Genomic DNA, 97022 nt, shown 5'->3' with positions numbered 1-97022 from the left:
CGCGAGGGTAAGGGCTGTGGTCAATTGCAAAATAAAAGGCTCTAAGTATGGGGACTTAGAGCCTTTATAAGCCATCTGTTGGATCGTTCAACCGATCATTTATCTCTTAACTGATCGGCATTAGCCTGTTGGCCCTTTTTTGTATCAAGCAATCTGCAAATACTTGTGGGTCTGGATGGAGAGACGCCAGTTGCGGGCAATGCAGGTTTCAATGCAAAGCGCGGTTGCACGTGGCTTTTGGCTGATTGGCTGCAGCGCGACCTCTTTACCTGAAAGGTCGATGTCACTCAGCAGTTCGTCCAGCTTTTCAATATCCGTTTCTGTACCGACAGGGTGCTTAATTTCATTCGCTCGCTCAAGCGCTGCTTTCAGCACTGGCAACTTTCCGCGCATGTTGATTTTCGGGGAAACCGTCACCCAGGTTGAAGGCGTTGCCTGAACCTCGTAAGTGCCGCTGGTTTCAATTTGGCAGCGATAGCCCAACGCTTCAAGCTGTTGTGTCAGTGGCATTAAATCGTACATGCAAGGTTCACCGCCGGTGATCACGATGTGTTTCGCGCTGTAGCTCGCAGTCACGTGCTCAATCAGCGCCTCTACCGATACCGCTGACCACAGTGGGCTATCACCGCTTTTGGCAATCACAGTGCCGAAATCGCGTTCATCTGTTGGCAGCGTATCCCACGTTTGTCGGGTATCGCACCAAGGGCAGCCCACAGGACATCCCTGCAGGCGAATAAAAACAGAAGGGACGCCAGTAAATGTGCCTTCACCCTGAATGGTTTCAAATATCTCGTTGACCTTGTACATACCGTCATACGTATCGCGATTTAACAGGAGGGCGATTATGTCAGGTTCACCTTGCTCTGTCTTGCCTACTCAACAATGGAAATATCAACTGGAATAAGCCAAAGGCATAACTCTTTGATTTTACGTGCGCAGTGCAATCTTTCGACCGTTTATCCAATTTGCCCGTGATGCGTATCACGACATTGTCCCATGAGACTTCACAATTACTTCGAGAAGTAAAAAAATTCATTGTTAGTGAATTTTACAGGGAGCATGGGATGATCCTCGCCCAGCCAGGACACATAGATCACATCAAGCGTAACAACGCTGGCGCAGTATATAAGTTGATCGATCAGCTAGGGCCAATCTCCCGAATTGAACTCTCAAAACGCAGTCAGCTTGCCCCCGCCAGTATTACGAAAATCACCCGTGAGCTGATTGACGCGCACTTGGTAAAGGAGACCGAGTACGGTGAACCGGCCAGTCGTGGACGTCCTGCTATTGGGTTGGTTTTAAACAATGAAGGCTGGCAGTTTCTTTCCCTTCGAATTGGCAGGGGTTACCTGACGCTCGCACTTCATGAATTGGGTGGCGATATTCTGGTGGAAGAGCGTCATGATATCGCGGTACGTGAACAGGAACCTTTACTGGAACTTGTTCTGCAACACATCGACCTTTTCTTTTCCAATCACGCAAAAATCGTTGACCGTGTGACGTCTATTGCCGTGTCGCTTCCTGGGCTGGTGAACAGCGCGCAGGGCATTGTTATCCAAATGCCGCATTACAACGTCCAGAATATGCCGCTTGGCGCCGTGATCCACCGCTCTACCGGTTTACCGGTTTTCGTCGGCAACGACACCCGCGCCTGGGCGTTGGCTGAAAAGCTGTTTGGTAACGCGCGCGATGTTGAAAACTCGGTACTGATTTCCATTCATCACGGTGTGGGTGCCGGCATTATGCTGGATGGCAAAGTGCTGGAAGGGCAGGTGGGTAATATTGGCGAGCTTGGCCATATCCAGATCAAACCGTTTGGTAAGCGCTGCTATTGTGGCAACAGTGGTTGTCTGGAAACTGTCGCTAGTCTGCAGGCGGTGTTGGATGATGCAAGAACATTGCTGGAGCAGGGGCATGACAGTGTTCTGCAGGATAAAGCCCTGACCATTGATACCCTGTGTGAAGCGGCGGTGAATGGTGACGGCGTGGCGGTGAAGGTGATCACTGAACTTGGTCACAATCTCGGTCAGGCCATTGCGATTGTGGTGAACCTGTTCAATCCGCAACGTATCCTGATCGGCGGTGAATTCAATCAGGCGAAATCTGTGTTGTATCCAGCGATTCTTGCCTGTATCCAGAACCAGACCCTGCCGCATTACTTCGAGAACCTGGTGCTGGAAGAAAGTTATTTCTACACCCAGGCGACCATGCCGGGCGCAGCTTTGGTAAAACGCGCCATGTATGACGGCTACCTTCTGATGAAAGTGCTGGAAGGTTAACGCTTATCTGGTTTGTCGCACTCAAGCAAGCAGCAGAAAAAAGAACAAAGGCGCCCGAAAGCGCCTTTTTTACGTCTTTTATTTTGCGTTGTTACGCAAACGGATACCAAATTGCGGTATCAACATTGCGCTTGTACAGCGCCAGAATCACGACCACGGCAATGACTGCCAGCGCCAGCCAGTCTTTGCTGTTCAATGGGCGGTAGTTGTACCAGGTGCGTGCTTTGTTGCGGCCGAAACCTCGTAGGGTCATGGCGTTGGCAATTTCATCTGCGCGGTCAAGGCTTGAGAAAATCAGAGGGATCAGGATTTTCGCGACGCCTTTGAAGCGTGTCATCAGTGGTGCATTTTTCGAAAAGTCCACACCACGAGCTTGCTGTGCATGCATGATATTCACGAAATCGTTTTTCACATCAGGCAGATAGCGCAAGGTCAGGCTCACGGCATAAGCAATTTTGTATGGCACACCGATGCGGTTAAGGCTGGATGCAAACTCAGTCGGGTGCGTGGTAAACACGAACACCAGTGCAATCGGGAACATACTGAAGTACTTCAGGGTTACCGTGACCAGGTAAAACAGGGTTTCCTGTGTCAGGGTATAGTTACCCGGTAACGTCAACAGGTCATTGCGGGTGCCAATCCAGTCAACGCCTTGTTGTGGCGCGACCAAAAACATAAACACCGCATTCATGCCCAGCACGCTCAGGGTACCGATCAGTAGCGGTTTATAAACCTGAAATGCCACGCCTGTCATTCTCAGCAGCGCCAATCCCAGTAAGATCATGGCAACGATAATGCGCAGATCAAACGTTGTCAGCACCACAGTTATCCAAGCCATGAACAGCGCGAACTTCGTGATGCCGTTCAGCGCATGAAGCGGTGATTTCGTATCAATGTAGTTGATGCCGAATTTCATCTTAGAAGCGTTCATTTCGCGTGGCTCTCTGTCTCGATAAACTGTTGCATAAATCCGTTGATGTCGCTGATGCCAGCGCGAACTGCCAACTCATAAAGGCTGGTGGTCGCAAGGTTGGCGGCATCTAACAAAGCTGGCTGGCTGAATACTTCAGTCATTGGCGCGTCGGCGATCAGCTTGCTGTCAGCAATCACGATGGAGCGGGTGGTGTTTTCCAGAACCAAATGCAAATCGTGGGAAATAATAATCACCGTCACGCCGCGCTCTTTGTTCAGGCGCTTAATGAACGACAACATGGCGCTGTAGTTACGGTAATCCTGGCCGGCCGTCGGTTCATCCAGGATCAGCAACTCCGGCTCCATCACCAGAATCGAGGCAATGGTAACGCGCTTTTTCTGGCCGTAGCTCAGCGCATCAATCGGCCAGTGGCGGTATTTACTCAGGCCACAGAATTCCAGCACTTCGAGCACGCGCTGTTCAATTTCAGCATCGCTCAGGCCCAGGTTTTTCAGGCCAAAGGCCACTTCATCCATGATCATATGGTGTGAAATCATATGATTCGGGTTCTGCATGACTACGCCGACTTTCTTGCTGCGCTCGAAGATAGACTGCTCGTTGAAGTCCTGGCCATTGAAATAGATGGCACCGGCATCCGGCGCAACCACACCCATGATGAGTTTGGTAATGGTTGATTTGCCCGAACCGTTCTTGCCGAGAATGGATACCATCTCACCGCGGTTAACGCTGAACGTCACATCTTCCAGGGCATTCTTTTCGCCATCATAGGAGTAGGTGAGGCCGCGTATTTCAAGCAGCGTTTTTGGTTCTTCCTGCGCCGCTTCAGTTGTCTGATTGCCTGCCCATTGCTGCAGTTGGGGCGCAAAAGCCTCGACTGGCAAGGAGGACAGGTAAGCAGGGTTGTCTGCTTCTGTCAGTTCGCAACCTGCATGTTTGAGCGCTGAAAAGTAAAGTGGCTGACGGATGCCATGCTTTTCCAGAAGACCTGACATCAGCAATGCATTTGGCGTGGTATCTGCGACAATCTCGCCGCTATCCATCAGAATCACACGGTCAACGTGCTGAGTCAGCACATCTTCCAGACGGTGCTCGATAATGATGATGGTTTTTCCCGAGTCACGGTGAAGTTCGTCGATAATTTCCATCGTCTTCTTCGCTGTTTTCGGGTCGAGCGCAGCCAGAGGTTCATCGAACAGCAGTACGTCTACGTCATCAACCAATACGCCAGCCAGGGAAACACGTTGCTTTTGTCCGCCGGATAGATCGTGTGGCGCATGGTGAAGCAGGGATTCCAAATCGACCATTTTGGCGGTGGCTTTCACCACTGAATACATTTTTGCGACCGGTACCTGTTGGTTTTCCAGTGCAAAGGCGATGTCTTCACCGACGGTCAGGCCGACAAACTGGCTGTCAGTATCTTGCAGCACGGTACCGACCAACTCGGTGTGAGCAATCAGTTTCAGCGACTGGCTGTCCTTGCCATTTAGCAGCAACTCGCCGGACATCTCCCCTTCAATTGCATGTGGGATAAGGCCATTAATACATTGACCCAGCGTTGATTTTCCGCTGCCGCTTGGGCCGATGATCAGGACTTTTTCGCCTTTAGTGATGCGAAGATTGACGCCTTTAAGCGTTGGATTAACCAAAGCGTCGTAACGGAAACTAAAGTTTTTAAATTCGATGGACATGGAAAAATTAAGCCTCGGTCAGGTTACGGCACTGGCTGTTACGTTTGGCGACAGATTGTAGGATGAAATAGCCTACAACCGTCACCAGCAGCGCGTTACCCGCGGCGATAATACAAAGCTGGATAAAGACTTTCGTGAATGGTTCTGCGTACAACACAGTGTCGAGAAATGCCGAGCAACCGTAACCCACTACATTGCCAAGCAATGCAAGCAGTGAAAACAGGATCACATCAGGCAGGGCGAATTTGCCGTATTTCAGGCGCTTTTTGGTCAGGATAGGGAACAGGCCAATGACAGCACCAACAATGCCCGAGCCTAACACCCAGGTGAGCCACACGCCCCAACCCGCAAACATGTCAGTCACCCAGTGACCGATAAAGCCAACGAAGAATCCCACGCCCGGGCCAAACAGCACGCTGAAAAGCGCAAGGATTGCCATTGCTGGCTTCAGGGTGGTGTTGGCAAAAACAGGAATGCCAAACATAGGCAGGCCGCCGATCCCGTAAAGGGCAGCCCCGATAGCGATAATAACGACTGTTTTCGCTGAGAAATTCATAGGTAACCTTTGGCGCTGGGCAAAATCGAGATGCCCGAAATGCGTTATTTTATTAAGTGGCTCACAAAAATGAGGCGGGATTATATAGGATAACCCTCGGTAAAGGAAAGCTATCTATCTAGACGTCTAAAAGAAAACGTAAACGAGAATAGACAGGTATGGCGTGGCTTGCGCGGTTCAGTGTCGAGAATTGCAGGGAAGTTGAACAGGAAGGGATGACAGAAACGAAAAAAGGCGCCGAAGCGCCTTTTTAGAGGAAGTCAGATTACTTCGCGATTTTTTGCTGCATGGCTTTACGCTCAACCGCTTGGCAAGCCGCAGCGGTAAAGACAACGTCTGTTGAGCTGTTCAGCGCAGTTTCAGCAGAATCCTGAACCACACCAATGATGAAACCAACCGCAACCACCTGCATGGCTACGTCGTTTGGAATACCAAACAGGTTACATGCCAATGGGATCAGCAGCAGAGAGCCACCTGCAACACCCGATGCACCACATGCAGACACAGCGGCAACAATGCTCAGCAGAAGGGCAGTTGCCAGATCAACCTGAATGCCCAGGGTATGAACCGCAGCCAGTGTCAGCACGGTAATAGTGATTGCCGCACCGGCCATGTTGATGGTCGCACCCAGAGGGATAGAAACGGAGTAAGTGTCTTTATCCAGATTCAGCTTGTTACACAGCTGCATGTTCACTGGAATGTTCGCCGCAGAGCTGCGGGTAAAGAAGGCGGTCATGCCACTTTCACGCAGGCACTGGAATACCAGTGGGTATGGATTGGTGCGGGTCTTGACGAACACAATCACTGGGTTCACGACCAGCGCGATGATCACCATGCTGCCCAGAAGCACTGCCAGTAGATGCGCATAACCCATCAGGGCTTCGAAGCCGGTATCTGCGAAAGTTTGTGCAACCAGACCAAAAATACCGATAGGTGCCAGTTTGATGATATTGCGAACAATGAAAGAAACACTTTCTGCTACGTCACCGAACACGGTTTTGGTGGTGTCATTTGCGTGGTGAAGTGCGATACCCAGACCAATTGCCCAAGCCAGAATACCGATAAAGTTTCCGTTCATCAGGGCGTGGATTGGGTTATCAACGATGCTGAACAGCAGCTTCGTCAGTACTTCCAGAATACCTTCAGGTGGCGCAACTGCTGCATCTGTGGTGGTCAGCGTCAAATCTGTTGGGAAAAGGAAACTCATGGTCACGGCTGTCAGGGCAGCGGTGAACGTACCGATAAGGTAAAGGGAGACGATTGGACGCAGGTGTGTATGTTGGCCTTTGCGCTGGTTGGCAATTGAAGCGGCAACCAGAATAAATACCAGAATAGGTGCAACCGCTTTCAATGCGCTGACGAACAGGCTACCCAGAAAACCGACGGATTTAGCGGTTTCAGGTGAAAAGCTGGCGAGAGCGACACCGGCGATAATGCCGATCAAGATCTGGACGACCAGACTTGAGTTTGCCACGCGGGCAAGGGGAGATTGTGTTTGCTTCATATTATTCTCACTTCACTGTGTATTGGGAGCAACTTGGGCTTTGCTGTCCCTTTAACCGACAACGCCTCAAGCACAAGGGCGCTTGAGGTTTCCGGTAAAATGCTGTTAAAGCTTCGTTAGCGAATGGATTAAATCAGCTTGGTGAGTATTCTGTAAAGAGAAAACTGACACAAAATATAACATTTGATCGCATATGCATGATTATGTAGCGGTAGTAAAACGATAACTAATGTAAAGTTTCGTTAAATTTGCTGTTCCATGGTTGTAAATTGCAAAAGAAAAAGGCGCTTTTTTGAGCGCCTTAGATAAATCCTGAATGGTTTGGTTGCTAACTATTGGGCTAGTAAATAACCCGGCCTACCGCGTTCAAAAGCTGGCTGACCCCTTTGGTGAAATGCAGCGGGGCATCGGCAACGGTATAACACAGGCAACCATCATGGGTATGCGGTGTATGATTGGTCGAACCGTCCAGAATGATAAAATCTCCCGGCACGTAGGTGCCTTTTTCATCCTCGAAATGACCACTCAGCAGCAGGGTCAACTCCATTCCTTTGTGGGTATGGCTTGGAACGGTCCCATTCATCCCAATGTGCAACAAGCTAGCGCGAGTGTCGCCTTCGTTCAGGGGAAGCCGTGCACGGCTGATTGAACCGACTGAGCTCCATCCCAGCTGATAATATCTGCGCAAAGCTACGGGCAAAGTGTAGCGTTCACCAGCCACATCGATGTGGGCTTCAGGTGAGGCTGTCATTTTTGTTACTGGCGTGATGTCTCCACGGGTGATCGCTGCCATCATGGTCGCAAATACTGCGCTGTCAGATTCCGACGTTTCTACGTTCAATGTTTCATCAAACGCACTGTCAGACAGTGTAATTTCGTACTGTGCTACTTTTTCAGCGCAGGTATCACACATTTCGCAATGAGCTGCGACTGCAATCGTCATAGAGGCAGGCAATTCACCGCCAGCGTGCGCCAGCAACAATTCATCAGATGGGTGATGCTTAATCATCGTTCACCTCCAGGTGGGAGCGCAGTTTTTGTAACCCTAAACGTAAACGGGATTTTATGGTGCCAAGCGGCACATTTAACTGATCTGCCAATTCCTGATGGGTCAACTGTTTCAAATACACGCCGCGTACTACCTGCTGTTGTAAGTCGGGAAGAAGGTCGATGTAAGACAATAGCTGCTGTTGGATCTGATCCTGGAGCGCTTCATCTTCCTGATCCCCCTCTTCACCTTCGATCAAAGGCCAAATGTCACCGCTCAGGCAATCTTCACGGTTACTTTTCACCTTGCGCAGCATGTCAAAACTGACGTTACGCATGATTGTGAATACCCAGGTGGAAGCAGCGCCTTTAGAACCGTCATATAGATGTGCTTTTCGCCACACCAGTATCATAGTTTCCTGGACCAATTCCATCGCTTGCCCATCTGCCCTTAAGTGACGCATGCCATAGGCGCGCACTTTAGGAGCGAAATAGGTAAAGAGCTGTGAAAACGCATGCTCGTCGCGATCTTCTGCGACGAGATGGAGTAATTCTGCCAACTGTTCAGGTGAGGGTGACAACATAGAGCGCTGACTGCTTCGTCTTAAATTGCTCGAATTATACGTGGTTTCAACCGAATCCATGATAAGAACGTCCCGTTAATGCCATGCAGTTCAAAACGTATTGGTAATGAGATTGGATCACTCTTACGAAGGATTTTCTTCTTTTAAAAGAAGCGTGATGAAACGTTTGGCATCATCGAGGTTGTGTTGAGCGATAAACCATTGCCGTTGGTTATTCGCAAGTGGCAGCACTTCCAGCCATCGTTGACATACCCACAGCATGCTGTCGAAATGGCGGTCATCATTGTACTGCGAAGCGTGTTCAGGGTGAGCCTCAAACAGAGATGCAAGCGCTTCACCGATAAAACCGGGTTCTTCTGGTTCTTCCTGCCAGTTTTCCATGATGTCGATGTCTGCCATCCACAACCCATCATGTTGCTGGAAGGGGGTTGAAATCTTTACCCGGGATGTGCCGCGGATTGTGATGCCAAGCAGTCCATCAGGCAGGGTTTCAAAATCGATGATGTCAACGTGTGTACCATACGGACAAAGTTCATCCCCTTCTTTCATTGCGAGCACAAAACCCTGATTGTTCGCCATCGACTCTTTTACGAGGCGAACATATCTAGGTTCAAAAATTCTGAGTTTGGTGATGCCACCGGGCAGCAGAAACAAGGGCAGCGGAAACAGACCTAATTGCATCGAAACCTCCATAAACGTTCAGATAAATCTACGGAGGCCAGGGATAGGGCGATCACAAAATGCTGTCGAATTTACATCACAGATTTCAATCCAGACTCAATCGCTTCAACAAGTTGCCTTAACTGAGCGGTGGAAATGTCGTAAGGAGGCATTACATAAACCAGCTTGCCAAAAGGGCGGATCCAAACACCACGCTCAACAAAATGGCGCTGTATCTTCTCCACATCAACGGCGGTATGAGTTTCAACAACGCCGATTGCGCCGAGCCAACGCACTGACTTGACACAATCCAGTTGTTTTAGCGGTGGCAGTATTTCAGCAAAGTTAGCTTCGATTGCAGCGACTTTTTCCTGCCAAGGGGTTTGTTGCAGCAAAGACAGGCTGGCGTTTGCTACAGCGCTGGCCAGAGGGTTGCCCATAAACGTTGGGCCATGCATAAAGCAGCCTGCTTCACCGCCACAGACGGTATTGGCGACATGCTCTGTGGTCAAGGTGGCTGCCATCGTCATGTAGCCGCCGGTCAATGCTTTGCCAAGGCAGAGAATATCCGGCGTGATCCCTGCGTGCTCACAGGCAAACAGCTTACCTGTTCGGCCAAAACCGGTGGCTATCTCGTCGCAAATCAGCAATACACCGAATTCATCGCAAAGCTCACGAACCCGCTTCAAAAACGTAGGATGGTAAAGGCGCATGCCACCTGCACCCTGGACAATGGGTTCCAGAATAACCGCAGCAATTTGATCGGCATTGTCAGCCAGTTTGGATGTGAAATCGCTGATGTCCTCTTCTACCCACTCATCGAAAAAACCGCATTCTGGAGAGTCGGCAAAAATATGCTCGGGAAGAAAGCCCTTGTAGAGCTTGTGCATGGAGTTGTCTGGATCCGTTACAGACATCGCCGCAAAGCTGTCACCGTGATAGCCGTGGCGAAGGGTCAGGAACTTGGCGCGGGGCGAGCCGACGGCATGCCAGTATTGAAGTGCCATTTTGAGTGCAACTTCGACGGAGATAGAGCCCGAATCACAGAGGAAAACTTTTTCCAAAGCTTGCGGAGTCATCTCAACCAGCTTCTTGCAAAGCGCGATCGCCGGTTCATGGGTGATCCCCCCAAACATGACATGGGACATCTTGCTGAGTTGATCGGTAACAGCCTGATTCAAAACAGGGTGGTTGTATCCATGAATTGCAGCCCACCAGGATGACATGCCGTCAATCAAAGCCGTTCCGTCTTCAAGGTAAAGGTGAACGCCTTCAGCGTGGGAGACTGGGTAACAAGTCAACGGATGGAGTGTTGACGTGTAGGGATGCCAGATGTGGTCGCGGTCGAATGCTATATCCATGCTTAAGAAATATCCAGATGTAAACCATGTAATTTAATTATCGTTGACATTGTAGGTTGTCGCTCTAGACTGAACAAGTGCAATTTAACGTGAGGTATTACAGGTGGATGTTCGCCATAACTGGACTGTCGAGGAAGTACAGGCCCTTTTTAATAAACCGTTTATGGATTTGTTGTTTGAAGCACAGCAGGTTCATCGCCAGTATCAAGCAGTCAATCATGTGCAGGTCAGCACGCTGCTTTCCATCAAAACCGGCGCTTGCCCAGAGGATTGCAAATATTGCCCCCAGAGTGCGCACTATCGGACAGACGTCGATAAAGAGCGTTTGCTGGAAGTGGAGCGCGTGCTGGATGCGGCGCAGAAAGCAAAAAGCTCTGGCGCGACCCGTTTTTGTATGGGCGCTGCCTGGAAAAACCCGAAAGAGCGCGACATGCCCTATCTGAAAGAGATGATCCAGGGTGTGAAGGGAATGGGACTGGAAACCTGCATGACCCTTGGCATGCTTTCCTCTGCGCAGGCGAATGAACTGGCTGAAGCTGGGTTGGATTACTACAACCACAACCTCGATACCTCCCGTGAACATTACAGCAATATCATCACGACCCGAACCTATCAGGATCGCCTTGATACCCTGTCGCATGTGCGTGAAGCAGGCATGAAAGTCTGTTCCGGCGGCATTATTGGGCTGGGCGAAAGCGCCACTGACCGTGCAGGATTGCTGATGGAACTGGCAAATCTGCCGCATCATCCGGAAAGTGTGCCTATCAATATGTTGGTAAAAGTGAAGGGCACGCCGTTGGAAGATGCAGAAGATGTCGACCCGTTTGATTTTATCCGCATCATTGCCGTTGCCCGGATCATGATGCCGCAATCGGCCGTCCGCTTGTCTGCAGGACGCGAAAACATGAATGAACAGATGCAGGCGCTGTGCTTTATGGCGGGCGCTAACTCCATTTTCTATGGCTGCAAGCTGCTTACTACGCCAAACCCGGATGAAGACAGTGACATGCAACTGTTTAAAAAACTGGGGATCAACCGCGAGCAGGGCGTACAAAAACCCGATGCTATTCAAGAAGAAGCGTTGCTTTCACAGGTCGCTGAGCGTGTCGCCAGCCGTCCGGGTAAAGACGACCTGTTCTATGAAGCGGGCGTGTAGGGAGTTTTAGGCCGTTATGTCCGATCAAAGTCTGCTGCAAAGTCGTATCGAACGCAGGCTCGAGCAAAGACGACAAGACAATCTGGAGCGTTGCGTCCGCCCGCTCCAGCGCAAGACGGGGCACCTGATTGAGTCAGATCGTCGCTTTGTGAATTTTTCCGGTAACGACTACCTGGGTCTGGCAGAAGAACCCAGCCTGATCCAAGCCTGGCAAGACGGGCTTTCCCAGTACGGAGCGGGCAGTACCGCATCTCCACTGGTATGCGGATACAGCAGCGCCCACCAATCTTTGGAATCTGCGCTGTGTGAGTGGCTCGGTTTCGAACGCGCTTTGCTTTTCAACAGTGGATTCTCTGCCAACCAGGCGGTTATTTTCTCCCTGCTGGAGCGGGGAGATACTCTTGTTCAGGACAAACTTAACCATGCTTCCCTTATGGAAGCGGGAATGTTGTCTGATGCCACCATGCGCCGCTTCAGCCATAACGACATGCCGCATCTCAAGGCCACGTTCAATAAATGCAGCGATGGTGCGGTTCTGACGGTGACAGAAGGGGTATTCAGCATGGACGGTGATTTGGCGCCATTGGCCGATGTTGCCACTGTCTGTCAGGAAAACAGCGCATGGTTAATGGTGGATGACGCGCATGGCTGCGGTGTGCTGGGGAGTGAGGGAAGGGGAAGTTGCGACAAGGCAGGGGTTAAGCCGGACATTCTTATTGTTACCTTCGGTAAAGCGTTTGGGATGATGGGGGCTGCGGTGATGTGCAGTGAGTATGTCCATAGCTATTTGACCCAGTTTGCCCGTCATTACGTCTATTCAACCGCAATGCCTCCGGCTCAGGCTCACGCCTTGCTTCACGCAGTGAGCTTGATTCAACTCGATGACTGGCGACGGGAAAAACTGACCCAGCTTTCAGCCATCTTCCATGACATTTTGGCGCCCCATTCTCAAGTCATAACAACGATTACACCCATCAAGCCAGTGGTCCTCGGATCTGTCGAAGATATGCAATTTTCGGCGAATATCCTCAAAGAAAGAGGTTTTTGGGCAGGGGCTATTCGTCCGCCAACCGTGCCGCCAAACAGCGCGCGATTGCGAATTACCCTGTCCGCGTCCCATCAAGAAAGCGAGGTAAAGGCGCTGGCGCTTACCCTCCGCGAGTTGTTAACGGAGGAAGTATGAGTCAGGTAGAGTGTTTGGCACTGGATGCGCCGTCACTAGACGCAGAGAAGCGCGCTATCCGTGATGCCTTCAGCCGTGCTGCGGACAGTTATGACGATTGCGCAGCGTTCCAGCGCCGGGTAGGGGATTACCTGTTATCACTGCAACCGGACTGGCGGGGTAAAACCGTGTTGGATGTGGGATGTGGTACCGGCTATTTCAGTGAAAAACTGAAGCTGGCGGGTGCAAATGTCATCGCGCTCGATTTGTCGGACAAAATGCTGGAAGTTGCAAGGCGTCGCTGTGGCGAATCCCTCAAATACATTGCCGGGGATGCAGAAGCGTTGCCGTTGGCAGATAACAGCGTAGACGTGGTATTCAGCTCGCTGGCATTGCAATGGTGCCGTGACCTTTCAGCGCCGCTTCAAGAACTGAAGCGGGTGACCCGTCCCGGCGGGCGCATTCTGTTTACCACCTTACTGGATGGCTCATTGATCGAGCTGAAAAAAGCATGGCAACAGGTTGATGGGCATGCGCATGTGAATGCATTTTTGTCTTCAAAGCAGGTAAAAATTGCGCTCGCTCAAGCTGGGTGCGGTCGCCACCTCATAGAATGTAAGCCTGTTTTGGAACTTTATCCCTCCGCGTTTGCATTGATGAAAGACCTCAAAGGCATTGGTGCAACTCACTTGTCGGGGGGAAGAAATGCGGGATTGGTAGGTAGGAGAGCCTTCAGACAACTCGAAAACGCCTACGAGGCTTTCAAGTTGGAGAATGGCACCGTACCCGCAACTTATCAGGTTTGCTTTGGAGCGATAGAGAATGAATAAAAGCTATTTCGTCACCGGCACAGATACGGAAGTGGGTAAGACCGTCGCGTCTATGGCGGTGATGCAGGCCGTGTCTAAAGCCGGTTACAGTGTTGCTGGATATAAACCTGTTGCTGCCGGTAGTAAGGAAACTGAACAAGGGCTGATGAACTCGGATGCTATCCGGTTGCGTGAATGTACGACCATTGAGGTCAGCTATGAAGAGGTGAACCCGTGCTTGCTCCAAGCGCCTTGTTCACCCCACATCGCTGCTGGGCTGGAGAATACCGCTGTAAATTTCGGAGTATTGTCCCAAGGGCTAAAAACGCTTCAGTCACGTTCTGAGTTTACGCTGGTGGAAGGTGCCGGTGGTTGGCGGGTACCTGTCAGCTACGATCAAACACTGGCTGACTGGGTAATTGAAGAGAAGTTACCGGTTATTCTGGTAGTGGGTATCAAGTTGGGTTGTCTGAACCATGCTTACCTGACAGCCGAAGCGATTCGTCGTGATGGGCTTGAGATCGCGGGTTGGATAGCAAACCGCATCAATCCGGGTACCGAGCACTATGGTGAAATCGTCAAAACGTTAACCCACCATCTGAATGTGCCCAAGTTGGGCGAAATCCCTTATGTGCCTGCGGTGAAATCCCGTGATTTAAGTGGCTACCTGGATATTTCCCCTTTGGGACTGTAACCCTGAATGTCAGCCATAGAAAAAGCCAGCATTCGATGCTGGCTTTTACGTTAAGAATCTGTAATCGATTACTTGTTGTCTTCTGGCAGGATACCCATCAGAGACTGTTGAACATCAGAAATCTGTTTTAGCTTCTGGTTCTCGTCATCTACAAGTCCCAGTTCTGCGCAGGCTTCATCAAAGCTCATGCCAAGGTGACAACAAAGGATATCGATCGCCATACGATAGTTTTCTTTGTCAGCCATTATTCTCTCTCCTTAGAACCGCGTTCAATGGGAACGCAATCGCGTACTCACTGTACGCCTCCTGATATGACACACTATTCCTGATGTGCGGTAAAAACAACTCGACCAAAGTCTAAATTGCTCACCGTTTATCGTTCTGTTTAAACATAGCACATTCTCTTGAAGGCAAGATTTTGTGTTTCAATTTGCAACACAGACTTGTTTTTCCTTATTTCGACCCTACTATTCTCTGCAGTAGCCATAGCACTCGCGCTTCTATTATTTGGAGACTACATACGTGAAACGCATAGCTTTATTCCTGATGACCAACCTTGCTGTGTTGTTTGTCTTCAGCATTATTCTGAACATTGTTTATGCCGTTACCGGCATGCAGCCGGGCAGCCTGTCAGGGCTTCTGTTAATGGCCGCACTGTTTGGTTTCGGTGGATCTCTGGTTTCACTGATGATGTCGAAGTCGATGGCACTGCGTTCTGTTGGTGGTCAAGTGATTGAACATCCACGCAATGAAACAGAACACTGGCTGATGAGCACGGTGAGCCGTCAGGCACAGCAAGCCGGTATTGGTATGCCGACCGTTGCTATCTATTACTCAGATGACATTAACGCATTTGCCACCGGTGCCAAACGTGATGATTCACTGGTAGCGGTATCCAGCGGCCTGCTGGAAAACATGACCCGCGATGAAGCTGAAGCTGTATTGGCGCACGAAGTTAGCCACGTTGCCAACGGTGATATGGTGACCCTGGCACTGATGCAGGGTGTCGTGAATACATTTGTTATCTTTATCTCGCGTCTGATTGCCGGTGCGATCAGTGGCATGAATAACAATGATGAGGAAGGCGAGGGCGGTGGTAGCTTTATGGTCTACTTCCTGGTGTCTTCTATTCTGGAAGTCGTATTCGGTATCCTGGCAAGCATCCTGACAATGTGGTTCAGCCGTCACCGCGAATTCAAAGCGGATGCAGGCTCTGCCAAACTGGTAGGCAAAGAGAAGATGATTGCCGCGCTGGAACGTTTGAAAGTCAGCCACGAAAGCCGCCTGGAAGGTTCAATGATGGCCTTCGGTATCAACGGTAAAAAATCGTTGAGCGAACTGTTTATGACGCACCCACCGCTGGAAAAACGAATTGCAGCATTGCGTTCAGGTGAGTACCTGTAAACAAATCCTTGTTCAGGATTCAAGAAAGCGCCTCCCTTTTGGGAGGTGCTTTTTTTTGTCTGTCCGCTTCTACGCCCCTCACAGATTTGCTACTAGGGTTAGAGAGCATTTTGTCATCAATAAGGAGCAGAGAAATGAATCCGGTAGGTTGGTTCGAAATTGCGGTAAGCGATATGGAAAGAGCGGTAACCTTTTACGAAAAAACACTGGATATCAAGCTGGATTTACAGGATTTCGGCGGCCAGAAAATGGCATGGTTTCCTGTCGAGAAAGGGGAGGTGTATGGCGCAACAGGATCACTGGTAGAAGGGACGGCGGGCAACAGCGGTACCGTGGTTTATTTTTCCGTTGCCAGTATTGAAGCGGTTCTTGGGCGCGTTGAAGAGAGTGCTGTGCTCATTCCCAAAACGGACATAGGAGAGTTTGGTTTTTTCGCACAAATCAAGGATAGCGAAGGAAATACGATAGGGCTGCATTGCCAAAACTAACCCTTGAACTGACCAGACGTCGCCACGGTCACAGATGTTGTACTGATGGCTTGTCTGGTCATCTTTTAATCTGCTTCAATTCCACTATGAATTCAGAAGTCATGGACGACTTATGTTGAAAGCCATTCGCTGGGTAGTGCTCTCGGTTATTTTGCTTGCTCTGCTCGCGACAGCTATCTTCTATGGCGTTCTCACGCTCAGCCTTCCATCACTCTCCGGCACCGTCCAATCAACATCTGTCAGCCAACCAACGTATTTACAACGGGATGAACTGGGAACGGCAGTGATTGTCGCTCAAAACCGTGAAGATGCAGCATACGCGCTGGGATTCGCCCACGGTCAGGATCGCTTCTTCCAGATGGACTTGCTAAGGCGCAACGCAGCAGGGGAACTGTCTGAACTCTTTGGTGATGGGGCGATGGAGATTGATGAAAACCGTCGCTTCCACCAATTCAGAAAACGCAGTAGAGCTGCCGTTGAAGGCCTGCCCGTCGCTCACTTGGCGCTATTGAATGCCTACACCAACGGGGTGAATGATGCCCTCGCGCTTCAGCAAATTCCCTCTTTTGAATATTTGGTCACCCGCACATCGCCAAAGCCCTGGCGGCCAGAAGATTCATTTCTCGCCATTTACAGCATGTATCTGGATCTTCAGGGGCGGGGTATTGAGCGGGATATTGTACTGTCGACAATCACCGCCAGTTTTGGTGAAGAGATGACAGCCTTTCTGACCCAGCCCAGTTCTTATCAGGCTGCATTGGACGGCTCAGAATTTGATATTACCCCACAGCCCATTCCCACCATGAATACCGGCATGCTGGCCGTCGCCAAGGTAACAGAAATCGAAAAAGATGCGTTGGTGGGTAGCAATAACTGGGCTGTGACCAGTGCATTAACTCAGGGAAAAGGTGGCATGTTGTCAGACGATATGCACCTTGGCCTGCGCGTGCCGGTTATCTGGTATCGTGCCCAACTTAATTTCAGTGAAAATGGTCATGAGCGACAGGTTACCGGTGTGACGTTACCCGGTGCCCCTGCGGTTGTGGTGGGGTCAAACGGCAACATTGCCTGGGGCTTTACTAATGGCTACACCGACACGGCAGATTGGTACAAGCTAAGCGCTGATGACAAAACCCAACTGGAGACAGAAGAAATTCCGCAAAAAGGGCGCAGCCGGAAATGGCTGCTTGAAACCAGTCAATTTGGCCCTGTGCGTGTCATCAATGGTGATAAGTATGCGTTGAGCTGGGTCGCGCACCAGAGCTACGCAGTCAACCTTAACCTGCTTAATCTGGAAACTGCAGAAAACGTGGTCGAAGCGCTGCAGGTGAGTAAAGAGGTTGGCATCCCCGCCCAAAACATGGTGGTGGCTGACAGTCGCGGCAATATCGGTTGGCAACTGACGGGGGCATTACCCGCAAGAGCAGAGCCTAAGCAACAACTGGTATCCACCCGGGATTACGACCCACGCTGGCAACAGCACGCAAAAGATATCCCTTCCGTGATAAATCCACCGCAATCGAGGATTTGGACGGCAAACAGCCGGGTAGTCAGTGTTGAGCAGGATAAACGTTTCGGCAATGGCGGCTATGCGTTGGGTGCGCGAAGCCAGCAAATCAAGGCACGTTTGTTTGAGAAAGACACATTCGACCAAAGTGATTTCTACGCCATTCAGCTGGATAACGAGGCGCGATTTTTGTCGCGCTGGCACGATTTGCTACTGACGGTGTTGAAGCAAGCACCGGAAAGGTTCAGTCAGGATATTGCAGAGCTGGAATCATGGCAGAAATGCGCCTGCAGCGATTCGGTGGGATATACACTCACGCGGCATTACCGCGATACCCTGATTGATATCCTGTTCTCACCGATAGAAACGGAGCTTAAAGCGAAGGAACTCTCTCTTTCTTTATTGGAACGCCAGCTGGAACCCGCCTTATGGCGAGTGGCGACCGAACAGCCGGCTTCCTGGTTACCGACTGACTATACCGACTGGGATGGCTTCTTTCTCCACACTTATGCCCAAATGCGTGATGGACTGATGACGCAAATAACAGGTCATAAAGATGGATCATTAAAAGCGCTGAATTGGGGGGATGTGAACACACTTCGGGTTCAGCATCCTTTCAGCCGCCAGATCCCCTGGCTGGGTCAGGTATTGGATATGCCACCAGTGAAAGCCTTTGGTGACAGGTACATGCCCGCTGTACAAGGGCGTCATTTTGGTGCGTCACAACGATTTATTGTTGAGCCAGGTGCGGAAGCGCACGGGGTTCTTACCGTTCCTGGTGGGCAGAGTGGACATCCGCTATCGCCATTTTACCGCACCGGGTTTGATGATTACGCCAATGAGGCGCAAACACCGCTCCTTCCCGGTCAGGCAATTTATCAAATCCTCCTTGCTCCCGCCGCCCAATAACCGTCACACTATGTAACCGTATGCCATACCGATATTGGGTATAATTGCGGCAGGCTTCTTTATTGCCAGAAATACTTAATCGTGTCAGAAAATTTTACACCAGGAAACTGGGTATAATTTGTTTAATTAAAATAAGTTAGTACAAGTTAATCCTTTTAGTGTTTTACTATTGGGAGTTAATCTTGCTGGCTTCATCATTTCACTGTAAATAATCAATACTACACATGCCTTTTTTTTGATACTTAAACTAAATTAGGAATGTGCCGCTGATTATTAACTTATTAATGTGCGTCGAAGAGTAAATCATGAATATTCTTATCTGTGACTCGGGTGATTCAAAAATGAAACTTAGGGGCAACTCAAAGGATCATCAATGCCCGTCCAGAATAAGGGTATTTGACATGGTATTTGATTCTTTCACTCATGCTTCGCGTTGGCTGGACTTAACCACTTTCGGGCCAAAAAAAGGTGAAGCAGATGCATTGATTAACCAACACGCCAAAGCGTGGTTTGACGAACAGGTAAACCTGCCTGCTACCTCCCACCTCAAACAGTTGGATACGCAATTCAAGGCTCAGGGCTATGGCAAAATGCCCGCCCGGGCAACGCGCGTCAGAGCTTGGTTGGATATCGCATTCTATGCGCCAGACCAGCTAAGGCAGCGGATCGCATACGCATTAAGCCAAATATTCGTCGCCTCCGACCAGGATGCACTGCTCATCAATAAAACGGTCGCCATGGCAGGGTACAACGACCTGTTGTGTAAGCACGCATTTGGGCACTACAAAGAACTGCTCAGCGCTGTGACCTTGTCGCCGGTAATGGGGCAGTACCTGACAATGGTCGGAAACCAGAAAGGCGATCCGGCAACAGGGCGTCGTCCGGATGAAAACTATGCGCGGGAAATAATGCAGCTGTTTTCCATCGGCCTCTACCAAAGAGATTTGGATGGCAGCTATCTACTTGATAGCAATGGAAAACCGGTCCCTTGCTACACAGAAAGCGACATCCAGGAACTGGCGCGTATTTTTACAGGGTGGAACCATACGGACCGCGATCTGCTGACACCAATGAAGAATAACCGCGTTGACCATGACACTGGCGAAAAACAGGTGTTAGGCGTTCGCTTCCCGAAAAACATGCCGGCAGAAGAAGAGCTGGAACTGGTGATGGAAACACTGTTGCATCACCCATCCACCGCCCCAAATTTCTGCAAAAACCTGATCCAGAAACTGACGACATCCAATCCTTCACCGGACTATGTGCGACGTGTGGTTGAGGTGTTTTTGGATAACGGGGAGGGCGTCACCGGCGATCTTAAGGCTGTGGTGTGGGCAATTTTAGCTGACGAAGAAGTTTATACCGCGCCTCCAAAAACCATGAGCAAAATCCGCGAACCCTGGTTGTCTCTGGTGGCTGTTTACCGGGCATTGGATGTTAAACCTGGTGGCGGCGTTGATGTTGTTCAGTCTGATTTACTCTATTTAAAGACCTGCAACCAATACCCGTTGGGATCACCGTCTGTGTTTAACTTTTACCATCCAGATTTCGCACCGAAAGGCGTAGTAAAAGATAACCGACTGGTCGCACCTGAACTGGAAATAATTGATTGGTCACACATTATATATCTGCACAATTATATTTTTGGACTTTTAAGGCTGAATTTGCAGGATTTGAAAGCGCCGCTTAAAAAGCAGCTTTATGTCAATGTGGAAGATTTTAAAAAGCATCTGGAAAACAACGATATTAATGGTTTTAACCAAGAAGTTTCAGCGCGTTTTTTCAATGGCGCTATGCCGGATTCTTTGAAAAACATTATTGAAGATAATCATAACGGGATTGATATCGGTTCCGGCAAATGGGTTCAGCGATTGTTGTTTATCGCATTGGCATCGCCTTATTTTCACGTTCAGGAGAATCGCGCAACATGAAACTGACCAGACGACAATTCGTAAAATCACTGGGTGCGGCTGGTGCAACAGCCGCTGCGCCACTGAGTTTCAGTACGAAAGCCAGTCAAGTTGATGACTACAAGGCACTGATCTGCATTTTCTTTGACGGTGGAAACGACTTCTTTCACCAAGTTGTGCCAATGGACAGCGAGTATTACGGTCATTACGCAGCAGTCCGCCAGGGAATTGCGGTTAAAAAGGCACAACTGATGCCATTGACCCTGCGTGACCAAAACGGCATTCCGCTTGGCCTGCATAAATCTCTGGCACCCATTAAGCCGCTGTTTGATCGTGGCATGGCTAATGTGGCGCTGAACGTGGGCCCCTTGCTGGCACCGACCACAAAAGACGATATCGTCGCAGGGCGTGCCGAACTGCCTCCGTACCTTTTTGCCCACAACAAACAGCAGGAAGTGTGGCAGCACAGTTGGATGGGTGATGAATACTCAGAGCAAGGCTGGCTTGGAATGACCATGGATGTCTTGATGAAACAGTTTTCTGCCTTGCCCAACAGTTTCTACACCGGGCCAAATACCCTGTTGGACAGTTATGACACCGACAAAGTCTTCGTGAACAAAAACGGCTTTGAAGAGCTGAAAGCCCTGACGGGGGCGGCTATCCGTTCAAGTTACGAAACCCTTGCCAATCAGCCGTATGACTCGCCATTAATGGCGGGTTATGCGGAAGTGGTGCAAGAAGCGATATCTGCCCAGCAGCAAATGGAACCAATTTGCACGTCTATCCCACAAGATAAGCGGATCCCTTCGAGCGATCTGGGTTCACAGCTTCGGGCAATCAAACAAATGATCGACGGCGCGCAGGAGTTGGGTCACAACCGTCAGGTGTTTTATGTCGGTATCGGTGGTTATGACACCCACGACAATCAGGTACGCCGTCAGGATGCGCTGATGAAAGACTTTGCCGAAGCTATCGCCGGCCTTTACAAAGCGCTGGAAGAAGATGGACTGGGCGATCAGGTGCTCACATTTACCATGTCTGAATTTGGCCGCACGATGCATGATAACGCACGCAAAGGCACTGACCACGGTTGGGGTGGGGGACAATATATCTTTGGCAGCCAAATCGCTCAGGGCGAGTGTTTTGGTGCATTCCCGGATTTCAAACGTAACGGGAAAGACGACAATGGCGATGGCCGCTTGATCCCGACAATCTCCCACGAACAGTACGCAGCGCATATGGTGCAGTGGTTTGGATTGAGACCGGCTGGGGTTCATACTGTGTTCCCATCACTGGCGAAGTTTGGTGGACCAATGACCCGCAGCGCATAAAAGATAAACGCCAGTGTTGAGTCGGCAGTTACTCTTCACTGGCGTTTGTTTTGTTGGAGCTGGCTTTCGGTTATTTCAGCAATTCAACCATTGCTTCACCCACACCGTGTGCACTTGCCGGGTTCTGTCCGGTAACGAGTTTGCCATCGACAATGACATGCACACCCCATGGCTGAATTTTACTGAATTTCGCCGCTTTTCTGGTCAAAGCTTCTTCAAGCAGGAAGGGAATATCCTGGATGGTGCCAAAGTCGACTTCTTCTTCGCGGGTAAAAGAGGTGACCGTTTTGTCTTCGATAAGTGGTTTGCCATTGCTCAGTGTAATAGGTAGTAGCGCCGCTGGGCCATGACACACGGCTCCCACGATGCCGCCATTTTCATAAAGCTTTGCTGTGAGGCTCGCCGTTGGGGCATGCAAGGCCAGATCGGAAAGTAGGCCAAAACCGCCCGGATAGAAAACTGCGTCATAGTCGTCGACATTCAGCTGGCTGACTGGAATGGTATTCTTCACGCGAGACTGGAATTCATCATTATTGAAGATACGGGTGTTGACCTCATCATCTTCAATATTTTCACCGTAGAAAGGCACTTCACCACCATTGATTGAGGCGACGTCATAAGCAAAACCGGCCTGCAGGAACGCATCCAGTGCGTGAGTCAGTTCAGGGGCGTATGTGCCGTTAGCCTGGTCAGTAGTACCCAGTGTGGCGTGATTAGTCACAATGATCAGAATCTTCTTCATGCTGTAATCCTTCAAATGGGAGCGAGAAAAGGGTATCTGTCCGCTCGATGGATACAGCCTATACTTTCGCCATATGGGTGATAATCCACTAATATGGAAAACCGTCTTTGCTATTTGGCAATAATGATATGGACAAGTACTCGCTCAGTTTTGAAGGCATTGTTGAATTCGTAACCGTCGCTGACGCAAAAGGATTCAGTGAAGCGGCGCGACGGCTGAAATGTTCGGTCAGTCATGTGTCTCGCCAGGTTTCGCGTCTGGAACAACGTTTGGGAACGGCTTTATTTGCGCGTTCAACACGTTCAGTCAATCTGACGGAGAATGGGCGGCAATACTATCTGCAATGCCAGGAGTTAGTCAGCGGGCTTTCCCAGGCCAACGAGACGGTGACCGGAGCGCAGTCCGACCTACAGGGCACGCTCAGGATCAGCATGGCCGGGTCTTTTGCTGAGCAATTTGTGGCGCCTGCACTGGTGGCATTTGCCAAGCTGCATCCTCAGCTTTCTGTTGAACTGGACTTCAGCACACGGCGTGTGAACTTCGTGGAAGATGGCTTCGATTTCGCGATTCGCTACGGCCGCCTGCAAGATTCTGGCTTAGTGGCGAGAAAGCTCGCAGACAGAAACCTGATGGCAGTGGCTTCGCCGGACTACTTAAAAGAAAACGGGGAACCCACTGAGCCTGAAGCTTTGGTCAAGCACTCGTGCTTAATCACCAATAACGATACCTGGTTGTTTGAACGGGATGGTAAAGAGGAGCCGGTAAAAGTTTCAGGCCGTTTTCGGAGCAACAATGCGAATGCGATTGTTGATGCGTGCAGGGCGGGGTTGGGGATTGGCTATATGCCCAAAAGCAGCTTCCAAAATGCGGTTACGGAAGGCAGCTTGATACCTATCCTTGAACCGTTCTGGACGCAAAACATCACGTCCTGGGTGGTCTACCAAAACCGCCGGTTCTTACCACTGAAAGCGCGCCTCGCTATCGACTATTTACTGGAACACTTTAAAGACTGGAATGAGTGACAGAAAAAGCCGTAGCGTTAAAACAAAAACACCGCCTGCGAAACCGCAGACGGTGTTTTGAATTTGAAAGCGACTTAAGAAACTTAAGCGGCTTGCGCGTTATCTTCTGCTGCCACGCGGTTTACGTTCCAGCTCAGGATCAGACCCAGCGCCACGCTTGCAGCTGCGCCCATCATTACCGCTGAAACGGTCAGCAGACCTTGTGCTGCCAGCGCAGAAACGATACCACTCGCCACGAAACAGATCATGGTTTGCAGGAAGTTCAACAGACCCGCTGCGGTCGCACTGCATGACTTGAAGGTTTCCAGCGCTTTGTTGACCACGATTGGGTAAATCGCACCGTTCGCCACTGCCAGGAAGCAGAATGGGATCAGCACAGGCCAGATGTTGGTCACGTCAGTTTGCCATGAAACCAGGAAAATCGCGGAAACACTGGCGATAAACAGACCCACAAACCATGGCAGCAAGGCAGAGCCGTCATACTTGTTCAGCAACGCACGGCAGCTGTAACCGCCCACGATAAACGCAATAGTCTGAGGTACATAGCTCATGCCGATGTCAGCGCCGCTGTAACCCATTTCTGTCATCACGAATGGTGAGCCAGTCAACCAGGCAAAGAATGCCGCTGAACAGCCAGCAAAAATCAGCATGTTACCGATAAATTTGCGTGAGCTGATGATGTGTTTGTAATCGCTGACGAGCTTGTTACCCATGTTCTCATCAGTGCTTGCAACCGGTGCGCTCTCTGGTTGACGCAGGGTAGTGAACGCCAGTACAGCACCCAGACCAACAAGCGCAATAAAGATGCTGCGCCAGCCGAAATGTGCTTCCAGTGCTGCACCCGCCAGTGGTGCCAGCGCAGGAGACAGCGCGACCAGTGGCATGATGGTGGCAAATACGCGCTGTGACGTTTTGCTGTCATAGCGGTCGATAACCACTGCCTGCCAGATCACCGATGCGCTACATGCCCCCAGCGCCTGCACAAAACGCGCGGCCAGGAATACTTCAATGCTGTCAGCCATAAAGCAAGCCGCAGTGGCAACACTGAACAGCACCATACCGCCAACCAGCACTTTGATGCGGCCGATACGGTCAGAAAGAGGGCCATAAACGATTTGGCCCAACGCCATACCGAGCAGGAATACGGTCAGTGACAGACCAATCATAGATTGGGTTGTACCCATCTCAAGACGGATGCTTTCAAAGGCTGGCAGGTACATATCTGTCGCCAGGAAACCGAGCATGCTCAGTCCGGCAAACCAAATCATTGTTGTCAAAGGAACAGAATTTTTCATTTTAATTGTCCGCTCATTATATCTAGGTGGCGGAGTTTATCGGTGGCGCAACCTGGTGTGAAACGCTAAAATTTCGCAACTGCTTTCAAAAAATTTGATTCGTATGTTTTCTTATCAGGATCTACAGGTTGTTGACGCCGTGGCGCGTCGCGGAAGCTTCTCGGCAGCTGCGGAAGAATTGCACAAAGTGCCAAGTGCAGTGAGTTATACCGTCCGGCAGATGGAAGAAAAGCTTGCTGTGAATTTATTTGAGCGCTTACACCGTTCGGTGAAGCTCACACCGGCTGGCGAATTCTTCGTGCAACAGGCGCGGGAACTCATGAAAAAAATGGATGAAATCCGCGTCCAGACCCAGCGTGTTGCCAATGGCTGGACGCGGAGTGTTTCACTGGCCTTGGATAACGTGGTGCGTGAAGACCGTGTCGATTCCCTGGTGCGCGACTTCTACGATGCGTTTCCGGATGTCGAACTCCTGCTGACCATGGAGGTGTTTAACGGCGTTTGGGATGCGCTGGCCTATGACCGCGCAGACATTGCCATCGGAGCAACCGCCGCTGTGCCGGTAAGTGGCAACCTCAATTACCGCGACATGGGTATCCTGACCTGGCGTTTTGTGGTTTCCAAAGACCATCCGCTGGCGAATGAACCGGAACCCATTACCAATGAGCAGCTGCAAACCTATCCGGCAATTTGTCTGGAAGACACCTCGCGTATCCTGCCAAAGCGCGCCACCTGGCTGTTGGATAACCAGCGCCGTCTAACGGTTCCCAACTGGCACAGTGCCATTCAGTGTTTCCGCTCTGGGCTGGGAATTGGTGCCATGCCATCGCACATGGCAGAACCGTATCTGGAAAGTGGTGAGTTGGTGGAAAAACAGCTTGTGGAACCACCACAGAAAAGCCCGTGTTGCATTGCGTGGCGGACAGATAAAGAGAACCCGGCAGTGAACTGGATCCTCGATTATCTGGGTGATGCGGAAAAAGCGCGACGGGAATGGCTGGAATAGCGAATAGCTAACCGTATTTATCACGGTACAAACTAAAAGAAAGAGCCGCATTAGCGGCTCTTTCTCAATCAACATCTTGATAGTGCGTGTTATAACCAGAAAACGGTGGCAATCAGGGTAATGATCGCGATACACACGATATTCAGAACGAAGCCGACACGCACCATTTCGCTCTGTTGGATTTTACCTGAGCCAAAGACGATGGCATTCGGCGGTGTGGCAACAGGAAGCATAAAGGCACAGGATGCAGCCAGTGCGATGATCACAGACAGCAAGACCGGCGACATACCAAAGTTTTCGGCCACAGTGGCAAACAGTGGAATAAACAGTGCAGAGAGGGCGGTATTACTGACGAACTCGGTCAGGAAAACCACGAATGCCAGAATCATCAGCACAACCAGAACAATCCCTAAATCGCCAACCAACTCGCTGAGGATATTTGCCAGAAACGCACTGGTTCCCGTTGCTTTCAGCACGCCACTGAGACAAATACCACCCCCGAACAGCAACAGTACGCCCCAGTCTGCGGTTTTTTCGATGTCTTTCCAGTGCACCACACGACAGAAGCTGACCGCGATAATCGCACCCAGTGCGATGATGGTATCGAACTTGGCATAGCCACCAATCATAGCGTTGATAGGCTTACTGAAAATCCAGAGCGTCACTGTGGCAGCGAAGATGCCAAGTGTCACAACCTTACCTTTGTCCCAATCCACAGGGTCATGGTTGAGTTTGAAGTCGCCATTCAATTCTGGCTTCAACAAGCCATATAACATCAGGATGGCTACCGGCAGGACAACAGCAACCGCAGGCACACCAAAGCTCATCCACTCAATAAAGGTTAAGCCGACTTCTGCTGCAGCGATGGCGTTTGGCGGGCTGCCAACAATGGTCGCCATACCGCCTATGCTGGCGCTATACGCGATACCAAGCAGGACAAACACTTGGGTTTTATGGCCGGTTTCTTCATTGACGTTTTTCAGTACACCGAGCGCGAGAGGCAGCATCATTGCAGTGGTTGCCGTGTTGCTGATCCACATCGACAGCAGGGCAGAGACACCAAAGAGCATGAACACCGCCATACTCATTCTTCCTTTGGCGACAAGCAGCACTTTATCAGCGATAACTTTGTCCAACCCCTGACGTGCCATTGCCGCAGCGAGGGCAAAGCCACCCAGGAACAGGAAAATAATCGAGTTGGCAAAATTGTTCAGTGCAGCCTGGGTATCGAAAACGCCAAACAATACCGCCATTACCGGCACTAATATCGCAGTAACCGTGACATGCAATGCTTCAGTGAGCCAAAGAATGGCAATGAAGACCAGCATGCAAAGACCCAGTACCACTTTGGGCTCCATGGGCAGGGTGTAATAGAGCACGGCAAACAAGATAATGTCGGCGATGATTATCAGGCTATTGCGGTTGACTAACCACTCGTAGGTATTCGTGGGCAGAGGAACACTGTCATTTTTATTCATTGTTTGATCCATTATTAAAGGCTGTAGAGCAAAAATATAATCTCACTAATAAAAGCAATGGAAAGCAATAAATTACCGGATTGTTAATCAGATCAAGATGAAATGTTCACATCTGGTTATCCGCGAAGTGTGATGATAAAAATTCATTGTCAAGGAAGAAACGATTTATCGAGCGACAGGTCAGTGCAGTTTTTGAGCTATTCATGCAGTATATGTTGGGTGAATTTTGAATTGTAGTCGGTGATAATATCGCCATTTTGTATTGTATGCACTCAATCGATAAGATTCTGATATGGTTGATATCTCCTATCTTTTAGATGCAAATATTCAGTAACTTAGGAAACTTGTAGGTAATTGAAATGACGTTTTGATTTGATTGTATTTCGATTGTTACTGATGAGTAATTTATCTGATTGCATGAACTAATTGTGATTTAAGCCTCTTTTTTACTCAGTTTAAAAATATATCTTCCTTTTAACGCGAAATTTATGGACTGTTTTTGTAAAAAGGATTTTTCATGTCATCCATTCTTACCTTTCAGGGTAATTATCGTCGGCTGAGTTTCGATACAACTCCGTAAGCCTTCACATCTAAACCGTTTAAATCGGTTTCTCGCACCTCTGCGATTTTTCAAATATCAAATTAATGCTTTTAAATTAATTGGCATGCGCTGATTGGATTTATTGTACGTTAATTAATTCCAGATTCCTAATTGTTGGCGCTTTAATGCGTTGGCGAGATTTTATTTACATAAATATTAAAGAGGTTGTTTATGTCTTCTAAATTATGGGGCGGTCGTTTTGATCTGCCAACAAATAAACTGGTTGAAGAGTTCAATGCGACGATTCTGATCGAGAAACGCCTGTTTCCGGTCGATATCCATGGCAGCATTGCGCACGCTACTATGCTGGCGAAGCAGGGCATCATCACGCAAGACGAAGCAGACCAAATCATTTTTGGCCTGAAAACCGTTGAGAAAGAAGTCGAAGAAGGCACGTTCGTATACGACACTGCTGATGAAGACGTTCACATGTCCATTGAAAAGCGCATGACCGAAATCATCGGCCCTGTTGGCGGTAAACTGCACACTGCGCGCAGCCGCAACGACCAGACAACGCTGGACTCTAAAATGCACATGCGTTCAGTGATTGAAGACAACCTGGCGCTTATCCGCACCATGCAGAAAGTCATCATCAAGCGTGCGAAAGAAGAAATTAACGTCATTATGCCGGGCTACACGCACCTGCAAACTGGCCAGCCAATCCTGTTCTCCCACTGGATCATGGCGTACTACTGGATGCTGCAACGTGACTACTCTCGCTTTGAAGATCTATACAAGCGCATGGGTCAGTGTCCACTGGGTTCTGCTGCTCTGGCGGGTACCACATTCCCAATCGATCGCTTCCTGACCGCAGAACTGCTGGGCTTTGACGAGCCAACGCACAACAGTATCGACTCAGTGAGCGACCGTGACCACATGATCGAATTCAACGCCGCAGCTGCAATGTGCTTTATGCACCTGAGCCGCCTGTCTGAAGAGATTGTGTTGTTCTCAAGCCAGGACTTCAAATTTATCGAACTGTCTGACGACTTCTGTACTGGCTCAAGCATCATGCCACAGAAGAAAAACCCTGACATTGCAGAGAAGATCCGTGGCAAGACCGGCCGTATGTACGGCAACCTGATGGCAATCCTGACGACCATGAAAGGTCTGCCACTGGCGTACAACACTGACATGAGTGAAGACAAAGAAGCGGTTTATGACTCCATGGACACGCTGCAACGCGCGCTTCAGGTTATGACGCCAATGATCGAGAAAATGGTGGTTCTGGAAGCGAACACCCGTGACGCGGCTAACCGTGGTTTCTCAACGGCGACAGACATGGCGGACTACCTGGTTCGTAAAGGCCTTCCGTTCCGCGAAGCGCACCATGTTGTGGGTTCAACCGTGAACTACTGCATCAAGAACGACAAGAAGCTGGATGAGCTGACTATCGACGAATTCCGTTCATTCAATGAACTGATTGAAGAAGATATCTACAAGGACATCACTCTGGAAGCGTGTGTTGCTGCGCGTAACTCTTACGGCGGTACTGCACCTCAGGCAGTGGAAGCGCAAATCAAACGCGCGGAAGAGATCTGTTTCGGTGGCACTGCGACTGAAGGCTTTATGTCTCAGCTGGGCAACCAAGCGATGAGCACGGAAAGCTAATCGTTTCCCTCTCTCGGCCAGCTCATTCGGGCTGGCCTCTTTTTTAATGTGTTCGTTTAAGTAGCAGGGCATTTAACCGTGCCTTGTGGGAGTTTTTTATGGGCATTGAATTTTGGCTGCAGCTGGCTGTGGTCTTGTTGTGTATCGGCGTTGGCGGCAGGTTCGGTGGCGTTGGTCTGGGTGCGGCCGGTGGTCTGGGCGTATGTATTCTGGTGTTGGGATTCGGGCTGCAACCGGCATCACCACCCATCACTGTACTGCTGATTATTATTGCGGTTATCGCCTGTACAAGTGTGTTGCAAGGCGCGGGTGGTCTGGATTTCTTAGTTCGCGTGGCAGAAAAGCTGCTGCGTAAAAAGCCGAGCGCCATTACCTTCCTGGGCCCGCTCATTTCCTCAATGTTCGTGGTGTTCTGTGGTACCTCTTACGTTGCGTTCGCTGTGTACCCGGTTATTGCGGAAGTGGCGGCAGAAGCCAAAATCCGTCCTGAGCGTCCAATGTCGATGGCGGTTATTGCTTCTGGTATCGCGATCACCGCGAGCCCGATGAGTGCGGCAACGGCAGGTATGATTGCAACCCTGTCCATGTACGGCGTTTCACTGTTCCAAATCCTGGCTGTCAGCATGCCTGCGTTCCTGATTGGTACGCTGGCAGGTTGCGCGTTTGTTTACAAACGTGGTCTGGAGCTTGAGCAGGATCCTGAGTTCCAGCGCCGTGTGGCGAGTGGCGAATACAAGCTGCTGCATGATGAAGTGGACGAGCCGGAACAAGCGGCATCTGCAGAGCCACAAAAAGGCACCAAACGCAGCGTGGCGATTTTCGGTCTGGGCGTTGCAACGGTTATCCTGTTCGGTACGTTCAAAACGCTGCTGCCTTCTTGGGACGTTGATGGCAAAACCGTCGTACTTTCCACGCCAATGCTGATCCAAATGGTGATGTTGGCCGCTGCGCTGTTCATCATCGTGTTCGCCAAAGTACCAAGCGACAAGTTTGCGTCGGGTTCGGTATTCCGTTCAGGTTTGATCGGCGTGGTGGGCGTGTTCGGTATCTCCTGGATGACAGGGACTTTCTTCAGTGCGTACCAAACCTTCTTTGAAACCTCGTTTGAAGGCATGGTCGAAACGGCACCAATGGCATTCGGCCTGATCCTGTTCTGCTTCTCGTCAGTGATCTTCAGCCCATCGGCTACCGTGTCTGCGCTGATGCCGCTGGGTGCAGCTATGGGCATTCCACCGGGCTTGCTGGTGGCGATGTACCCGGCAACCTGTGGTGACTTTATCGTACCGGGTGCTGGCCAGATTGGCTGTGTGTCGTTTGACCGTACCGGTACCACAAAGCTGGGTACGTACGTGGTGAACCACAGTTATATCATGCCGGGCTTTGTGATGGTCATTTCGGCGGTCGCCGGCGGTTACTTTATCTCGCAGTTCGTTTTTTAAAATAATACCGGTTGGCTAAGACAAACCCCTTCGGATGCTGTCCGGAGGGGTTTTCTTTTTGCGTATTATTTAAGAAAGGTTCACCTGTTGATAGGCGTGAAGGATGGGCTGTACGTCATCCGGCTTCCCGCGTTGAATGCGCTCATAATGAGCAAGCGTCTGGGTCAGATAGCGTTTGCGGTTGTCCGGCTGAACCTGATCGACCGTGAGCCATAAACGCGAACCGACGGGCGAGATATCGGCGTAGGGCTGGTGTGTATTCTGGTGAGTCGTTACCAACATGATTTCGTAGAAACGTCGGTTTTCCTCAACCAACACTTCCTCTTTCAGCTTGAATCCACGCGAGATCAACAGAGTGCGAAGGGCATACTGGTGATGAACAGGGCAGAGCAGAAAATCGAGTTCCTTCTCTGGGTTGGCATCCTGAAGGCGGGCAACCATGTCCATCATCAAATCACCGCCGACACCGGCAATGATCACAAGATGTTTCCCAGGGTAATCATTCAGTGGCAAGGCACCGGCATCCATACAAAGTGTTTGCCAGCGGTGGGTGCGGTCAGCAAAGTGTTGGCTCAGGCGTTCGTTCAGCGCGTCGATGAGTGCGGGTACCACGTCGACAAAATGGATATGGGATTCCGGATGCTGGCGAAGCAATGCAGCGCCAAGTAAGCCATGATCGCAGCAACAATCCCAGATGTGGTCGTAAGGCTCTGTCACCAGAGATTGCAGTTGCTGTAGACGTTTTCCGATTTTCACTTCGCGCTCAAATATCACTGAAAAGAGCGCAGGATTTTACTCAAAAAGCCGGTTTGGTCGAGAGAATTCGGCGATCTCTCGACCCAAACAATAAGTGCTTAAGACAATAAGTAATTTAGTGTCGTATAGCGGCTGCGCATTTCGCTGACAGCTTGCGCGATATCCGCATCCGGTCTTCTGCCTAACAGGCAATCCGCGATAAATTTAGCGACCTGCGGCATTTCCTCCGCGGTGAATCCTGCGCGTACGATTTCCGGTGTGCCAAACCTGAGCCCGTTCATGTCACCGTCAACCGGTGCAACCGGCAATCCGATACCACAGGTCAGGATATTGGCCTGACGCAGTTTCTTCGCCATGGTCTGGCCGCCGCCAAAAGGGGCTGCCTGAATCGCAAACTGGTGCGAGTGGGACGGCGTGAGTCCTTCGGCGCCATTCACCTGAAACACCGGAAGACCTTCTGCCATACAGGCTTTTGCCAGCGCGGCATTGGTGGCGATCATTGCTTCGGAGTAGGCTTCACCAAAGGCTTTCCAGTCCAGTAATGACACCGCCAGCGCCGCCGATTTAGCCGCATCAAAATTGGCGGTTAGACCGGGAAAGGCAATGGCATCGATGCTTTGCATCACCGTCGCGTCGTTGGAGACAATCAGCCCGCCCGGAGGGCCTCCCAGGCTTTTATAAGTGCTCATCGTCATTAAATGCGCGCCCTGTGAAAGCGGGTTTGGCCAGCTTTTCCCGGCGATGATGCCGCATTGGTGCGCGGCATCAAACAAAACGTAAGCCCCGATTTCATCGGCAATGGCGCGGATTTCGGCAACCGGATGAGGCAGTAGGTTCAGGCTGCCACCAATCGTGATGAGTTTGGGTTTGAGCGCATGCGCTTGCTGACGGAGCGCATCCAAATCAATCGTGTAGTGTTCGGCGTCGGCTTGCATTTCCACAATATTGAGACCGTAAAGTCCTGCTGCACCGGCATTGTGATGGGTAACATGTCCACCAATGGAAGCCGGTGGCACAAGAATGGTGTCGCCGGGCTTGGCGGTTGCCATAAAGGCATAGAGGTTTGCCATCGCGCCGGATGCGACGCGGATCTCCGCGTATTTGGCGTCAAAGACTTCGCAAGCGAGTTGCCCGGCGAGGATTTCGATTTTCTCGATAGCTTCCAGCCCCATTTCATATTTATCGCCGGGGTATCCGAGGGAAGGGCGGGAACCAATACCGGATGCCAGAAGCGCTTCGGCTTTGGGATTCATGATATTGGTGGCTGGGTTAAGGTTAATGCATTGCTGCTCGTGAATAGCCCGGTTTTGATCCGCCAGTTGATAGATGGCTTTCACTACCGCCTGCTCATCGTCCATTGCTACAGATTGCACCGTTTCACGCGCATATTGGTTGATTGCACCGTCAACCCAAGGTTTTTCATCAAACGCCATTTTCTGGTTTCCTTCCCGGTTTGTGATGTCTCTATCTCAGACCGAACCACTTTTTTTCTCAAATGGATTATTTTTGGTTTAAGGCAAAAATAATTTTGGGCTTAAACCATGCGTTCTGTTCGTTTTCCACATCTTCCCCCGCTGGATTCTCTGGTCGCTTTTGAAGCCGCGGCTGAGCATGAAAGCTTTGCCAGAGCAGGAGAGGAGCTGTTCCTGACGGCCTCTGCGGTGGCCTATCAGGTGAAAAAATTAGAAACAACGCTGGGCTTTTCCCTTTTTGCCCGCCACGGGAAAGGTGTGTCACTGACACCGCAAGGCCAAGAATTATTTACGCAGGTAAAGATTACCTTGCGGACGTTTGAGCAGGACGTAGAGCGTATCCGCCATGAAAAGCAGGCTCCGGTGAAACTGGCGACCCAGCATGCCATTGCCCAGCTTTGGCTTCACCGCCGGTTAGGCGACTATCAGCACCTTTTCCCCGAACATGAGCTGGAAATCACTGCTGTTTCGACCATTTCCGGTCAGCCGGAAGAGACTGATCTCGCGTTGGCCTATTTCCAGCACGATCCCGGCAGCAAGTGGCAGAAGCTTTGGTGTGAGACTCTGGTACCCGTGTGTGCACCGGGTTATCAGGCGTCATCCCCAGTCTTTTTTCAGGACATGCACTGGCATGACGACTGGCGGTTCTGGCGCGAAGATAAACGCTTTGCCATGGTGAACAGCCGTTTGCGACGCTCCAGCCTTTACACCTTGTTGTTGCAGTCTGTGCTGGACGGGCAGGGCGTCATGGTCGGGCGTTTATCCCTGCTCGAAGGTTATTTGGCGCGGGGAGAACTGGTTTTCTGGCCAGATGCGCATATCAACAGCGTCGAAAGCGGCGGCTACTACCTTTATTGTTCGCCGTCTTGCCGGGAACATGCGGTTGCCAATCACTTTGTGAAGTGGCTGGTGGAACAAGAAAGCCGCCCGGAGGCGGCTTTATAAGCGTGTTGGTTATCAAAACCAAATGATCACATAGCGTTACGGAAGATCTCGCAGATCTCTTCGTGCGTTGCCTGTTTCGGGTTGGTGAAACCGCAGGCGTCTTTCAACGCGTTTTCTGCCAGCACAGGAATATCGTCAGCTTTCACATTCAACAGTTCCAGACCCGCAGGAATACCCACATCGGCAGACAATGCTTTAATTGCATCAATGGCAGCTTTCGCGCCTTGTTCTGGCGTCAGCGCATCCACACTCACTCCCATGGCCTTCGCTACATCACGTAGACGCGCTGGGCAAACCTGAGCGTTGTAAGCCTGCACGTGAGGGAGTAAAACCGCATTACACACGCCATGTGGCAAGTCGTAGAAACCACCCAACTGGTGCGCCATGGCATGCACATAGCCAAGAGATGCATTGTTAAACGCCATACCCGCCATAAACTGCGCGTAGGCCATTTGCTCACGTGCTTCCAGATTCTGGCCATCCTTTACCGCGGTGCGCAGGTTAGCCTGAATAAGCTCAATCGCCTTGATGGCAACCGCATCGGTAATTGGCGTTGCAGCGGTGGAAACATAAGCTTCAACAGCATGGGTTAGCGCATCCATCCCTGTTGCCGCAGTCAGCGACGCCGGTTTTGCCAGCATCAACTCTGGGTCGTTCACCGAGATGAGTGGGGTTGTGTTCTTATCCACGATCGCCATTTTGATGTGGCGTGCTTCGTCGGTGATGATGCAAAAGCGGGTCATTTCCGATGCGGTGCCTGCGGTGGTGTTAATCGCAATCAATGGCAACTGTGCTTTTGCAGATTGGTCTACGCCTTCGTAGTCAGCAATTTTGCCACCATTGGCTGCAACCAGTGCAATGCCTTTCGCACAATCATGGGGCGAACCGCCACCCAGCGAGACAACAAAGTCACAGCTGTTTTCTTCCAGAATGGCCAGACCGGCTTCGACATTCGCAATGGTTGGGTTTGGCTGGGTGCCGTCAAAAATCGCGGTTTTAATGCCGCGCTCAGCCAACAGCGCCGAGACTTTGCCGACCACACCAATCTCATTGAGGATCTTGTCGGTCACGATCAGGCCATGTTTGAAACCATGGGACTTAATTGCATCAGCGGCGTCTTCAAGGCAACCCGCGCCCATCAGGTTTACGGTAGGAATGAAAAAAGCACTCGTCATTACGTTCTCCAATGTAATTGTTTTATGGATATGTAGGGTGCACAGAAAACCTGCCTATATTTTCTCAGTGTGCCCAGCTTTTGTAACACTACGAGGGTGTGCAAGAAGGTGATCGGGCTCAATCCGTTACTTAATCAATGGAATACAAGGCCAGGAACATGACCTAAGTCTTGTCTGTGGCTTCATAAGCTAATGATAATGTTACAAAATGTGTTGATTTGTTTCGGTTGGAGGCGGAGAGATAGGTTGGGAGATGTCGCATAAATTGCTGTTTAAAAAGGCATAATTAGGCGTTATATGATGAAAAATGCCACTCATTGAGTGGCATTGTCTTTATTCGGCGTAACCGTCCGGACTATGCAGCGGTTTGTTCTATCAGGGCTTTTTGCTTGCGTTTCAGGCCAACCAACACAATGGCACATGCCATACCCGTCAGGGATACACCCAGTCCGATAGAGAAGATGGTCTGGTACGCGGTCACTTTTTCAAAGTTATCGATGATCCAGCCATTCAGCGCGTACGCCCAAAACACAGAAGCGTAAGCCGCGAAAGAACCGACGCTCATTGCTGAACCGCTGATTTGCTTCGGCACACCCGCTTCTGCCACTGGCGCTAGGATGATGCCTTTTGCCAGGAAGATGCTGAAAGAGAAAGCCATCAACAGCGCAATGTTCATAAACAGCATGTCAGGCGATTTCGGTAGCAGGATAACGCCCAGCAGACAGGTCGCAGTCAGGCCAAGGGAGAAGATCATCATTTTAACGGAAGATTTGAACACAAAGTCAGAGAGTGAACCTGCAATCAAACCCGCAACCACACCCATTGCACCGGTGTTGATAATACCGAACAGTGCTGCCTGTGCAGTGGTGATGCCAAATACCGCTTCCAGATAAGGGACGGTGTAAATCAGGGTAATGTAAGTCCAGTAAACGGTCAGGGAAGTGAACGCTGCCAGCCAAACAGTTGGCATTTTCAGCACCTGGATCAGGCCCATCAGCGCTGCTTTGTTTCTGCTTTCGCCGTTTTCAGGGTCGATACGGTTATCCGGCACGAACTTCCATACCAGATAAATCATCGGAAGGATCAGCAGGGTGTAAACGACAATCGCACCTTTGAACACCAGGATAGAACCGCCAACCAGCGCCATGATACCGACGATAACGGCGTTCATGCTCATTTCCATTGCGCGGCGCACAGATTCCAGCAAACCAAAGGCCATACCTTTGTTGTTTTCACCGGACATCAGGCTGACACCATTCACCACCGACGGCCAGAAGACAGCATCTGTCATACCCCAGATACCGGCGATAACCGCAAGAACGGCAAAGTCAGGCTGGAAGATGATGATGTACATCATACTGATGAAGCGCACCATCAAGCTGGTCATCAAAATTGAGCGGACAGAAAAACGGTTGTTGACCCAGCCAGCCGGAATATAGAAGAACATCGCAGAGCCGATCAGGGTAAACAGAATACCCATCTGGGTGTTGTCGATATTCAGAACGTTGATCAGAAGGTTGTAAAACGTTCCTTTGAAGGCTTCAAAGGCGGAATAGATAATTTGTCCGGAGAAAACCACAGACATAAAGCCATAAAACTGTTTGTTGGAGTCGAATCCAATTTTACTAATCAGTTTCTTCATAGGGCACCTGCATCAAATGCTTGTAGGGTAGAGTTATCGTTATTGGTTGTATCAGAACGCTTTTTTGTACTTTTTCGGAAACTGGTGGGCGATATCGGTAAACACACCGTCAACTCCCCAGTTAAATAGCTGGTTCGCCCTCGCCAGGTCGTTAACCGTGTAAACGTTGATGCCGTAGCCCGCCGCTTTCATCTTCAGGATTCTCTCTTTTGTCAGCCCTTTATCTTCCGGGTGGATATATTCGGCCTGACAGGCTTGCAGGATGGACTCCCAGTCATCCCAGAGGTTGGCGTTCTCGAACAGGCAGGCAATGCGTGTTTGTGGGCGGCGTTTTTTGAATTCAGCCAGCGCGAGGTGGTTGAACGAAGAGATGATCAATTCACGTTCTGGATTCAGGTTTTCCAGCCCAGCAATCACGCCGTCAATCAGGCGCAGGGTGTTTTCCCAACCAGAGGTGCAGGATTTGATTTCGACGTTGATATTCAGTTCATGTTGGTTCACCAGAGCAATGAACTGTTCAAACGTCGGGATGCGTTCCCCTTCATAGGCGTCAGCAAACCAGCTGCCCGCATCAATCTTGGCAAGATCAGAATGGGTTAAATCGTAAAGGCTGCCGCATTGATCCGTGCAACGTTCCAGAGTGTCGTCGTGCGAGAGCACAACCGTACCGTCGGCAAGAATATCAACGTCACATTCCAGCCATTGAATGCCATTTTCCCTGCACAGGGAGAAAGCGCTGAGGGTATTTTCCGGGGCCAGTGATGACATACCGCGGTGAGCGAAAACAGTTTTCATTTTCTATTCATTCCTTCATTTCAGCTTGCTCAAACGAGCATTTGAGATAATTAGAGTTTTCACTCGAACATCTTGGCGTGAGTGTAAAGGTTTGATGAAACAGAAATTGTGATAGAAATTGGTTTTATTTCAGCATCATTGTTAGCTAGGTCACGTTGCGCAAACATGTTCATAAAATGATGATTTTCAGAAGGGTGTTGGAAACAGGCAAAACGAGGGCAAGGGGAGGAGACGAATTGAGGTGCTGGCTAAGTTCAGCGCTGAGGATTTACACCTCCCGCTGTGTACTGCTTTTTCGGAATTCGCTCGGCGTCATTCCCGTCATGCGGGAAAACTCGCGGTTAAAGTTGGATTTGGTCTGGAATCCTGCGTTCATAAAAATCTGTGTGATCGTGTCATCAGTGGAAAGCAACGCCTGTTTTGCATGCTCGATGCGATAGGCATTGATACGTTTGGAGATGTTCTCGCCATGGATTTGATTCACCGCGATAGAAATTTGTTTGGCAGGTATAGCCAGCTTACGGCTGAGTTTCGAAAGTGTGAGTTCCGGATCGAGATAGAGCATGTTTTGACGGATTTTGGTGTCCAGCAGATGGGTGATTTCTTCGGCCTTTTCATGGGTCATGACAGATGCCGCTTCTGTTTCTGTCTCTTGCGCAGGCTCGGCATCGTCCGGTTCTTCCGCCATCGGCGTATTCATTGCCGCAACGACAACGGCAATAGAGAGCGCCGGCAATAGAATCAGGTGAGCGGCGGTGAGGATATAAAGCGAGAACTCTCCGCTGTTGAAAGCGAAATCGAGCGACATCAGGCTGTCTACCACCGCCGAAAAGATCAGCATCCATCCGGCGATATTTTCCGCCTTTCTAACGCCTTCCCAATTGCCCAGCGAGACATTGACCAACTCTGTGTCTTTGCCTGAATAACGGATAAGCGCGACACCATACACCACGTAAATCAAGGTCAGGATTTCATCCAGCGGCAAACCAAGCCATGGCTGGGTGGTGACGCTGACAAGCACATAGAGAGGCCCGGCTGCATGAAGCAACGGGAGCTTTCCCTGTTTTCTGCTGGCGTGGGCGAATGCATACCAGGCCGCAACTGGGATCACGGATGCCAGAATGGGCTGCGCAATGCCAAACGCACTGATGTTAAATGTCCAGCGCAGACCCACCATTGCCGTCGTGCCCGCACAAAGCAGCAAAAACAGACAGGCCGTTTTGGCCTGATCAGCAAATCTTGCATAGAGCGTAACCGCCAGCAGTCCAAGCAGCATGGAAACAACGAACGGCACTGGAATCGCAAGCATATGACTTCCTGTTTTCAGAAATTTTCGCCAATCAACAAAGGCTAAGGTTACCGCGCCCAAGCGGAATTGAAACTCAAATGTAGACAAATACCGGTTCAAGAACGACCTAAAACCCGTTCTAGGACGCTGGAATACGCGGTTTCTTCAACAATGACACCACACATTATTCGTGAGGTGACATTTATGGACTACTACCTGATTGCTTGGAAACGTGGCTTTGACTTTTCGGGACGCTCATCCCGCGAAGCGTTCTGGATGTTTATGTTGGTGCACTTTTTGGTGACGTTTGCATGCATCGCTTTTGATATCGCATTCGACACCTGGTTCGACGCTATCTACGGCGTCGTCAGTTTCATTCCGATGATAGCCGCCATGGTAAGACGGCTGCATGACACAGACAGATCTGGCGGCTGGGTGTGGATTTTTTTAGTGCCGGTTGTTGGCCCGTTCTGGCTGGTGTATCTGCTTATTCAAACAAAATCCGACAACCGTGAAATGGAGGGCTTCGCATGAATACCACAATCAAACTTAGCGCACTTCTGCTGGCTTTTGTCTCAACGGCTTTTGTCTCTACGTTTAGTTCGTCTGCAACCGTGATACCCGAAGGGGCGTATGGCGTCGTCACCGCAGAAACCATGACTCAAGGCGAATTGCTTTGGTTGAAAGGCCGGGTGGGGGATGCGGCTTACATCGTGCGATTGGAAGATGGAAATACCTGCACAATGACACTTCCAGTTGCCATTGGCAGTATTGCTGATGATTCCGATTCCAGCATAGGCGTTGAAACCACCAAAGGTTTTACCATCGCCATCATGACTGAAAAGCTGAGTAACGCGCTGCTGCAGGGCGAGCGGATTAACAGCAAAGACTGGCAGTTTGATTCGACGCTGCGTTCATCTAAGACTGATGGGGTGGTTATCAATGGTATTAGCGGCAAAGAAGGCTTTGTACTCAACTCAAGGAGACGCTGGATATCGTGGATGACGGGAGAAAACTATCCGTCTGATTGCCTGTAGACATTCACCATGCCTACCTCTATTCAAACTGGGGAGGCATGGTTTTATCTTCCAGCTATTTGGTGTGGCAGTGAGATTTTACTTAAATCAATCCCAGCACTTTTAAGACCAGTGAGCCCACGCCGACAGTGATGCTGGAAAATAGCGTAGTCAGCCCAATAAGATTGGCGCTCAGAATGGTGTTGCCTCCAGCGGCTTGGGTCATCGCATAACTGGCGGCTGCAACTGGCGCGGCGTTCATAAAGAACAAAATACCGAGTTCTGTGCCCCTGAAACCATACCAGTAGCCAATCAGCGTAAAAATGAACGGGGCAACCATCAACTTGTTCGACGCGGCAAACCAGGTAGGCAGTTTATCGTCTCTCATTGTCCGGAAATCCAAGCTCGCACCCGTACACAACAAAGCCAGCGGCAGCGCGATTCTGGCGAGGTAGTTTCCTGTTTCGATAACAACCTTAGGCAGAGTAACGTTAACGGATGAAACCATAATGCCGAGAGCTATCGCGATAATCAGCGGATTCTTTACAAGATTGAGAAAGATAAGTTTGGTTGAATGAAGCTTGGAGCCAGTCGTTTTGGGTGATAAACAAATCACCGCCTGAATATTAAAGACCACCGTAATAACAGCGACATACATTGCGGCCAATGCAACCGCTTGGCTGCCGAACGCATTTTCAACATAGGCGATGCCGATAATGGCGGTATTGGCGCGAAAGCTCGCTTGAATCAGCACACCATGATCGGTCGAGTCTTTAAAAGCCAGTTTGGTTGAAAGGGTAACAAAGAGGAAAAATGCGACTGTCATTGCCACTGAAAAAACAAGAAATTCAGTCGATTGGAAAAAGTTATGCTCAGAGGTGGCGATACTTAAAAACAGCATTGCTGGCAGGGCGACGTTAAACACAAGTCGCGATGCTACATTGATAAAATTTGTATCTATCCAGTTGATTCGTTTGAAAATAAAACCGAGGGCAAGAATAAAAAAGATCGGGGCGACGAGAGAAAGGGAAAACGCCAGTTGTTCCAAAATGTTCGACATTATTGTTTCTTCATCTCGTAAGCAGGTTATTTACATAAAACTTACGCTATGTTCGCGTAAACACACAATAGCCATCTCAACAGTGTCTTATCTTTTGCTCGGTGGTTCAGAGGATGGGATTTCGCATTCACAACGTTTTTGACGACAGAATAAGTTATATCGCATATCACCATTTAACGAGGGTAAAATTTGTACTAATCCTCAATACTTAGACCTTTTCCTTTGAGCGCGGTTGATAGATTAGAAATAACAGCAACCAAAGGAGAAGTATCACCGTGAAACTATCACACCTCTTTGTGTCAGTGGCGTTGACTATGTCCGGCGTCGCGGTGGCAGATCAACTGGACGATATTCTTGAAGCCGGTGTTATCCGTGTCGGTACCACGGGTGATTACAAACCTTTTTCTTTTTACGACGGACAGACCTATTCGGGGTTTGATATCGATGTCGCGCAGTATTTGGGTGATCAGCTCGGCGTGAAAGTCGAATTTGTGCCAACCACCTGGAAAGGGCTGCTCGATGGCCTGAAAGAAGACAAATACGACATTGCGATGGGCGGCATTACCCGGCGCATGCAGCGCCAGCTTAATGCAGAGCAAACTCAGGGTTACATGGTGTTTGGTAAATGCTTTCTCGTTGCACAAGGCAATGCCGAAAAGTATGACTCACTGGAGAAAGTGAACAAGCCTTCGGTGCGCGTAGGTGTGAACATTGGCGGAACCAATGAAAAATTCGCGATGAGTGAGCTGCCAAATGCCACATTCACCAAGTTTGAAAACAATCTGGATGTGCCAAAAGCAGTTGCGGCCGGTGACGTAGATGTGATGGTGACAGAAACGCCGGAAGGGCTGTTCTATGAGGTCACCAACGACAAACTGGAAGCTGCGCGTTGTGAAGATCCTTTCACCCGCAGTCAATTCGGTTACCTGATCCCCAAAGGGGAACAGGGTCTACTGAATGCGGTGAACTTTGCCATTGATGAAATGAAGCTCAAAGGCATCGATACCCAGTTGATGGAGAAAAACCAGCTCATCACTGCGCCGAAGTTTGATTTGGTGCTGACAGCGGTGGAAGGCAACAAAGTCGACATTATCCAGGCGGTGAAAGACGCAACAGGCTTGAGCTTGATTGAATCCAAAGGTGTGGTGGAAAGTGCGCCTGTGGTGCTGAAAGAAAATCTATCCAAAAGCGAAGCAATGGCGCTGGAAAAAGCGTTGGCAGAAGCTGGCGCGACGATTGAAATAAAACCGGTTCAGTAAACGAACCTAACCGGCTTGGAAAACCCACGTCGGTTAACGCTGAGGCAGCCTTTGGGCGTTATTATCCATAGGCTGCTGACCGTCTTCTTCGGCAACAGCTACACGTAAATTGGCAGCGATTTGTTCGTCGTAATTTGCCTGACCGACAAATGGGTATGGATATCCTTCACGCTGGTCAGTTTGTGCAGCTTTCGCGTAAAGGCTTCGCAGCCCGCCAAATCCGGTGTGACGACTTCCAGCAGATAGTCATACGCGCCGGAAACAATATGCCCACCAATCACTTCCGCCATATCCGCCAGCGCAAGCTCAAAGTTCTTGATTGATTCTTCCTGATGGTTGTTCAGGCTCACTTCAACAAAAAACGTCATCGAAATGCCCATCTTCGGCTTACTCAGCTTGGCCTGATACCCCTCGATATAGCCTTCATCCTCTAGGCGCTTTAAGCGACGCGCACACGGGGAAGGGGAGAGGCCAACACGTTCGGATAGCTCTGCGGTAGAAAGGCGACCTTCGGTCTGAAGGATCTCAAGCATGTGTCTGTCGATTCTGTCCATAAATCTCTTCGGCATGATTCAATCAAGATTGAGTGGAAAGTTAGCGCTTCCAATCAACCATGGCAACTTTTAGTCCTCACTTTGCCAAATAAGAGCGCAGTTAATGGCAGATAATCGTCCTTAAACATTGAACGTTTCAGAAGGTGTTTATGGAAAAGGTGATTCAGCCCATTCTGGCGAGGTCGCGCCGCCACGCATTATCCCCAAATGCGAAAGGCTACCTGGTGATGGCGGTTGTGTTGCTGATTTGGTCGGGGTTTGCACTCAGCGTAAGGGCGGTCGGTTCATCAGCACTGACAATGGCAGACATCGCACTGATACGGTTTATCGTCCCCATGGTGTTGCTGACACCTATGCTTCCTGCCTGTTTGAAAGAGCTGAAAACTGTGCGTCTTGGTAATGCCTGCCTGATCCCGCTCGGCGGCGTCCCGTTCCTGTTTTTGGCATCAATTGGCGCAGAAACCGCGCCCACCGCTTATGTCGGCACTATCCTCGCTGGCACACCGCCATTTTTCGTCGCGCTGCTGGGGTTTGTATTTTGTCGACAATTGTTCTCCCGCAAACAAATCGGCGCTTTAGCCTTATTGCTGTCAGGAATCGCAACCATGGTGCTGGGGCGCAGCATTTATACCGGACTCGATGTGCCTGTTGGCGTGTTTTACCTGCTCGCCGCAGCAATGCTCTGGGGCGGATACACCATGGGCATTAAACGCTCGGGACTAAGCCCGATTTCTGTTGCCGTGCTGCTTTCTTATATTTCGTTCTTTGTCACTCTCGGGTTGGTGATTTTCGATGCTGTTCCAAGCAACTTCGGTGACTTTTCTTGGCAAGAAGCCATGCCGTATGTGGTCGTACAGGGGCTTGGCGTCGGTGTGCTGTCTACCATCGGCTTTTCTTATGCCGTCAGCCAGTTAGGTTCCGCTAAAGCTTCAACTATCGGCTCGATTTCGCCATGTCTGACGGCGCTGCTGGCAGTGGTCATTTTCAATGAGCCACTTACGGTCGCCATTGTTTGTGGTGTTGCTCTGACGGTGCTTGGGGTGGTGTTGTTTAATCGAAGGTAGAACCAGTAATCCTGCCTTTTGACATGCAGCCAAGTGTTTCATTTTCAGTTCCTTCCCCTTTTCAAGGGGAAGGCTAGGATGGGGTTTGGTCTCATTTCAGCGTATCTCAAATTGATTCAATTCTCCGTCATCCATATGTTTATGACATTTTTATAGCTAGAAGTTGTAGTGCGAAGTTAACAAAGTATGTTGGAGTAATTTTACGTTCGCAGCTAAGATGTTTTTGATGATAATCTAAGTAAAAACATATGGTTAAGTGTTGGTTTGTGGGTGGTTATAAGTTGAAGTGGATATTGTTAAAAATAAATCAAATAAATCAGATTGCGTTGGATAAGTATAAGTTTTATAAACCAATAGTGATAAATAAGCTATTGGTCTTATACAGCAACCTTTTATACGAACACCACTATAGTTATACTTTTCGAAATCAAGAGATTGCTGCATGTGTAATCTGCCTAACAAAGAAACGATTTTGGTTAATTGTTTTGTCTTTATTCCCGACAGCTTTTATGTCTAGTGATAGTTTGCAAAGTCCGTTGGTGTCATTATATATATCAATAAACGCGGCAGGGATTTTTTATATCGTTTTTAATTTGTATCCGGAGGTGAGGCAAAATTTTCGCGCCGCTAAATTAGCATATCTTTTAGTTTCAAAAATTAGGAAGCGCAGAGCATGGCTTTACAGAGAGTTTTTTGACGTAAACTCTTTTACAGAAGCGAATCGATATCTAACAAAAGAAAGGTTCTCGCAAATTATTGAGATGTTAAGGGAGGCTAATGGCTATAGAGAAGAGCCTTGCGGTAAAAATGGAAAGTTAATCTTCTACAAGTTAAACCCACCTTTAGATATAGCTATCAAGAATAGAGAAATAGATGTCATAGGTCATAATGTAAATACCCTTCAGGAAGCTTGTTTACATATAGTAAAAGATAATCTAAGAGATATCCAAAAGCTTAAGGATATTCCAAATATTTCGTCGTTAGAGCTATTCGATGCGATAAGTTATCTTGAGCGAGAAATGGAGTTGATTTTACCAAGGGTATCAACGGGGTTATTTGAAAATGATCTTGTCTCTTACTTTCTCTATGCGCCAGATAAATTAAACTACTATGCCCAAAAAGAGTTGCCTTTTTATGTTGGTGGTAGGTTTAATTTGAAATTTGAAGCAACGAAAGAAGAAATTAAACTGGCACAAGAACTCTCAACGAAGTGTTTTTTCGATTCATAGTACAAATTTGCCTTTCAATAAAGCCAAAAACAAAACCCCCATCTAACTTCCCCCTTGAAAAGGGGGAAGGACAAAGAGCCTCAATCTTCTTCCTCTATGCCTGCTGTCTACAATCTCCAATACCTAATATCTAATATCTAATATCTAATATCTAATCTCTAATCTCTAATCTCTAATCTCTAATCTCTGGTCTCTAATCTCTGGTCTCCAGTCTCTCATCTCTCGCCTTATACCTTCGTCTAAATTGTCGACAATTTTCTTGATTGTTGCCGCAATCATTGCCTAAATTATGTTCATAAGATGAAATTGTAGACAATATTGATGCCGTGAACGCAACGCGATACTTCCTCAAGATGCTCACTGCGGGTTTTGGGGAAAGCCATGAATACTGGGCTTTGCAGATACGGTGTCGGGTTTACACAACAAAGATAGCCATTGGGTAAGGATTACAATGAGCGAACATAACGCGCCAAGCGCCACGCAAGAATATATAGGCGCTACGCAAGAACGCATAAGTGCGATAACAAAAGAAAACACCAAATCGGAAAGCCTCACCGCACTGTTGGTTGAGGCCATTGTCTCTGGTGAGATTGTGTCGGGCGGGAAAATCTCTGAGCCGGAACTTGCCCGCCGTTATGAAGTCAGCCGTGGGCCATTGCGCGAAGCCATTATGCGCTTGGAAGGGCTGGGGCTGATTGAGCGTATTCCCCATGTCGGCGCGCGCGTTATTACCTTGTCGCCGGAAAAATTGGTTGAGCTGTATGCCGTGCGTGAAGCGCTGGAAGGCATGGCTGCGCGTCTGGCGGCAAAAAATATCAATAAAGAAGAACTGCATGGGCTTGAGCAACTGCTCGCTACCCATTCCCAACATATCGACGAAGTCGAAGGTGCTTCTTATTTTCACCAATACGGCGACTTTGATTTCCATTACCGCGTGATCCTCGCCAGCCGCAATAAGCAACTCATCAACTTGCTGTGTGGCGAGCTGTATCACCTGCTTCGTATGTACCGCTACCAAGCGCCGAAAAACCAATCCAGATCCAACCAAGCGTTAGAAGAGCACAAGTTTATTTTGCACGCTATCCGCAACCGCGACGAAGAGTTGGCAGAGCTGGCAATGCGTCGTCATATCGCGGGCAGCCGAAAACTCATTGAGCAACAAATCCTAAAAGATTAGAAGGACCTGACTATGAAACTCTCTCAAGGGGCGAAATTCCGACAAGCTGTTGAGCAAAACAACCCGCTGCAAATCGTCGGCACCATTAATCCCTATTGCGCCATGATGGCTCAGCGTTTGGGTCACCAATCGATTTATCTCTCTGGCGGGGGTATCGCGAACGCGAGCTATGGCTTGCCGGATCTGGGTATCACAACACTGAATGATGTGCTGGTGGATGTAGAGCGCATTACCAACGCCTGTGATTTGCCGTTGCTGGTGGATATCGATACCGGTTTTGGCGGCGCGTTCAATATCGCGCGCACCATTAAAGCGATGGAGAAAGCGGGCGCAGCAGCCGTTCACATGGAAGATCAGGTTGCGCAAAAACGTTGTGGTCACCGTCCGAACAAAGCGATTGTCAGCCAGCAGGAAATGGTCGACCGCGTGAAAGCGGCAGTGGATGCCCGTACTGATGATCAGTTCGTGATCATGGCGCGCACCGATGCACTGGCTGTGGAAGGCATTGATAGCGCGATTGAACGTGCGATTGCCTGCATCGAAGCGGGCGCAGACATGATTTTCCCGGAAGCGATGAACAAGCTGGAACAATATCAGCAGTTCTCTGCAGCACTTCGCAGCGCGATTGGCCGACCAGTACCCATCCTTGCCAACATCACCGAATTTGGTCAAACCCCGCTGTACGCCTGCGAAGAATTGGCCGCAGCCGATGTAGACATGGTGCTTTACCCGTTGAGTGCGTTCCGCGCCATGAACAAAGCGGCAGAAAACGTCTACCGTCACCTGCTTGAAGTGGGTAACCAAGAGGCGCTGGTCGATTCCATGCAGACCCGCAAAGAGTTGTATGACTACCTCAACTATCACGATTACGAAAACAAACTGGACGAACTGTTCAATCAAGACAAATCGTGATTGTCGACAATTGCAGAAGATAAAAACGATTCGAAAACAAGCGGTTGTCGCAGTCTTACGCTTGAATACAAAAACTTAAATCCAATAACGTGAAACCGTTCGCTGACAACGCCCCAACAGAGGGCAAGGCGGATAAGAAAAGGAGTTCAACATGCCGAGCAAAGAGCTAAGTGGAGCAGGATTACGTGGTCAAAGTGCAGGTACAACCGCGCTGTGTACGGTTGGAAAGTCAGGCACAGGGTTGACCTACCGTGGTTATGACATTACTGACCTTGCCAACAATGCCCAGTTTGAAGAAGTGGCGCACCTGTTGTTACGCGGTCACCTTCCAAACCAAAAAGAACTCGATGACTACAAGACGCGTTTAGTCGGTCTGCGCGGCCTGCCAACGGCATTGAAAGAGGCGTTGGAATTGATCCCAGCTGATGCGCACCCAATGGATGTGATGCGTACCGGTTGTTCGATACTGGGTAACCTGGAGCAGGAGAAAGATTTCTCCGAGCAGTTAGATGCCACCGAGCGCATGCTTGCTGTGTTCCCGGCCATCATTTGTTACTGGTACCGCTTCAGTCATGACGGCGTGCGAATTGATACCGAAGACACCAGTGAAGATTGTACTGGCGGCTACTTCCTGAAAATGCTGACGGACAAAGCGCCGAGTAATCTGCACAAGCAGGTGATGCACTGTTCGCTGATCCTCTACGCAGAGCACGAGTTCAATGCGTCGACCTTCGCTGCTCGTGTGTGTGCATCCACGCTGTCTGATTTGCACTCCTGCATTACCGCAGCAATTGGCACCTTGCGTGGCCCTCTGCACGGCGGCGCAAACGAAGCAGCTATGGCGATGATTGAAAACTGGCAAACGCCGGATGAAGCCGAGCAGAACATCATGCGTATGTTGGCCAACAAAGACAAAATTATGGGCTTTGGCCACGCCATTTACCGTGAAAGCGACCCGCGTAATGCGTTGATCAAGCGTTGGTCGAAAGCGCTTTCCGAGGCGACAGGTGACACGCACCTTTACGCCGTATCAGAGCGCGTGGAGTCAGTAATGAAGCGCGAGAAAGACCTGTTCTGTAACGCAGACTTCTTCCATGCCTCTGCTTACCACTTTATGGATATCCCGACCGCGTTGTTTACGCCGATTTTCGTGATGAGCCGTTTAACCGGCTGGGCGGCGCATGTGTTCGAGCAGCGCGAAAACAACCGCATTATTCGTCCAAGTGCTGATTACACTGGGCCGGAAGCCTGTGACTGGCTGCCAATCGAGCAGCGCTAAGTGGCCTGAAAGGATACGAATATGACGCAGAACAATACCCAATACAGACGGCCGCTGGCGCAAACGGGGCTCGATTACTTCGATGTCCGCGCTGCCGTCAACGACATTAAGCCGAACGCTTATGACACACTGCCGTACACCTCACGTGTACTGGCAGAGCAGCTGGTACGCCGCTGCAACCCGGCGGATTTGCAAGCCTGCCTGACCCAGATTGTCGAAGGCAAAAAGGAGCTGGATTTCCCTTGGTATCCTGCCCGCGTAGTGTGCCACGACATTCTGGGGCAAACCGCGCTGGTGGATTTGGCTGGCCTTCGTGATGCGATTGCAGACCAAGGCGGCGACCCTTCACGGGTTAACCCTGTGGTCGAAACCCAACTGATTGTTGACCATTCATTGGCGGTGGAACATGCGGGTTTCGAACCGGATGCGTTTGAAAAGAACCGCGCAATCGAAGAGCGCCGCAACGAAGACAGATTCCACTTTATTGAGTGGTGTAAGACGGCCTTTAAAAACGTCAGCGTGATCCCCGCAGGCAACGGCATCATGCACCAAATCAACCTGGAAAAGATGTCGCCGGTGATCCAAAACCAACAGGGCATCGCGTTCCCGGATACCTGTGTCGGTACGGATAGCCATACACCGCACGTTGATGCTCTCGGTGTGATTGCCATTGGTGTCGGCGGTCTTGAAGCGGAAACCGTGATGCTTGGCAGACCTTCCATGATGCGCTTGCCGGACATTGTTGGCGTCAAGCTGGTGGGCAAACGTCAGGAAGGCATTACTGCCACAGATATCGTGCTGGCATTGACGGAGTTCCTGCGGAACGAACGTGTGGTATCGAGCTATCTGGAGTTCTTTGGTGAAGGCGCGCGTGCGCTGACCATTGGTGACAGGGCGACCATCTCCAACATGACGCCGGAATACGGCGCGACAGCCGCGATGTTCTACATCGATGAGCAGACCATCAATTACCTCAAACTGACCGGGCGTGAGCCTGAGCAAGTGGCGCTGGTAGAAACCTACGCCAAAACCGTTGGCCTGTGGGCGGACGATCTGGAAAACGCCCATTACGAGCGAGTGCTTGAGTTCGACCTTTCGAGCGTGACCCGCAATATGGCTGGCCCCTCAAACCCGCATCGCCGTTTGCCAACCAGCGAGCTTGCCGAGCGCGGTATTGCGTCAGCTCAGGTGTCAGCAGACTCAGAAGGCAGCATGCCAGATGGTGCAGTCATCATTGCGGCGATCACGTCCTGCACCAACACCAGTAACCCGCGCAACGTGGTAGCAGCCGGTCTGGTAGCGAAGAAAGCCAATCAGCTTGGACTGGTTCGCAAGCCTTGGGTGAAAACTTCCTTTGCTCCCGGTTCAAAAGTCGCGAAGCTTTATCTGCAAGAAGCAGGGCTGTTGTCTGAGCTTGAACAGTTGGGCTTCGGGATTGTGGCCTACGCCTGTACTACCTGTAACGGCATGAGCGGCGCGTTAGATCCGGTGATTGAGCAAGAGATCATCGAGCGCGATCTCTACGCCACAGCGGTACTTTCTGGCAACCGTAACTTTGATGGCCGCATCCATCCCCACGCCAAACAGGCGTTTTTGGCGTCACCACCGCTGGTCGTCGCTTATGCGATTGCGGGCACCATGCGCTTTGATATTGAGCGTGATGCGCTAGGCACAGATGCCAACGGCAAGCCGGTTTATCTCAACGATTTGTGGCCGACTGATGCTGAAATTGACGAGGTGGTGGGCATGTCCGTGAAACCGGAACAGTTCCAGCGTATTTACGTCGAAATGTTCCAGCAAGATGCCAACTCGAGCATGAGCGAGCCACTGTACGACTGGCGCCCAATGAGTACTTATATCCGCAGACCGCCCTATTGGGAAGGCGCATTGGCGGGTGAGCGCACGCTTAAAGGTATGCGTCCACTGGCAGTGCTGGGTGACAACATCACCACTGACCACTTATCACCCTCAAACGCCATTATGCCGTCGAGTGCAGCAGGCGAATACCTGGCGAAAATGGGCTTGGAGCCAGTCGATTTTAATTCCTACGCGACACACCGTGGCGATCACCTCACCGCCCAGCGAGCAACGTTTGCCAACCCGAAACTGCTCAATGAAATGGTGAAGGAAAACGGCGAAGTGGTTCAGGGTTCACTGGCTCGCATTGAACCGGAAGGCAAAGTGACCCGCATGTGGGAAGCGATTGAAACCTACATGGAGCGCAAGCAGCCACTGATTATCGTTGCTGGCGCGGATTACGGGCAGGGCTCATCACGCGACTGGGCGGCGAAAGGCGTGCGTCTGGCAGGCGTTGAAGCGATTGCCGCTGAAGGCTTTGAGCGCATCCACCGCACCAATCTGGTTGGCATGGGCGTGTTGCCTTTAGAGTTCAAACCGGGTGTTAACCGCAACACACTGGAGCTTGATGGCACTGAGCTTTACGACGTGGTCGGCGAGATCAAACCCGGCGCGGATCTGGCGTTGGTTGTCACACGCGCGAATGGCGAGAAGCTCGATGTTGCCGTGACCTGTCGTCTCGATACCGAAGACGAAGTGAAGGTTTATCAAGCGGGCGGCGTTCTTCAACGTTTCGCGCAAGATTTCCTGGCGCAGTAGGTGGTCAGCATGAGTAAGGTTTTGAAAATTCCTGCCACCTACATGCGAGGCGGCACCAGCAAAGGCGTCTTTTTCAGGCTGACAGATTTGCCTGTTGAGGCGCAAACACCGGGCGCAGTGCGCGATGCCATTTTGATGCGGGTGATCGGCAGCCCCGATCCCTACAGCAAGCAGATTGATGGCATGGGCGGCGCAACGTCCAGCACCAGCAAAACGGTGATTGTGTCTAAAAGCAGCCGCGACGATCACGATGTCGACTACCTGTTCGGTCAGGTGGCGATTGACAAACCCTTCGTCGATTGGAGCGGTAACTGCGGCAATCTTTCGGCAGCGGTAGGGCCATTCGCCGTGCATGCAGGGTTGATTGCCAAAGAGCGTATGGTCGAGAACGGCGTTATTTCGGTGCGTATCTGGCAAGCCAACATCGGCAAAACGCTGGTGGTGGATGTGCCAATGTGCGATGGCGAGGTGGAAGAGTCGGGCGAGTTTATGCTTGATGGCGTGACCTTTCCCGCCGCCGAAGTGCCGGTGGAATTTCTTCATCCGGCAGGTGAACCAGGTTCTCTGTTCCCCACGGGCAACCTGATCGACACCTTTGATGTGCCGGGTGAGGGCACATTCCGTGCCTCGTTTGTGAATGCGGGGATCCCGACCATTTTCCTTGATGCCAGCGAGTTGGGTTACCAAGGCACAGAGCTTCAGGATGACATCAACAATGATGCCGAAGCACTGGTGCGGTTTGAAAAAATCCGCGCTTACGGCGCGATCCAAATGGGTCTGAACGAGACGCTTGAACAGGCGCAAACCCGTCAGCATGTGCCCAAAATTGCCTTTGTTTCACCGCCGAAAAGCTACCTGAGTTCGAGCGGCAAACAGGTGGAAGCATCCGATGTGGATTTGCTCGTCCGCGCTTTGTCGATGGGCAAACTGCATCACGCCATGATGGGAACGGCAGCGGTGGCAATTTCAGCAGCGGCCTGTGTGCCGGGTACCATCGTTAACCTGGCTGCCGGTGGCGGCGAAAGGGAATCCGTGGTGTTTGGTCATCCGTCCGGCACCTTGAAAGTCGGCGCGAAAACCAGTTTAGAGCCTGAGGGCTGGTGGGTTGAAAAGGCAATCATGAGCCGCAGCGCCCGCATTTTGATGGAGGGTCGCGTCCATGTGCCTTCCAGCGTCTTACAGCAGAATGCGCAAAGCGAAAGCTGAAGCATTCGGAAAGACATCTTGGAGGAAGCAATATGTCTGCTTATCAACAGGAATATTTGAAAGCGCAAACTGAGCCGGAGAGCTTTTGGCGTGAGCAATCAGAGGCGTTGGCTTGGTTTGAAAAACCGAAAACCATTCTGGCCAACGACGAAAATGGTATTGAGCGCTGGTTCCCAGATGGTGTGATGAACACCGCTTATTTGGCGTTGGACTACCACTGTGAACAGGGACGTGGAGAGAAAACCGCACTGATTTACGACTCCCCAGTGACAGGGAAAAAACAGGTGTACACCTACAATGAGCTGCGCGATAAAGTCGCAAAAATTGCAGGTATGCTCGCGGGCATGGGCGTAGAAAAAGGCGATCGCGTTGTTATCTACATGCCTATGGTGCCGGAAGCGGCCATGGCGATGCTGGCATGTGCAAGGCTGGGCGCGATTCACTCTGTCGTGTTCGGAGGATTTGCTTCCAACGAGCTGGCGGTTCGTATTGAAGATGCTGAGCCGAAAGTCTTGATGACAGCGTCCTGCGGTATTGAAGTCAGCAAAGTGATTCCCTACAAGCCTCTGGTCGATCAGGCCATTATGGATAGCCGTTGGAAACCGGAAAAAGTGGTGGTGTTGCAGCGCCCTGAGTGCGAAGCGCCACTGGACAATGCTCGCGATGTAGACTGGCAAACTGCCGCCGATGCCGCCGAGCCGCACGATTGTGTGCCCGTGCTCGCCACCGACCCGCTCTATATCCTCTACACATCAGGCACGACGGGCAAACCTAAAGGCGTGGTGCGCGATAACGGCGGTCATGCCGTCGCAATGAAATACTCCATGAAAGCGGTGTACGACATGCCTCAAGACGGCGTGTTCTGGGCGGCTTCCGATGTGGGCTGGGTGGTAGGGCATTCCTATATTGTCTATGCGCCACTCATTCACGGCTGCACGACTATTCTGTATGAAGGAAAGCCAGTACGGACACCGGATCCGGGTGCATTCTGGCGTGTGTGTGAAGAGTATGGGGTGAATATCCTTTTCTCGGCTCCGACTGCTTTCCGCGCCATCAAGAAAGAAGACCCTGAAGGGAAATTCGTTGGCGAGTACGACTTAAGCAAGCTGACTGCAATCTTTATGGCAGGCGAGCGTCTCGATCCGCCAACCCTGGAATGGGTGGTCGAGAAAACCGCCAAGCCTGTGATTGACCACTGGTGGCAAACCGAGACGGGCTGGGCGATATCCTGTAACCCAACGGGCATTGAAGTGATGCCAGTGAAAGCGGGATCGTCAACCAAGCCAACCCCCGGCTATCAGGTTGAAATCCTCAATGAGATTGGTGAAAAGGTGGAAGCCAACCAGCAAGGTTATGTGGCGTTGAAACGCCCGTTACCGCCAAGCTGTTTGCCGACGGTATGGCGTAACCATGATCGCTTCGAAACCGGCTATCTCAGCCAGATTCCGGGTTATTACGTGTCAGGCGATGGTGGCTACCTGGATGAAGATGGTTATCTCTTTATCATGGGACGCATCGACGACGTGATTAACGTTGCTGGACACCGCCTCTCAACCGGAGAAATGGAAGAGATTGTCGGCGCGCACCCCGCCGTTGCGGAATGTGCAGTAATTGGTATCCACGACGAGCTTAAAGGGCAATTGCCTGTCGGTTTTGTGGTGCTGAAAGACGGCGTCAATGTGGATGAGTTACAACTGGCTGCTGAACTGGTGGGTAAAGTGCGTAACGAAATCGGCGCGGTAGCCTGCTTCAAGCAAGCGCTGATTGTCGACCGTTTACCGAAGACCCGCTCAGGCAAAATCTTACGCAGAACGATACGTCAAATCGCAGATGGTGAGGAATACGCCGTGCCATCAACGATTGACGACCCATCAAGCCTGAATGAGATTGAAAGGGTACTGCATCGGTAAATATTTTGGTGCTGGGCTATTGATTCATCGAACTAATTCTATATATAGAAGAGTTAGTATGGAGATGAAGGGACGAGTTTTCTCGTCCCTGTGTTTTGTTATTGGTTAAATGCTGCAGCTGCGGATGCAGCGTTTGCTTCTACGATGACGTCTAAACCATCTTTCTTATAACGAGGGTGATATTGGCCGGCAGGTAGCGATTGAGTTGTGAGTTTGTTGACCTGTTGTGCGACCGGAATGTAGTCGGTTGTAGCAGTAGCAATTGCAGTAGCTATAAGGTCAACAAGCAAACTTCCAGAGCTGGAGCTTGTATCAATTACAATAGTATTGGAGTAGGACCAGATCACTTTCCCTGTGTCTGTAGAAACCATTACATATTTCAGTCCCACGGTAACATTGCCAGCGAGAACTATGTAATTTGTATCCCATTGTTCAATAGTCACAAATAAAACAGAATCAGCACCGAACTTGTCCTTGTATGAAGTAAATGGTATGCCCTTGAGTTCGGTACCATCGACAATGCCAGCACTTTTAAAGATATCAGCAGTGATCGGGATTGGTAGAACATAATATCCTTTGTTTGCAAAAGGTTCAGCCAAAGTAGAGTTTAGATACTCTGAGGCTTCTGAAGAAGTTGAATTGTTTACTATCGGCGCAACTAGGATATTGTTCTGTTGCGAGCCTGAATACATTTCTGGAAACGCTTCTTGCTTTGTCAAAGTGTTTACGCAACCAGTCATTATCATGCTAGTGAGCATGATTGATGTGATCTTAATTAGTTCTTTAACTTTCATTTTTCAGTATTTTTAGGAGGTTGATGTGTTGACATTTTAGCTTTCAATTGATTAATAAGAGTACCCATTAATATCTTTGACTCAGGATATGTTGCAACTTCTTTCTCGTAGTAATTAACAGCACTATGGAAATCACCCATTTGACTATGAATGTAGCCTAGCTCAGCAAAGATACCGGCTGGAACTTTCAAATCTGATTGTTCTGAAGTTTCAACGATATCAATTAGTGTTTCATAGTGTTCAGTTACGCTTTCCTTACTTGCATTTTTTAAATACGAGTAGTAGGAGTGTGAGTAGTCTCCCCAGTAATAACCAGACTCAGATACCTGTACACAACCAGAAAGTAGCATCGCTGCCAAAGATGAAATGAAATATTTTCTCATTTAAGTTACTTCACGTTGATTAAAGTTGATTGGCCGCGTGAAAGGTAAATGTCATTCTTATAGACAATTGCACCATTATTGTTAATAACTTCCAGGTGGTTTTCACCTTGAGATACAATTATTTTTAGCACATCTGAGTTCTGCCATTGACTGTTGGTACTAGTTAATACTGAAGTGGTATCAGATTCCAAGTCCGAATTTGATATCTTGTGTTTCTCAATGTTTCCGACTGAAACTAGATAGTTGTTTAGGTCGTCGCCAACTATATAAATTATTTGTTGATCTGAAATTCCCGTTTCTTTCGTTATCACAGCAGAGCCACAGGCAGTTAAACCAAGTACTATGAATAATGCTGTTGCGCTAGCTTTAATTGACTTTTTCACTTTCAAACCTTAAATAGAACTTATATAGAATTTGCTGGTGTCTCCAGTTATCGCTCCTTCAACCAATGAAGCAAAACTCATTTGGTTGAACTCATCTTCTCCATATGTCATATCAATATTGAGAGTTGCGACTTTTTTACCGGGTAACTCGACCATTGCTCCAGTTTGTGGATTTTTGACCATATTCCCGCGTTTAATTACCGCAAGTTTGAGGCCAGGGTAAAGGCCTTGGGCATCACCACCTGCGATAATGTAAGAACCATCTTGTTCTGAAAGTATAAAAGACTTCCATGGTGTATTTGTCATTTCATCACTGATGTTTGTAATCATCTGACTAATAGCAGCAGAAAGCGCCTTGTCAGTTAGAGACTGGTCGAAACCTGCATCAGTGCCTGAACCAAGTGTTTTCTTGGTCGAAGATGTTGCTTCTCCTGCCCCTTCAACTGAGCTGACAATACGACCAGTTGTGGCATCAACTAATCTAACGTTTACTTTAGCGTAGGCACGTTGCGTCTTTGCTCGCTGAAACATACCAGTGTCAGATTCTGTTGAGCGACCAAACTCAGATACTGAACCAACAATTAAATAGTCGGCTGAAATTCCACTTTCCTGAAGTCCTTTTAACGATGCTTCAGAATCAACAAAGTGTTTATCCGTACGTTCAAACATCAAAAATTTGCCCGTTGCAGCAAGGCGTGCGCTGAGTATGTCGGATGCTTGCTTTCCAATGCGGTCATCATTCTCGTTTAGAAGAAATGCATTGGCAGTGCGTGTTTCATTCGAAAAGCGTGCAATTGCAACCTTTTTTTTGAGTGAGACTTTCTGATTGGACTCAGTAACAATAGGAACCGTCGCGTCTAATGCAGCGTATATGGGAGATGAAGCTAGAATAGCTATCGCTGTGGCGATGAGAGATACTTTTTTCATTTTATTACCGTTGGGATTGTTTTGATTTTATTTTTTGTTACATTTGTTATTGTTTTTCAATAATTATGAATCGTGAATGTGAGGCGTTTTTTATTTTATCTATTATATTATGTAGTATTAAACTGTTTTTTTTGCAGGGGTGCTGATTTTGACATCATTCAATGGTCCTGACAAATTATTTCCGACTTATGTAATTTGGTTTGTGTTTAAGTAATTGCATTGTAAGTGGTTGTCGTTTTTTGGTGGCGAATGTTGATTTTTTTGTTGTTTTTAAATGAGGTTTTTTTATATTTATTGAGGTGTTTGCTGCTTCAGTCAATTCTTATTTGGGGTGATGTGATTTTTGGATTGGTTTTTACAACAAAAATTTATTTCATATAAGATATTAAAATGTCACTCTCGATAGTTTCCAATAACAAGCTTCGGCTTTCCTAACCATGAAACAGCCAGCGCTACCCAGGCATGCACATACTTGCTAAGTAGAACTAATGGGTATCGATTGGAAGGTGATCTCGAATATAGGGCGGTAATGGAATCCAAAAGCCTTTCACTTTTTTGCCTAAACGCATGTCATTGAATGGATTGAAGCGGTTTAGGTGGTTTGTACAAGTGCCAGATATCACGGCGATATCTTCAATCTCACAATCCGGTTTGCGAAGCAAATAGGAGGGGAACATGAAGAAGATTGCTAGCCAGCTTTTAGCATCAATCTGTTTTGGCGCTTTCGCGCTGATACTTTCAACAACTAACGTTCATGCGACGCATGACAGCTCAGGAATACGGCATTCAGACTTACAAGCGTTTGCCTCTTGGGCAGACTTTGTCGATCGTTGGAAAAGCCTGGATGGTCAGTTAATCGATTTCAAAACCATCAATTTCAAGTTGGACAATAAGTATCGTTACATCGGGGTGTGGAAATTAGGGAGTGGTAAAGGTGGTGCGCTTTACCGATACCCCAGTTGGTCAGAGTTTGTTGAAAAATGGAAAGCACTAGATAACCAACGCCTGATTGACATTGATATATCCAGGATGGGAAATACCACTTGGTATACCGGTACCTGGCAACGAAATGCGCGTAGCGGGGCGCTTTATTCCTTAGGTAGTTGGCAGGCTTTTACCGAGAAGTGGAACGCCCTGAGCAACCAAAAACTCATAGATTTGGAAATCAGTGGTACGGGAGACAACACAAACTTTGTTGGTGTGTGGCAGGGTGGCGCTACCAGTGGTGCGCTGTATCGATACGGCAACTGGCGTTCTTTTACGGATAAATGGAAAGCGCTCAATCGCGACAATCAACGCTTAATTGATGTTGAAGTCGATAAACAGGGAAATACCATTTTTTACACCGGTGTTTGGGAAAAAGGTTCAGGTAATGCCTTATACCAGTTTTCAACATGGCCATCGCTAATCAACAAATGGCTTGAGCTGGATCGTCAAGGTTACTACTTGGTAGACATTGAAGCCGAGCGGTTTGGTGATAGCGAGATTTTCATTGGCGTGTGGCACAGATAAACGGTCGAACGCCTTAAGCACTGCGCAGCAGCATCGCCACCTTTTAGGATATTGAACGGTCGGTGAGTGACAGGAAAGGTGGCAATACCGGAGATATAAACAGCAAGATCCGAGTGACGATAAGCTTCAACTTTTAGAATGACGACGCACCCGCACCGTAAGTAGCGCCATACCACTGAGTAAAACAACCAGCGTTGAGGGCTCTGGTATTTTTACCTGCCTACGGGTCGGAACGGCAATGCCTTCGACAGTCGCCTGTACCAATTGACCTGCATTTGCACCATCCTGAATCCGACCATAAATGGTCGCAGTACCTGAGGTGTTATAGGCGGTGGCATCTGTCAGGATATTGATAAATAGCGATTCATCCTGAATTTCCTGCACCAGGTTTTGCAGCAAGAGGGGAAAGCCAAAAAGAAAGGTAAGGTCGTCGCCATCTGCAGATCGCTCAACAAATGTTGGCCCACGATCTCCCAGCCCGTCTGTTCGGTAAAAAACGTCAGTCTGGAATCCTGAATAGCCATCAAGGACGATACTATCAATGAGAAAGTCCCTGCCTGTAACGTTGATAGGATCCCTAAGCCGTGACGCAAAAATAAGTGATCCTGTTACATCAGATTGAACAACGCGGTCTTGATAATGATGTCCCGCGATAAAGAGCGGGTGTAGATCTGGGTTCAAATCATAATAGGGTTTGAGATCATCCCGAACTACGGTTCCCGCCAATTCGGGATTGCTGACCACGGTCGTTCCTGGCAGGAGAACAGAATCTCCAGCTGTGATCGGTGTGGCGTTACTGACAGCTGTGAAACTCAAAAATGCCAGTCCAATGAGCCCATTGGGAAATTTATAGCCTCTCATTTCCGCACTCCTTTCGAGTTACGCACGCGAAACAATGGAAAAAGGCTAGTTCACGCAAAGCGAGGCTATGTCAATGAAATGTCAACGTCTTGATTGTGGGGCAGGTGGTGACAAGCAGGCTGACACATGTTATGGGACAGCCACTTGAAGCACGCGTTGGTGTTCTTGATATCTACCGTACTGGTTATTCTTCAAATGCTTCGTAAGTGCTTGGTACAACGAGCTAAACCCCCATCTAATTCCTTCCTTGCAAATGGGGGAGGACAATGCAGTGGTCGTCATTACTCAAGTGTTTCAAAGTGGAACTTGTATTCACTGACTCCGTCGATACGAACGCCTTTTTCTCGTAACTCAAGGTACTGCTGAAGTTTAATGGTTCTGAAATCCATCGCCTTCAGCGCAAGGATGATCCGCAGTTCATCCATTGAACGTGATTTGGTTTCAGAGCTGCAGGTACCGCAGATAACATGGGTTTTCGGCTTAAAGCCGATCTGATTCAGCCAGTGCAGATCTTTGGGTTCTTTGCGTGCGCCACAAAAGTGGCATTGATTCTCTTGTTTCAATGCCGCCTGTTCCCTTAACGCTTTCGGGCTTGGTGAGTTAGCTGATGGGGCGGTTTTAGTCTTCTTGTTACCACCAAACTGAGAGAACTGAACGACATTAGACATTGGGATTGGCCTTATTAATTGAGGTGTACCCAAACAACCTGAATATGAGCATCTTCAGGTCGTTTGGGTATATACAAGTAGTATTTTGCCAGAAAATGCTGATAATCGTGCGACAAAACACTGGAAGCAAAATGACCATGACTGATTTTCAATATTACTTTCACCAACTGCCTTGTTTTAACTGTAAAAACACCACAGTAAGTACTGATCTTGGCTGGTTAACCTCAGCGATGAAAGACGATGTTGTCGCGCAAATCGCTGCGATTATCGCACAAGGCAATGCTGAACCTGATCTGTCAGTGAACGTGACATGCACGAAAGAAGAAGCACGTGATTACCTGCTGTTGAACTTCTATGGCTACTCAGAAGAAGAACTGGCAAATCAAGTGAAAGCAGAAGACGAGCAAGAAGTTCAGGATGAAATCGCTGAGCTTCTCGCTGACGGTAGTGATAAAGCCGTGTTTGAACATGAAGTCACACTGCAAAGCTGCACAGATTGCGACATCGACTAAGCGTAAAGCATCGCCCACAAAAAAACCGCTTTATCAGCGGTTTTTTTACAATTGGCTTAGTCTCACTCACCCTCGGTGAGGGAGACTGGGCCTTCCAACTCTTTCAGGATCATTTTCTGAATATCGATGCCCAAGCTCATCACGATCAGGCTCCAGTTCAGAAATGGCAATGAACCGTTTGCAATGCCTTGTGCAAAGGTGTTGGCATTCCAGTGAAACACCTCTGATAGCTTGTCAGTGGTCAGTGCATCGTAATTGTCGTTATCAATCAGATTGCTGAACTGCTCACTGGTTGGACACACAAACTTGTCATTGGGTCTGAAAGCCGTCGGTTTAAAATAAGAAAGTACCCTTCTTACGTTCACCTCAATCACATCACCGTCGCTTTGGATATTCGGCTTGCCAGCGAGTGCGCACAAAAAGCACCAGCATGGGTAAGGGATGGATGAAACGTTGTCTGGTTCGTTCTTATAACGCGCCGTCCATGCATTCACATTCTTCTGCTGTATGCCTGTGACTTTAACCAATTGATTGGAATCGTAGCCGTTGTCTTTCAACAGGTTGATCACCTCGGCCACTTCTGACACCAAAGGCTTGACCCATCTACTGTACGGAACGAGTGTTGCTTCTCTGACCATAATTAAAACTTATTTATAAACAAACACTTAATTTGTTTTTGTTTGACGTTATCCGAGATCATACGTGTTCAGGGTGATAAGTCTACTTTTATCGGAAATGGGGGGAGTAAACCATAGAGAAATGTATTGCCTGTGTTCTTTCCTTCACGCGAATTGCACTCTCACTCAATCATTGGCATCTTGGGGAGCTTTAATGTCTGTAGGCATGCTAGGTGATCTGTTCTGGCAGGGGTGACCCCAAAGCGAGTCACCAGACAAACAATACTCGCTGACAGAGCCCTGATTACCCTTGGAAATTCTAATGAACAATAAAACAGAATAGTGGCTCAAAAAGTAGGTTAACAATGTTTGATATATATAGCAGTACAAAGTTTTTCCTACTTTATCTTATTGTAAGCGGCGTTGATTTCTTTCATTAATGTGTTGTCGCCAGATCTATCAGGATGATATATGTTGGATAATTTAAAGTAGTTCGCTTTTATTTCCGTTTTTGTTGCGCATTTTTTAACGCCTAACATTGTGTGCGGACAGTTAGTAATACTATTTTGATTTTTTAAGGATTCAATTTCCTTCCTCAAATTTTTTATTGTTAGGTTGCGCTGTTCAAAATCAAACTTCAATGACGATAATAAAGAATTCGATTCTTTAAGTTGGTTTATTCTGATATTTGCAGAGCGTATGGTCAAGTTGGCTTTGTCAAGCATGTTTATAAGTTTTTCTTCTTTGTTCCATTGTGAGTCATTTAGTTCTTTATCAGGATGGTAGGTCTCTTCAAATTCACTTTTAAAAACCAACTTTTCATTCTCATAAACGAAAATTTTTGAGTCAACTGAAATTGTTTCCCATTCAAATACTGAACAGCTCCAGTCCCAAATATCCTCATTAATCACTAGCAATTCATCTTCAAGATCGCTTGGATCATCAAGATCCAATTTGATAATAATTTCATTGCTACTGTAATTTATTATCACCTGCACAAATTCAAAATCTCTTAGGTTATTACCAATGTGTGACGCCAAATAACCTAAAAAAAGAGTCTTGTTATCTTCATTGTCAGGAATGGAGGGTAAATAGATTATGCAAACATTCAGCATTGGACTTTTCCTATTAAAATAAAAGCAATGATAGCTTTAGAGTATATAGTTTTTAACTAATTGCAAACAATATAAAGGATATGGATTTTTATATGTGTAATTCCTCAACGGAAAAGAAACGCCACTCAGAACTTTAACTGAGTGTTTTGCTTTCGGATGTCTTTCTAGAAGCCATAATATTGCGTACCGAAGCTTTATTCAAAAAGGTTAAATGTGTGTGTATTAGGTTGTCACAATGATAATATTGTAATTGAGTTGATTCAATGTACTGTGGTTTACATGTGTCTCTTCGTTAGAGACTTATAATGTGGGTGCTTTTTATATTATTATCAATATACGGCATCATGCCTATTAGCGTTGGTTTTTCTATACGGAGTAATTTATGGGAGCTGGAGGTCGTCGCGATCCAAGTGAATACACATCTATCATCTGTGAAGTTTTTTATGATGTATCAAGAAGAAAGAATGGTGTTAGGCCAACAATCGGCCAACCTTTTCCATGCGAAATGAAGGTAGAGTGTGCAAAAGCTATTAGGTCTCTTCCTTTAGGTACTAAAGTTAAACTATCAGTTGTTGAAACTGAAAAAGAGGGAAGTAGGCCTTTTCTATATAGTAGCTATAAGTGGGCTTATGAGGTCGTAAAATAGTGCGTTAACTCTTGGATGTGTTTAAGCTTATAAGAATTTTTACTAATCTTAGACAGGTGTGTTGGCACTATAGATCCAACACATTCATTTCCAAACTGCATCCAAAACAAAAGGGAGCCACTCGGCTCCCTTCATTTTCCTTTCAACCTGCTCTACGCAGTTTCCACTTTCACCCTAAAGAAAATCGCATAGAACAGCGGGATCACCACCAGTGTCAGAATGGTCGCGAACAGCAGACCAAACATAATGGTAACGGCCATACTCTTGAAGAACGGGTCAATCAAGAGCGGGGCAACACCCAAAATGGTGGTGAATGCGCCCAGCAGTACCGGGCGGGCGCGGCTAAGTGCGGCGTCGATAATCGCGTTGTATAGTGCTTTACCGTCGCGGATTTCCACGTCTGCCTGGTCAACCAACACAATGGCGTTTTTCACCATCATACCGATCAGGCTCAGGAAGCCGAGGATCGCCATAAACTCAAACGGCGTCTGGAACACCACCAAGCCTACGGTCACACCGACAATTGCAAGTGGGGCAGTCAGCCAAATCACCAGCGGCTGGCGTAGGGCGTTAAACATAAACACTACCGCCAGAATCATCGCCGCGAAGCCGTAAGGGGCAGAAATTACTAGGCCTTCGTTCGCGTCTTTTGATGCTTTGTATTCACCGTACCATTTCAGCTCGTAGCCGGCTGGCAGTTCGATTGCTTCAATCTGACTGCGAACCTGATTAAAGGCATCGGCTGTCAGCACGCCCGGTGCAGGGTCAGCCTGAACCAGAATGGTTGGCATGCGGTCGATACGGCGCAGGATGGCATCCTGATAAACCACATCCACCGAATCCACCACCTGGCTGACAGGGATAAACGTACCTGCGGTTGGGCTGAATACTTCGGTGTTTTCAATCGCGCGCTGGTGGTTACGCTCGCTTTCCGGTGCGCGCACCACGATTGGGATCAAATCGTCGCCTTCGCGGTACACACCCACATTGCGGCCACTCAGGGTTTGCGCAATTGCAGCGTTGATTTCTGCTGTGGTCAGGCCGTAGCGCTGCGCTTCTTCTGCTGAATACACAGGGCGCAGAACCGGAACCTGTTGACGCCAGTCGTCCTGCACGGCTATCAGGTTAGGGTCAGCCAACATGATGGCTTTGGCTTTTTCCGCCAGTTCACGTAACACGGCGCTGTCTGGGCCTTTGAAGCCAGCTTCAATCTTCTTGCCGCCGCCACGACCCAGCATGAATTTCCACACTTTGATTGATGCGTCAGGGTACTTCTCGTCCAGCTCGCTTTGCAGTTCGCCAAGCAGCGGGGCGATTTTGGTGTAGTCGTCGATATCAATCAGCAACTGGCCATAGCTCGGGTTACGGGCTTCCGGCGCGTAGGTCAGCATAAAGCGCAGGCCACCACCACCGATAAAGCTGGTGATGTTGGTGATGCCTTCTTTGGCTTTTACGTCTTTTTCGATGCTGGCAACCACGGACTCCGTGCGTTTGATGTCTGAGCCTTGTGGCAAGTAAACATCAACCACGAACTGCGGACGCTGCGATTCCGGCATAAAGCCCGGTGGTACAAACTGCACACCCCAGATAGACGCCGTCAGCGTACCGAACAGCAGGGCGCAGCTGATAATGCGGTGCTGCAAAACCCAGCTCAGCAGGGCACGGTAGCCAGATACCATCTTGCCCGGTTTTTGGTCGGCTTTTACCGGCTTCACTTTCAGGAAGTCATGGCACAGCATTGGGGTCACGGTGACCGCAAATACCCAGCTCAGCAGCATGGAGTAAAGGATTACCCAGAACAGCGAGCCTGCGTATTCTCCCATGTCTGAAGGCGAAAGGCCGATAGCACTGAACGCACAGATACCCACCACGGTACCGCCCAGCAGAGGCCATTTGGTGGAGTTCACGACTTCCGAAACGACCAGTTGTTTGTCTGCATCCGGCTCTTTCTGGAAGCGAACCAGAATGCCGTCGGTGACTACGATGGCGTTATCCACCAACATACCGAGGGCGATGATCAGCGCACCCAGCGAAATACGCTGCATGGCGATATCTTCAATCAGCATGATGCACAGGGTGCCTGCAACGGTAAGCAGCAGCACGAAGCCGATGATGACGCCAGAGCGCACGCCCATAAACAGCAGCAGCACCACGAATACGATGGCAACAGCAGCGATCAGGTTGTCGATAAAGTTGGCGACAGAATCGCGCACTGAATCAGACTGCATTGAGATAACGTTCAGCTCCATGCCCAGCGGACGCTGGCTTTCCAGCTCTGCCAGACGCGCTTTTACCGCATCACCCATGTCCACGACGTTACCGCCGGAGACGTTAGAGATACCAAAGCCTACCGCGCGCTCACCGTTGTAGCGCATCAGCATGGTTGAGGGTTCTTTGTAACCACGGGTGATTTCTGCGATATCGCCAAGGCGCAGCACGGTATTGTTACTGCCAATGCCGACCTGCATGTTTTTCAGATCTGCAACCGAATCAATGTTCGAGCTTGGAATAACAGGAATGCGCATCGCATTGGTCTCAATGCTGCCTGCCACGGTGACCAGGTTTTGCTTTTGCAGTACCTGGAACACTTTTTCCGCAGACATACCGAACTCCGCCAGACGCTCACTGGAGATCTCAACGAAAATGGTTTCCTGCTGCTCAGCCAGAGTCGCGGTTTTCGCTACGCCCGGCACCAGCACGATTTCGCGGCGCAGGTCGTCGACGTAATCTTGCAGTTGTTTGTCACTGTAGCCTTCACCGGTCACGGCAAAGAACAGGGCATATACATCAGCAAAGTCATCGTTAACGATGGAAGGGCCCGCTCCCGGCGGCAACTGACGCTGCGCATCGGTCACTTTACGGCGCAGTTTGTCCCACACTTGTTGAAGGTCTGCGGCGCTGCCTGCGAACTCGAGTTTGATCTCGACGGTCACTTCTGACATGCCTTGCATCGAGACCGATTTGACCTCTTTCACTTCCTGCAAGGACTGCACGGCGCCTTCAATCACGTCGGTCACTTCGTCCGACACTTCCTGCGCGGTGGCGCCAGAGTATGGCGTTGCAATCACCGCCTGACGGATAACGAATTCAGGGTCTTCAAAGCGGCCGAGTTTCAGGTAGCTGATGTAGCCGCCCAGAAGGGTCAGGGCAATCAGTACCCAGACACTGGTGCGTTTGGCAATGGTATAACGTGCAATGTCCATCATTACGCTCCGTTGCGCTCATCAGTGTAAGGACGCACTTCCATGCCTTCTTTCACACTAGAAACACCGGCGATGATCACGCGCTCACCTTGAGAAAGGTTGGCTTCAATGATGATGCGGTCTTTGTTCAGCGCGCCGACATCCACGTAACGTTTTTCGGCTTTGTTGTCTTCACCCACAATCCAGACGAATTGCTTGCCTTGGTTGTCCGGCACAATCGCGGTCAGTGGCAGGGTGATTTGCTGGTTACCTACCGCGCTGCCAGTCAGTGGGCTGACTTTCACGGCCATGCCAGGCAGAACGCGGAAACCGTTCAGATCTTCAAGACCGAGTACAACCGGGTAGGTTTGCGAAACTGGATCAGCTTCAGTTGCGTAGGAGCGCAGTTCAAGCGGGAATACCTGATCCGGAATCGTTGAGATTTCTGCCACTGCATCGGCTTTGCTGTCGCCTGAAAGCATCACTTTATGAGGGATGTGAATAACCACCTCCAGATCGCGCAGATCGTGGATCGTCATCACTGGCTCGTTAGCCTGAACCTGAACATGGTTGTCGACCATCTTGCGGCCAACAACACCATCAAACGGGGCGTGCAGTTCGGTGTATTCCAGCTGACGTTTTGCATCGTCAACACGGTTACGCGCCAGGTTGTAACGTGTGGTAATGGCATCAAGGTCAGCTTTTGAAATCGCCTGACTTTTCTTGAAAATGGCCTGTGCGCGTTCGTATTCAAGGCTGGTGTTTTTCAGTTCCAGCTCGGCAGATTCCAGCGCGGTTTTTGCATCGCGCGCATCCAGTGATGCCAGCAACTGGCCTTTTTTCACTTCGTCGCCTTCTTTTACAAGAATGTCAGTCAGGCGGCCACCAACGCGGAACGCCATGTCTGCACGCTCGGCAGCGCGGACAACACCGTTGAAGCTCAGATCGGCTCCGTTTTGAGTCTGAACAATTTCAGTCAATGCAGGTTTTACAACCGGTGCGACAACTTGCTGCGGTGCTTCTTCGCCACAGCCAGTTAAGGCGAATGCTGATACCAGCAGGGCAGATATCGCAGTGAGTTTCAGCTTCGAGCTGCCAGACTTCATTACGACCATGTTTGCTTCACTCCACATAAGGAACCGGCATTAGGTGTGCCGGTCAATGTTAGGTAATGGGGTTACGCACTGGATTCAATGCGAAAGTAAACTTTGGAGTTTATTTTACGCGCAACCAACGCGACAGGTAAACTCAAAAGTGTACTTTTTTGTTTCGACTTGTTAGATTTAAAACGTTGAAGAGAGGAGAGAGCCCATGACACGCTCTGAGCAGAAGCGGTTGGCAATTATCAGTGCCGCCAAAGAAGAGTTTATCCAGCACGGGTTTTTATCTGCGAACATGGACAGAGTGTGTGCGGCGGCAGAAGTCTCGAAGCGCACGCTTTACCGCCACTTTGAAAGCAAGGAAGTGTTGTTTGAAGCCGTGCTTGCCATTCTTCAGTCGTCTATCAACGAGAAGCTGCACTATCCGTTTGACGCGACGAAAAGCCTGAAAGAGCAACTCACGGCCATTACCGTGAACGAGGTGGATATTCTTTATCACACCTACGGCATTCCGTTTACCCGTGTGATTTTGATTGAGTTTCTGCGTCAACCGGAAATGGCGCAACAAATTATCAGCAACATTTACAACAACAAAGCGCTGAAAAACTGGTTTGCAGAAGCTCAGGCGGCAGGCGAGTTCAAGTGCATGACGTTGGACGTGTTGTGCCAGAGCTATCAAAGCCTGTTTAACGGCATGTTTGTCTGGCCGCAGGTATTTGATATGCAGCCAATCCCGGAAGGAAAAGATCGCGAAGCGAAAATCGACCACATTGTGCGTATGGTGGTGGGAGCATGCCACTAAGGCTAGCTCCGCTGCTCTGCTAAAAGAATGCCCAGCAGTGCTGGGCATTTTTGTATCAGTTGGCTTGTTTAAAACCGTTCAATACAGCAACGGTATTGTGGCCAAGGTCGTCTACTGCATAGCCGCCTTCGAACACAAACAGGGTCGGAAGGCCAAGGCCGCCAATCAGGGTGCCGATTTGCAGGTAGTCTTCAAGCTTGAGTTTGAAGTGGCTGATTGGGTCGTTTTCGTAGGTATCCATACCCAAAGAAATCACCAGCGAATCTGCGCCAAAGCTGCGGATTTTTTCCAGTGCGGTTTCCAGTGCCGGGCGGTACAAAGACCAGTCCGTCTTGCCTTGTGGCAATGGCAGGTTCAGGTTGAAGCCTTCGCCTTTGCCTTCACCAGTTTCATCGTCAAAGCCAAGGTAATGCGGGTAATCGTAATCCGGGTCACCGTGGATAGAAACAAACAGCACGTCGTCGCGATCGTAGAAAATGGTCTGGGTGCCGTTACCGTGGTGGTAGTCGATATCCAGAATCGCCACTTTATCATGACCTTTTCGACGCAGGCCTTCTGCCGCGATCGCTGCGTTGTTGATGTAGCAGTAACCGCCCATCAGATCCGGCGCTGCGTGGTGGCCTGGCGGACGGCAAAGGGCAAATGCTGCTCTGTCGCCGTCAATCAAGACGTCAACGCCCGTGAGCGCGCAATCAACCGCAGAAGCAATCGCTTCAAAGCTGGTTTTGGTGATAGCAGCCGTCATGTCAAAGCTGTAATAACCTAGCTTGCCTTCGATATCTTTTGGCACACGGTTACGCAGGTGACGCGCTGGCACAAAGCAGTATGGTGATGCGTCGCGCTCTGGGCCGTAAGTCGCTTCCCACTCATTCCATGCGTTTTGCAGGAAGGTCACGTAGTCTTCGGTGTGCACCCAGTGCATTGGCTCAAGGCCATACTCGTTGGGTGCAATCACTTCATAGCCTTGGTTGGCATTAATGGCGTTCAACACCATGTCTGCACGTTCAGGTTTTTCAAAGCAAGGGGTCGCTTCACCGCTCAGGAACTCGTATTTCACGCGGTGCAGGTTTTGCTTTTCGCTGTAGATAACTTTCATTATCGCTTCAGCTCCATCCAGTATTGGTTGTAGATAGGTGCCGCTTCACCGATGTCAGACAGGAACTGGCCTTTCTGTTTCACGTCGGTGGTTGGGAAAATCACTTCGCTGTTGCGCAGCTCATCTGGCAGGTGGTTCAGTGCACCCAGGTTAGGCACAGCGTAACCAATTTCCTGAACCAGTACCGCTTGGTTTTCAGGCTTCATCAGGAAGTTGATGAAAGCGTAAGCCGCGTCTTTGTTTTCCGCGTGCTTAGGGATCACCATGTTGTCCATCCAGAAAATGGTGCCTTCTTCCGGGTACACATAATGGATAGATGGGTTCTCAACCGTTGCGCGGTAAGCGGTGCCGTTCCACTGCATGCCGACGTTCACTTCACCCATGATAAGCGGCGTGTGCGGTGCATCTGAGTTGAACAGGGTCACGTTTGGCTTCAGGGTTTTCAGCGTTTCGTAAGCCTGACGGATTTCGTCTTCATTCTGGCTGTTTACGCTGTGGCCATTCATGATTAGCGCCATGCCGAATACGTCACGCACGTCATCCGTCAGCAGCAGTTGGCCTGCAAATTCCGGGTTCCACAAATCTGCCCAGCGCTTAACGTCTTTCCCGTCAACCACATCGCTGTTGTATCCCAAACCCGTGCTGCCCCACATGTAAGGCAGAGAGTAGCGGTTTTCTGGGTCAAAAGGCTGATTCAGGATTGAAGCATCAAGGTCTTTAAACGCGGTGATCTTGCTCTTGTCCAGCTCGTGCAGGAGACCTTCATTACCCATGATGGAAACATAATAGGTTGAAGGAACGATCAGATCGTAGCCTTTCGCATCGAGCAGTTTCACTTTAGCGTACATGGATTCATTACTCTCGAACGTGGAGTAATTCACCTTGATCTTGGTTTCTTCTGTGAACTTTTCGATAAGTTGCTGGGGAAGGTATTCAGACCAGTTGTAGATATTGAGGAACTGATCGGCGGAAGCAGAAGCGGAGAAAAGCAGGCCAGCGGTGGCCGCGACAACAAAGTTTTTATTCATCTACGTAGTGTTATCCGAAAACATAAAATACAAAGTATTTAACGCGATATTGCGCGCGCGAATTAGATAGCAAACGTTTCGTTTTCGCAACACATCTTGCATTTTTAATGGCTGACACAGAGAAATGAGCGAGGCTTCGTTTTCTTCCGGTTAAGCGTTCAGCTATTTGAGGGTCTGGAATCCCGCCCAGATACGTGTGGTTGTCGTTACCCAGCACATTGCGCCGAAGACAAAGGCGATAGTGGCAAAGTGTGCAGGGAAAAAGCAAAACAGCACAAAGCAGGCGATCGTCTCAGTGCCTTCGGTTAAACCGCCGATGTAGTAGAGGGATTTATTGCGGTAGACGGGATTGTCGATGCTTCGTTTGCTCGCCATGATGGCAAAGGCAAGAAAGCTCGATCCCGTACCCATGAACGAGAAGATCAGGAAGGCGGCTGCAACGGCGTTTTGTTCCGGGTTTGCCAGTGCAAACGCAAAGGGAATCATGGAGTAAAACAGAAAATCGAGGGTGATATCGAGAAAGCCCCCGGCATCAGTAATCCCCTGTTTTCTCGCCAGTGCGCCATCCAGCCCATCAGCAATCCGGTTGAGGGCGATAAACAGCAGCCCCAGCCAGTAATGCTCTGTGGCAATGGCAGGGAGGGCGAGCATGCCGATAAAGAACCCACCAACCGTTACCTGATTGGCGGTTAACCCCAGTTTCTCGCTGACTTCTGCCGCCTGTTTCAATGGCCAACGGATGATGTCGATAGCGTAGCGATCAAGCATGGTTTTCCTCCATGCCGGATTCATCCAGCGATGGCCATCTGATTAACGCGCTGCCTTCCGGCACATCATCTTCGTCGTGGGTCACCATCACCGCCGCAATTTTGCGGTTCTGGATCTGCTTAAACACAAAGGCACGGAATGATTTGCGCAGCGGTTTATCCAGTTTGCTGAAGGGTTCATCCAGCAGCAGCACTTTGGGGTGGGAAAGCAGGGTGCGCATCAGGCTGACGCGGGCGCGCTGACCACCGGAGATCTGATCCGGCGCTTTAAAGGCGATATCACCAAGGTCAATGTCCTGAAGGGTATTCAGAGCGCGGTTTTTCTTTTCACTGGCGTTCATGGTATCGGGCAGCCCGAAAGCCAGGTTTTGCCACACATTGAGGTGTGGAAAAAGTAAATCGTCCTGAAACAGAATGCCGACCGCCCGCTTTTCCGGCGGTAGGTTATGGATGTCAGTACTGCTTACTGTGATTTCACCTTTGCAGGAAAAGTCCGGTGACAAGTGCCCGGCAATCGCACTGAGCAGGGTGGATTTTCCGCATCCACTGGGGCCCATGATCGACAGCACTTTGCCGTTTTCGACAGTGAAAGTCATGTCGGACACCAAGGTAGCCTGGCGCGAACTAATAGTGAGGTTTTGGACGGACAAAGTCATTGAGGCTCTCTTGGGAATGCTCGTTTCTTGCTAAACGGCGTTTTGGGTCGGCCAATCGGCTTGCGGTGAGTGTCAGGGCGAAAAACAGCAGTGGCAGGAATGCCTGAATCAAGCCGTAAACGGCACTGATACGTCTGTCCTGGCCGCTGGCAAGGCTGACCGCCTCCGTGGTTAAGGTGGTGATGCGCCCGGCTCCCAGCAATTGGGTTGGCAGGTATTGGGCAAAGCTGACGCTAATACCCACCGCCCACGCCAGCAATATGGCAGGTAACAACAAAGGCAGTTTTACACGCCACCAGGCTTTCGTCGCTGAATAACCCAGGCTTCTTGCCGTTTGGGTCAAGCGCGGATCAAAAGCGCGCCATGTGCCATCCAAGGCTAGGTAGACGTACGGGAATGAAAAAAGAATGTGCGCCCAGATCGTCGAGGGCACATGCCATTGACCCGGCAGCATATAAATCGCGACCTGAATACCGAACAGGATAGAAAGCTGGGGGATCAGCAGCGGAATGGCGATGACCAACTGGGGTACAGAACGGTGGTATTTGTCGCGATATTCGAGACAGGCAATCGCAAACACCAGTGCAACGCTGGCAGCGATAAGCCCAAGGATCAGGCTGTTGAGTGTCAGTTCCCACAAATGGGCGGCTTCCTGATCCCAAAAACGGGTGGTGAAACGGGTCGGCCAGATGTCAGGAAAACGCCAACGCAGGGCGAATGACCATACCAGTAACAGCGGGATCATCAGAAACGGCAGCAGGGCGACCATGGAAAACAGATGTTTGCCGGGAAGATGAAAGGTTTTACTGCCACTGTACTGCCAACGTTGCCAGAGACGGAGCAGGGCATATTCTCCCAGCCGGTAAAGCAGCAAAACCGCAAAGCAGACGATAAACAGCGTAATTGCGCCCGCTGCGGCGCGGGGAAGCAAAGTAAGGTCTGGCTCACTGAACCATTGCCAAACCAGAACCGCAAACGTTGAAGGCGATGTTGGCCCCAAAATCATCGCGACATCGACCACGGACAGACTGTAGGCCAGCACGGCGTAGATCGGGAAGCGCATTTTGGGCAGCCATTGCGGGAAGACGACTTTCATCCATGCCGCGCTTTGGTTGTAACCAAGGCTTCGTGCGGAGGCGAGCAGCTTGTCGACTTTCATCTGGTGCAGCACGGCAAGGCTCATCAATAGCAAAAAGGGTGTTTCCTTCACCGCGAGGGCAAGGATAAGGCCAATGCCATTGCTGTCTTGCACCAATGACCAATGGTTCGGATCGTCTTGTCCTGTGAAGAGGGTGAAAAACCGGAACAGCCAGCCAGAAGGGGAAAACATCAGGGCGAAACCAATCGCAAAGGCGACATGAGGCATTGCCAGCAGGGGAGAAAGCCACTTTTCAATACGTTGCCAGGCAGAGGAACCCCAAGTGCGCTGGAGGATCAGGAAAGTGAAAAATACTGCAAGAAATGAAGCACCAATGCCCGTTATCAGTGAAAGCTGCAGCGCTTTGCCCGTCCCCGGCCAGTCCAGCATGGCGTTCCAGCCTGCCAGGCTTGGTTCGTTTAAATCCAGCGCAGGGAGGTAGCTGACAGCGGAAAGTAACACACCCCCTAACCCGGGGATCAGAGGTAAACAACACACGACCAGCGTTGCGATGTACAGCAGACGTAGCATTGCTTACCTCTTCAACTTCTTTGGCTATCAGTCATTATTGACCATAACGCTTGAGCCATTCCTGTTCCAGCGCCACTTGCCAGCTTGGATGCGGCTCAGGCTGGGACTTAAACAGCGGTTTGCTGTCTGACAGTTTCACTACCGCAGGGTCACCCCAGTAATCGCTGTTGGCTTTTCGTGCCTGCGCTTCTTCACTCATCAGGAAGTTGATGGCAACCAGCGCCCCTTCTTTGGCATTGGCATTCCACGGAATCGCCATAAAGTGAATGTTCGACAGTGCGCCTTTATCAAACGCAAATGCTTTGGCGGTTGGCGGTAAAGTGCCGTTTTTCACAGCGGTTTCAGCCGCATTCGGGTTAAAGGTGATTGCAAGAAGAAGCTCGCCGTCGTCCAGCAGTTGCAGGGTCTCTGCGCTGCCCGCCGGGAATTGTTTGCCGTTGCGCCAGGCAACAGGATGAAGCTCATCCAGATATGCCCACAAGGGTGCAGTGACTTGGTTGAACTTTGCTTCATCGACCGGTTGATAAAGCGGGGCGGTGTCTGTTGCAAGCTCCAATAGCGCCGCTTTCAGGAAGCTGGTGCCGTGAAATTGCGGTGGCTGTGGATAGGCAACTTTTCCGGGGTTGGCTTTGGCAAGGCTCAACAGTTCGACAAATGAATGTGGCGGGTTAGCCAGCTTTGCTTCGTCTCGGATAAAGACCAATTGCCCCACGCCCCATGGCGCTTCCAGACCGTTCGTCGGCTCGGTGAAATCTTCGCTGACAGGCAAGGATTTATCGACGATCTGCCAGCTTGGCAGTTGCTCGGCAAAAGGCCCGTAAAGCAGGCCATTGGATTTCATGGACTTAAAGTTCTCGCCGTTGATCCACACCATATCAACGCTGCCGCCTTCGTTTTTCCCGGCGGCTTTTTCTGCCACCAAACGGTTCACGGTTTCGGCGATGTCAGAGACTTTGACATGCTGCAGGGTGACGCCGTAACGGTCTTTAAGCTCGTCACCTGCCCAGCGCAGATAGGCGTTGATTTCCTGACTGCCACCCCAGGCATTAAAATAGACTGTCTGACCCTGGGCTGCTTCTTCAATGCTGTCCCAGTTATTAAGGTCAGCGGCAGCAGTCGCGGTGCTGAAAGCGAGAGCACAAGTGGCGACGAGGCGTTTTAAGTTCATCTTGTTTAATCTTCCTTAATTGCTGTTGAAATTCAGGCTTTGGATTCGTTACGCATCCAGGCATGGAACTTCTCTACCCAGGCCAACAACCCTTGAGGGGCATTGTTCTGCTTCCACACACCCGCCGTGTACTTTGTTGCTTCACTCATGGTGGGGTATGGGTGAACAGTACCGAGAATTTTGTTCAAACCAAGACCATGGCGCATTGCCAGGGTAAATTCTGCCAGCAAGTCTCCGGCATGGGAGCCGACAATGGTCGCGCCAAGTATTTTGTCTTTGCCTTTCGGGGTGATGACTTTGATAAAGCCATGGTCTTCACCGTCAGCAATGGCGCGGTCGAGATCGTCGATACCATAGTGGGCCACTTCGTAATCAATACCCATTGCCTTAGCTTCTTTTTCGTTAATACCCACACGGGCAACTTCCGGTGCGGTATAGGTGGCTGCGGGCATAACAGAGTAATCCGCTTTGAACTTTTTGAAGTCGCCAAACAGGGCATTAACTGCGGCATACCATGCTTGATGACCCGCTGCATGTGTCAGTTGGAAAGGGCCGGCTACATCGCCCACCGCGAAAATGTTCGGGTAGTTGGTTTGCAGGTAGTCGTTCACTTTCACAGTGCCACGCTCTGCGAGTTCCACGCCGATATCTTCCAACCCAAACCCTTTGGTGTTGGCAACACGGCCAAGGGCGAGCATGACATAGTCAAACTCGACGACGACTTCCTCACCATTATGTTCAAGGTAGGCGCGCTGAATGTCGCCATCTTTCTCAAAGCGGGCTGCCTTGTGACCAAGCAAGATGTTTACACCATCTTCCTGCAAACCTTTCACCACCAGTTCAGCGGCATCGGCATCTTCGCGGATCAGTAGTTGATCCGCCATTTCCACCAAAGTGACATCCGTGCCAAGGCGGGCAAAATTTTGTGCCAGTTCGCTACCGATAGGGCCGCCGCCCAACACCAGAAGCTTCTTAGGTTGTTCCTGAAGTTCCCAAATGGTGTCAGAAGTCAGGTAGCTGACATCCTGAAGGCCTGGAATGCCGGGAACCAATGGACGCGCACCGGTGGCAATGACGATATTGCGGGTTGTCAGGCGCTCGCCGTTTACTTCCACTTCCCACGGGGAAAGGATCTTGGCTTCGCCCTGAATACACTCCACGCCAAGCTTGGTATAGCGCTCTACGGAGTCATGGGGCTCAATACCTGCGATCACTTTATGGACACGCCCCATCACCTGTTTGAAATCAACGCTTGGCTCACCGGCAGAAACACCAAATTCCTGAGAACGTTTGATTTCATGCATGGCATGACCTGCGCGAATCAAGGCTTTTGAAGGAACACAACCTGTATTGAGGCAGTCGCCGCCCATTTTGTGTTTTTCGATAAGCGTGACTTTCGCTTTTACCGCCGCGCCGATATAGGTTGTTACCAAACCACCGGCACCTGCACCAATCGCAATCAGGTTACGGTCAAACTTAACGGGCTTTTGCCATTTTGCGTAAACGCGACGTTTTTGGAGAAAATTCATAACAACCTTCGCAATGATGGGGAAGATCCCCAAAAGAACGAGAGACAGTAGCACGCCAGGCGAGACGATACCGCTTAAAGAGTCAATTTGTGCCAGTTGGGTACCGGCATTGATGTAAACCGCAGTGCCTGGCAACATACCGATTTGACTGACAATGTAGAAAACCGCAGTGCGGATAGGCGTCAAACCCATCAGCAGGTTTATCAGGAAAAACGGGAACACCGGAATAAGGCGCAGGGTAAGCAGGTAAAAAGGACCGTCTTTCTCAACCCCTTGGTTGATGGTGGTCAGCTTATTGCCAAATTTCCCCTGTACCCAATCTTTGAGCAAAAAGCGGCTTACCAAAAATGCCAGCGTTGCACCGATAGAGCTGGCAAATGAAACCAGCAACAATGCCCACCAAAACCCAAATAACGCTGCACCCAACAAGGTTGCAATCGCTGCGCCGGGCAGTGAAAGGGCTGTCATGGTTACATAAACGACAAAGTAGATGACACTCGCCGTCAGGAAATTTTGCGCAATGGAATCTTTCAGCGCTGCGTGTTGGGCTTTTGCGTTTTCAAGCGTAAACAGGGCGCCGAGATCAAAAGCAAACCAAGTAATGAATATGGCTGCGATGACGACAAGAATAGCTAACTTCTTTGTGTTCATTTCCTATCCCTATAAATAACAGTCGTTGTTCTGGGTGGCTGTTTCGAAATGCTGGTTTAACTATGGCAAAAAATCCCTAATGCCTGCAGGTAACTACTTAAATTTCTGGGTATTAGGCAGATAAATTATAAGTAATGTGACCTTGTAGGGTGTCCGTGACCGGCAAGCCGCTTTTACCACTCTGTAGCGTTTGTGAGGATACGTATACATAAATGACCGGGAGCATACGGATTTGATTGCAGGCGCTTTGATATTTTATCGAAGAACACAGAAAGATTGGCGATAGGGATTGTCATGCACACTGTGATAAACGCTTCAATAACAAGCAGTATGTATTTTACAGACAGTATTTTGTGTATTGGATAGCCAATAAGGCCAGTGGAATGAGTGCCAGCGTCGTCGTGCCCGAAATGTGATAGTTACGGTGCCAGTAGCTACGTTGGGCAAAACTGTTCAGCCTGAGCCCCCAAATGACAACCAACGCATTAACGGCAAAAAAGACGATCACTAGAATGGTCAGGAATGAGGGAGCAAAGGTACCGTGCGCGCTGGCATAGTAAAATGAAAGTGGCAAAAAGAAACAGCCAAAAACTGTCCATTTGAACCGACGAGGCCACTTCCGGAAATGGTCCCGGAATATGCGGTCAACTTGGTCTGGAAAAGGTTTGTTGTAATGCATCTTATTGTTGCCATTAATCTATCTCCTCTTTTGGCATAGCTCAGAAAGTGATGATCTGATAATCAGAAGCATAATTTCCGTTCTGTATATGTGATGATTGTCACATTAATGAGACTTATGAAGTTTTGCCATCGTTTCTTCGCGTTCACCTAATCAGTCTCTATTTTTATTAAGTATCGTGGTCAAATCCCCGCTGTTAAAGCTTTCGCCTATGGCAAACTTTTCCATTTCATCTTCAAAAGGGACGCAGATTGAGGGCAATAAATGTTTTCAAAACGGCATACGGTTAGTGATTGGTGTTAAGGGGGATAAATGTGGGGGTAATCAAAAAAACAGCCAATGGCGGGAAAAGCACATTGGCTGTTTTTGGGGAGTTGTTGGTGAGGCTTTTACTGTTGGAGTGTTTCTAACAGTTCATTGCGGCGCTGTGGAGTGATGACAGACCAGTGTTTCCCCTCAATTGCACCTTCGAGTGCCCACAAAAGCTCGATACTCAGGTTATCGCTGTGTGACTCTTGTAGCGCTTTATAAGCACGCACTGCGCCCGCACGCTGCAGTTCTTCGACAGAGTCGATTCCTGCTTTTTTTAGCATGCGTTCTGTTGCTAGGCGAAGGTTGGGAAGATCTTTGATACGTGTAGGCGCAGCCGTCTTCTTTTCCTGTTGATCTTCCCTGGAAATTGACAGCGCCTTCTTGGCGTGACTCATCATGAGTTCAGACTGTTCCCACCAATTCTCGGGCACAGCGTAGTATTTAGTGACAACTGGAAAACCACGTTTTTTGTAAACGTATGGGGTCATTGCCAGTTTCTTGAATTCTGACAGATTACCGCTGCCTGCCCGAAGGTGGAGCTGATCATTCACGACAAGCGCGAACATTGTCTCGTCGCAAAAAACACCAAATCCGCCAAACATAGAACGGGATTTGATTTTGCCCAGACATTCGAAGAACTTCAGTGTGTTTTTTAGAGTAGGTTTATCCATGTGACTTATTCTCAATCAATACGTTCCTGGATGAATGGTCAAGGAGTAACGTAGCAAAGCGAATTCAGAGAATTGTCAACGAACCGGGTGAACCGGGCTTTGAAATGCTAACGTCATCGGTAACCCCGCTACCATCACCGTTGAAGTTATCGTCGGTGTGAGGCCGGAAGCTTTGCGTCCCACGCTTTCGCCGTGGTTTGCCTTTTCTTAACATGATTTAGCTTAACCGAATCATGTCATTTTGTCGTTATTGCTGGTCTAGCAAAGTGTGATCTTGGTTCAGATAGAGCGTTATTGATACGTCTAAAAATAAAGGGTTCCTCTTGTTATAGAAGAATTTTTGTCCGTTTCACCCAATTCGTTAATCTGAATAAGGGTAGCACTAGAAAACTGGGCATTTTAGCGATTTTGAGCTTTGTCGCAACAATAAGATTCCAATTTTCATAAAACTTGCAAAAAACAAAAAAGCCCGAGTGTAATCTCGGGCTTTTTGATGTAATTTTGCACGAAGTGCGCCGATTAGTTGTTCAAGTTTTTCACTGAACGGCGCACCACCAGTTCTGGCTGCATTTCGAAAATTTGTTGCTTGTTTTCTTTGTTCGCCAAACGCTCCATCAGCAACTTGATGGCGGTTTTACCCAGTCGGTTTTTCGGCTGGTGGATGGTCGTCAAAGGCGGCGAGAAGAAGCCTGCCAGATCAATGTTGTCGTAGCCAATCACAGAAATGTCGTTCGGCACATCCAAACCGGCTTGTCTGAACGTACTGATTGCCGCCAACGCCATGATGTCGTTAAAGCAGAACACAGCCGTAGGGCGGTCTTTCTGCGCGATCAGCTTATTTGTCGCCTCAACTGCTGAGTCACATTCAAAGTCTGCTTCAACAATCCACTCAGGGTGATAGGTCAAACCGGCTTCTTCCAACGCACGGCGGAAACCTTGCAGGCGCTCCTGGCAGGTCAGTTTGTCCATTTGGCCGGAGATACAACCGATTTTGGTGTGGCCGTTTTCGATGAAATGTTTCGTCGCAATGTAGCCACCCAGCTCAGCGTTATCCTGAATACAGTCGGTATTCACGTGCTGGGTACCCCAGTCCATCACGACCATTGGCAGATCCGCTTTTTTCTCCAGCAGTGCCAGCAGTTCTTCATTCAGGTCTGAACACATAACCAACAGGCCATCAACGCGCTTCTCAGCCAGCATGCGCAGGTAATCGCGCTGTTTTGCCAGGTTGCCTTCGGTGTTACAAAGGATCAGGGTGTAGCCTTCGTTGTAGCAATATTCTTCAACGCCATGTACCACTTCCGCAAAGAATGGGTTTGTGGATTTGGTTACCAGCATGCCAATGGTGCGGGTAGAGTTACATTTCAGACTGCGCGCGACGGCGCTTGGTGCGTAATTCAGTTCATCAACTGCCGCCCATACTTTTGTAGTGGTGTTCTCGGCCACAAAACGTGTCTTATTGATCACGTGCGAAACGGTGGTGGTCGAGACACCTGCGAGACGAGCGACGTCTTTAATTGTTGCCATTCGGTAATCTTCTTATCGTTTTCATTGGCAGCGTATGAATTGTCAGGTGCTGCACATGTTTACGCCGCTTTCAATCAGCGGCGTACAATTCCGGCTATGTCACCGGCTTCAGGTTCATTTAGCTTGGGAGATGCGCTTCATTCCCCGATATCAATGCAAACCATGATGCTGTATGCACAGGGCCGGATAACGGCAATTGGGGGCAGGGCAATCTCGCGAGGCAGTTACTTGAGTCTGGTGTAATTCTCAGGAAATATCTCAATGCCAATCGCTTGCGTTCACAGTTTAATGGCTACCGCCACTTGTCGCAATTATTCTATTTCAGCAAGGTAAATAAGCTTGATGGTGGTCAAGCAATTTCGGGCTAGCTAAATGAATTCTTTAAAATAAAAAAGCCGGGTAATAACCCGGCTGATTGTTTGGGTAAATAATTTATTCGCCTTTGAGGAAGGCTAAGTCCAGTTTGATAAAGCTGACCAGCAGATTACCTGCCGCTTTATAGAAGCCAAATTGGTCAAACTGGTTAAGGGTGCTTTGGAATTGTTCAATCCAAGGCATCACCATGGTTTCCAGAAAACGCTGTTGCTCTTGCATCACCGCTTCTTGTTTTTCTTCGTCTTCTTCTTTATTTGCCAGAATGACGAGATTACCCATGAAATCCAAAACCACGGCCAGATGGTCGAAAGGTTCGTTGAAATCTTTACGCTGGGCAATGCCGTAACTTTCCATCCATTTACCCATTTCCTGCGCTGGCTTGTCATTCAAAAGACCAGATTCGCCAATATAGATAGAGGCGTAGGGCAGGGCACCGGTTTTCGGCGTGCTCAGGAACAGGCCGCAGAAATCGGCCGCCAGCTCCAGTTGGGCATCCTGACGTGTTTTCAGTTTTGCCAGTGCTTCACGAAGCCCGGCTACGGGTGTACTCAGTTCGCCTGTCATGGCCAGCACGGAGAAATAGTTATCCATGTCAGCGCCGTGGTAGTTGTTCAGGTCGTCCTGCGTTAACTCGGTGGCGAACAGTGATGACATCCACCAGTAGAATTCGGCACGTTGCTCGTTAATGGCAATAAATTCTTGCATTGTCATTCCGTTTTTCGATAAGCGTTAGAGTGTATACCCAAGCAGCCTGTAGAAAGAGGACACTTGGGTATAAGCCCTTCAAGTGTATATAAGTTAGAGTAAAAAAGGGCAGCTTAGCTGCCCTTTTTCTTCACACTGTCTCTTATGCGATATCCATCGCTGGGAACAGTGGGTTAACATCGCTAACTTCAGTCGGGCCGCTGAAGCCAGTGACTGCGGGTACTTTGCCGGTGAATTTCTCAATCTCAACCAGTGCGGTGTGCGCAGAAGTTGCCTGAGCCAGCTTAGAAGTACCGATATCCATGGTCAGTACGTTTGGATCGCCGTAAGTACACAGGGTACCTGGCTTGCCACCTTCCAGCGGAGAGTACCATGCACCTTCTTCGATACGACAAACGCCTGCTTTGTAGTCGTCAGTCACGACTGCACCTGCCAGTACCTGACCACGGTCGTTAAACACGCGTACCAGATCGCCAGACTTGATGCCACGCGCCGCTGCGTCTGCAGAGCTGATGTAGCAAGGCTCGCGGCCAGCAACAGTGTAAGTACCACGGAAGTCGTCAGAAGAACACAGCTGCGAGTGCAGACGGTAGTTCGGGTGACAGCTTTGCATGTGCAGCGGGTACTTGTTCGACTTAGGACCACCGTGACTACGTTCCACTTTCTCGAACCACATTGGGTGGCCCTGACAGTCGTCGTAACCCATGTCAGCGATAGTCTTACAGTAGATTTCGATAAGGCCAGTCGCGGTTCCCAGTGGCTCCAGATCCGGTTCTTTACGGAACGCTGAGTGACGAACCCACTCGGTACCTTCTGGGAACGCAATGAATTGCTCTTCTTCCCAGAATTTAACGAAGTTAGGCATACGAACACCGATACCACGGCCTTGCAGACGCGCACCGTTGTAGATCTCTTCGATCCATTCCATTTTAGTCTTGCCGCCGGTGAAGGCTTCTTCACGACCGAAACGGCTGCACAGCTCACGGAAGATATCGAAGTCGTCTTTCGCTTCAAACATTGGCTCAACGATTTGTTTCATCGCGATGATGCCTTTGTTTGAGTGGTTACCGAATGAATCGATGTCGTTACGCTCGTAAGTCGTGGTCGCTGGCAGAACGATGTCTGCGAAGCGGCAGCTTGCTGTCCACTGGTGGTCGATAGAAACGTAAGTTTCCAGGTTACGCCACGCCTTGATCATACGGTTACGATCTTGGTGCTGGTGGAACAGGTTACTACCACAAGAAATCGCCATCTTGATTTCTGGGTACTTCACTTTGTGACCGTTGAAATCGATGGTTTTGCCTGGGTTCTCAAGACAATCAACAATACGCGCGATTGGAATGTAGCTTGAGTAGCCGTTGTAGCTGCCGTTGTGGATTGGGTCAACGCCAGTTACTGAGCTGAAACCAGACATCAGCGGGCCAGCAGAGGTGATACAGCCAGCGTCGTTGTAGTGCCAGCCGAAGCCGAAACCACCGCCTGGCAGACCGATTTGACCCAGCATTGCTGCCAGTACAACGATCATCCATGCGTACTGTTCGCCGTGCTGCATACGCTGCAGACACCAGCCAGCCATGATTTGGGTGCGGCCACTTGCCATGGTGCGCGCCAGTTCACGGATGTCATCGGCTTTAACGCCACAGATCTTCTCTGCCCACTCAGGAGTTTTCGCCACGCCGTCTTTCTCACCCAGCAGGTAAGGCAGGAACTTGTCGAAACCAGTGGTGTAGTCAGCCAGGAACTGCTCGTCGTGCAGTTTCTCGGTGTACAGGGTGTACGCCAGTGCCAGCATCAACGGAACGTCAGTTTGTGGGTTAACCGCAATCTGCTTGCCGCCGAAGTATTTGTAAGAAGAAGTCTTAACAGGGTCAACGTGGATAACGTTGATTTCGCCTGCTTTCACTTTCTCAGCCAGCTGCTGGTAGTAGCTGTAAACGCTGTGGTCTGGGATCTGCCAGCCAACTTGCAGGTTCTTGATAGGGTCGTTACCCCAGATCACGATGTTTTTCGCGTTCTCAAGAACTACAGGCCATGAAGTTTGCTGTTCGTAAACTTCCATTGCACCGGCAACGTAAGGCAGAACTACCTGCGCAGAACCGGTGGAGTAGTCACCCATTTTCGCCAGGAAAGTACCGTGCAGGCCAACACCGCGTTGCATCATGGTGCCCGCTGCGTTGAATTTACCTACTGACTGCCAGCCAGTGTTACCCGCGTACAGTGCGCTTGGGCCGTAAGTCGTCTGAACGCGCTCCAGCTCGTGGTGGAAGAAGTCCAGAGCCTGAGACCATGGCACACGTACAAAACGGTTATCACCACGTTGGGTAGTGTCAGATTTCCAGCCGTGCTTCAGCCAGTCCAGACGTACCATTGGGTATTTAACACGTGATGGGTTGTAAACCACTTCGCGTACTGCGTTCAGCATAACGGTTGGGTGTGGATCGTGTTCGAATGGAACTGTGTCGATCCAGATACCGTTTTCAACTTTCGCGCGGAATGCACCCCAGTGTGAACCGTGGATCACTTCGCCTGAGAAAGTGCTTTTCGCATCAGTCGCGGCCATTGCCTTGCGAGGCGCCAGCAGGCTGGTACCGATTACTGCAGTGGCACTGGCGGTTAACATGCCAGAGAGAAAACGACGGCGGGTAATGCCTTGTTGTTTTTCAGTCGCCATGTAGGAGTCCTTATAGTTTTTAATCGTTAGGGCAGATGCACATGAGTGCATCTGCCTTTTTTGTCTTTTATTGCTGATTAGTGCGCGCCTGCACCGCCGGTGTCGCTACCGTGGTTTTGCAGGTATTTCAGCAGGGTGCGCTCTTCTGTCTTGCTCAGACGGTAATATGCACTCATCGCCTTCAGGCTTGAGATCCAACCGTTCGCAGTGAAGTGGCCAGGTGCCGGTGCTGCGTGACAAGAGTTACAAGAAGACGCGTACATTTCAGATGCGTATTCCCAAACAGGTTCAATGCTGTCCAGCATGCCGTCTTTAGTGATGTAGGCATTTACCGCAACTTGAGTCCAAGACATGTGAGTCGCTGGGTCAACTTCTTCAGAAATCACAGTTTCAGTTGCTTTCACGTCACCACGTACTGTTGCCTTGAATACACGTTTACCCATGTATTCCGTCATTACGCGGCCTTTACCGTTGGTTTCGATCCAGCCTTGAATGCGCACTTTCAGCATGTCGCCTTCTTCACCAATCACTTCAACTTCAGAAGCTGGCAGAAGTTGGCCTTCTACTTTGCCGTTAGCGTCAGCAGTCGCGAACAGGCTCTTCTCGCTCAGCGAGTACAGTTTCTTCGCGCCAGCCGGAGCAACTGCAGAAGCGCTCAGGGTTTCGAAAGTCTTACGGAAACCGCCAGCCATATTTGGCAGTTCGTGGGCAATACCTTTGTGACACTCGATACATGCCATGTTTTCTTTGGCAGCCGGGATCATCTCTTTCATCGCCTGTACAGACTGTTTGCTGTGATCCATCGCATCGTAAGAATGGCAAGTGGTACAGGTTTTGTAGTTCTCATCAGCCATGCGGTCCCAAACTTTTTGGGCCAGCTCGAGTCGGTGCTCTTCAAACTGTTCAGGCGTGTCGATTTTGCCTGTTACGAAGTGGTGGTAAACGTCTTTGTAGGCGCCCAGTTTACGCAGGATTTTACCTGTGAAGTCTTTAGGCTGGTGACAGTCTACACACTCAGCACGAATACCCTTCGCGTTGCTGTAGTGGATAGATTGCTTATATTCCTCGTAGTTCTGCTGCATGGTATGGCACGACACACAGAACTCAGTTTTCGAGAAATATGCCAGTGACTGATTCATTACGACCACGCCGGCGACCGCAATAACAACACCGATCAGGACCAGCGCAATGATGGAGTACTTCGCGCTAGGTTTGGTCAGCTTCTTTAATAGCGTTTTCATAAAAATGGATACACCCATAAAAGTTTTCGTAGACAGTGTTTGGGCCCATTCCCGACATGTTGATTGGAAGCAAGCCAGCCCACTTAACCCTGCATTTCTGGAGGTTCAGGCCTAAAAGGGTGAAAGTTTGTCCAAACAGGCAATCCTGTGGGCAAAAATCACGCGCTGTTGCTGCCTTTTTCTTCAGTTGGTCAGGGTATTTAGCTACATGTTTTTGATGCGTTATTTCGAGTCGCGAATAGTACCGATTGGATGTGAATATGGTTACGCAGAAAAATGAACAGATGCTGCTGGCATGTGAAAATAGATGAATGGAATGATCGCTGAATCAATAAATTGGTGCTGTATCACTAAAAAAACGTGCTAAAACAACAATTTCGATACATCGCTCGCATAAGCGCCTGTGATTTGCTTAAGGTTTGACCGTAAGACGTGCTGTAAAAAAACACAGAAAATGTGATTTAAATCAAACTTAATGGGCGCTTTACTGATACAGTGCGCCTCCTCATGACGAAATGTGAACAGAGGTTGAGTGAGTTATCACATTCTGGTCGTAGATGATGAAGTGGTGACCCGGACTATGGTCAGCGGATACTTCGAAAAACAAGGATATAACGTCAGTCAGGCCGCTGATGGCAGGGAGATGCACAAAGTACTTTCTGAGCGACATGTAGATTTAGTGTTGCTTGATATTAACCTTCCCGGTGAGGATGGGTTGATGCTGACACGTGAGCTGCGTAGCCAGTCCGATATCGGCATCATTCTTATTACTGCCCGCACGGACAGCATTGACCGTATTGTGGGTTTGGAAATGGGCGCAGATGATTACTGCACCAAACCCCTGGAACTGCGTGAACTTCTGGTGCGTGTGCGTAACCTGTTGTGGCGTATTTCACGCGCTAACAACGCAGTGAGTAACGCGCCAAGCGTAGAGAGTTTGCCAGAAGAAGATGATAAGATTGTCGCTTTCAATGGCTGGACGTTTGACATCAACCGTCGCGCACTGAGCAAAGGCGGTGAAGCCGTCAAGCTGACCAAAGCAGAATATGAAATGTTGGTGGCGTTTACTTCCAATCCCAACCGGGTACTGAGCCGGGAGCGCATGCTCAATTTGCTCAGTCACCGGGTTGATGCGCCAAACGACAGAACCGTGGATGTGTTGGTTCGCCGTCTTCGCAATAAAATAGAAGACGAGCCGAAAAAACCCCAGCTATTCATAACCGTACACGGTGAAGGCTACATGTTTGCAGGAAAGTAGGGTTTCTTGCACAACCCGAGAGAACTATGAATTACATCCCTTTTGAAGACTATAAACGCAAGTGGATTTTTACCCATCAGTCTATGCCTGTGGCTGAAGAAGATCGTGAGCACATCAAACCGATGACCACAGATCGTGGTGCGCAGTTGTGGCGTGATTTTATCAGCCAGCAAAGCCCGACACCGGATCACTTCGGCAAAGGCGATTGGCCAATCATGCGTGAAGTCTGGCAAAAAGAAGAGAACTGGCAGGAACCTTGGGAAGCAGAGGGCGACTTGCCTGAAGAATTTCTGGCCTTTTTCCCGTGGGAAGACAACTGCGTGGTTTATTTTTGTTATGAAAAGAACAACGTGATTGAGACCCGCTGGGGCGTGTTCAAGCAATACTGGAAAAACTTCCTGTTTTACGATGACAAGCCAATCCTGTTGGGTCGTAAACGTAAAGAAGTGGCCATGTTTGAACAAAACGGCACCGTAAAACTGGGTGTGCGTCCTTAACCTCTTCCCAAGCGGTTATCAATAAAGAAAGGCAGGTCGAAACCTGCCTTTTTTATTTCAAAATCAGCAGATTAGTCCTGGAATAACTCGTTTCCAGACGGTTCGCCCGCTTCAAATTTGGCGATGTTAGACAAGGTGGTTTCGGCAATATTGCCCAGCGCCTCATCAGTCAGGAATGCCTGATGGCCGGTGAATAACACGTTGTGGCATGCAGAAAGCCGGCGGAAAACGTCATCCTGGATCACGTCATTGGACTTGTCTTCAAAAAACAAATCCTGTTCATGTTCGTACACATCTACGCCTAGAGCGCCGATGCGGCGTTGTTTCAGCGCTTCTATCGCATCTTTTGAATCCAGCAATCCTCCGCGGCTGGTGTTAATGATCATCACCCCGTCCTGCATCTTATCGAACGCAGATTTGTTCAGCATATGGTGATTTTCCGGCATCAGGGGGCAATGCAAGGTGATGACATGGGATTTGGCGAAAAGCTCATCCAACGAAACATACTTGGCGCCAAGTGCAATGGCTTCCGGATTTTCGTAAGGGTCATGTACCAGCAGGTTCATTCCAAGCCCTTTGAGGATACGAAGGGTTGCAATGCCTATCCGCCCCGTGCCGACGACACCGACGGTACGGCCATGGAAGTTATAGCCTTTCAAGCCTTCGAGGTTGAAGTTGGCATCCCGGGTTCGCTGGTAGGCGCGGTGAATATGGCGGTTAAGGCAGAGCATCAGCCCGACAGTATGTTCAGCGATAGATTCCGGGGAGTAGGCCGGAACGCGGACAATCTGTAATCCCAGCTTTTTAGCGGCATCAACATCCACTTTATCGTAACCGGCACATCGCATCGCAATCACTTTTACGCCGTGTTTTACCAGCTCTTCGAGGATAGGGGCACTCAAATCATCATTCACAAAGGCGCAGATGGCATCAAACCCGTGCAACAGCTTGGAAGTGTCCGCCGAGAGACGGAATGGGTAGAACTGAAGGGTATGACCGAACTGTGCATTCCACGTTTCAAACGCCGTCTGGTCATAAGATTTGGCGCTGAACACGGCTACTTTCATAGGTGGCTCCATCATTGGTTTTCTCGTTTCTTCTAGAAAACGTGGTTGAAGCCGTGGAAATTGAAAATGTCGAAACTGGGATTCCTCTATAATTAGCCGCGAACCCTTTGTAATGGCTCGGAATTTGCTTCTTCCAATTAATACCAGAAAGGTGACAAAAGATTGCCGCTCCCAATAAATCACAATAGATAAGGAACCACGATGAGACAGGCACTAATACTCGCCATCACCATGATGATAGGTGGTTGTAGTTATGTATCTACCTACGGGGTACACGGCAAATTGTTGGCAGCAGAGCAGCAGGTTGTTGAATGTGAATACGAAGCGGCACTGGATACGCTGCAACGGTTTACCGTGATTGGCAGCAGTAAAGAGAAAGCCAAAGCGTTTGAACTGATGGGTGTGGTGTATCAGGAAAAAATGGATTTGGAAGCCTACAACCATACGGTGGATCGTTTCTTGTTTTCCGAAACCGGCCGGGGAGAATACCGGGAAGTGGTGATTGAAAACTGGAATGAATCGAGACGCAATATCCGGGAGAAACGGCTCTACGCCTTGGGGCGCGCGGAGTGCGTCACAAATTTCGCCGGTTAAAAAATGCACTTATTTCGCTGCGCAGCGTGATGCCAGTTCCAGAGTTTAATCTGCCTCGCATTTTTTCTGCATCTTATTAAAACATAAGGGAACTTTTACGTTTACCTCACAGTTTTCTTATTCTGCAGATACTAAATTAGCCCTGTGTTCGGAACCAGTCGGTAATGCAGGCCGCCACTTACAGACTGATTTTGAGCTGGGGTCAGTTTATCTTTCTGGCTCGTTTTGAACCTGAAAGGTAAACGGACCCTAAGAACTTTCATTTCTTTCTGTTTGGTTCTATCAGCTGAAGGAAATTAATGAGAGGGCAGAACTCTAAATCTGCCAACGTAAAAACTCGAGGAAAACCAGCGTCGGTATTGGCCTATCAACGCTGGTTTTTTTCATTTTGGGGCTTTAAATAAGTACCCGCTTTTAAACCAGAAAAGCGCCAGACAACGCCGACGCTTAGTAAACGGTTTCCTACCAAAGCTATTGCAGCGCAACCACTTCTTCCGGCTTCAACGCCAATCGGATTGGTTCACCGTTTCTCAGATGTTCCGCCCCGCGACGGTGAGGATCATCCACCATCAATACCTGTCCACCCACATCAATGCTGTACCGAACCAAATGACCCAAAAACTCCCGGTGTTTGACGAAACCTTGCAGGGTAATCCTGTCATCTGGCAGCGAGTTGCTTGCAATTTCAAGGCTTTGAGGGCGGAAAACAAGGGAAACATCACCGCTGATCGGATGATCAAACGGGAATGAGATCCCCGATGGTGTGGTGAAGTTTTTTCCGCTGGCAGCTTGTTGCAATTGCCCCTCCAGCATATTGGCTGTTCCCAGGAAGTCGGCCACAAATTTGTTGACCGGGTTATCATATAACTCCATAGGGGCACCTACCTGTTGGATAACCCCTTGGTCTAATACGGCAATCCGGTCGGAAATGGTGTTGGCTTCTTCCTGATCATGGGCCACGAAGATGGTGGTCAGTCCCAGCTGGCGCTGAAGGTCAAGCAAGTCCCGGCGCATCTGCTCACGAAGGTTGGCATCCAGGTTTGATAACGGCTCATCCAGCAGCAAAACACGGGGCTCAACAACCACAGTGCGCGCAATAGCTACTCGCTGCTGCTGGCCACCGGAAAGCTGCGAAGGGCGTCGATCTGCCAAATGATAGAGACCAACGAGGTTGAGCGCATTGTCCACGCGCTCCCTAATTTGCGCAGTGGGTACTTTTCTTTCTTCGAGTCCATAGGCCACGTTTTGCCTGACGGTCATGTGCGGCCAAAGGGCATAACTTTGGAATACCATCCCGACATTGCGTTTCCACGGCGGCAATGACTTTATGTCTTCATTGCCGAGCAGGATTTTTCCTTTTGGCTCGGGGCCAAAACCTGCAATGGCGCGCAGAAGGGTCGATTTACCAGAGCCAGATGGACCAAGGAACGCGAAAAACTCACCCGGCTTAATGTCCAGATTTACGCCTTTGAGCACTTCTGTGTCTCCAAAAGAGAGGGTGAGATCTTTGATGGTGATGCCCACCTGTTGGCTTTTATCCGTATTCATAAGACGTTCCTTTTCTTAATGTTGTTTTTCACTGTGCGCCTGACGGGTGCGCTCGATAATGGTGTGGGAGAGATACGTCGCCAAGCCGACAATGACGACGGCAATCACCCCTAACGCCGCACCCGGTCCACGCCCGGCAGCGCTTTGCATGAAGATGTAGAGTCCATACGCCAGTGGGGCATCGGATTCCTTGGAAACCAGCATGATAGTGGCAGAAAGCTCCACGGCCGCGGTCGCGAACGCAGTAATAAAGCCCGCCAGAATACCGGCTGCCATTAATGGAATCACAATGCGTCTAATGGTGGTGGTGCGGGTCGCTCCCAGGTTTTCAGAGGCTTCTTCAAAGGAAGGGCTGACCTGTTGAAGTGCCGCCACACATGAACGAAGCGCGTAGGGAAGGCGGCGCACAGACAGGGCGATAACGATGATGCCCCACCAGGTCGCCATTGAACTGCCGATGAAGGGCATTTCCACATCATAGAAAGTGCGCAGGTAGCCAATACCCAGCACTACACCGGGAACGGCAAGCGCGGCCATGGCACCGAAGTCCAGCCATTTGCGACCTACCATTTTTGTACGCCACACCAGATAGGCGATGGCAGTACCCAGAATGACATCAATCAGACCGGCGAGACCCGCATACAGAAGGGTATTGGTAATAAACTCAGACGCTTGGGTAACGGCAGTTGTGTAATGCTCAAACGTAAAGCCATCAGGCAATGGGCTGTAGCTCCAGATGGTACCGAAAGAGAGCAGAAGCAGCGCAAAGTGCGGTGCGAGAACCAGCGCCAGAATCAGCCCGATCACGGCGTAGCATCCCAGTTTCTCCATCGGGCGAAGTTCCCGTTTTGACAGGCCACCACCGCCTTTCTGACTGGTCGAGTAATCTTTTCCTTTCAGCGCCTGCAGGGAAACCCACAACGCAAAGGCAGAGAACGCAACCAGAATGACGGAAATGACATAGCCCATCGGGTCTGAAATACCAACGGAAGAGATGCGCAGGTATGCCTGTGGGGCGAGCATGTTGTTTACATTCAGCAGCAGCGGTGTGCCGAGGTCATCAAAGACTTTTACAAACACCAGCGATGCACCGGCAACATAACCGGGCATGGCTAACGGAAAGACGATACGACGGAACAATCTCAATCCGGAAGAACCCAGTGATTGGGCAGATTCTTCCATCGAGCGGTCAATATTCTGTAAGGCAGCAGATAAGTTAATAAGAATGAAAGGAAAATAGTGGACGCTTTGAACAAAAATGACCCCGTTCAGCCCCTCCATCAAGGGAATCGTAAAGCCGAAATATTCATCCAACAGAAGGTTTAGCGTACCGTTTTCACCAAACAGCAGCTGCATCGCCACGGCACCAATAAAGGGTGGCATGATCAGCGGCACAATACCCAAGGTCTGGATAAGCACAGCACCACGAAACTTAAAGCGGCTGGTGAAATAGGCCAGTGGCATCGCAATGATGGATGCCACAATGACAGACATAAAGGCGACATAGAAAGAGTTGAAAAACGATTCGCGGAACAGGCTGGAACCAAAGAAATCCTTGAAGTTAACAAGCGTGAATGAACCGCTTTGATCCTGAAACGCGACAAAAATAACTTTAATCACGGGCACAAAAAGAAACACGATCACAAAAAATGCAATCACCACGGCACTGAGATAGAGCGCCCAGTCCTGCCGGACTTTGCTCCAGAGACTTTTGCTTCCAGCTTGTGCTGATTTATCCGATTGAGAAAGAGAAATGTTGCTCATGAGATACTCCGATGTCCGGTGAAAAACCGCCCCTTGCAACGTTTAAAGCGTCATAAACGAAAGGGGCGGTTGCGCGACTACAGGATGCTGCTGGCTTGCTCGGCAAGCTCAGTAGCTTTGTTGTAGTTCTCCAGAGTGGCTTTATCCCATGCCTGTTCTATTTCCGCCTGACGGGCGCCTACGCTATCGGTCGCTTTTTTACGTTTTTTGGTAAAGACAGCGGCGAATTCTGGGTTTGATGCCTGTGATGCGGTAACCGGAACTTCACTGACAAGACGCTTGGCTTCTGCAATGAGTGACAGTGCCTTTTCATTGTTTGATCCTTCCGCTTTGGCTTCTGCCTCTTGGATTGCTTCTGTGGCTTCACGAAGCTCATCCAATCGATACGTGATCATTACGTCGAACAGGCTGTTGACGACGTTGTAGCGGGATTTGGAGAGATCCAGATCGAAATCAACGGTGCCCAGTTTTTCGCCGGTAAACGGGTTCGGGAAGCCTTCCGGTGTGCTGGCATATGCCGCAGGGTTGACGGGCAGACGCTGGATTTTCTTGTCCAGAAGCAGCGCCTGGCCTTCTTCAGACAGAAGGAAATCGACAAATGCGGCGGCAGCTTCACTGTTTGGCGCATCCTTCACGATGCCCACGTTAGCTGGCACCAATGCGGTCACAGTCGGGTAGTGGAATTCGACCGGGAAGCCGCTGGCTTTGGATGACAGGCCAAAGAAGTCAATCACGATACCCAGCCCGAATGCGCCGCTGTTGACACCATCAGGCACGCCAAAGCTGCGTTCTGTGACCGTTTTGAAGTTACCTGAGATGGCTTTCAGGGTTTCCCAGCCTTGATCCCAGCCTTCACCCTGCAATATTGCTTCAACTGTCAGGTGAGTCGTGCCTGAACGTGAAGGTGCGGACATGCCGACATGGTTGTGATAGATCGGCTTTGCCAAATCCTGCCATTCGTTCGGCATCGGCAGTTTTTTGGCTTTCATGTAGCGGGTGTTCCACATAATCCCATAGCCGGAAAGCGCAAAGCCTTTGTAGAAACCGTCCGGGTCATTAATAGGAAAGGAGCCGACTGTTTCGGGGATACCCGTGACTGAAGACTGGTATGGAGCAAGAAGGTTGTTGTCTTTGAGTACTTCGAAAGCATCGGGTGCTGATGCCCAGAAAATATCAGATTTGTTGTTGCTGGCGGTTTCCTGAAGGTATTTGATACCGGCGGTGGTCTTTTTGGACAGCACCTCGACATTTACCCCTGGGTATTTTTCTTCGAACGCCTTTTCATAAACGTCCGTAACGTCGTTGGAAAAAGAAGTGACAATAACGAGGTTTGCGTCGGACATTGCCATTGCTGAAGTACTGCCAAGCGCAACGAGTATTGCTCCCGCGAGTGAAACTTTTGCAGATAGGCTGGTCGATCCTTGATAGCTGCTTGCTGTCATAAAACACTCCATTAGATTCATGAAACAGGGGAATTCCTGTCCATCGCCAGTGGAGCATTACAAGTGTTATGCCAATGTTATTGATATGTTTAAGTGGTTGATTTTAAAGTGCCCGAAAATTATTCATCACGAAGTCATGTGTCAATGGCGGTCATTTAACCGAATAGAGTAGGTCAAAACTGACCTACTGATCATCCCCTTCAAAATCAACGAGGTAGTTTTCCTTTTTAAGGCCGTACTTTTTCATTCTCAAATAGAGGTTCTTCCTCGGTACATCCAGATACTCTGCGGCTTGTGCGATATGTCCGTTGAATTGTTTGAGCGTGTGATGAAGCAGTGAAAACTCATACTGCGCCATTTGGTGGGCAAGGGTATGACAGTTCTCGTTACTGCCCGTAAAGATGAGATCGGAGATACCCAGCACAATGCGGTCAGCTTCGTTCATGAGTTCCCTGACGTTGCCCGGCCAGTCATGGGCCATTAATTGCTGGAAGTGGACCGATGTTAGCGTGGGGGCTTTTTGTCCCAACCTTTGCTCTGCTTGAAAGAGAAAATGCCCCAACAGCTGTGGGATGTCAGATTTGCGTTCCCTAAGTGGGGGAATATCCAGAGAGGCGACATTTAACCGGTAGTACAAATCCTGTCGGAATGTGCCTTCTTGGGAGAGGGAAAGCAAATCGCCTTTTGCCGCTGAAAGCACTTTGAGGTCGACTTTTACGGTTTCATTGCTGCCAACCCGTTCCAGTTCGCCTTCCTGAATCACGCGCAACAAACGGATCTGGGCGGTCAGTGGCATGCTTTCTATTTCATCCAGAAATAGGGTGCCGCCAGAGGCGTGTTCGATTTTCCCGATACGTTTCTTGTTTGCACCGGTAAAACTCCCGGCCTCGTGGCCGAACAATTCGGACTCAATCAGGTTCTCCGGCATCGCTCCACAGTTGATGGCAACGAAAGGGTGGTCTTTCCGGTTTGACTGGCTATGTAACGTCCGGGCGATTTTTTCTTTTCCTGTGCCGGTCTCACCGTTAATCACAATATTCACTTCTGCATTAGCCAGAGTGATCACCCGCTGTTTGAGCTTCTGCATGGGCGCGGACTGGCCGATCAACAGTTCGTCGATAGAAATATCACGAAGCTTTTGCTGGCGAAGTCGCCTGTTTTCCAGCGTCAGTGCCCGGTGTTGGGTTGCCTTTTCTACCAGACCAATCAAACGCTCAGGGCGCAGCGGCTTTTCCACAAAATCAAACGCGCCCAGCTTGATGGATTCTAGCGCTGTTTCAATATCGGCATGCCCGGAAATCATGATCACTGGCAGCGCAGAATCAAGCTGCTGAAGGTGCTTGAGAAATGTGATCCCATCCATGACCGGCATGCGGATATCAGACACCACCACGGTGTCGCTGTTGTATTGCAAGCTGGCTAACGCCGTATCGGCGGTGGCGAACGAGGTGACGGAAAAGCCCTGCAGTTCCAGAATCTCCTTCAGGCTTTCCCTCAGCTCGTTGTCATCTTCGACCAGAATTACGTTGCCTTCAGACATAGAATGACCTCCGTCCCCTGGCCTTGTTCTGAATTAACCGCAATCTTCCCTCCGAAATCTTTCATGATGTTATGCGTGATAGACATACCCAATCCAAGACCGCTGCCGACCTCTTTTGTGGTGTAAAACGGTTCGAAGACTTTTTCCTTTGCTTCCGCATTCATGCCGCATCCATTGTCGATGATATGAATGGCGACCTGATCGTTTTCCTGTCTGGCGAAGATATGGATGCGTGGCGTGAAAGTATCGTCTTGCTGCTTTTGCTTGATGGCATCAATGCTGTTGCTGATGAGATTGACAAAAACCTGCTCCAACCTCACTTCATTGGCGAGAACCCGAAGTTCACTGGCAATCTCTGTGAAAACCCAGGCCTCAGGCAGGCTGTCGGTAAACAAATCCAAGGCATTGTTTAACACGCGGTTCACCGAGGTGGGTTGGGTAAGATCGTCGGTTTTGCGGGCAAAAGATTTCAGGTGCTGGCACAGCCTTGTCGCGCGGTCAGTGATGCGGTTGATTCTTTGCAGCTTGTCCTGGGCGAGCGTCAATTTCTCTTGCTGGACATATTGCTCGGCAAGGTAAGTGTAAGAGCTGATGGCAGCCAGCGGTTGACTGAACTCATGCACGATCCCGGAGGTAAGTTGCCCTAAAACGGCCAGCTTGGCGGCCTGAACCAGTTCTTCCTGTGTATCCTGAAGGTGTTTCTCCGCGAGCTTTCTTTGCTGGATCTCTTCTGTCAGCTGGCGGTTTTTCATTTCGAGCATGGCGGTATTTTCTTTTACCTGTCTCGCCTGCTCGTTGAAGATGTTGGTGGCTTGCGCCAGCGAACTCACTTCATCTTTCCCCCGGATATCAATGAGTGGTTGAAGTTCACCCTGGGCGAGATGGCGCATACTCCTCAGCACATTTGATAGCCGGTTGAGCAGCTGGCTGCGTAGATACACCCCGACAAACAGGATAAGAATGACGATGCCGATCAGGGTGAATTTTAGTTGTTTGCTGCTTTGATTGATCACATCAATCAGGGCTTGGGACATTTCTGTGTTTTGCTTTTCTGCAAATGCGACGGCTTGGTTGATGAGCTGCCTGACGTGCTCAATCAGGGTTTGGTTTTCCGTTAAAAGCTCCCGGTTCCGTTCGTCCAGATCAACAACGTTCAGGCTCTGAGAAATGACATTCGCCTCGCCTGATGTCATTGATTTCACCTGAGCTGCCATTTGCCGGATGGTAACAGTGCTGGGATAGGGCGACAGAAGCTCTGATTGTCGGTCGATGGACAGCAAGGTTTCATCAATCACGCTCTGCGCCGTCAGAATGTCGTTTCTGTCGCTGAATAGGGATGCCCGCTGAAGCAGATCCAACACCAGATTCAGATCGGCTTCCAGTTTGAGTAGCTGCACCTGAACGTCAGACTCTTTTCTCAACGTGGTGAACTCTTCCGGCGTCAGTGCCTGTTGTTGGGCGAGTTTCTCCAGCATTTGATTCAGGTTGTATTGGCTGTCGGTGATTAGCGGCGTGACTTCTTCAACGAAGTCGATTTGCAGCCAGTGTAGTTGTTGTCTTAACAGTCGCAGGGCGTTCTGGCGTTTGAGTTTGTTGTCGGTGTTGCGGTAAATGTTGTCGATGTTTTCCGAAAGGCGGCCAACAAGGGTGGCGAACTCCGGGCTTCCCTGGCTTACGGCGCTGGAATCTGTGACTTGCTCTAGTTTGGGCAGGGTGTCAGCCAGTTTTTGTCTGGCGCGTTGAAGTGCCTGCACGTTTGTCGCCAGTGCGAGGTTGGTTGCATCCGTGGTAATGCTGCCGCCGATTTGTGCAACTTTGGCGGCTGAAACCAGAATAGGGAGTTGTTCATTGACCAGTGCCCGCGAGCTGGTGGTCAGCTGTTGAAAAGAAAACGAATTGGACAGAACAAAGGCGCCGGAAATTAGCCCCACCAGAACAAACAGTGCAAATATTCGTGTTGCGATACTGTCACGTTTTCTCATTGGACGCCGTCCATTGGTAGCTCGTCCAGAGCCTTACTGGCGTTAGCGAGATTCGCGGCGACTTCTGCACCCCAGATATCGGTAATGGACTGAAAGGTGCGGCTGTAGCGTTTTTCTGGGCTGAGTTGGTTGTTCAATTGTGAATCTGCCGCTTCTGTACCGGAGATAGGCACGGTTGTCGCTTGTTTATAGATGGCTTCAAGGCTGGCCTGAGTCTGGGCGTTGAGGGTGCTTTTATCTATGCGGTTCCAGCGTTGCCAAAACGCCTGCAAATCAGGAAGACGGTTGGTCACGAGTTGGTCAAACAGGGCGTTGACCGCATGGTAGCGCATGGCGGAAAGATATGGGTCGAAGACCGGACTTGGGTTCTGTTCGCTTATCTCCTGTCCCTGTTGCAGGGAGATACGGTTTACATTCGGCAGCGAAAGTAGGGATTGCCCCTCATCTGAAAGCAAAAACTCAATGAAAAAAGGGCTGGAGGGGTTAATGCCAGTCAGTTAAGCTGACTGGCTTTCTTTTTATTGGGGTATTTCTTTGCCTTAGGCTTCACGGCTCTCGGGTATATTCGATCTTCTCGCTTAATGGGCAACACATGATGTATCGCCTCCTCC

The 97022-nt window shown here is 49.7% G+C and carries 84 protein-coding genes, 1 pseudogene and 1 riboswitch; of the genes and pseudogenes, 34 read left to right on the top strand and 51 right to left on the bottom strand.

Translation table 11 applies throughout. The features are described from left to right. Positions 1-144: 144 nt before the first annotated feature. Positions 145-807: a 7-carboxy-7-deazaguanine synthase QueE gene (gene queE / locus KU854_RS17850; RefSeq protein ID WP_218359769.1), complete on the bottom strand. Its 663-nt coding sequence runs from the start codon at positions 805-807 to the stop codon at positions 145-147. A 257-nt stretch (positions 808-1064) separates the two neighbouring features. Here queE and mlc point away from each other — a divergent pair, with 257 nt between their 5' ends. Continuing rightward, the gene (gene mlc, locus KU854_RS17845; protein WP_218359768.1) at positions 1065-2279 is read left to right on the top strand and encodes a sugar metabolism global transcriptional regulator Mlc; all 1215 of its coding nucleotides are present in this window, start codon (positions 1065-1067) and stop codon (positions 2277-2279) included. A 91-nt stretch (positions 2280-2370) separates the two neighbouring features. Here the strand turns inward: mlc and KU854_RS17840 are convergent, their stop codons facing one another. The 8 genes from KU854_RS17840 to bioA all read right to left on the bottom strand — a co-directional run bounded on the left by KU854_RS17840 (position 2371) and on the right by bioA (position 10553). After that, the gene (locus KU854_RS17840) at positions 2371-3210 is read right to left on the bottom strand and encodes an energy-coupling factor transporter transmembrane component T family protein (protein ID WP_218359767.1); all 840 of its coding nucleotides are present in this window, start codon (positions 3208-3210) and stop codon (positions 2371-2373) included. Next, positions 3207-4901 carry an ABC transporter ATP-binding protein gene (locus tag KU854_RS17835; RefSeq protein WP_218359766.1) on the bottom strand — a complete coding sequence of 565 codons (1695 nt, stop codon included), beginning with the start codon at positions 4899-4901 and terminating at the stop codon, positions 3207-3209. Before KU854_RS17835 ends, KU854_RS17840 begins: the two co-directional genes overlap by 4 nt. Positions 4902-4908: 7 nt before the next feature. Then, a complete protein-coding gene (locus KU854_RS17830; protein WP_054778261.1) occupies positions 4909-5457 on the bottom strand; it encodes an ECF-type riboflavin transporter substrate-binding protein in 549 nt (182 codons plus the stop codon). A 265-nt stretch (positions 5458-5722) separates the two neighbouring features. Further along, positions 5723-6961: a serine/threonine transporter SstT gene (gene sstT, locus KU854_RS17825; RefSeq protein ID WP_218359765.1), complete on the bottom strand. Its 1239-nt coding sequence runs from the start codon at positions 6959-6961 to the stop codon at positions 5723-5725. 340 nt (positions 6962-7301) lie between these two features. Continuing rightward, on the bottom strand, positions 7302-7970 hold the full coding sequence (locus KU854_RS17820) for a ChrR family anti-sigma-E factor (protein WP_218359764.1): 669 nt from the start codon (positions 7968-7970) through the stop codon (positions 7302-7304). After that, positions 7963-8592 carry a sigma-70 family RNA polymerase sigma factor gene (locus KU854_RS17815; protein WP_218359763.1) on the bottom strand — a complete coding sequence of 210 codons (630 nt, stop codon included), beginning with the start codon at positions 8590-8592 and terminating at the stop codon, positions 7963-7965. The genes KU854_RS17820 and KU854_RS17815 overlap by 8 nt, the downstream gene beginning before the upstream one ends. A gap of 63 nt (positions 8593-8655) precedes the next feature. Next, positions 8656-9213: an LON peptidase substrate-binding domain-containing protein gene (locus tag KU854_RS17810; protein ID WP_218359762.1), complete on the bottom strand. Its 558-nt coding sequence runs from the start codon at positions 9211-9213 to the stop codon at positions 8656-8658. A 71-nt stretch (positions 9214-9284) separates the two neighbouring features. Beyond that, a complete protein-coding gene (gene bioA / locus KU854_RS17805) occupies positions 9285-10553 on the bottom strand; it encodes an adenosylmethionine--8-amino-7-oxononanoate transaminase (protein WP_218359761.1) in 1269 nt (422 codons plus the stop codon). 103 nt (positions 10554-10656) lie between these two features. Between bioA and bioB the strand changes: the two genes are divergently transcribed. From bioB to bioD, 4 genes are read left to right on the top strand one after another with little or no spacing between them, the layout of a single operon-like run. Further along, complete coding sequence (bioB, locus tag KU854_RS17800; protein WP_218359760.1) at positions 10657-11709, top strand: biotin synthase BioB; 1053 nt, start codon at positions 10657-10659, stop codon at positions 11707-11709. Between the two features lie 16 nt (positions 11710-11725). Next, positions 11726-12892, top strand: coding sequence for an 8-amino-7-oxononanoate synthase (bioF, locus tag KU854_RS17795; protein WP_218359759.1), 1167 nt, complete (start codon positions 11726-11728; stop codon positions 12890-12892). Then, a complete protein-coding gene (gene bioC, locus KU854_RS17790) occupies positions 12889-13701 on the top strand; it encodes a malonyl-ACP O-methyltransferase BioC (RefSeq protein WP_218359758.1) in 813 nt (270 codons plus the stop codon). The genes bioF and bioC overlap by 4 nt, the downstream gene beginning before the upstream one ends. Beyond that, on the top strand, positions 13694-14374 hold the full coding sequence (gene bioD, locus KU854_RS17785; protein ID WP_218359757.1) for a dethiobiotin synthase: 681 nt from the start codon (positions 13694-13696) through the stop codon (positions 14372-14374). The genes bioC and bioD overlap by 8 nt, the downstream gene beginning before the upstream one ends. 68 nt (positions 14375-14442) lie before the next feature. Here bioD and KU854_RS17780 read toward each other — a convergent pair whose 3' ends face one another. Then, a complete protein-coding gene (locus KU854_RS17780) occupies positions 14443-14619 on the bottom strand; it encodes a hypothetical protein (RefSeq protein ID WP_054778265.1) in 177 nt (58 codons plus the stop codon). Positions 14620-14896: 277 nt separating this feature from the next. On the opposite strand from KU854_RS17780, the gene htpX reads away from it, so the two are divergent. From htpX to KU854_RS17755, 5 genes are all read left to right on the top strand, one after another. After that, positions 14897-15778: a protease HtpX gene (htpX, locus tag KU854_RS17775; RefSeq protein WP_218359756.1), complete on the top strand. Its 882-nt coding sequence runs from the start codon at positions 14897-14899 to the stop codon at positions 15776-15778. Positions 15779-15912: 134 nt separating this feature from the next. Next, a complete protein-coding gene (locus KU854_RS17770) occupies positions 15913-16266 on the top strand; it encodes a VOC family protein (RefSeq protein ID WP_218359755.1) in 354 nt (117 codons plus the stop codon). Between the two features lie 112 nt (positions 16267-16378). Beyond that, on the top strand, positions 16379-18682 hold the full coding sequence (locus KU854_RS17765) for a penicillin acylase family protein (RefSeq protein WP_218359754.1): 2304 nt from the start codon (positions 16379-16381) through the stop codon (positions 18680-18682). A 401-nt stretch (positions 18683-19083) separates the two neighbouring features. Further along, the gene (locus tag KU854_RS17760; RefSeq protein ID WP_218359753.1) at positions 19084-20613 is read left to right on the top strand and encodes a DUF1800 domain-containing protein; all 1530 of its coding nucleotides are present in this window, start codon (positions 19084-19086) and stop codon (positions 20611-20613) included. Further along, on the top strand, positions 20610-21923 hold the full coding sequence (locus KU854_RS17755; protein WP_218359752.1) for a DUF1501 domain-containing protein: 1314 nt from the start codon (positions 20610-20612) through the stop codon (positions 21921-21923). The genes KU854_RS17760 and KU854_RS17755 overlap by 4 nt, the downstream gene beginning before the upstream one ends. 70 nt (positions 21924-21993) lie before the next feature. On the opposite strand, the gene KU854_RS17750 is transcribed toward KU854_RS17755, so the two are convergent. Continuing rightward, complete coding sequence (locus tag KU854_RS17750) at positions 21994-22665, bottom strand: type 1 glutamine amidotransferase domain-containing protein (RefSeq protein WP_218359751.1); 672 nt, start codon at positions 22663-22665, stop codon at positions 21994-21996. Positions 22666-22793: 128 nt separating this feature from the next. Between KU854_RS17750 and KU854_RS17745 the strand changes: the two genes are divergently transcribed. Then, entirely contained in the window at positions 22794-23687 is an 894-nt protein-coding gene (locus KU854_RS17745) for a LysR family transcriptional regulator (RefSeq protein ID WP_218359772.1), read from the top strand. A gap of 83 nt (positions 23688-23770) precedes the next feature. On the opposite strand, the gene punC is transcribed toward KU854_RS17745, so the two are convergent. Beyond that, entirely contained in the window at positions 23771-24982 is a 1212-nt protein-coding gene (punC, locus tag KU854_RS17740; RefSeq protein ID WP_218359750.1) for a purine nucleoside transporter PunC, read from the bottom strand. Between the two features lie 103 nt (positions 24983-25085). On the opposite strand from punC, the gene punR reads away from it, so the two are divergent. Then, on the top strand, positions 25086-25988 hold the full coding sequence (punR, locus tag KU854_RS17735) for a DNA-binding transcriptional activator PunR (protein WP_054778397.1): 903 nt from the start codon (positions 25086-25088) through the stop codon (positions 25986-25988). A gap of 89 nt (positions 25989-26077) precedes the next feature. On the opposite strand, the gene KU854_RS17730 is transcribed toward punR, so the two are convergent. Further along, the gene (locus KU854_RS17730; protein WP_218359749.1) at positions 26078-27466 is read right to left on the bottom strand and encodes an SLC13 family permease; all 1389 of its coding nucleotides are present in this window, start codon (positions 27464-27466) and stop codon (positions 26078-26080) included. Positions 27467-28238: 772 nt separating this feature from the next. Here KU854_RS17730 and argH point away from each other — a divergent pair. Together argH and KU854_RS17720 are read left to right on the top strand one after the other, a co-directional pair. Beyond that, entirely contained in the window at positions 28239-29678 is a 1440-nt protein-coding gene (gene argH, locus KU854_RS17725) for an argininosuccinate lyase (RefSeq protein WP_218359748.1), read from the top strand. A 98-nt stretch (positions 29679-29776) separates the two neighbouring features. Further along, positions 29777-31117, top strand: a complete 1341-nt coding sequence (locus tag KU854_RS17720; protein WP_218359747.1) for an anaerobic C4-dicarboxylate transporter family protein — start codon at positions 29777-29779, stop codon at positions 31115-31117. A gap of 69 nt (positions 31118-31186) precedes the next feature. Here the strand turns inward: KU854_RS17720 and KU854_RS17715 are convergent, their stop codons facing one another. Both KU854_RS17715 and KU854_RS17710 read right to left on the bottom strand, forming a co-directional pair. Then, a complete protein-coding gene (locus KU854_RS17715) occupies positions 31187-31873 on the bottom strand; it encodes a tRNA (adenine(22)-N(1))-methyltransferase TrmK (protein WP_054778398.1) in 687 nt (228 codons plus the stop codon). Positions 31874-31971: 98 nt separating this feature from the next. After that, a complete protein-coding gene (locus KU854_RS17710) occupies positions 31972-33306 on the bottom strand; it encodes a serine hydroxymethyltransferase (RefSeq protein WP_218359746.1) in 1335 nt (444 codons plus the stop codon). A 108-nt stretch (positions 33307-33414) separates the two neighbouring features. Between KU854_RS17710 and KU854_RS17705 the strand changes: the two genes are divergently transcribed. Then, complete coding sequence (locus tag KU854_RS17705) at positions 33415-34290, top strand: LysR family transcriptional regulator (protein ID WP_218359745.1); 876 nt, start codon at positions 33415-33417, stop codon at positions 34288-34290. Positions 34291-34316: 26 nt separating this feature from the next. On the opposite strand, the gene yiaY is transcribed toward KU854_RS17705, so the two are convergent. The 4 genes from yiaY to KU854_RS17685 form a co-directional block, all read right to left on the bottom strand. Beyond that, complete coding sequence (yiaY, locus tag KU854_RS17700; protein WP_218359744.1) at positions 34317-35465, bottom strand: L-threonine dehydrogenase; 1149 nt, start codon at positions 35463-35465, stop codon at positions 34317-34319. 355 nt (positions 35466-35820) lie between these two features. After that, a complete protein-coding gene (locus KU854_RS17695) occupies positions 35821-37107 on the bottom strand; it encodes an MFS transporter (RefSeq protein WP_218359743.1) in 1287 nt (428 codons plus the stop codon). A gap of 51 nt (positions 37108-37158) precedes the next feature. Beyond that, positions 37159-37902 carry a glycerophosphoryl diester phosphodiesterase gene (locus KU854_RS17690; protein ID WP_218359742.1) on the bottom strand — a complete coding sequence of 248 codons (744 nt, stop codon included), beginning with the start codon at positions 37900-37902 and terminating at the stop codon, positions 37159-37161. Positions 37903-38170: 268 nt separating this feature from the next. Beyond that, positions 38171-39211: a helix-turn-helix domain-containing protein gene (locus tag KU854_RS17685; RefSeq protein WP_218359741.1), complete on the bottom strand. Its 1041-nt coding sequence runs from the start codon at positions 39209-39211 to the stop codon at positions 38171-38173. Between the two features lie 183 nt (positions 39212-39394). Here KU854_RS17685 and KU854_RS17680 point away from each other — a divergent pair, with 183 nt between their 5' ends. Continuing rightward, positions 39395-39724, top strand: a complete 330-nt coding sequence (locus tag KU854_RS17680) for a DUF805 domain-containing protein (protein ID WP_218359740.1) — start codon at positions 39395-39397, stop codon at positions 39722-39724. After that, positions 39721-40227: a hypothetical protein gene (locus tag KU854_RS17675; RefSeq protein ID WP_218359739.1), complete on the top strand. Its 507-nt coding sequence runs from the start codon at positions 39721-39723 to the stop codon at positions 40225-40227. The genes KU854_RS17680 and KU854_RS17675 overlap by 4 nt, the downstream gene beginning before the upstream one ends. An 82-nt stretch (positions 40228-40309) precedes the next feature. Here the strand turns inward: KU854_RS17675 and KU854_RS17670 are convergent, their stop codons facing one another. After that, on the bottom strand, positions 40310-41266 hold the full coding sequence (locus KU854_RS17670; protein WP_218359738.1) for an AEC family transporter: 957 nt from the start codon (positions 41264-41266) through the stop codon (positions 40310-40312). A gap of 314 nt (positions 41267-41580) precedes the next feature. On the opposite strand from KU854_RS17670, the pseudogene KU854_RS17665 reads away from it, so the two are divergent. Together KU854_RS17665 and KU854_RS24905 are read left to right on the top strand one after the other, a co-directional pair. Next, a pseudogene (locus tag KU854_RS17665) lies at positions 41581-42297 on the top strand (transporter substrate-binding domain-containing protein); the annotation flags it as partial. Continuing rightward, positions 42280-42525 (top strand): ribosomal protein L7/L12, encoded by a 246-nt coding sequence (locus KU854_RS24905; protein ID WP_255555633.1) that lies wholly within the window; start codon positions 42280-42282, stop codon positions 42523-42525. The pseudogene KU854_RS17665 and the gene KU854_RS24905, both read left to right, overlap by 18 nt. Before the next feature lie 98 nt (positions 42526-42623). On the opposite strand, the gene KU854_RS17660 is transcribed toward KU854_RS24905, so the two are convergent. After that, positions 42624-43079, bottom strand: coding sequence for an Lrp/AsnC family transcriptional regulator (locus KU854_RS17660; RefSeq protein ID WP_218359737.1), 456 nt, complete (start codon positions 43077-43079; stop codon positions 42624-42626). 149 nt (positions 43080-43228) lie between these two features. Here KU854_RS17660 and KU854_RS17655 point away from each other — a divergent pair, with 149 nt between their 5' ends. The 8 genes from KU854_RS17655 to KU854_RS17620 all read left to right on the top strand — a co-directional run bounded on the left by KU854_RS17655 (position 43229) and on the right by KU854_RS17620 (position 54472). Further along, the gene (locus tag KU854_RS17655; RefSeq protein ID WP_218359736.1) at positions 43229-44143 is read left to right on the top strand and encodes a DMT family transporter; all 915 of its coding nucleotides are present in this window, start codon (positions 43229-43231) and stop codon (positions 44141-44143) included. A 248-nt stretch (positions 44144-44391) separates the two neighbouring features. After that, the gene (locus tag KU854_RS17650; protein WP_218359735.1) at positions 44392-45372 is read left to right on the top strand and encodes a hypothetical protein; all 981 of its coding nucleotides are present in this window, start codon (positions 44392-44394) and stop codon (positions 45370-45372) included. 451 nt (positions 45373-45823) lie between these two features. Continuing rightward, positions 45824-46549 carry a GntR family transcriptional regulator gene (locus KU854_RS17645; RefSeq protein WP_218359734.1) on the top strand — a complete coding sequence of 242 codons (726 nt, stop codon included), beginning with the start codon at positions 45824-45826 and terminating at the stop codon, positions 46547-46549. A gap of 12 nt (positions 46550-46561) precedes the next feature. Beyond that, a complete protein-coding gene (prpB, locus tag KU854_RS17640; protein ID WP_218359733.1) occupies positions 46562-47461 on the top strand; it encodes a methylisocitrate lyase in 900 nt (299 codons plus the stop codon). Between the two features lie 151 nt (positions 47462-47612). Then, positions 47613-48740: a bifunctional 2-methylcitrate synthase/citrate synthase gene (gene prpC, locus KU854_RS17635; protein WP_218359732.1), complete on the top strand. Its 1128-nt coding sequence runs from the start codon at positions 47613-47615 to the stop codon at positions 48738-48740. Between the two features lie 21 nt (positions 48741-48761). Next, entirely contained in the window at positions 48762-51356 is a 2595-nt protein-coding gene (gene acnD / locus KU854_RS17630) for a Fe/S-dependent 2-methylisocitrate dehydratase AcnD (protein WP_218359731.1), read from the top strand. 9 nt (positions 51357-51365) lie between these two features. Beyond that, a complete protein-coding gene (gene prpF, locus KU854_RS17625; RefSeq protein ID WP_218359730.1) occupies positions 51366-52562 on the top strand; it encodes a 2-methylaconitate cis-trans isomerase PrpF in 1197 nt (398 codons plus the stop codon). Positions 52563-52594: 32 nt separating this feature from the next. Then, positions 52595-54472 (top strand): propionyl-CoA synthetase, encoded by a 1878-nt coding sequence (locus KU854_RS17620; protein WP_218359729.1) that lies wholly within the window; start codon positions 52595-52597, stop codon positions 54470-54472. 98 nt (positions 54473-54570) lie between these two features. On the opposite strand, the gene KU854_RS17615 is transcribed toward KU854_RS17620, so the two are convergent. From KU854_RS17615 to KU854_RS17600, 4 genes are read right to left on the bottom strand one after another with little or no spacing between them, the layout of a single operon-like run. Next, positions 54571-55266: a GNA1162 family protein gene (locus KU854_RS17615; protein WP_218359728.1), complete on the bottom strand. Its 696-nt coding sequence runs from the start codon at positions 55264-55266 to the stop codon at positions 54571-54573. Continuing rightward, positions 55263-55649: a DUF4810 domain-containing protein gene (locus KU854_RS17610; RefSeq protein ID WP_218359727.1), complete on the bottom strand. Its 387-nt coding sequence runs from the start codon at positions 55647-55649 to the stop codon at positions 55263-55265. Before KU854_RS17610 ends, KU854_RS17615 begins: the two co-directional genes overlap by 4 nt. A gap of 5 nt (positions 55650-55654) precedes the next feature. Beyond that, positions 55655-56032 (bottom strand): hypothetical protein, encoded by a 378-nt coding sequence (locus tag KU854_RS17605; RefSeq protein WP_218359726.1) that lies wholly within the window; start codon positions 56030-56032, stop codon positions 55655-55657. Between the two features lie 9 nt (positions 56033-56041). After that, entirely contained in the window at positions 56042-56959 is a 918-nt protein-coding gene (locus KU854_RS17600) for a CsgG/HfaB family protein (protein ID WP_218359725.1), read from the bottom strand. Between the two features lie 675 nt (positions 56960-57634). On the opposite strand from KU854_RS17600, the gene KU854_RS17595 reads away from it, so the two are divergent. Beyond that, positions 57635-58471 carry a hypothetical protein gene (locus KU854_RS17595; RefSeq protein ID WP_218359724.1) on the top strand — a complete coding sequence of 279 codons (837 nt, stop codon included), beginning with the start codon at positions 57635-57637 and terminating at the stop codon, positions 58469-58471. A gap of 126 nt (positions 58472-58597) precedes the next feature. Here the strand turns inward: KU854_RS17595 and KU854_RS17590 are convergent, their stop codons facing one another. Both KU854_RS17590 and KU854_RS17585 read right to left on the bottom strand, forming a co-directional pair. Beyond that, positions 58598-59332, bottom strand: a complete 735-nt coding sequence (locus KU854_RS17590) for a PEP-CTERM sorting domain-containing protein (protein ID WP_218359723.1) — start codon at positions 59330-59332, stop codon at positions 58598-58600. 281 nt (positions 59333-59613) lie between these two features. Then, the gene (locus tag KU854_RS17585; RefSeq protein ID WP_218359722.1) at positions 59614-60000 is read right to left on the bottom strand and encodes a hypothetical protein; all 387 of its coding nucleotides are present in this window, start codon (positions 59998-60000) and stop codon (positions 59614-59616) included. A gap of 137 nt (positions 60001-60137) precedes the next feature. Here KU854_RS17585 and KU854_RS17580 point away from each other — a divergent pair, with 137 nt between their 5' ends. Continuing rightward, on the top strand, positions 60138-60512 hold the full coding sequence (locus tag KU854_RS17580; protein ID WP_054778399.1) for a hypothetical protein: 375 nt from the start codon (positions 60138-60140) through the stop codon (positions 60510-60512). 62 nt (positions 60513-60574) lie between these two features. Here KU854_RS17580 and KU854_RS17575 read toward each other — a convergent pair whose 3' ends face one another. Both KU854_RS17575 and KU854_RS17570 read right to left on the bottom strand, forming a co-directional pair. Then, on the bottom strand, positions 60575-61150 hold the full coding sequence (locus KU854_RS17575; protein ID WP_218359721.1) for a hypothetical protein: 576 nt from the start codon (positions 61148-61150) through the stop codon (positions 60575-60577). Between the two features lie 377 nt (positions 61151-61527). Then, positions 61528-62244 carry a J domain-containing protein gene (locus KU854_RS17570; protein ID WP_218359720.1) on the bottom strand — a complete coding sequence of 239 codons (717 nt, stop codon included), beginning with the start codon at positions 62242-62244 and terminating at the stop codon, positions 61528-61530. A gap of 382 nt (positions 62245-62626) precedes the next feature. Between KU854_RS17570 and KU854_RS17565 the strand changes: the two genes are divergently transcribed. Beyond that, a complete protein-coding gene (locus tag KU854_RS17565; protein ID WP_218359719.1) occupies positions 62627-62890 on the top strand; it encodes a hypothetical protein in 264 nt (87 codons plus the stop codon). Positions 62891-63042: 152 nt separating this feature from the next. Here KU854_RS17565 and KU854_RS17560 read toward each other — a convergent pair whose 3' ends face one another. Both KU854_RS17560 and KU854_RS17555 read right to left on the bottom strand, forming a co-directional pair. Then, entirely contained in the window at positions 63043-66093 is a 3051-nt protein-coding gene (locus tag KU854_RS17560; protein ID WP_218359770.1) for an efflux RND transporter permease subunit, read from the bottom strand. Positions 66094-66095: 2 nt separating this feature from the next. Further along, positions 66096-67187 (bottom strand): efflux RND transporter periplasmic adaptor subunit, encoded by a 1092-nt coding sequence (locus KU854_RS17555; RefSeq protein ID WP_218359718.1) that lies wholly within the window; start codon positions 67185-67187, stop codon positions 66096-66098. Positions 67188-67383: 196 nt separating this feature from the next. On the opposite strand from KU854_RS17555, the gene KU854_RS17550 reads away from it, so the two are divergent. Beyond that, the gene (locus KU854_RS17550; RefSeq protein ID WP_218359717.1) at positions 67384-67974 is read left to right on the top strand and encodes a TetR/AcrR family transcriptional regulator; all 591 of its coding nucleotides are present in this window, start codon (positions 67384-67386) and stop codon (positions 67972-67974) included. 55 nt (positions 67975-68029) lie between these two features. Here the strand turns inward: KU854_RS17550 and KU854_RS17545 are convergent, their stop codons facing one another. The 13 genes from KU854_RS17545 to torC form a co-directional block, all read right to left on the bottom strand. Further along, the gene (locus KU854_RS17545) at positions 68030-69070 is read right to left on the bottom strand and encodes a histone deacetylase family protein (RefSeq protein WP_218359716.1); all 1041 of its coding nucleotides are present in this window, start codon (positions 69068-69070) and stop codon (positions 68030-68032) included. Further along, positions 69070-70098, bottom strand: a complete 1029-nt coding sequence (locus KU854_RS17540) for an ABC transporter substrate-binding protein (RefSeq protein ID WP_218359715.1) — start codon at positions 70096-70098, stop codon at positions 69070-69072. Before KU854_RS17540 ends, KU854_RS17545 begins: the two co-directional genes overlap by 1 nt. A gap of 162 nt (positions 70099-70260) precedes the next feature. Then, positions 70261-70866 carry a CDP-alcohol phosphatidyltransferase family protein gene (locus tag KU854_RS17535; protein WP_218359714.1) on the bottom strand — a complete coding sequence of 202 codons (606 nt, stop codon included), beginning with the start codon at positions 70864-70866 and terminating at the stop codon, positions 70261-70263. Further along, positions 70859-71521 carry an ATP-binding cassette domain-containing protein gene (locus KU854_RS17530; RefSeq protein WP_218359713.1) on the bottom strand — a complete coding sequence of 221 codons (663 nt, stop codon included), beginning with the start codon at positions 71519-71521 and terminating at the stop codon, positions 70859-70861. Before KU854_RS17530 ends, KU854_RS17535 begins: the two co-directional genes overlap by 8 nt. Continuing rightward, positions 71490-73190 carry an ABC transporter permease gene (locus KU854_RS17525; protein ID WP_218359712.1) on the bottom strand — a complete coding sequence of 567 codons (1701 nt, stop codon included), beginning with the start codon at positions 73188-73190 and terminating at the stop codon, positions 71490-71492. The genes KU854_RS17530 and KU854_RS17525 overlap by 32 nt, the downstream gene beginning before the upstream one ends. A 34-nt stretch (positions 73191-73224) precedes the next feature. Beyond that, positions 73225-74358 carry an ABC transporter substrate-binding protein gene (locus tag KU854_RS17520; RefSeq protein ID WP_218359711.1) on the bottom strand — a complete coding sequence of 378 codons (1134 nt, stop codon included), beginning with the start codon at positions 74356-74358 and terminating at the stop codon, positions 73225-73227. A gap of 32 nt (positions 74359-74390) precedes the next feature. Next, complete coding sequence (lpdA, locus tag KU854_RS17515; RefSeq protein WP_218359710.1) at positions 74391-76538, bottom strand: dihydrolipoyl dehydrogenase; 2148 nt, start codon at positions 76536-76538, stop codon at positions 74391-74393. A 337-nt stretch (positions 76539-76875) separates the two neighbouring features. Next, on the bottom strand, positions 76876-77112 hold the full coding sequence (locus KU854_RS17510; protein ID WP_255555630.1) for a hypothetical protein: 237 nt from the start codon (positions 77110-77112) through the stop codon (positions 76876-76878). 494 nt (positions 77113-77606) lie between these two features. After that, positions 77607-78200 carry a TfoX/Sxy family DNA transformation protein gene (locus KU854_RS17505; protein ID WP_218359708.1) on the bottom strand — a complete coding sequence of 198 codons (594 nt, stop codon included), beginning with the start codon at positions 78198-78200 and terminating at the stop codon, positions 77607-77609. Between the two features lie 115 nt (positions 78201-78315). Next, a riboswitch (cyclic di-GMP riboswitch) is annotated at positions 78316-78412 on the bottom strand. A 307-nt stretch (positions 78413-78719) separates the two neighbouring features. After that, on the bottom strand, positions 78720-79727 hold the full coding sequence (purR, locus tag KU854_RS17500; RefSeq protein WP_218359707.1) for an HTH-type transcriptional repressor PurR: 1008 nt from the start codon (positions 79725-79727) through the stop codon (positions 78720-78722). A 432-nt stretch (positions 79728-80159) separates the two neighbouring features. After that, positions 80160-80807: a molecular chaperone TorD gene (torD, locus tag KU854_RS17495; RefSeq protein WP_218359706.1), complete on the bottom strand. Its 648-nt coding sequence runs from the start codon at positions 80805-80807 to the stop codon at positions 80160-80162. Positions 80808-80949: 142 nt separating this feature from the next. Beyond that, on the bottom strand, positions 80950-83478 hold the full coding sequence (gene torA, locus KU854_RS17490) for a trimethylamine-N-oxide reductase TorA (RefSeq protein ID WP_218359705.1): 2529 nt from the start codon (positions 83476-83478) through the stop codon (positions 80950-80952). A gap of 77 nt (positions 83479-83555) precedes the next feature. Further along, positions 83556-84719: a pentaheme c-type cytochrome TorC gene (gene torC, locus KU854_RS17485; RefSeq protein ID WP_418885866.1), complete on the bottom strand. Its 1164-nt coding sequence runs from the start codon at positions 84717-84719 to the stop codon at positions 83556-83558. A gap of 532 nt (positions 84720-85251) precedes the next feature. On the opposite strand from torC, the gene torR reads away from it, so the two are divergent. Both torR and KU854_RS17475 read left to right on the top strand, forming a co-directional pair. Beyond that, positions 85252-85977 (top strand): two-component system response regulator TorR, encoded by a 726-nt coding sequence (gene torR, locus KU854_RS17480; protein ID WP_218359703.1) that lies wholly within the window; start codon positions 85252-85254, stop codon positions 85975-85977. A gap of 26 nt (positions 85978-86003) precedes the next feature. After that, entirely contained in the window at positions 86004-86474 is a 471-nt protein-coding gene (locus tag KU854_RS17475) for a DUF2947 domain-containing protein (RefSeq protein ID WP_218359702.1), read from the top strand. A gap of 71 nt (positions 86475-86545) precedes the next feature. Here the strand turns inward: KU854_RS17475 and KU854_RS17470 are convergent, their stop codons facing one another. Then, positions 86546-87541 carry a 2-hydroxyacid dehydrogenase gene (locus KU854_RS17470; RefSeq protein WP_218359701.1) on the bottom strand — a complete coding sequence of 332 codons (996 nt, stop codon included), beginning with the start codon at positions 87539-87541 and terminating at the stop codon, positions 86546-86548. Positions 87542-87742: 201 nt separating this feature from the next. Here KU854_RS17470 and KU854_RS17465 point away from each other — a divergent pair, with 201 nt between their 5' ends. Then, positions 87743-88135, top strand: a complete 393-nt coding sequence (locus KU854_RS17465; RefSeq protein WP_218359700.1) for a hypothetical protein — start codon at positions 87743-87745, stop codon at positions 88133-88135. 471 nt (positions 88136-88606) lie between these two features. Here KU854_RS17465 and KU854_RS17460 read toward each other — a convergent pair whose 3' ends face one another. The 6 genes from KU854_RS17460 to KU854_RS17435 all read right to left on the bottom strand — a co-directional run bounded on the left by KU854_RS17460 (position 88607) and on the right by KU854_RS17435 (position 96866). Further along, positions 88607-89683, bottom strand: a complete 1077-nt coding sequence (locus KU854_RS17460; RefSeq protein ID WP_218359699.1) for an ABC transporter ATP-binding protein — start codon at positions 89681-89683, stop codon at positions 88607-88609. Positions 89684-89698: 15 nt separating this feature from the next. After that, positions 89699-91447 (bottom strand): ABC transporter permease, encoded by a 1749-nt coding sequence (locus KU854_RS17455; protein ID WP_218359698.1) that lies wholly within the window; start codon positions 91445-91447, stop codon positions 89699-89701. Positions 91448-91524: 77 nt separating this feature from the next. Then, on the bottom strand, positions 91525-92889 hold the full coding sequence (locus KU854_RS17450) for an ABC transporter substrate-binding protein (protein WP_218359697.1): 1365 nt from the start codon (positions 92887-92889) through the stop codon (positions 91525-91527). A 184-nt stretch (positions 92890-93073) separates the two neighbouring features. Further along, positions 93074-94429 (bottom strand): sigma-54-dependent transcriptional regulator, encoded by a 1356-nt coding sequence (locus KU854_RS17445; protein ID WP_218359696.1) that lies wholly within the window; start codon positions 94427-94429, stop codon positions 93074-93076. Continuing rightward, positions 94411-96411, bottom strand: a complete 2001-nt coding sequence (locus KU854_RS17440) for an ATP-binding protein (RefSeq protein WP_218359695.1) — start codon at positions 96409-96411, stop codon at positions 94411-94413. The genes KU854_RS17445 and KU854_RS17440 overlap by 19 nt, the downstream gene beginning before the upstream one ends. Beyond that, a complete protein-coding gene (locus tag KU854_RS17435) occupies positions 96408-96866 on the bottom strand; it encodes a hypothetical protein (protein WP_218359694.1) in 459 nt (152 codons plus the stop codon). Before KU854_RS17435 ends, KU854_RS17440 begins: the two co-directional genes overlap by 4 nt. Positions 96867-97022 lie beyond the last annotated feature (156 nt).

This window comes from Enterovibrio paralichthyis (assembly GCF_019209835.1).
Lineage (GTDB): Bacteria > Pseudomonadota > Gammaproteobacteria > Enterobacterales > Vibrionaceae > Enterovibrio > Enterovibrio paralichthyis.
Note: the sequence above shows the minus strand (reverse complement) of the source record. Positions and strands in the feature narration are given on the sequence as shown.

Excerpts from the sequence above, each read along its gene's own strand:
- queE (WP_218359769.1), bottom strand. The coding sequence starts at position 807 with ATGTACAAGGTCAACGAGATATTTGAAACCATTCAGGGTGAAGGCACA.
- mlc (WP_218359768.1), top strand. The coding sequence starts at position 1,065 with ATGATCCTCGCCCAGCCAGGACACATAGATCACATCAAGCGTAACAAC.
- KU854_RS17840 (WP_218359767.1), bottom strand. The coding sequence starts at position 3,210 with ATGAACGCTTCTAAGATGAAATTCGGCATCAACTACATTGATACGAAA.
- KU854_RS17835 (WP_218359766.1), bottom strand. The coding sequence starts at position 4,901 with ATGTCCATCGAATTTAAAAACTTTAGTTTCCGTTACGACGCTTTGGTT.
- KU854_RS17830 (WP_054778261.1), bottom strand. The coding sequence starts at position 5,457 with ATGAATTTCTCAGCGAAAACAGTCGTTATTATCGCTATCGGGGCTGCC.
- sstT (WP_218359765.1), bottom strand. The coding sequence starts at position 6,961 with ATGAAGCAAACACAATCTCCCCTTGCCCGCGTGGCAAACTCAAGTCTG.
- KU854_RS17820 (WP_218359764.1), bottom strand. The coding sequence starts at position 7,970 with ATGATTAAGCATCACCCATCTGATGAATTGTTGCTGGCGCACGCTGGC.
- KU854_RS17815 (WP_218359763.1), bottom strand. The coding sequence starts at position 8,592 with ATGGATTCGGTTGAAACCACGTATAATTCGAGCAATTTAAGACGAAGC.
- KU854_RS17810 (WP_218359762.1), bottom strand. The coding sequence starts at position 9,213 with ATGCAATTAGGTCTGTTTCCGCTGCCCTTGTTTCTGCTGCCCGGTGGC.
- bioA (WP_218359761.1), bottom strand. The coding sequence starts at position 10,553 with ATGGATATAGCATTCGACCGCGACCACATCTGGCATCCCTACACGTCA.
- bioF (WP_218359759.1), top strand. The coding sequence starts at position 11,726 with ATGTCCGATCAAAGTCTGCTGCAAAGTCGTATCGAACGCAGGCTCGAG.
- bioC (WP_218359758.1), top strand. The coding sequence starts at position 12,889 with ATGAGTCAGGTAGAGTGTTTGGCACTGGATGCGCCGTCACTAGACGCA.
- bioD (WP_218359757.1), top strand. The coding sequence starts at position 13,694 with ATGAATAAAAGCTATTTCGTCACCGGCACAGATACGGAAGTGGGTAAG.
- KU854_RS17780 (WP_054778265.1), bottom strand. The coding sequence starts at position 14,619 with ATGGCTGACAAAGAAAACTATCGTATGGCGATCGATATCCTTTGTTGT.
- KU854_RS17770 (WP_218359755.1), top strand. The coding sequence starts at position 15,913 with ATGAATCCGGTAGGTTGGTTCGAAATTGCGGTAAGCGATATGGAAAGA.
- KU854_RS17765 (WP_218359754.1), top strand. The coding sequence starts at position 16,379 with ATGTTGAAAGCCATTCGCTGGGTAGTGCTCTCGGTTATTTTGCTTGCT.
- KU854_RS17760 (WP_218359753.1), top strand. The coding sequence starts at position 19,084 with ATGGTATTTGATTCTTTCACTCATGCTTCGCGTTGGCTGGACTTAACC.
- KU854_RS17755 (WP_218359752.1), top strand. The coding sequence starts at position 20,610 with ATGAAACTGACCAGACGACAATTCGTAAAATCACTGGGTGCGGCTGGT.
- KU854_RS17750 (WP_218359751.1), bottom strand. The coding sequence starts at position 22,665 with ATGAAGAAGATTCTGATCATTGTGACTAATCACGCCACACTGGGTACT.
- KU854_RS17745 (WP_218359772.1), top strand. The coding sequence starts at position 22,794 with ATGGACAAGTACTCGCTCAGTTTTGAAGGCATTGTTGAATTCGTAACC.
- punC (WP_218359750.1), bottom strand. The coding sequence starts at position 24,982 with ATGAAAAATTCTGTTCCTTTGACAACAATGATTTGGTTTGCCGGACTG.
- punR (WP_054778397.1), top strand. The coding sequence starts at position 25,086 with ATGTTTTCTTATCAGGATCTACAGGTTGTTGACGCCGTGGCGCGTCGC.
- KU854_RS17730 (WP_218359749.1), bottom strand. The coding sequence starts at position 27,466 with ATGAATAAAAATGACAGTGTTCCTCTGCCCACGAATACCTACGAGTGG.
- argH (WP_218359748.1), top strand. The coding sequence starts at position 28,239 with ATGTCTTCTAAATTATGGGGCGGTCGTTTTGATCTGCCAACAAATAAA.
- KU854_RS17720 (WP_218359747.1), top strand. The coding sequence starts at position 29,777 with ATGGGCATTGAATTTTGGCTGCAGCTGGCTGTGGTCTTGTTGTGTATC.
- KU854_RS17710 (WP_218359746.1), bottom strand. The coding sequence starts at position 33,306 with ATGGCGTTTGATGAAAAACCTTGGGTTGACGGTGCAATCAACCAATAT.
- KU854_RS17705 (WP_218359745.1), top strand. The coding sequence starts at position 33,415 with ATGCGTTCTGTTCGTTTTCCACATCTTCCCCCGCTGGATTCTCTGGTC.
- yiaY (WP_218359744.1), bottom strand. The coding sequence starts at position 35,465 with ATGACGAGTGCTTTTTTCATTCCTACCGTAAACCTGATGGGCGCGGGT.
- KU854_RS17695 (WP_218359743.1), bottom strand. The coding sequence starts at position 37,107 with ATGAAGAAACTGATTAGTAAAATTGGATTCGACTCCAACAAACAGTTT.
- KU854_RS17690 (WP_218359742.1), bottom strand. The coding sequence starts at position 37,902 with ATGAAAACTGTTTTCGCTCACCGCGGTATGTCATCACTGGCCCCGGAA.
- KU854_RS17685 (WP_218359741.1), bottom strand. The coding sequence starts at position 39,211 with ATGCTTGCGATTCCAGTGCCGTTCGTTGTTTCCATGCTGCTTGGACTG.
- KU854_RS17680 (WP_218359740.1), top strand. The coding sequence starts at position 39,395 with ATGGACTACTACCTGATTGCTTGGAAACGTGGCTTTGACTTTTCGGGA.
- KU854_RS17675 (WP_218359739.1), top strand. The coding sequence starts at position 39,721 with ATGAATACCACAATCAAACTTAGCGCACTTCTGCTGGCTTTTGTCTCA.
- KU854_RS17670 (WP_218359738.1), bottom strand. The coding sequence starts at position 41,266 with ATGTCGAACATTTTGGAACAACTGGCGTTTTCCCTTTCTCTCGTCGCC.
- KU854_RS24905 (WP_255555633.1), top strand. The coding sequence starts at position 42,280 with ATGGAGAAAAACCAGCTCATCACTGCGCCGAAGTTTGATTTGGTGCTG.
- KU854_RS17660 (WP_218359737.1), bottom strand. The coding sequence starts at position 43,079 with ATGGACAGAATCGACAGACACATGCTTGAGATCCTTCAGACCGAAGGT.
- KU854_RS17655 (WP_218359736.1), top strand. The coding sequence starts at position 43,229 with ATGGAAAAGGTGATTCAGCCCATTCTGGCGAGGTCGCGCCGCCACGCA.
- KU854_RS17650 (WP_218359735.1), top strand. The coding sequence starts at position 44,392 with ATGGTTAAGTGTTGGTTTGTGGGTGGTTATAAGTTGAAGTGGATATTG.
- KU854_RS17645 (WP_218359734.1), top strand. The coding sequence starts at position 45,824 with ATGAGCGAACATAACGCGCCAAGCGCCACGCAAGAATATATAGGCGCT.
- prpB (WP_218359733.1), top strand. The coding sequence starts at position 46,562 with ATGAAACTCTCTCAAGGGGCGAAATTCCGACAAGCTGTTGAGCAAAAC.
- prpC (WP_218359732.1), top strand. The coding sequence starts at position 47,613 with ATGCCGAGCAAAGAGCTAAGTGGAGCAGGATTACGTGGTCAAAGTGCA.
- acnD (WP_218359731.1), top strand. The coding sequence starts at position 48,762 with ATGACGCAGAACAATACCCAATACAGACGGCCGCTGGCGCAAACGGGG.
- prpF (WP_218359730.1), top strand. The coding sequence starts at position 51,366 with ATGAGTAAGGTTTTGAAAATTCCTGCCACCTACATGCGAGGCGGCACC.
- KU854_RS17620 (WP_218359729.1), top strand. The coding sequence starts at position 52,595 with ATGTCTGCTTATCAACAGGAATATTTGAAAGCGCAAACTGAGCCGGAG.
- KU854_RS17615 (WP_218359728.1), bottom strand. The coding sequence starts at position 55,266 with ATGAAAGTTAAAGAACTAATTAAGATCACATCAATCATGCTCACTAGC.
- KU854_RS17610 (WP_218359727.1), bottom strand. The coding sequence starts at position 55,649 with ATGAGAAAATATTTCATTTCATCTTTGGCAGCGATGCTACTTTCTGGT.
- KU854_RS17600 (WP_218359725.1), bottom strand. The coding sequence starts at position 56,959 with ATGAAAAAAGTATCTCTCATCGCCACAGCGATAGCTATTCTAGCTTCA.
- KU854_RS17595 (WP_218359724.1), top strand. The coding sequence starts at position 57,635 with ATGAAGAAGATTGCTAGCCAGCTTTTAGCATCAATCTGTTTTGGCGCT.
- KU854_RS17590 (WP_218359723.1), bottom strand. The coding sequence starts at position 59,332 with ATGAGAGGCTATAAATTTCCCAATGGGCTCATTGGACTGGCATTTTTG.
- KU854_RS17585 (WP_218359722.1), bottom strand. The coding sequence starts at position 60,000 with ATGTCTAATGTCGTTCAGTTCTCTCAGTTTGGTGGTAACAAGAAGACT.
- KU854_RS17580 (WP_054778399.1), top strand. The coding sequence starts at position 60,138 with ATGACTGATTTTCAATATTACTTTCACCAACTGCCTTGTTTTAACTGT.
- KU854_RS17575 (WP_218359721.1), bottom strand. The coding sequence starts at position 61,150 with ATGGTCAGAGAAGCAACACTCGTTCCGTACAGTAGATGGGTCAAGCCT.
- KU854_RS17570 (WP_218359720.1), bottom strand. The coding sequence starts at position 62,244 with ATGCTGAATGTTTGCATAATCTATTTACCCTCCATTCCTGACAATGAA.
- KU854_RS17565 (WP_218359719.1), top strand. The coding sequence starts at position 62,627 with ATGGGAGCTGGAGGTCGTCGCGATCCAAGTGAATACACATCTATCATC.
- KU854_RS17560 (WP_218359770.1), bottom strand. The coding sequence starts at position 66,093 with ATGGACATTGCACGTTATACCATTGCCAAACGCACCAGTGTCTGGGTA.
- KU854_RS17555 (WP_218359718.1), bottom strand. The coding sequence starts at position 67,187 with ATGGTCGTAATGAAGTCTGGCAGCTCGAAGCTGAAACTCACTGCGATA.
- KU854_RS17550 (WP_218359717.1), top strand. The coding sequence starts at position 67,384 with ATGACACGCTCTGAGCAGAAGCGGTTGGCAATTATCAGTGCCGCCAAA.
- KU854_RS17545 (WP_218359716.1), bottom strand. The coding sequence starts at position 69,070 with ATGAAAGTTATCTACAGCGAAAAGCAAAACCTGCACCGCGTGAAATAC.
- KU854_RS17540 (WP_218359715.1), bottom strand. The coding sequence starts at position 70,098 with ATGAATAAAAACTTTGTTGTCGCGGCCACCGCTGGCCTGCTTTTCTCC.
- KU854_RS17535 (WP_218359714.1), bottom strand. The coding sequence starts at position 70,866 with ATGCTTGATCGCTACGCTATCGACATCATCCGTTGGCCATTGAAACAG.
- KU854_RS17530 (WP_218359713.1), bottom strand. The coding sequence starts at position 71,521 with ATGACTTTGTCCGTCCAAAACCTCACTATTAGTTCGCGCCAGGCTACC.
- KU854_RS17525 (WP_218359712.1), bottom strand. The coding sequence starts at position 73,190 with ATGCTACGTCTGCTGTACATCGCAACGCTGGTCGTGTGTTGTTTACCT.
- KU854_RS17520 (WP_218359711.1), bottom strand. The coding sequence starts at position 74,358 with ATGAACTTAAAACGCCTCGTCGCCACTTGTGCTCTCGCTTTCAGCACC.
- lpdA (WP_218359710.1), bottom strand. The coding sequence starts at position 76,538 with ATGAACACAAAGAAGTTAGCTATTCTTGTCGTCATCGCAGCCATATTC.
- KU854_RS17505 (WP_218359708.1), bottom strand. The coding sequence starts at position 78,200 with ATGGATAAACCTACTCTAAAAAACACACTGAAGTTCTTCGAATGTCTG.
- purR (WP_218359707.1), bottom strand. The coding sequence starts at position 79,727 with ATGGCAACAATTAAAGACGTCGCTCGTCTCGCAGGTGTCTCGACCACC.
- torD (WP_218359706.1), bottom strand. The coding sequence starts at position 80,807 with ATGCAAGAATTTATTGCCATTAACGAGCAACGTGCCGAATTCTACTGG.
- torA (WP_218359705.1), bottom strand. The coding sequence starts at position 83,478 with ATGGCGACTGAAAAACAACAAGGCATTACCCGCCGTCGTTTTCTCTCT.
- torC (WP_418885866.1), bottom strand. The coding sequence starts at position 84,719 with ATGAAAACGCTATTAAAGAAGCTGACCAAACCTAGCGCGAAGTACTCC.
- KU854_RS17475 (WP_218359702.1), top strand. The coding sequence starts at position 86,004 with ATGAATTACATCCCTTTTGAAGACTATAAACGCAAGTGGATTTTTACC.
- KU854_RS17470 (WP_218359701.1), bottom strand. The coding sequence starts at position 87,541 with ATGAAAGTAGCCGTGTTCAGCGCCAAATCTTATGACCAGACGGCGTTT.
- KU854_RS17465 (WP_218359700.1), top strand. The coding sequence starts at position 87,743 with ATGAGACAGGCACTAATACTCGCCATCACCATGATGATAGGTGGTTGT.
- KU854_RS17460 (WP_218359699.1), bottom strand. The coding sequence starts at position 89,683 with ATGAATACGGATAAAAGCCAACAGGTGGGCATCACCATCAAAGATCTC.
- KU854_RS17455 (WP_218359698.1), bottom strand. The coding sequence starts at position 91,447 with ATGAGCAACATTTCTCTTTCTCAATCGGATAAATCAGCACAAGCTGGA.
- KU854_RS17450 (WP_218359697.1), bottom strand. The coding sequence starts at position 92,889 with ATGACAGCAAGCAGCTATCAAGGATCGACCAGCCTATCTGCAAAAGTT.
- KU854_RS17445 (WP_218359696.1), bottom strand. The coding sequence starts at position 94,429 with ATGTCTGAAGGCAACGTAATTCTGGTCGAAGATGACAACGAGCTGAGG.
- KU854_RS17440 (WP_218359695.1), bottom strand. The coding sequence starts at position 96,411 with ATGAGAAAACGTGACAGTATCGCAACACGAATATTTGCACTGTTTGTT.